Source organism: Massilia orientalis (genome assembly GCF_030411975.2).
Lineage (GTDB): Bacteria > Pseudomonadota > Gammaproteobacteria > Burkholderiales > Burkholderiaceae_D > Telluria > Telluria orientalis.
The window spans coordinates 1-114,264 of the sequence record NZ_JASNRB020000005.1; the positions used below are offsets into that span (position 1 = coordinate 1).

Consider the following 114,264-nt stretch of genomic DNA (forward strand, 5'->3'; position numbering starts at 1 on the left):
CGGGGTGTAGCTTAGCCCGGTAGAGCGCTACGTTCGGGACGTAGAGGCCGGAGGTTCGAATCCTCTCACCCCGACCATCTGTTTTTCCCCCTCAGCATTACCCATACCAGTCGGGGTGTAGCTTAGCCCGGTAGAGCGCTACGTTCGGGACGTAGAGGCCGGAGGTTCGAATCCTCTCACCCCGACCACAGAATTCATGCAAGCAGCGGCTGATGGCCGCTGTTTTCGTTTCCGCCGCCTACTCTTCTTCGACGATCGCCACGCCCCACGGCTTCAGCGCCAGTTGCTGGCCGCGCGTCACCTTACGTCCGGACAACAGGTCCGTACCGCTCGCATACCCATAGTTCAGTCGCTGCGGCCTGGCGGAATAGTTCAGCACATACCGTACCCGATGCCCGTCCTGCAGCGTGCCGCCGCGGACGATGAGGGGGAAGCGTACCTTCGGCAGATCGATGCCGGCGCGCTTCACCTGGTCGGTCACGATCCTGTCGATGACGGTGTCGGTCGGCATGAAGCCGACGTAGCCCACCTCCCCGCTGCCCCAGGCATTGCGCGTGACGGCCGCATAGTCCGGCCACGAAGGATGCTGGAAGCGGGCGACCACGGTTGCCGTCGTCGGCTTCAGGAACTCCATCCACCAGCGTGCCTTGTTGTCCGCGGCGCCGACCTTGAACGGATCGCCCGCGAGCGTCACGTCCACCGGGTTCGTGAACTGGTGATACGTCACGCCCGCCGCCGCACTGATCGCACCCGGCTGCACGGCGTAGCGCACCTTCGTGTTCTCGTCCGAAAAGCCGCTGCGGAACGTGTACAGCACGTGGCCGCCCTGCTTCGCATAATCGTTCAGGCGCGCGATCTCCGCGTCGCTGGCTGCGTACAACGACGGCACCACGATCAGCTTATAGTCCGACAACGGTACCTTCGACGCCGGCGAGAGGATGTCCGCTTCCACGTTCATGCGGTACAGCGCGTCGTACCAGGGCCGCATCGCATCGTTGTAGTCGAACGCCTTGCCGTCGACATACACCTTGAACGCGTTGAACCCCGCCTGCGCCGTGTTGCTGACATAGACTGCGACCTGGTTCTTCTTGCGCAGGTTTACGAGCTTGGGTCCCAGCCGCCGCAGGTCGGCGCCGATGGTCTTCACCTCCGCATAGACCTCGTTCGGCTGGTAATCCTGCGACAGCACGCCGCGCCAGTAAGTCTCGATCGCATTGGCCGTCGTCGCCCAGTGCCAGTACGAGACCATGTTCGCGCCCGAAGCGAGATGGCTGAAGGCCTGCAGGCGCATCTGGCCGGGATAAGGGGTCCAGTGCGAGAAGCCTTGTGCCTCGGTTTCCATGACCAGGTAGTTCTGGCCGTCGCGCATGGAGCGCGCCAGGTCGCCGCCGAAGGCGATTTCGACGCCGGTCAGCTTGTCCTGGCTCGGGTGGTAGATGTCGATGCCGGCGACGTCGAGCGGCTGTGCGGCGTCCCAGTGATTCACTTCCGGCTGCACACCGTAGGAATGGTTTTTCCAGCCCAGGTCGAAGTTCTGCGTGATGAATTGGTCGCCGCGCGCATGCGCACGCACGAGGCCGGCCTGCCAGGTGAGGTAGTCCGTCACCAGGTCCCGCTGGAATGCAGTGAACGCATTCGACAGGCTCGCGTTGATGGACCCGTTCACGGACGGGAAATCGTCCCAGCTGTTGATGCGGTTGCTCCAGTAATCGAGGCCGAACGCCTTGTTGAGCTGGTCGAGGTCGGGAAACTTCCTGCGCATGGACGCGACGAACGCCCGCTGCACATTGGGGCCGCTCGTGGCATAAGCCTTGGTCTCATTGTCGACCTGGTAGCCGATGACGGCGGGATGGTCCTTCACGTGGTCGACCAGCTTCACGATCACCCGTTCCGCCGCCGCGCGGAAATCCGGGTCGGTAATGTCCATGTTCTGCCGCGGCCCATATTCCGCGCGGCCTTTCGGCGCGACCACCAGCACGTTCGGGTGCTTGCGCGCGAGCCAGGTCGGGATGGCGTAGGTCGGCGTGCCGACGATGACCTTGATGCCGGCCTTGTGGAAGGCGGCCAGCATGCGGTCCACGTGGGTGAAGTCGAACACGCCTTCGTCGCGTTCGAGCGTGCCCCACGTCGATTCGGCGATGCGCACGACGTTGATGCCCGCTTCCTTCATCATGCGCGCATCCTCGTCGAGACGGTCGACGGGCGTGTACTCGTCGTAGTAGGCGACGCCGAACAGGATCGTGTCCGGCAGTGTTGGGGCCGCGAAGGTGCCGCCGCAAAGTGCGCCCAGCGCGGCCGTGGCGAGAGCCCGTGCGAATGTAGTCATGTGTAGTCTCCTGTTTTAATCATTGCATTTTATATATATATAAAACTATGAACACAACCGGCGACAGGCGTCGGGGTGGCGTGGGCAGCGCAGCCCGCAAAAGCACAGCGCCAGGCCGCATTGTCGTGGCCTGGCGCTGGTCATTCCTGATGTGGCTAACAGCGTCTATCGGCCGCTGTTTTCGTTTCCATCCCCTCGTCCCGCATGCGCCCATTGAGTGCCGACCCGCGCCGCGCCAGGAAGGCCGTCAACCCTTCCGCATAGCGCGGACTGGCGGCCGCCCGGACCGACGGCCGCCGCGCCAGCGCCGCGCGCCATGCCTGCACCCTGGCAAGGCCGGCGAGCAGGCCGAAGTCGCCGATGCGCTCGAACACGTCGAGATAGCGGAACACCGGCGCGAACACCGCGTCGACGATGCCGAAGCGCTCGCCGTCGAAGTACGGCGGCGCGTGCAGCACCTCCTCCACCTGCCGCAAGCGCCGGTGGATGTCGGCCGCCGCGCGCAGCAGGGCCGCATCGTCGGGCGCGTTGTAGAGCACGGCGATGGCGTTCAGCAGCGCCGAGCCGAATTCCATCGAGCTCCGGTGGCGCGCGCGCCGCAGCGGGTCGAGCGGATGCAGGCGCGGCGCAGTCGTCTCATCGAGGTATTCGCAGATCACGGCCGACTCGAAGATCGCTTCGCCGGCGGCCAGCAGCACCGGGGTCTTGCCGAGCGGCGATACGCGCAGGAACCAGTCCGGCTTGTCCGCCAGGTCGACGTCGCGCCGCTCGAACGGGACGCCCTTCTCGTGCAGGACGATGGCGGCGCGCTGCACATAGGGACACAGGGCGTGGCTGACGAGAACGAAAGAATTACTCACGACGACTCTCCTTGATAATCGCCGCCCTACCGCATCGGCAGCGCCGATCTGGAGACCGTGCTGGCCCTCGTCCGCGCCGGCACCCTCGCGCAGGCCGGCGAACGACTGGGCGTCGACGGCTCGACGGTCTTCCGCAACCTGCAGCGTATCGAGCGCGGCCTGGGCCAGGCGCTGTTCGAGCGCACGCGTTCCGGCTACCTGCCGGGCGAACTCGCGCTGAACCTCGCGCGCCATGCGGAGCGGCAGGAAAGCGAGCTCGAGGCGGCACGCTCGCTGGTGCAGACCCGGCCGGACCAGGTCTCCGGGCAGGTCCGCATCACCACCACGGACACCATCCTGCACGCCCTGGTCGCGCCGTCGCTGAAGGCGCTGCGCGCGCGCCATCCGCTGCTGGACTTCGACCTCGACGCCAGCAACACCCCGGTCAACCTGGGCAGGCGCGATGCCGACATCGCGATCCGCGCGACGCGCGAACCGCCCGAGCACCTGGTGGGGCGGCCGCTCGGACCGATCCGCGTCGCGTTGTTCGTGCCGCGCAGGAGCCGGCTGCGCTCGATCGAGGACGCGGTCGAGCGCGGCGTGGCGTGGGTTGCGCCGGACGATGCGCTACCCGACCATCCGTCGGCGCTGTGGCGGCGCCGGCACTTTCCGAAGATCGCGCCGGCGTATCGGGTGAGCAGCATCCTGTCGGCGGCGGAGTGCGTCGCCCTCGGGCTGGGCGTGGCGGTGCTGCCGTTGTTTCTCGCGGCGCCGCGCGCGGACCTGCGTCAGGTCGGTCCGGAGATCGAGGAATGCGTGACTCAGCTGTGGTTGCTCACACATCCGGAAAGCCGTCATCTCAGGCGCGTCGCAACGGTACTGCAGTACCTCGCGCAGGAAATCCACCTTCCTTCAAAATAGCCCCACGGCTGCGCAGTCTCAAATCCGCTGAACGTCGGTTCCCTACCATTGACGGGCAATCCGACCGCTGAACTGGCTCAATGTCTTTCAGCATTGTTCGCAAGGACATTGTTTGTAATCATGCGCACCCCTTACCTGTCGTTCCTGCTCGTGACACGCTGGGCCAGCGTCCTGGTGGCGCTGATGTACCACGTCCGCTTCCTGCTGTTCGTCGACTACGAACACGTGCACGCGAAAACGTGGCTGACGAACGTCTTTTATTTCCTGACGGGACTCGGCCATGAATCGTTCGCCGTCTTTCTCGTACTCGACGGCATCCTGACGGGACGCGCGCTGCGGGCTGGTACCATCCCGGGCCGGCGTGCCGTCGCGCTGTACGGACTCCTCCTGCCAGGCCTGGTCCTCGGGGCCGCCGCCGACGTCGCGGGCGTCCGGTTCTTCAACGGATCCGGCCTGTACACGGCCTACCCCGCCTTCAGCACGCTCACGCTCGGCTATGCCTCTCTGCTGGGCAACATGTTCATGCTGCAGCCCTTCGTCGTGCCCACGTTCGGCAGCAACGGCATGCTGTACTTGCTGTCGTTCCTGTTCTGGTCGATCATCCTGCTGGACGTCTTCCTGCGCGCCACGCGCGCCGGCCGGGTCGTGCTGCTGACGGCCGTGGTCGTGCTGGCGCCGCCCCTGTTCCTGATCTGGTCGGCCATCTGGCTGACCGGCCTCGCGGTGGCGCACATGGGCGCGCTGCGCAGCGCCAGGCCGTCGCTGCCCGTCGCCATCGTCGGCTTTCTCGCCACGCTGCTGCTGTCCCGCTTCCTCGGCGCCGGCGTACACGGGCCGCCAGCGTTCGGCGCCTGGCTCGCCGACTGCAAATTCCTGCTCGTGGGGTGGGGCTTCGCCGCCATCGCCTGGGCCCTGGCTCCGCCCGGCGCGCAGCACACGACGGTGCCCGACGACCCGGCCCCCGCGTTCACCTTCTTCTTCCACTTCCCGGTCATGATGCTGCTCGTCGGAATCGGCACGACGCTGCCCGGCCAGGCGCTGATGCAGCAGCCGACGCCGGCACGCTACGGCGCGTTCGTCGCCGTCGCCGCCGCCTGCGTGGGCACGACGGTGCTCGTCGCCCGGGCGGCGCGGCCGGGAAAAGCACAGCGCCAGGCCGCGTTGCCGTGGCCTGGCGCTGGTCATTCCTGATGTCTGTTATTGCGCCGACGCAGCCCGGATCCGTACCGCCAGCGCGGCCAGGCTGGATGCGACGGCGAGCAGCACGATGCCGTTCCAGCCCCATGCGGCCAGCGCCTGGGCACCGAGCGCGCCGCCCGCTGCCATGCCGACGAACATCGTGGTCATGAATATCGCATTCAGGCGGCTGCGGGCTTCCGGCGCGATGCCGTAGACGATGGTCTGGTGGGCGATCATCGTCGCCTGCACGCCCAGGTCGAAGCCGACGGTGGCGAGGGCCAGCAGCACAAGCTGCGCGCCGGTCGACAGGTGCGGCATGGCGAACATGATGCCGAACGATGCGACGCTCAGGGCGGCGCCGAGCCGCGTCACGAACTGCGGACCGCGGCGGTCGGCCAGGCGGCCGGCGAACGGGGCGGCCAGCGCGCCGACGGCACCTGCCAGGCCGAACGAACCGGCGGCGGCCGAGCCCAGGTGGAACGGGGCGCCGTGCAACATCACGGCCAGCGTGGACCAGAAGGCCGAGAAGCCGATCGACAGCAGGCCCTGGGCCATGGCGGCAAGGCGCAGCGCGCGGTGTTCTTTCCACAGCGCGAACAGCGAGCCCAACAGGGCCGGATACGGGCTGGTGCTCGTCGGCTTGAAGCTCGGCAGGCCGCGGGCGAGGATCGCCGTCGTGAAGGCCGCGACGACCGCCGCGCCGCCGAACACGGCGCGCCAGCCGAGTGCTTCCGCCACAAGTCCACCCACGACGCGCGACAGCAGGATACCCAGCAGCAGCCCGGTCATGACGGTGCCGACAATGCGGCCGCGGTGCGCGGCCGGGGCCAGCGTTGCGGCGGCCGGGACGATGTCCTGGGCGACGGTGGCCAGCAGGCCGACGGCGAGGCTGGCGCCCAGCAGCACGGACAGGCTCGGCGCGGCGGCGATGGCCAGCAGCGCCATGGCCAGCAGCAGCGATTTCACGACGATGATGGTGCGGCGATCGAAACGGTCGCCCAGCGGCGCGAGGAACAGCAGGCCGAGCGCGTAGCCGAACTGCGTCAGGGTCGGGATCCAGCCGACGGCCTGGTTGCTGGCGTGCAGGTCGGTCGCCAGTACGCCCAGCGTGGGCTGGCTGTAGTACAGGGCGGCGACGGACAGGCCGGTGCTTGCGGCCAGCAGGAAGATCAGGGGCGAGGTCAGCGTCGTGCGGATCGGTATGACAGTCGCCGTCGTGTGTGCGATGCTCATGTTGGACTCCATAGTGGGTGCGTTGTTGCAGTGCATTATGGAGAGCCGAAACATGGCTGTGTAGCACCGGCGAACGTCGAACTGTTATACTTCACACGTATGAGCACGGACTTTTCGACGATTAATCCATCTGCCGACCGTATGATGCTGGTCGAAACCTTCGTCCGCATCGTGGATGCCGGCAGCCTGTCCGCCGCCGCGCGCGCACTCGCGACGACACAGCCGACGATCAGCCGGCGTTTGAAGTCATTGGAAAAATCGCTGGGCGTGCGCCTGCTGCAGCGGTCCACGCACGCGATGAAGCTGACGGACGACGGCATGCGCTGCTATGCGCGCGCAAAAGAGCTCATCGCGGGGTGGCAGGAATTCGAGAGCGAGATCCGGGGCGCCGTGGACGAACCGGTGGGGATGCTGCGCGTCGTCGCGCCGCACGCGTTCGGCCAGCAGCAACTGGTCGCGCCGCTGGCGGCGTATCTCGCGCGCTATCCGCGCATGACGGTGGACTGGGTCCTGCACGACCGCACGCCGGACTTCATCGGCGAAGGCATCGATTGTGCGATCCGCGTGGGCGAGGTGCCCGATCCGTCGATGGTCGCGATCCGGCTGGGTGACGTGCCGCGCATCGTCATCGCGACGCCCGGCCTGTTCGACGGCCGCGCCCTGCCCGCCCATCCGGATGAACTGGCGGCGCTGCCCTGGATCGCCGTCAGCCATTATTACCGCGACGAGGTGGCCTTGACCCATGCGCGGACGGGCGACACGGTGCGCGTGCCCGTCCAGCCGCGCCTCTACACGGACAACCTGTATGCGATGCGCAGCGCCGTCACGCTGGGCGTGGGCGCGGCGCTGGGGTCGCGCTGGGCGTTGCGCGAGGAACTGGACGCGGGCCGGCTCGTGCAGCTCGTGCCGGACTGGCAGGCGTCGCCGCTGCCGATCTGGCTGATCTACCCGCCGGCGCGCTTCTACCCGGCCCGGCTGCGGCGCTTCATCGACATCATGCGCGTGGCGGTGCCGCGGGCGTATGGGGTGGTGGCGCCGCCAGATACCCGTCGTCCTCGCGAAAGCGGGGACCCATACTGAGCAACAGAATTCGGTATCCGGAGTCCGTGCGGTATGTCTATCGGATCTGCCGCGGGGGCTCAGCATGGGTTCCCGCTTCCGCGGGAACGACGTTTTACGCTTCTGCAACCTGCGCTTCGGCCAGCAGGGAACGGATCTCGGGAATGCACGACCCGCAGTTGCCACCCGCCTTCGTGCACGCCGTCACGCCCGCCGCATCGCACAGGTTGTTCTGGCGGATCGCGATCTCGATGGTCTTGCGCCCCACGCCGAAGCACGAGCACACGGTCGGTCCGGGATCGATGCCCGGCTCTTTCGCGCGGCCCGCAAGGAGGCTGATACGGTCGGACGGCTCCAGCTGCTCCTTGTCGAACATGCTGGCGAGCCAGGTGCGGGCCGGCAGGTCGGCGCGCTGCGCCACGAACAGGCACGCTTCGATGCGGCCGTCGACGAGGTGCACGGCGCGGTACATGCCGCCGTTCTTGTCCTCGACCTCGATCCAGTCCGCGTCGTCGTCGTGCACGTCCAGCAGTTTGCGCGCCCAGTCGTGCGCGGCGGCGAACGGCTTGCGGCCCGCCAGTTCGTAGCGGACGAAGTCCTTGCCCTGCACACGCGTCCAGTTCGACGCCTCGCGCAGCGGCAGTTCCGTGCGCGACAAAATGAAACCGAACCACGTGACGCCGAACGGTTCGATCCGCACCGGCGTGTGCTTGAATTCCGGCTCGCCCGACACTGGGTCGACGGCCGGATTGACGACGATGCCCACGCGCGCGTCCGACGCCGTCTGGCCGCTCCAGTGGATCGGCATGAACACGCTGCCGCGCGCGATGCCGCCGCCATGCTGCACGCGCGCCACTACGGCGCCCCAGTCGCTCGTCACGCGCGCCAGTTCGCCCGCCTTCACGCCGCACAGCAGCGCATCCTGCGGGTGCATGTCGATGTACGGTTCCGGGATGTGCTCCGCCAGTTTCTGCGAGCGGCCCGTGCGCGTCATCGTGTGCCACTGGTCGCGCACGCGGCCCGTGTTCAGCACGAGCGGATATTCGCCGCCCGGCAGGTGCGCCGGCGCGCGCGGCACCGTCGGCACGAAGCGCGCACGGCCGTCGCCATGCGCGAAGCGGCCTTCGCCGAACAGGCGTGCGGTCCGTTCTTCCGGCGTACGCACCGGCCACTGCACGGGGTCGAGCGCATCGTAGTCGGCGCGCGTCATGCCCGCGAGGCCTTTGACGTCGAACAGGCGGCGGCGCTGGCCGTCGGTACCGTTCTTCCATCCGGACAGGCGCGCATGCTCATCGAAGATCTCGTGCGGCGACGTGAAATCGAAGCCCTTGAAACCCATGCGGCGCGCGACGTCGCACATGATGTCCCAGTCGGCGCGCGCACTTCCCGGCGCGGACAGGAACGCGCGCTGGCGCGAGATGCAGCGCTCGGAATTGGTGACGGTGCCGTCCTTCTCGCCCCAGCCGAGGGCCGGCAGCAGCACGTGGGCCGCGTCGTTCGTGTCCGTGCCGAGCACGATGTCGGAGGCCACGACCAGCTCGCATTTCTGGAGTGCCCGGCGCGCCTGGTCGGCATCGGGCAGGCTCACCAGCGGATTCGTCGCCATGATCCACACGGCCTTCACTTTGCCGTCCTCGATGGCGCGGAACAGGTCGACGGCCCTCAGGCCCGGCTTGCTGGCCACCGTCGGCGAACCCCAGAAGTCCTGCAGCGCGGCGCGTTGCGCGGCGTCGTCGAGGTCCATGTGCGCGGCCAGCATGTTCGCGAGGCCGCCCACTTCACGTCCACCCATCGCATTCGGTTGACCGGTCAGCGAGAACGGCCCCATGCCGGGGCGGCCGATGCGGCCCGTGATCAGGTGGCAGTTGATGATCGCATTGACCTTGTCGGCGCCGCTTGTGGACTGGTTCACGCCCATCGTGAACGCCGTCACGACCTTCTCCGTGTTCGCGAACAGGTCGTAGAAGCGCTCCAGGTCGCGCGGGTCGAGGCGGCAAGCTTTCGCCACTTCTGCCAGCGTGCCCGCCTTGCCGGCCGCGTCCAGTGCATCGGCCACGCCCGTCGTATGGGCTTCGATGAAGCTGTCGTCCGCCGCGTGCTGGGCGAGATGGCCCAGCAGGCCGTCGAACAGCCACACGTCCGTGCCCGGCTTGACGGGCAGGTGCAGGTCGGCGATGTCGCACGTGGCCGTGCGGCGCGGGTCGACGACGACGACCTTCAGTGCCGGACGGTCCTGCTTCGCGCGCGCGATGCGCTGGTACAGCGTCGGGTGGCACCACGCGGCGTTCGAGCCGACGAGCACGATCAGGTCGGCCTGCTCGAAGTCTTCGTAGCAGCCGGGCACGATGTCTTCGCCGAACGCGCGCTTGTGGCCGGCCACCGCGGACGACATGCACAGGCGCGAGTTCGTGTCGATGTTCGCGCTGCCGACATAGCCTTTCATGAACTTGTTGGCGACGTAGTAGTCCTCGGTCAGCAGCTGGCCGGAGACGTACAGCGCGACGGCGTCCGGGCCGTGCTCCGCGATCACGCGCGCGAAGCCGGAAGCGACCTTGTCCAGCGCCTCGTCCCACGACGCTTCGCGCAGCGCGCCTTCTTCGCGCAGCATCGGCGCGAGCAGGCGGCCGCGGTTGCCGAGCGTCTCGCCCAATGCGGAACCCTTCACGCACAGGCGCCCCTGGCTTGCGGGGTGCGCCGCGTCGCCCGCGATCGCGAGCGTGCCGTCCTGCCCGACCTGGGCGCTGACGCCGCAGCCGACGCCGCAGTAAGGGCACGTCGTTTTGACGCTTGTTGAAGCAATGGGAAAATGCGCGGACAACTCCATGTGAAACTCCTCGTCAGGCCGCTCGGCCGAACAGCAACTGGTCGCGGATGGACGAGATGTCCGTCCGCTGTTGAATCAGGTCGAAGTACCAGGGACCGTCCGCGACGTCCCCGTACAACACGGCGCCCGTCAGGCGGTTGCCCGCGACGACGAGGCGTTTATAGATGCCGCCGCGGCGGTCGCGCAGCACGAGGTCTTCGCTGCCTTCTCCGCCGACGATGTCGCCGGCCGAGTACAGGTCCACGCCCGTCACCTTCAGCTTCGTCGCGGTGGCCTGCTGCACGTAGCGGCGGTGCCCCGAGCCTGCGAGGTGGGCGGCGGCGACGCGCGCCTGGTCCCAGATCGGCGCGACGAGGCCGAACGTGGCGCGGCGGTGCTGCACGCATTCGCCGACGGCGTACACGCGCGGGTCGTAGGTCTGCAGCGTGTCGTCGACGACGATCGCGCGCTCGCAATGCAGGCCCGCGGCCTTCGCCAGTTCGACGTTCGGACGCACGCCGGCGGCCATCACGACGAGGTCGGCGTCCACGGTCTCGCCACCCTCGAAGCGCACCGAACGCACGCGGTCCTCGCCCTCGATGGCGACGGTCTGGCGGTTCAGCAGGATGCGCAGGCCGCGCTGTTCCAGGCTCGCGCGCAGCAGTTCCGCGGCGGGCGGGTCGAGCTGCTGGTTCATCAGGCTGCCCGTCACGTGCACGACGGCGACTTCCATGCCCTGGCGCAGCAGGCCATTGGCCGCCTCCAGGCCGAGCAGGCCGCCGCCGATGACGACGGCCTTCCCGCCCGCGCGCGCGGCGTCCAGCATCGTGTCGACGTCGCTGATGTCGCGAAAGCCGATCACGCCCGGCAGCTGGTGGCCCGGCACCGGCACGATGAACGGCTTCGAACCGGTGGCGATCAGCAGGCGGTCGTACGGCACCACGAGGCCGGACGCGGCGTGCACGACGCGCTTCTTGCGGTCGATGCGCACGACCGGGTCGCCCGCGTGCAGCGTGATGCCGTTGGCGTCGTACCATGCACGCGTGTTGAGCATGATGTCGTCGACGGTCTTCTCGCCGGCGAGCACGGGCGACAGCAGGATGCGGTTGTAATTCCCGTGCGGCTCCGCGCCGAACACGATGATGCGGTACATGTCGGGCGCGAGCTTCAGCAGCTCCTCGACCGTGCGCATGCCCGCCATGCCGTTGCCGATGACGACCAGGCGCGGATGGGTCTTCATTTATGCACCCACCCAGACCTTGCCATCCTCGACGCGCACCGGGTAGCTCGACACCGAGTGGTGCGGCGCTTCCAGGCATTCGCCGGTCTGCAGGTCGAAGTGCTGCTTGTAGATCGGCGACGCGACGACGATGCGCTCGCCGATGCTGCCGACCAGGCCGCGCGACAGCACGGCGGCATCCGAGTTCGGATCGTAGTTATCGATGGCGAACAGGCGCGGTTCCTCGGCGCCCACGCGGAACACGGCCACCTGGCGGCCGTTCAGCAGGGCCGCGACGCCCGTGTCCGGGACGATCTGGTCGAGCGAGCAGACGGCATTCCACTGGTTCAGTTGGATATCGCGATGCATGGTGTTCTCCTTGTTCGTTTCAATAAATCAGGCGACGGCGATCGGAATGGTGCGGCGGCGTTCTTCGATGGTGGCCGGACGGATCTGGCCGCGCTCCGCCATGAACACGACGTTGTCGTCCGTGCCCTCGGTGTTGACGAAGCTGCGGAAGCGCTGGCGCACGGCCGGGTCTTCGACGGCGTTCTTCCACTCGTCGGCGTAGGTGTCGACGACGCGCTGCATGTCGGCTTCCAGTTCGGCGGCGATGCCCAGCCTGTCGTCGACGACGACCTGCTTCAGGTACTCCAGGCCACCCTCCAGGTTCTCGCGCCACGTGCTGGTGCGCTGCAGGCGGTCCGCCGTGCGCACGTAGAACATCAGGAAGCGGTCGACGAGTTTCACGACGGTCGCTTCATCCAGGTCCGACGCGATCAGTTCCGCGTGACGGGGCTTCATGCCGCCGTTGCCGCACACGTACAGGTTCCAGCCCTTCTCGGTGGCGATCAGGCCCACGTCCTTGCCCTGCGCCTCGGCGCATTCGCGGGTGCAGCCGGAGACGCCGAACTTGATCTTGTGCGGCGCGCGCAGGCCCTTGTAGCGGTTTTCCAGCGCGATGGCGAAGCCGACGGAATCGCCCACGCCGTAGCGGCACCACGTCGAGCCCACGCACGATTTCACCGTGCGCAGCGACTTGCCGTAGGCGTGGCCCGATTCGAAGCCGGCCGCGATCAGTTCTTCCCAGATCGCCGGCAGCTGGTCCACGCGGGCGCCGAACAGGTCGACGCGCTGGCCGCCCGTGATCTTGGTGTACAGGCCGTACTTCTTGGCGACCGCGCCCACGGCGATCAGGCCGTCCGGGGTCACCTCGCCGCCCGGCATGCGCGGCACGACGGAATACGTGCCGTCCTTCTGGATGTTGCCGAGGAAGTAGTCGTTCGAATCCTGCAGGCTCGCGTGCTGCGGCTTCAGCACGAAGTCGTTCCACGTCGACGCGAGGATGTTGGCGGCGACCGGCTTGCAGATGTCGCAGCCCAGGCCCGTGCCGTGCTTGTGCAGCAGTTCGGCAAAGCTCTTGATGCCGCCCACGCGGATCAGGTGGTGCAGTTCCTGGCGCGAGTACGGGAAGTGTTCGCACAGGTGGTTGTTGACGGCCATGCCGGCCTTCGCCATCTCGGACTTCATGATCTGCGTGACGAGCGGCACGCAGCCGCCGCACGACGTGCCGGCGTTCGTGCACGACTTGATCGCGCCGATGTCGCATGCGCCGCCGGCCACCGCGTCGGCGATGGTGCCCTTCGTGACGGCGTTGCACGAGCAGACCTGCGCGCTTGCCGGCAGCGCGTCGACGCCCAGCGCCGGACGCGCACCGCCCTCGAGCTGCGGCAGGATCAGGAATTCCGGCGACTCCGGCAGCTCCATATCGTTCAGCATCATCTGCAGCAGGCTGCCGTATTCGGCCGCGTCGCCGATCAGCACGGCGCCCAGCAGCTTCTTGCCGCAATCGGACACGACGATTTTCTTGTAGACCTGCTTGCGCTCGTCCGTGAACTGGAAGCTGCGCGCGCCCGGCGTGTTGCCGTGGGCGTCGCCGATCGACGCGACGTCCACGCCCATCAGCTTCAGCTTGGTGCTCATGTCGGCGCCGGCGAAGGCGGCTTCCTGGCCGATCAGCGCGCGCGCGACGATGCGGGCCATTTCATAGCCCGGTGCGACGAGGCCGAACGTCTGGCCGCCCCACGAGGCGCATTCGCCGATGGCGTAGATGTGCGGGTCGGAGGCGAGGCAGGCGTCGTCGATGGCGATGCCACCGCGCGGGCCCAGTGCCAGGCCGGAGGCCTTGGCCAGTTCGTCGCGCGGGCGGATGCCGGCCGAGAACACGATCATGTCCGCTTCGAGGAAGCTGCCGTCCGCGAATTCCATGCGGTGCGTGGCCGACTCGCCGGCGACGATCTGCAGCGTGTTCTTTTGCGTGTGGACGTTGACGCCCAGTTCTTCGATTTTCCTGCGCAGCACGCGGCCGCCCAGGTCGTCGACCTGCACGGCCATCAGGCGCGGTGCGAATTCGACGACGTGCGTGTCGAGGTGCATGTCGCGCAGCGCCTTGGCGCATTCGAGGCCCAGCAGGCCGCCGCCGACGACGACGCCGGATTTCGAACGGGCGCCGCATTCCGTCATTTTTTCCAGGTCTTCGATGGTGCGGTAGACGAAGATGTCGTTGCGCTCCTTGCCCGGGACCGGCGGCACGAACGGGTAGGAACCCGTCGCGAACACCAGCTTGTCATACGAGAGCACGGCGCCATCGGCCAGCGTGACGGTTTTCGCATCACGGTCGACGGCGACGGCCTGCGCGTTCAGCTTCAGTTCGACCTGGCCGGCGTGCTGTTCGAAGAAGCCCGGTGCGACGAGCGACAGCTGGTCGGCAGTGGTGCCGGAGAAGAACGAGGACAGGTGCACGCGGTCGTAGGCCGGGCGCGGTTCCTCGCACAGCACGGTGACGTGGAAATGGGCATCCTGCTTGGCTTCCGCGAACAGGGTTTCGAGGAATTTGTGGCCTACCATGCCGTGGCCGATGACGATCAGTTTCATGTTGCGACTCCTATGCTGCAATAACGTGTTCAGGCGGCGGCGGGTGCCGGCGTTTCGGGGACGGTCAGCGTGAAGCGCACGCCGATGGCGCACAGCGCCGCGACGAGGACGGCGCCGCCGAGGATCATCAGGGTCTGGCGCACGTCGCCCGTGCCCTTCATCAGGAAGCCGGCCAGCACGGCGCCGACGTTGCCGCCCGCGCCGACGATGCCGGCCACGCCGCCCAGCGCCTTGCGACTCACGAACGGCACCAGGGCGTAGGTCGAACCGCACGCCATGTGGGTGCACAGGCCGAAGGCGAGCATGGCGACGATGGCCAGCGTGACGCTCGTGGTCTGCGAGAACCACAGCAGGCCCAGGCCCTCGCCCAGCATCAGGACGAATAGCAGGTTCACGCGGGAATTCAGGTCACCGCGGGCCGCGACCTTGTCCGAGATCCAGCCGCCCAGGGCACGGGCGAACAGGGCCAGCAGGCCGAAGCTGCCGGCGGCCATGCCGGCCTGTTTCAGCGACAGGCCGAAGTGGTCGACGTAGTACGTGGCGGCGACGTTGTGGATGAACAGTTCGATGCCGAAGCAGGCGCCGTAGGTAATGAACAGCAGCCAGGCGCGGTAGTTGCGGCAGGCTTCGAAGAAGCTCGCCCAGCCGCCCTTGCCGCCCGCTTCGAACGGCACGCCGGCGGCGCGCAGTTCGGTGAAGTTACCTTCCGGGCAATCCTGGGTGAACTTGTAGTAGACGACGGCCATGATGAGCATCAGCACGCCCGGCACGACCAGGGCGGCACGCCAGCCCATCGTCTCGTTCACGCCCAGCATGACCATGGCGCCCATGATCAGCGGCATCGTGGCCTGCGCGACGCCGCCGCCGCTGTTGCCCCAGCCGGCCGAGGCCGCGTTGGCGGTGCCGACGACCTTCGGGCCGAACATGACGGAGGTGTGATACTGGGTGATCACGAAGCTGGCACCGACGGCGCCGATGCCGAGGCGGAACAGCAGGAAGCTTTCATAGCTCTGGGCCATGGCGACGCCCAGCACGGGGATCGCGCCCAGCGCCAGCAGGCCGGTGTAGGCCTTGCGCGGACCGAAGCGGTCGCACAGCGGGCCGATGATCAGGCGCACGACGATGGTGATGGCGACGGCCGCGATGTTGATGTCGGCGATCTGGCTGACCGACAGGTGGAACTCGCCCTTGATCACCGGCATCAGCGGTGCGCAGGCAAACCAGGCGAAGAAGCAGACGAAGAAGGCCACCCAGGTCAGGTGGAACGCGCGCATCTGGGGCGTATCAAACGAGAATAGCTTGATACTGTTTGCTTTGCCGGCCATGTTGTTATTCCCTTCTTGAAAACGAAAAGGCGCCCGCTGCCTGGCCGCGAAGACGATTCCAGAAATCGTTCAAGCGGGTGCAGCGGACGCCGTTGTCCTGTTGCCGGTCCCTCGTTGGACCGGCGCTTTTTACTCAGGGATCGCCGTTGATCCTTTACCTCCGTATCAGCAAGACCCGTGCCAGATGGTTTTCAGGGGGAAGATCGTATTGACCGGGCCTTGCACGCTTCATTGCAGTGCACCATGCACGCTCATGGCGCACTGCAATGAAGCGTGCCCCGTCGTTCCCGCGAAAGCGGGAATCCATACCGAGCAACCGGATCAGGTACGCTGGAAATGCTGCAACGTATTTAGTAACTGGCTTCGGTACTTCAGCATGGGTTCCCGCCTCCGCGGGAACGACGAGCTAACTTTTACGCCCCGGCCAGTGCCGTGCGGCGGATGGGAAAGGATGAGATATACGCGTCGGGCTCGAGGCCGTCCCAGACCTTGCCGTCCATGAGCACGGAGCGGCGCATCAGGCTCGACGACGCCGGCACGCCCGCCAGCACGGCCGCCTCGCGGTACAGGCCCACGCGGTTCACGCGCGCGGCCACGGCCGCGTAATCGACGTCGTCGCGCAGCAGGCCCCAGCGCCGGTGCTGGGTCATGAACCACATCGCGTCGGACAGGTAAGGGAAATTGGCCTCGCCCTCGTCGTGGAAGCGCACCGGATCGGGATCGATCCAGCGCTTGCCCAGGCCGTTGTCATAGTCGCCATGCAGGCGCGCGGCGATGGCGCGGCGGTCCGCGTTCACATAGGCGGGGCTGGACAGGACCTCGGCCGCCACGTCGCGGTGCGCCGGCGATTCATCGAGCCAGCGCCCCGCCTCCAGCACGGCCGCGATCAGGGAGCGGCACGCGTGCGGGTTCGCGTCGACGAAGGCGGCCGTCGCGCCGAGCGCCTTGCCGGGATGGTCGCGCCAGATGTCCTGGCTCGTCGCGACGGTGAAGCCGCTGCCGTCCAGCTGGGCGCGGGCGCTCCACGGTTCGCCGGCGCAAAAGCCGTCCATGTGGCCGGCCGCCAGGTTCACGGCCATCTGGCTGGGCGGGACGGTCACCACCTGCGCATCGCGCACCGGATCGATGCCGCCCGCCGCCAGCCAGTAATAGAGGAACAGCGCGTGGTTCCCGGTCGGGAACGTGTGCGCGAACGTGTAGCGGCGCGTGCCCTCGCGCATCGCGGCGGCCAGCGTGCCGAGGTCCGTCACGCCCTGCCGGGCCAGTGCGCGCGACAGGGTAATCGCTTGGCCATTGCGCGACAAGTTCATCAGCACGGCCATGCGCGTGGGGGGACTCCCAATGCCGTTTTCCACGCCGTACAGCAAACCATATAGCACATGCGCCGCGTCGATCTCGCCCTGCAGCAGGCGGTCGCGCATGCCCGACCACGAATGCTGGCGCGCGAGTTCGAGCTTGATGCCGTATTTGTCGTCCAGCCCGAGCACGGACGCCATCACGAGGGACGCGCAATCCGTCAGGGGCATGAAGCCGGCCCTGATCACGGTCTTTTCCGGCCGGTCCGAGCCGGCGATGAATACGTGAGCCATCGTTTCCTTTGCTGTTTTAGCCGAGTAGATCCTCGACGTCGAGGATGCGCTGGGCGACTTCGGCCAGCTTGAGCTTCTTGTTCATCGCCATGCTGCGCAGCCGCTGGTAGGCCTCTTCCTCCGTCAGCCGGTTGCGCGCCATGAGCACGCCCTTGGCCCGTTCGATCAGCTTGCGGTCGGCGAGCTGGCGGCGCGTGTCGGACAACTCGTCCAGCAGCTTCTGTTCGCGGTTGAACCGCTTCATCGCCACATCCAGCACGGGCTTCACGCGCTCGGCCTGCAGCCCGGCCACGATGTACGCGGTGACGCCCGCCTCGATCGCGGCATCCATGCTGGAGGACGTCTGGTCGTCCGTGAACAGGACGATGGGCCGCGGCTCGTCGCGCGTGGCGATCACGATGTGTTCGAGGACGTCGCGCGCGTCCGATTCGCTGTCGATGATGATCATGTCCGGCTGGATCTGGGCGATCCGCTCCGGCAGGAAGATGTCGGCGGGGAGCGAAGCGACGATGTCATAGCCCGATTCCAGCAGGCCGATGCGCAGCGCCGTGTTGCGTCTTGCCTGCGCGGCGAGCGTGGCCTCGTCCGCGGCATCGCTGGACGCGGTGTTGACGACGACGATGCGCAGGGTGCGCTGGACCTTGGACGGCAGTTTCATGCCCTTTGGATATGCAAGTTCCGGGCCAACCAACCAGATATTCATGTTCCGTATTTCAGGAGTACGAATCAACATTAGTTGTCGTACAGAAAATATTCACGAAACGCATGGGAAGCATCACAAACAAAAAGTTCATTTATGACGCGGTTATCCCTATACTGCATCGCAACACGACAGATTTCTCACCGGAGATGACCATGAACACCGCAACGATCAACCGGGCACAGAACAAGACTCTGCGCCAGCACATTGCCGACACCCTGGGCAAGATCCGCACCTTTGCGATCGAACTGTATGAAGCGCACGGCGGCCTGATCGTGCCCGACGCCGCCCAGCCGGGCAGCGGCGCCCTCGCCCGCCGCAAGATGCAGCAGCAGGCCGGCATCATCATCCTGGGCCCGTTCTGCGCAGCCGCGCTGGCGCCGGAAGCCGTCCGCGAAACGCCGAACAACTAATCAAGCCAAGGATACAGATCATGACCCCGTTCGAATACCTCACCGTCGCCATCGCAGCCGCCGCCGTCGTCACCCGTATCGTGATGTTCGTGCGCAACCCGTCGCTGACCGCACCGTCCGAACTGTGGCTGGCGCAAGAGCCGACTGAACTGTGGATGGGCGAGTACGCGAAGCCGAAGGCAGCCGCGTAATATCTGACTGACCACATCGTCTCCACACGCCCGGCATTGGCCGGGCGTTGTCTTTTGTGCGCCGCAATATTCCTTAAGGTCGCCGACGTACTTACGCACGCGCGCCACTCCTGCCAGCGAATCCACACAGCACCATAGTCGGCTGCGCTAGAATGCTTTTTTGCAATTTCTGACCAAGAAAAGCATTCTTGTTCTTCATTTATCCACCCGACTGATGATGCGACTCCCTGTCCTTACCGTTCTTGCCGCACTGCTGGCGCTACCCGCTGCCGCCTCCACACCCGTGACCCTCGACCAGGCCATGGCCAACCCCGACTGGATCGGACCTCCCGTGGAAGCGGCGTGGTGGAACTGGGACGGCAAGCAGGTCATCTACAAACAGAAGCGCGCCGGGTCGCCCCTACGGGACACCTACCGCGTGAACGCGGCGAAGGCCGGCACGCCGGCACAGGTGACGGACGCCGGACAGGCGAAGCTGGACAGCCCGGAAATGCTGTACAACCGCGGCCGCACCCGCGCCGTCATCGTGCGCAACGGCGACCTGTTCGAGCGCGACCTCAAGTCGGGCGCCCTCCTGCAGATCACGCGCGGCAGCGGCGTGGCGATCCAGGCCGTCCAGTACACGGCCGACGAGCGCGGCGTGCAGTACCGCATCGGCGACGACTGGTTCGCGTGGGACCGCACCGACCGCGTGACCGGTCCCGTCGCCCTGCCGCGCGCCGCCAAGGATCCGAACGTGACCGAGGCCGACGCGCTGCGCGACATGCAGCTGCGCCTGTCGACGATCCTGAAGCGCCAGAAGGACGAGCGCGACGCCACCCGCGCGCAGGCCGAGGAACTGCGCCGCGCCGACCCGACCCGCGCGCCCGCGCCGATCTACCTGGGCGACAAGGTCGCGATCCTGAACAGCGCGCTGTCGCCGGACGGCCGCTGGCTGCTCGTCGTCACGGGTCCGAAGAACGCGGACAAGGGCCGCGCCGGCAAGATGCCCCGCTACGTGACGGAAAGCGGCTACGAGGAATTCTCGGAAGAGCGCACGCGCGTGGGCCGCAACAACCCCGCGGGCCACGGCCTGAAACTCGTGAACCTCGCGACGCGCGAGGTGAAGGACCTGGCGCTGGACGCCCTGCCCGGCATCGCGGTCGATCCGCTGGCCAAACAGCGCGCGGAGCACAAGCTCGACCCGCTCAAGGGCAACCGTCCGGTGATGATCGGCTTCGACGGCGAAGCGATCACGTGGAGCCAGAACGGCGCCAACGTGGCCGTCATGTTCCGCTCCGTGGACAACAAGGACCGCTGGATCGCCACCGTCGACCTGCCGCGCGCGGCGCTCCAGCCGGTGCACCGCCTGACGGACGACGCGTGGGTCAACTACGACAACAATGAATTCGGCTGGCTGCCGGACGGCTCGACCCTGTGGTACCTGTCGGAAGAAAGCGGCTACGCGCACCTGTACGTGCGCGACGCGGGCGGCCGCACGCGCGCGCTCACGCAAGGGCGTTGGGAAGCGGGCGACGTCGCATGGTCGGCGGACGGCCGCACGGCCTGGCTGCTGTGCAACCGCAAGGCGCCGCACACGTACGAGGTGTGCGCCGTCGATGCGGCGAACGGCGCCACGCGCGAAGTCAGCAGCCTCGCGGGCGTGCAGGACTTCCGCCTGTCGCCGGACCAGAACAAGCTGCTCGTCCATTATTCCGGCCCGTACCTGCCGGCGCAGCTCGCGACGGTGCCGTCGCACGGCGGCGAGGCCGTCAGGCTGACGGACACGCGCACGCCCGAATTCAAGGCGCGCGAGTGGATCCAGCCGCAGTTCGTGACGATCCCGTCGACGCATGGCGCCGATCCGATCTGGGCCAAGCTGTACCGCCCCGCGCAGCTGGAGCCGGGCAAAAAATATCCGGTGGTGATGTTCGTGCACGGCGCGGGCTACCTGCAGAACGTCACGCAGCGCTACACGCCCTACTTCCGCGAGCAGATGTTCCATAACCTGCTCGTGCAGAACGGCTACGTCGTCCTCGACATGGACTACCGCGCGTCGAAGGGATATGGCGTCAAATGGCGCACGGCGATCTACCGCCAGATGGGTCATCCGGAACTGGACGATTACCTGGACGGCGTGAACTGGATGATCGCGAACCAGCAGGGCGACGCGGCCCGCGTGGGCGTCTACGGCGGCAGCTACGGCGGCTTCATGACCCTGATGGCCATGCTGCGTGCACCGGACGTCTTCAAGGCCGGCGCCGCGCTGCGCCCCGTGACCGACTGGACCACGTACAACCACGAATACACGGCCAACATCCTGAATACGCCGGACCTGGATCCGGACGCCTATAAAACGTCGTCGCCGATCGAGTACGCGCAGAACCTGAAGGGCCACCTCTTGATCGCGCACGGCATGGTCGACGATAACGTGTTCTTCCAGGACTCCGTGCGCATGGCGCAGCGGCTGATCGAATTGAAGAAGGACCACTGGGAGCTGGCGCCGTACCCGCTGGAGCGGCATTCGTTCGTGCAGCCGGAGGCGTGGTATGACGAGTATCGGCGCATCTACCAGCTGTTCGAGCGGACGTTGAAGTAAGCCCCTGTCGTCCCCGCGGAAGCGGGGACCCATGCTGAGCTGACTGCGGACACTCAGCATGGATTCCCGCTTGCGCGGGAATGACGATTCATCAGTCGGTCTTCGCCCCGGCTTCGAACCACGCGCCCAACTCGGCGCGTTCCGCCTCCGTCATATTGGTCATGTTCGCCAGCGGCATCGCCTTGAGCTGCACGGCCTGCTGATAGATGCGCGGCGCGTTCTGCGCGATGCCATGCGCGTCGTCCAGCATCACCCCGGCCGGCGCGCTCGCGAACCCGGGCTGCGTCGGATGCGCCGCGTGGCATGACACGCAGCGCGCGCGCAGGATCGTCTCCACCCGCGCAAACGGCACCGTCCCCGCCGACACGTTCGGCCGCGGCGGCGCCAGCACCACGGCGAGCCCCAGGAGCAGCGCCACGCCGATCGCCGGATACACCCACTCCACGCTGCCCTTGTGGCGCAGGTTGAAGAAGTGGCGGATGAAGACGCCGGACGCCATGATGGTGCCCAGCACGGCCCACGCGTGCGGGTGGCGGTAGGTCATCGCGAAATGGTTGCTGATCATGATGAACAGCACCGGCAACGTGAAGTAGTTATTGTGGACGCTGCGCTGCTTACCGCGGATGCCGTGGACGGGATCCGGCGTCGAGCCCGCGCGCATCGCTTCGACCATCTTGCGCTGCCCCGGAATGATCACCATCGCCACGTTCGCGACCATGATCGTGCCGATCATCGCGCCCACGTGGATGTAGGCCGCGCGGCCGCTAAGGAAGTGAGTGAGCACCCAGGCCGCGCCGACCAGCAGCGCGAACACCACGACGCCGAACGCGAGATCGTGCTTGCCGAGCGGCGAGCGGCACAGCAGGTCGTACGCGACCCAGCCGGCGACGAGGCTCCCGAGCCCGAGGCCGATGGCTTGCCAGCTCGTGAGGTCGGCCACGCTGCGGTCGACCATCATCGCCTGCGCATTCAGCCAGTACACGATGACGAGCAGCGCAAAGCCCGACAGCCACGTCGAATACGCTTCCCACTTGAACCAGTGCAGCTCCGCCGGCAGCTCGGCCGGCGCGACGAGGTATTTCTGCGGATTGTAGAAACCGCCGCCGTGCACGGCCCACAGCTCGCCCGCCACGCCCTTCTTCGCGAGATCGGAACCGGCCGCCGGCGGACGCAGCGAATTGTCCAGCCAGACGAAGTAGAACGACGCGCCGATCCAGGCGATGCCGGTGATGACGTGCAGCCAGCGCACCAGCATGTTCATCCATTCGAGACCATACGGGATCAGGTATTCCATCAGCACTCCTCAGCGTGACCGGCAGGCGACACCGTTGTCGATATATTTTCTGGAACATGAAAAATATCGTATATTTAAAATCAGACTACGTATATAACATTCCTATAAAAAAACCTTCCCATGTCCAGCCTGCCCCAGCACCTCGACCTGCACCTGATCCGCATCCTTTATCTGCTGCTCGTCGAGAAGAACGTCTCGCGCGTCGCCCTCAAGCTGAACCAGCCGCAACCGTCGATCTCGGCGTCGCTGCGCAAGCTGCGCGAGCTGACGGGCGACCCGCTGCTCGTGCGCGGCGCGCGCGGCATGGTGCCGACGCAGCACGGCGAAAGCCTGCTCAAGCCGGCCAAGCGCATCCTCGACGAGACGGAGAGCCTCTTTGTCCGCAAGACGCCGTTCGTGCCGGAACAGGCCGACCGCACGTTCCACATCGCCGCGCCCGACTACCTCGACACGCAGTTCCTGCCGGGCGTCGTCGCGTCGATCCGGCGCGGCGCGCCGAACAGCCGCGTGACCATCCACCACCTGGGGCCGGGCACGGACTACCTGCGCATGCTGTCGGACGGCGAGATGGACCTCGTCATCGCCAACTGGGACGAGCCGCCGTCGCACCTGCACATCTCGAAACTGTTCGAAGACCCGATCATCTGCACGATGCGCGCCGACAGCGCCTACGCCAAGCGCACGGCGGCCGACGCGATGACGGTCGAGGACTACCTCACGCTGCCGCACATCGCGCCGACCGCGATGCTGCCCGGCTACCATGGCGTGATCGACGCCTTCCTCGAGCGGCAAGGCATGCACCGCAAGGTGGCCGTGGAATCGCCCTATTTCGGCCTGATCCCGTACATGCTCACGCAGACGGACCTCGTGCTGACGACGGGCCGCCAGTTCATCCGGTTCTACGAAAAGACGCTGCCGCTGAAAAACTTCACGGTGCCGATCAAGTTCCCGCCGATGCGTTTCTATCAACTGTGGCACCAGCGCGTGCACCAGTCGCCGGAGCACAAGTGGCTGCGCGACCAGGTGACGGCCGCGGCCAAGGTGGTGGTCAACCGGTAGGCACGCGTGGGCACGCATTTGGGGCCCCCGGCCCCAAATGCCCCCTACTGCTTGGCTTCCTGGCCTTTCTGCGCCTGCATCTCCTGCAGTTTCTGCTGCATCTGCGCCGTCATCTGCTGGAAGTGCACGGCCAGCCGGCGGCACGCGTCCTGCTTCGCTTCGCACAGCACTTTCATCTCGACGAACGTGCCCTCGTCCGTCTTGCGGACCAGGCGCCGCACGACGGCCGGGTAGGCTTCATGTCCTTGCGGCACGAACGACCACACGGCCACCTCCGGTTTCTGGATGGCGTACGTGGTCCAGCCGCCCGGATGGGAGACCTTCGCGTCCGGATTCTTTTGCAGTGCGGCCAGCGCATCGGCGACTTTCTTGTAGCCGAGCGGACGGGGCTCCTGCTTCGACTGGGCGTGGGCCGCGCCGGAAAAGACCAGGGCGGCGGCGAGGAAGGGGATGGCAAGTCGTTTCATGGGGCAAGAATGAATTAGCATGGCGACATCGTGACATGCCCGGCGCGTCCCGGCAACGCCGATCCGTGTAAAAATCACGTGCGGCAAAAAATATTTGCGGAACGCATGAACCTTGGCGCGGCCGGCGGGTATTCACCGCAAAACAGCAGAGAGCGCAAGCGTGGACGGAAAGTATGAAGGAGCGGCCGAGAACGAGGCCAGCCTGGTGGGTCGGGTCGCGGCCGGGGACCGGCGCGCCTTCGAGACGCTGTACCGCGCGTACTTTCCGCGCCTGGCGCGCTTCCTGCAACGTATGACGCGCAGCGTGCCGCTGATCGAGGAAATCGTCAACGACACCCTGCTCGTCGTCTGGCAGAAGGCCGCCACGTTCGACGGCAGCTGCAAGGTGTCGACCTGGGTGTTCGCGATCGCCTACCGCAAGGCCTGCAAGGCCCTGCACGCGCTCGACGAACCGCTGGATGCCCCGGCCGACGAGTGCGCGGCGGACGACGCGGGCCGGCCCGACTGGCGCTTCGAACAGCAACGCCTCGCGCACGCCGTCGACGCCGCCGTCGCCACGTTGCCGCTGGCGCAGCGGGCCGCCTTCCAGCTGACCTTCTATCACGACATGGGTTACGCAGAAATCGCAGAAATCATGGAATGTCCCGTCAACACCGTCAAGACGCGCCTGTTCCACGCGCGCCGCCGCCTGGCAACGCTGCTGGAAGACCAGCTGGAGGTCCGGCCATGAACACACGCACCGACCACCTCGACGCGCAGGAGGCCCTGCCCTGGCTCGCCAACGGCACCCTGGCCGGCGCCGAACTGGAACGCGTCCAGGCGCATATTGCAACCTGCGCCCAGTGCCGCGCCGACCTCGCCCTGCTGCGCACGGTGCATGCGGCCGGGCCGGGTCCGGACCTCGACTTCGATCCGGACCGCGCGCTGGCCCGGCTGATGCCCCAGCTGGATGCCCCACCTGTGCAGGCAAGGACAGGCCTGCTGCAACGCTGGCGCGACCGCGCCGCCGCCAACGACCGCACGTGGCTGCGCGCCGCCGTCGCCTTTCAGTTCGGCGCGATCGCGGTGCTGGCGGCGCTGCTGGCGCGCCCTTCCGGGCAGCCGGATTCGCCGGCCAGCTACCGCGTCCTCGGCGCCGCCGGCGCGAACGGCATGGCGCGAGTCGTCGTGACCTTCCGGCCCGACACGCCGGAGGCGGAACTGCGCCGCATCGTGCGCGCCAGCGGTGCGCGCATCGTCGGCGGGCCGACCGTCACGGAGGCGTGGCTCGTCGGCGCGGACGGCCGGCTCGACCCGGTGCTGGCCCGGCTGCGCGCGGAGCCGGCGGTGACGCTGGCCGAACCGCTCGTCGTGGACAAGCAGCCGTGAAAGCCGCCCTCCTCGCCCTGGTCGCGGTCTTGATGGCGTTCGCCTGCGTGGTGCCGCGCGCGAGCGCGGATACGCAGGCGGCCACGCACCCTGTCTCGACGCCGGCACCGGCCACGCGCCAGGTGCTCGTGATGCTGCGCATGCCCTCGCCGCACTTCCGGCCCGACGGCGCCTACGGCGGCGGCTACACGGAGGACGGCACCCGCGCCGCGCGCCGCCGCGTCGCGCGCGACCTCGCCGCCACCTACGGCCTGCGCGTCGTCGACGACTGGCCGATGCCCGCCATCGGCATCGACTGCTTCCTGATGGAGGACACGGGCACGGGCCCCGTCGACCGCCTGCTCGACACGCTCGCGCACGACTCGCGCGTCGCATGGGCGCAGGCGATCCAGGACTACCACGGCCTGGCCGACGGCGACCCGCTGCTGCCCGTGCAGCCGGCCACGCACGCATGGCAGCTGCCCGCGCTGCACCGCGCCAGCACGGGACGCGGCGTGACGGTGGCCGTCATCGACAGCGGCGTCGATGCGAACCATCCCGACCTCGACGGCCAGATCAAACTGCGCCGCAACTTCGTCGACGCGTATCCGGACGGTGCGGAAGCGCACGGCACGGCCGTCGCCGGCATCATCGCGGCGCGCGAAGGCAATGGCCTGGGCATCGCGGGCATCGCGCCCGGTGCCAAACTGCTTGCGCTGCGCGCGTGCTGGGAGACGGCTGGGCCGCCCGCCCGCTGCAACAGCTTCACGCTGGGCAAGGCGATCAATTTTGCGTTGATGAGCGATGCGCGCGTCATCAACATGAGCCTCGGCGGCCCGCGCGACCGGCTGCTGGAAACCCTGCTCGACGCGGCCCTCGCGCGCGGCGTGACGCTCGTCGGCGCGGCCGATCCGGCGCAGCCCGACGGCGGCTTTCCCGCGTCGCATCCGGGCGTGATCGCGGTGGCGTCCGACACGCAGCGCGCGCCGCCGCCCGGGTCGCTGCGCGCGCCGGGGACGGACGTGCCCACGTCGCTGCCGGGCGCGCGCTTCGGGCTGGTGTCCGGCTCGTCGTACGCGTCGGCCCACGTGGCGGGGCTCGCCGCGCTGGTGCTGGAACTGCGTCCCGGAACGACGCCGGCCAGGCTGCGGGCCGACCTCGACGGCGGCGCACGCATCGTGCCCGCCGCGCTGGCCTCTGGCGCCGGACAAGCTGGTAGCATAGACGCCTGCGCGGCCGTTGCGCGCGCCGCCGGAGCCTGTTTCTGCCTATGCCCATCGACGACCACGACCGCCAGCCTTCCCTCCCCGCGCCCGCCGCACTGAAACCCGTCGCGGGCGCGTTCGCATTCTTCACCGCCGCCCTCTGCGCGGCGCCCGGTGCTTTGGCCCAGACCAGCGCCGACCTCTCCGTCGTGTCCGAATACACGGTGCGCGGCGTCTCGCAGGGCCGCAATCCCGCCGTGCAGCTGCGCGTGGACCACGACTTCGACGGCGGCTGGTACGCCGGCACCTTCGCGTCGCCCATCGACCTGTACGGCCGCGGCCAGGGCCTGCTGATCGTCTACGGCGGCCGGGCGCTGCCGCTGACCACGCGGCTGTCGTGGGATGCCGGCGTCACGCGCACGATCTATTTGCGCAACCACGAAGTCGACTACCACGAGTTCTACGCCGGCCTGACGTATGACCGCGTCAACGCGAGAATCTCGTATTCGCCGGCGTATTACGGCGGGGGCCGCACGGTGTACCTCGACCTGAACGGCGGCATCCCGCTGGGCGAGCGCGTGGCGCTGGCCCTGCATGCCGGGCTGCTGCATCCGCTCGATAGCGATTACCACTGGAGCGACCGGGACCGCGCGGACCTGCGCGCCACGCTCGCGTACGACACGGGCAACTGGCGCCTGCAGGCCGGCGTGCAGACCCTCGTGCACGGCAGCGGCCTCCCGCGCGCCCGCGCCCTGTTCGCCGGCGCCAGCCTGCGTTTCTAAAAGGTGCGATCCGATTGAACCTTGCGCGTGGACGAGGGCATTAACGTCGTCCCCTTCCCCTGAGGTGCAATCATGAACCTGCAATCGAATCCGGCCGCGCGTCTCCTGTGCGGCATCGTCCTCGGCGCCGCCGTCGCGGCCTGCGGCGGCGGTGGCGACGACCATCCGATGACGCCCCCCGTCACCATGCCGCCGGCCATCACGAGCGCCTTCACCACGACGGCCCTCGTCACCGACCAGTCCAGCGGCGCGGCCCACACCGACAGCCATCTCGTCAACGCGTGGGGCCTCGCGTTCAACCCGACGGCCTTCGTCTGGGTCGCCAACAACGGCACGGCGACGTCCACGCTGTACGACGGCAACGGCGTGCCGCAGACGCTCGTCGTCACGGTTCCCGCCGGCGTCACCGGCATCGTCTACAACGGCAGCCAGGACTTCAAGATCACGCAGAACGGCGTGACGGGTGCCAGCCCCTTCATCTTCGTGGGCGAGACGGGCACCGTGTCGGGCTGGTCGCCGGCGGTCAATCGCACGAACGCCGTGACTGCCGTCGACACGGGCGGCAGCGCCGTTTATAAAGGCCTGGCCATCGGCGCATTTTCGGGCGCGAACTACCTGTACGCGGCCGACTTCCGCAACAACCGCATCGACGTCTACAACGCCAGCTTCCAGAAAGCCACGCTGCCCGGCGGCTTCACCGATCCGAACCTGCCGGCCGGCTACGGGCCGTTCGGCATCCAGGCCATCGGCGACCGCATCTACGTGGCCTATGCGCAGCGCGAGACGGCCGGCAACGACGAGGTCAAGGGCGCGGGGCTGGGCGTCGTCGACGTGTACGACATGGGCGGCGTCTTCCTGCACCGGCTGGCGGCGGGCGGCGCGCTGAATGCGCCGTGGGGTATGGCGCTGGCGCCGGCCAACTTCGGGGACTTCAGCAACGCGGTGCTCGTCGCGAACTTCGGCGACGGCAAGATCAACGCCTACAACCCGTCCAACGGCGCGTTCATCGGCACCCTGTCGAAGGCCGACCGCACGCCCATCGTCATCGACGGCCTGTGGGGCATCGCGTTCGGCAACGGCGTGCAGAACCAGCCCACGAACACGCTGTTCTACACGGCAGGTCCGAATGACGAGGCACACGGCATCTACGGCCGGATCGACATGCAGTAAATGTCAGAAGAAGGACGCGAACATCGCGATCGTCGCCGCCGCCATCACGCCGGTGCACAGCCAGCCCATGGCGCGCAGGCGCGGCGCGATCGTCAGGTTGCCCATGATGCGCGGGCTCGACGCCACCAGCATCATGATCGCCATCACGGGCACGGCGATGACGCCGTTCAGCACCGCGCTCCAGTACAGCGCCTTGATCGGATCGATGGGCATGAAGTTGATGCCGACGCCCGCCAAGGTGGCGACGATGATGATGCCGTAGAACTTGCGCGCGGCCGAAAACTCCGCGCCCAGGCTGCTCTTCCAGTGGAACGTGCCCGCCATCGCATACGCGGCGGAACCGGCCAGCACGGGAATCGCGAGCAGGCCCGTGCCCACGATGCCGAGCGCGAACAGGACGAACGCGAGTTCGCCCGCGACGGGTTTCAGCGCCGACGCGGCCTGCGCCGACGACTGGATGTCGTGCACGCCCTGCGCGTGCAGGGTGGCGGCGGTGGTGAGCATGATGAAGAACGCGACGCTGTTCGACACGCCCATGCCCACGAGCGTATCGAAGCGGATGCGGCTGAACTGGCGCTCCACCTGCTCGGGCGCCTGCCGCAGCGGCTGGGCGGCATCGTCCGCGCGCAGCTCTTCCACTTCCTGCGACGCCTGCCAGAAGAACAGATAGGGACTGATCGTCGTGCCGAAGACGGCGACGATCGTCGTGAGGTAGTCCTTGTTCCATGCGACGCGGGGCCACACGGTGGTCTTCAGCACCACGCCCCACGGCACGTGGACGACGAACACGGTGGCCACGTACGCGAGCAGCACGAGCGTGAGCCACTTGAGCAGGTTCACGTAGCGCTGGTAAGGGATGAACACCTGCAGCAGCACGGACAGCACGCCGAAGCCGACGGCATACCACAGCGGCCGGCCGGGCACGACGAGCGACATCGCCTCGCCCATCGCCGCCACGTCGGCCGCGATGTTGATGATGTTCGCGACGAGCAGCAGGCCGACCACGCCCCACACCACCTGGCGCGGCGCATAGCGCTGCAGGTTGGTGGCGAGGCCGCGCCCCGTCACACGGCCGATGTTGGCGCTGATGACCTGGATGGCGGCCATCAGCGGATACGTCAGCAGCAGGGTCCACAGCAGGTTGAACCCGAACTGGGCGCCAGCCTGCGAATACGTGGCGATGCCGCTCGGGTCGTCGTCGGCCGCGCCGGTGATCAGGCCCGGGCCCAGCTTCGACAGCCAGGTCGAGGCTTCCGGCGACGGGGGCGCGATGGTGGGTTCATCGGGTTTCATGAAACCCATCATGCACCCATGTGGGGCGGGGATATGTACGGTTGCGCACACTGTGCGCGGACCGTAACCTCCGCCCCGTCATCCCCGCGCAGGCGGGGATCCATGCTGAGTCACAGAATTCGGTATCTCGGACGTGTGACGGCGGCATCCGATATCTGACTTCGGAACCTCAGTTTGGGTTCCCGCTTTCGCGGGAACGACGATGTTTTACTTCGCCGACTGGATCCACTTCTCCACCTGCGCCTGCAGGATCGGCAACGGCAGCGTCCCGTCCCCCAGCACCACCGCGTGGAACTTCGGGAACGTGAACTTCGGTCCGAGCTCCTTCTGCGCCCGCGCACGCAGGTCGAGGATCTTCAGCGCGCCCACCTTGTACGCCAGCGCCTGGCCCGGCCACACCATGTAGCGCTCGATCTGGTTCGACGCGCGCGCCTCGTTGTAGCCCAGGTTATCCATCATGTACTTGACCGCCTGCTCGCGCGACCAGCCCTGCGCGTGCATGCCCGTGTCGACGACGAGGCGCACGGCGCGCAGCAGTTCGTCGTTCAGGTGGCCGTAGTACGCGGCCGGATCGTCGTACAGGCCGAAGTCGCGGCCCAGCGTCTCGCAGTACAGCGCCCAGCCTTCCGTGTAGGCGGCGGCGCTCGGGTGCTCGGTGAAGAACTTGCGGAAGTCCGGCAGCGGCAGCTCCTTCAGCAGCGCCGCGTGCAGGTGGTGGCCCGGCACACCCTCGTGCAGGAGGAGGCTCGTCATGCCGACCGTGCTGTACTCCTTCGGGTCGTTGACGACGGCCCAGAACACGCCCGGATGCGACCCGTCGGCGGCGACGGGCGTGTAATGGTCGGACGCCGTGGCGCGCGTCAGCTCCGGCTCCAGCTGGATGTCCAGCTTCGCCTTCGGCAGCAGGCTGAAATACTGCGGCAGCTTCGCTTCGACAGCGGCATAGATGGCGCGGTAGCGCTCCAGCACCTCCTGGTCGGTCTTGAACGGCTTGAAGCGCGCCTGCGCGACGACCCATTGCGGGAAGGTCTTCAGGGGACCGTCGTAGCCCAGCTTCGGCGCCAGGGTCGCCATCTGCTGCTGGATGCGCGCCACTTCCTTCTCGCCCAATGCGTGGATCTCCGCCGGCGTCAGGTCGAGGTTCGTGTTGTTGCGGATGCGGGCCTGGTACCACGCGGCGCCGTCCGGCAACGCGCCATAGCCGGCCGTCGTGCGGCCCGCGGGCAGGTAGTCCTTCTCGAGGTAGGTGTTCAGGCGCGCGAGCGCGGCGTCGATCCTTTGTGCGGCCTGGCGGTAGCCGGCCGTGAGCGATTTTCTATCGGCGTCGGAGAACCCGGCCGGCAGGTTCTTGATGGGCGTGTAGAAGATGCTCGCTTCCGGATCGGTCGCGGCCAGCTGGCGGAACTGCGGCAGCATCTTGGCCGTGATCGCCTTCGGCTGCACGACGCCCTTCTTGACGCCTTCCTTCATGTTGGCGATGGCCTGGTCGATCCATGCCGGCAGCTGCTCCAGGCGCGACAGGTACGCGCGGTACTGGGCCGGCGTCGCCAGCGGCTGCGAGCCCATGCCGCTCGCGTAGTTCGCCAGGTTGCTCGGGATGTTGTCGAAATGGTTCAGCGGCAGCAGGTGCTCGGGGAAGCGCGCGAGGTCGAGCTGGGCGCGGATCTCGAAAGCGAGGATGTCGTAGTTCAGGCGCGCCTTCTCCGACAGGTGCGTCTTGTCGATCTTCTGCAGGTCGTCCAGCAGCCTGTGGTTCTGCGCGAAGTAGCGGGCGCGGACCTTCGGGTCGATCGCCATGCCGATCTGGTCGTCGTAGCGGCTGTCGCCGTTCGCGGTCGCGTACAGCATCGGGTCGAACCGGGCGCGCGCATCGTAGAAGCGGGCAGCGATGCGGTCGACCTGGCGTTCGGCGGACGAAGCGGCGGGGGACGTCTGGGTCGTTGCGGCGTGGGCGGACAGGATAGGTGCGCCGGCCGACAGCAAAGCCGCGAGGATGGCGGCATTGAGAGTGCGGTTCATGGGTCTCCTTTGTGAGGTTGTTGCTTGACAGCATACTACGATTGCCGGATCGACCACACCTCCCCATTTTGGCGCAAATACGCACCGCGACGGTGCCCGTGCACGCTTGCGGGGCAACCCATCGGGCATGCCCACTGGGAGTGCGCCTCTTCACCAAATTGGAACGTTTATTGCTACCCAGAAGTGCAATCAGACCAACTTGCACTTTTTTGGAGTACGCATGGATGCATTCAAAAGCGGAGCGGACGCGCTCTTCATCTTGCTCGGCGGGATCATGATCCTGGCGATGCACGCCGGCTTCGCCTTCCTGGAATTGGGCACGGTACGCCGCAAGAACCAGGTCAACGCGCTGGTAAAAATCCTGATCGACTTCGCCGTTTCCACCATCGCCTACTTCTTCGTCGGCTATGGCATCGCCTACGGCATCCACTTCATGGGCGCCACGAGCACCCTGGTCGCCAAGAACGGCTACGAACTGGTGAAGTTCTTCTTCCTGCTGACGTTCGCCGCCGCGATCCCCGCCATCATCTCGGGCGGGATCGCCGAGCGCGCCAAGTTCCACCCGCAGATGGCCGCCACCGCCCTGCTCGTGGGCTTCGTCTATCCGCTGTTCGAAGGCATCGCCTGGAACAATCGCTTCGGCATCCAGGACTGGCTTGCCTCCGCATTCGGCGCGCCGTTCCACGACTTCGCCGGCTCCGTCGTCGTGCACGCCGTCGGCGGCTGGGCCGCGCTGCCGGCCGTGCTGCTGCTGGGCGCGCGCCGCGGCCGCTACACCAAGGATGGCCGCATCTCGGCGCACCCGCCGTCGAACATCCCGTTCCTCGCGCTGGGCGCGTGGATCCTCACGGTCGGCTGGTTCGGCTTCAACGTGATGAGCGCACAGACGCTGGACAAGATGAATGGCCTCGTCGCCGTCAACTCGCTGATGGCCCTCACGGGCGGCACCCTGACCGCCTTCGTGCTGGGCAAGAACGACCCGGGCTTTGTCTACAACGGTCCGCTGGCCGGCCTCGTCGCCGTGTGCGCGGGATCGGACCTGATGCATCCGATGGGCGCGCTCGTGACGGGCGCGATCGCGGGCGCGATCTTCGTCGTGATGTTCACGCTGGCGCAGAACCGCTGGAAGATCGACGACGTGCTGGGCGTGTGGCCCCTGCACGGCCTGTGCGGCGCGTGGGGCGGCATCGCGGCCGGCATCTTCGGCAGCCAGGCGCTGGGGGGCCTGGGCGGCGTGTCGCTCGCGTCGCAGATCGTCGGCACCCTGCTGGGTGTCGCCATCGCCGGCATCGGCGGCATCATCGTCTACGGGTTGTTGAAGGCGACCGTCGGGCTGCGCCTGGACGCCGAACAGGAATTCGACGGGGCCGACCTGGCCATCCACCGCATCAGCGCCACGCCGGAACGCGAAACCACGTTCCAATAAGCTGATCGTCCCGTCACGCTTCGCGCGCGGTGGCGACGAGGCGCCGGATCGCGGCCGCCAGCGCCGCCGGCTCCACGGGCTTGGCGAGATAATCGGTAAAACCGGCCTGCAGCGCCTTGGCGCGGTCGTCCTGGCGGGTGAACGCCGTCAACGCGATGGCGGGAACGTCCGCCGTGGCCGCGCGCCGGCGGATGCGCCGCATCAGTTCGAAGCCGTCGACTTCGGGCATGCCGACGTCGCTGACGATCACGTCCGGCACCTCGCGCTCCAGCAGGGCCAGCGCGGCGCTGGCGCCCGGCGCCGTCATCGTGGCGGCGCCGCTGTACGACAGGATCTGTTCCAGCACGTCGAGCGTATCCGGCGCGTCGTCGATCACCAGCACCCGCACGCCGGTCAGGTCGGCCAGGTCGTCCGTGCCCGCCTGCGCCATCGGGAGCACGCCCATTCCCGGCACCGTGACGGCGCTCGGGCGCGCCAGCGGCAGGCGCACCGTGAACGTGGTGCCCGCGTGCACGCCGGCGCTGTCCACGACGATCGTCCCGCCATGCAGTTCGACGAGCTGCCGCGCGATCGACAACCCCAATCCCAGGCCTCCGTGCTGGCGCGAGATCGACGCATCCTGCTGGCGGAAGCGGTCGAACACGTACGGCAGGAAGTCCGGCGCGATGCCGATGCCGGAATCGATCACGCGGATCACGGCGTCGTTGCCGTCGCGCCCCAGCAGCACCTGCACGCTGCCGCCCGACGGCGTGAACTTGACCGCGTTCGCCAGCAGATTCCACAGCACCTGCTGGAGCCGGCCCGGATCGGCGCGCACTTCGAGCGGCAACGTGCCCGGCTCGCGTCCCAGGTCGGCGCGCAGGGCGATCATCTTGGCCGAGGCGGCCGGGTGCACGGTGCCCAGCGCCGCCTCGATGATGCGGGAAGGGTCGACCGTCTGCACGTCCAGCCGCACGGTGCCGGAAATGATGCGGCTCATGTCGAGCAGGTCGTCGATCAGCTTGCCCTGGGCGCGCGCGTTGCGCTCGATGGTCTCCAGCGCGCGTTTCATGGTCGCCTCGTCCTTCACGCCCCGCTGCAGCATGCCGGCCCAGCCGAGGATGGCATTCAGCGGCGTGCGCAGCTCGTGCGACAGGGTGGCGAGGAATTCGTCCTTCAGTGCGGACAGGCGTTCGGCTTCGTCGCGCGCGACGCGCTCGCGTTCCAGCAGGTGCTGGCGCTCGGCCGCCGTCGCCTGCGACATGGCGAGGATGCGCGCGTTCGCTTCCAGGTGCGCGTCGAACACGGACGCGATGAGGGCCAGGCCCAGCACGCAGAACGTGGCCAGCACGACGAGCGTGGCGAGGCTGTCGCGATGCACGCCGACGCGCGCGGCCATGCACACGCTGTCGGCCGGGAAGTTCGCGGCCGCCATGCCCGTGTAATGCATGCCGACGATGGCGCAGCCCATCACGACGGCGGCGCCGATGCGCGGCACCCACACGTCCGGCGTGCTGCGGCGCAGCCGGAACGCGATCCACAGCGCCAGCGCCGACGCGCCCACGGCGATCAGTACCGAGAGCGCGAACAGCAGCGGGTCGTACACGATCCCGGGCTGCATGCGCATGGCGGCCATGCCCGTGTAATGCATCGCATTGATGCCGGCGCCCATGATGACGGCACTGACGCCCAGGCGCACCGGGCCCAGGTTCGCGCGGCCCACCTGCCACAGCGCCAGGCCGGACGCCAGGATCGGCAGCACCAGCGAGACGAGGGTGATGGGGATGTCGTAGGCGACCGGGATCGGGAGACGAAACGCCAGCATTCCGACGAAGTGCATGGCCCAGATCCCGGAGCCCATCGCGATCGCGCCGCCCAGCATCCAGGCGAACTTCGTCCGCCCGGCGGCTTCCGCCACCCTGCCCGCGAGGCTGAGGGCGGAATACGACGCGACGATCGCGACGAGGATCGAAATCAGGACGAGCGGGGTTTCATAGTATCCGGTCAGCATCGTCGGTCAGACGCGTGCCGCCCGGCGGGCGGCTTCGGACCACAGTATGCTACCGGCGCGCGCGATCGGCCAGAATAGTAACAACAAATTGCATGTTGTTACTTTTGAGCAACAAGCTCATCGGCCGCGGACATGGAAACGATGCCGGCCCGTTCCAGCATCGCGTGCAACAGCACGTTGCAGCCGGCTTCCAGGTGGCCGGGCTGGGCATCCTCGATCTCGTTGTGGCTGATGCCGTCCTTGCACGGCACGAAGATCATGCCGGCGGGCGCCAGCCGCGCGACATAGATCGCGTCGTGGCCGGCGCCGGACACCACGTCCATCGTCGAATAGCCCAGCCGTTCCGTCGCGGCGCGCACGGCGCCCACGCAATCCGGGTGGAACGGGCAAGGCGGATAGTACGACACGCGCTGCAGGTCGATGCCCAGGCCCGTCTCGCGCCGCGTGCGCTCGACGAACGCCTCGATCTCGCCGTGCATCGTGTTCAGCAGCTCGTCGCTGACGTTGCGCAGGTCGATGCTGAACTTGACGTGGCCGGGGATCACGTTGCGGCTGTTGGGGAACACCTGGACCATGCCGACGGTGCCGCGGCCGTACGGCGGGTAGCGGTTGGCGATGGCGACCGTCTCCCGCATGATGGTCGTCGCGACCTGCAGCGCGTCGCGCCGCAGATGCATCGGCGTGGGGCCGGCGTGCGCTTCCATCCCGGTCACGGTGCAGTCGTACCACGACAGGCCCATCACGGCGGGCACGACGCCGATCACCTTGTTCGCGTCCTCCAGCACGGGGCCCTGCTCGATGTGGGCTTCGAAGTAGGCGCCGATCGGGTGGTCGCCCGGCGTCTGCTCGCCCTGGTAGCCGATCCTCTGGAGTTCCTCGCCGACGGATTTGCCGTCGACGTCGCGCGCCGCATACGCCGTCTCCAGGCTGAATGCGCCGCAGAACACGCCGGAGCCCATCATCACGGGCACGAAGCGCGAGCCTTCTTCGTTCGTCCAGAACGCGACTTCGATCGGCGCCTCGGTCCGGATGCCCCGCTCGTTCAGCGTGCGCACGACTTCGAGGCCGGCCAGCACGCCGTAGTTGCCGTCGAACTTGCCGCCGGTCGGCTGGGTGTCGATGTGGCTGCCCGTGACGACCGGGGGCAGGCTCGGATTCGTGCCCACGCGGCGCATGAACACGTTGCCGATTTTATCTACGGTGACGCCGAGGCCTTCCGCTTTCGCCCATTGCACGACGAGGTCGCGGCCCTGGCGGTCGAGGTCCGTCAGGGCGAGGCGCTTCACGCCGCCCTTCTCGGTGGCGCCGATTTGCGCCAGTTCCATCAGGGCGTTCCAGAGGCGGGTGCCGTTGATGCGCAGGTCGTTCATGGTGTTCTCCAGTTGGTGCTTGCATCACCATCGTCCTCGCGAAAGCGGGGACCCATGCCAAGTGTGCGATCAGGTGGCGTCAACAATGCGCGCAGGCTCAGTATGGATTCCCGCTTCCGCGGGAATGACGTTCGTAGCGTTCAAATAGTGCTGGTGAAAGCAGGCCGTTCCACATAGCGTCCCGCGCCCCGTTCCGCGCGCAGGTCGCCATCCGCATACACGAGCTTCCCGGCCGCCACCGTGTGCGTGGGAATCCCGCGCACCGTGCGCCCTTCGAACACGTTGAAGTCGCCCTTCGAATGCTGCGTCGCGGCCGACAGCGTGCGCGTCCCCTGCGGGTCCCACACGACGACGTCGGCATCCGCCCCCACGGACACGGAACCCTTGCGCGGATAAATATTAAAAATCTGGGCCGCATTGGTCGACGTCACGCGCACGAATTCGGAGGGCGTCAGACGCCCCGTATTCACGCCCGCGTCCCACACGACGGCCATGCGTTCCTCGACGCCGCCGCAGCCGTTGGGGATGCGCGTGAAATCGTCCGCGCCCATTCCCTTCTGGCCGGCGCAGAACGTGCAGTGGTCGGTCGCCGTCGTGTGCAGGTTGCCGCCCTGGAGGCCTTGCCACAGCGCCGTCTGGTGGTGGCTGGAGCGGAACGGGGGACTCATCACGTAGGCGCGCGCGACTTCGGGATCGGCGTGGCGGTGAACGCTGTCGTCGATGACGAGGTGGCCCGCCAGCGCCTCGCCGTACACGCGCTGGCCGCGTGCGCGGGCGCGCGTGATGGCCTCCAGCGATTCGGCGCACGACACGTGCACGATGTACACGGGCGTGCCCAGCACGCCCGCGATGGCGATCGCGCGGTTGGCCGCTTCGGCCTCCACTTCCGGAGGACGCGACAGCGGATGCGCTTCCGGCCCGCGGATGCCCTTCGCCAGCAGTTCGCGCTGCAACTGGTAGACCAGCTCTCCGTTCTCCGCGTGCACGGTCGGGATCGCGCCCAGTTCGAGCGCGCGCCGGAAGCTTTTCACCAGCGTCTCGTCGTCGGCCATGATGGCGTTCTTGTACGCCATGAAGTGCTTGAAGCTGTTCACGCCGTGGCGCTTGACGAGCGTGCCCATGTCTTCGTGCACCGTGTCGTCCCACCACGTGACGGCGACGTGGAACGTGTAGTCGGCCGCGGCCTTTTCAGCCCAGCCGCGCCACGTCTGGAATGCGTCCATCAGGCGTTGTTTCGGGTCGGGGATGACGAAGTCGATGATCGTCGTCGTGCCGCCTGCGAGGCCCGCCGCCGTGCCGGTGTAAAAATCGTCGGCGGTGACGGTGCCCATGAACGGCAGCTGCATGTGCGTGTGCGGGTCGATCCCGCCCGGCATCACGTACTGGCCGCCGGCATCGATCACTTCCGCGTGCGCGGGCGCCTCCAGGTTCTCGCCCACGGCGACGATCCTGCCGCCTTCGCACAGCACATCGGCACGAAATGCACGGTCGGCGTTCACCACCGTACCACCGCGTATCAACAGGGTCATTGACGTCTCCTCGGGTCAATCGAGCGAACGGGCCGGATGCAGCGCCGGCGCCGCCCTGCCCTTCATCATGATGCCGTACACGACCGCGGAAATCGCGATCCCGACGAACCACGCATAGGTGTACAGGGTTTTGAACGCGGCGCCCACGTCCGGGAACGATTCCGGAAACGCCGCGTTCATGAAACCCGGGATGTTCGGCAGCACGCCGGCGACGAAGGCGACGATCGCGGCCGGGTTCCAGCCGCCGCGATAGCCATAGATGCCGTCGTCCTTGTACAGGTGGTCGACCGCCAGTTGCGTGCGGCGGATCAGGTAGTAGTCGATGATCAGCACGCCCGCGATGGGGCCCAGCAGCGCGGAATAGCCGATCAGCCAAGTGAAGATATAGCCCTGCGTCGATTCCAGTATCTTCCACGGCATCATCGCGAGCGCGATGCCGGCCGTGATGTAGCCGCCCGTGCGGTACGAGATGCGGCGCGGCGCCAGCGCGGAAAAGTCGTAGGCCGGGCCGACGAGGTTGGCGGCCAGGTTGACGCTGACCGTGTCGACCAGCAGGACAATCAATGCGATCAGCACCGCGGCGCCCGTCATGCGGCTGGCCAGGTCGACCGGGTCCCACAACGCCTTGCCGTACAGGACGACGGTGGCCGACGTGACGATGACGGCCAATGCCGCCAGCAACCCCATCGGCACGGGCAGGCCGACGGACTGGCCCAGGATCTGGTCGCGCTGCGTGCGCGCGAAGCGGGTGAAGTCGGGGATGTTCAGCGCGAGCGTGGCCCAGAACCCGACCATCGCCGTCAGCGACGGCCAGAACGTGGACCAGAACTGGCCGGCCTTCTTGCCGCCTTCGACGAATTGCGACGGCGCGTCCAGCAGCGGGCCGAAGCCGCCCGCTTTCTGGTAGACCCAGCCGAGCAGCACGAAGCAGATCGCGATCTTCAGCGGCGCCGTGTACGTCTCCAGCTTGCGGATCGCATCCATGCCGTGCACGATGAAATAGAACTGGATCGCCCAGAACGCGAGGAAGCACAGCAGCTGCGCGCCGTTGATGCCCAGGCCGGCCAGCCTTGCGCCGCCGATCTCGTGCCCGGCCAGCACGCCCAGCAGCGTGTAGATCATGCTGCCGCCGAACCACGTCTGGATGCCGTACCAGCCGCACGCGACGATGGCGCGCATCAGCGCCGGCAGGCGCGCCCCGCGCGTGCCGAACGCGGCGCGCGCCAGCACGGCGTACGGGATGCCGTACTTGGTGCCGGCGTGGCCGATCAGCAGCATCGGCAACAGCACGATGGCGTTCGCGAGGAACACGGTGAACACGGCCTGGTACGCGGACATGCCGGCCTCGATCAGGCTGGCGGACAGCGTATAGGCCGGGATGCACATCACCATGCCGACCCACAGGGCGGCGAAGTGATACCAGCGCCACGTGCGCTGGGCGGCGCTCGTCGGCGCGAGGTCTTCGTTCCAGAGATCCTGGTTCGTTGCGGGGTCTGGGCTCATCGGGGCGGTCTCCGTGGGGTGGGCGTTACACACCGTCCAATAGTACTCCCTCGGCCCTCGGATTCCGGGGATCCTGCGTCCAGTTCATATAGGGCTTGCCCGTCTGCTGCGGCACCATCGTGATGCAGCCCTCGACCGGACAGGTGATCTCGCACAGGTTGCAGCCGACGCACTCCTCGGCTATGACTTCGTACTTGCGCGCATTCCCGTCGACCAGCCGCGCGACCGCCTGGTGCGACGTGTCCTCGCACGCCACGTGGCAGCGGCCGCACTGGATGCACTTGTCCTGGTCGATGTGCGCGATGACCTGGTAATTCATGTCCAGGTATTTCCAGTCCGTCGTGTTCGGCACGGCCTTGCGCGAGAACGCGGCGATGTTTGCATAACCCTTGCTGTCCATCCAGCGCGACAACCCGTCCTTCATCTCCTCGACGATGCGGAAGCCATGCAGCATCGCGGCCGTGCACACCTGTACCGAGCCGGCGCCCAGCGCGATGAACTCGGCCGCGTCGCGCCAGTTGCCGATGCCGCCGATGCCGGAGATCGGCAAGCCTTGCGTCACCGGATCGCGCGCGATCTCGGCCACCATGTTCAGCGCGATGGGCTTGACGGCCGTGCCGCAATAGCCGCCGTGCGTGCTGGCGTCTCCGACCGCGGGGAACGCGACCATGCGGTCCAGGTCCAGGTGCGTGATCGAATTGATCGTGTTGATCAGCGAGACCGCATCCGCCCCGCCCGCCAGCGCCGCCCGTGCGGGCGCGCGCACGTCGGTGATGTTGGGCGTCAGCTTGACGATCACCGGCAGCCGCGTGGTCGTCTTGCACCAGCGCGTGACGAGTTCGATCAGGTCCGGCTGCTGGCCCACCGCCGCGCCCATCCCGCGCTCGGGCATGCCGTGCGGGCAGCCGAAGTTCAGTTCGATGCCGTCCGCGCCCGTCGCCTCGACGAGCGGCAGGATCTCGCGCCACGGCGCTTCCTCGCACGGCAGCATCATCGACACGACCAGCGCCCGGTCGGGCCAGGCCTTCTTGACGGCCGTGATCTCGCGCAGGTTGATCTCGAGGCTGCGATCCGTGATCAGCTCGATGTTGTTGAAGCCGATGACCTCGCGGTTCTTCCCGTGCAGCGCGGAATAGCGCGACGACACGTTGACGGCCGGCGGATCCTCGCCCAGCGTCTTCCACACGACGCCTCCCCACCCCGCCTCGAAGGCGCGCACGACGTTATAGGCCTTGTCGGTCGGCGGTGCGGACGCCAGCCAGAAAGGGTTCGGCGACTTGATGCCGCAAAAATCGATGCTCAGGTCGGCCATCATGCCTCCGCTTTGGAAAGGATGTCGTCATGGATCGCCAGCGCCGCCAGTTTGCCGTGCTGGACGGCCTGCACCGTCAGGTCCTGCCCCGGCGCCACGCAGTCGCCGCCCGCGTACACGCCCGGCAGCTTGGTGCGGAAGCGCGCGTCGACGTGGATCTTGTCACCTTCACGTTCGAGCTCGCGCGCGAGCGGATCGGACAGGGCGTCTCCGTCCATGTGCTGGCCGATGGCCTTGAACACGGCATCGGCCGCGATGTCGATGAACGCGCCCGTGCCGGCGAGGCGGCCGTCCTCCAGCCGCGTCTCCTCGAAGCGCATGCCGCGCACGCGGCCCGCAGCGTCCAGCAGGATCTCGTGCGGCGCGGCCCACGTGCGGATGCGCACGCCGTTCGTCTTCGCGATCTCGATCTCGTGGCCGGTCGCGCTCATCGCCTCGACACCGCGGCGGTACACCAACGTGACATCTTCCGCGCCCAGGCGCCCGATCTGCACGGCCATGTCGACGGCCGTGTTGCCGGCCCCGATCACGACCGCGCGCTTCGGTACCGGCAGCGCCGCGAGGTCCGCGGCCTGGCGCAACGTGGCGATGTAGTCGACGGCCGCCGCGAGGCCCGGCGCATCCTCGCCCGTCAGGCCGAGACGGCGGCTGGCGCCGAGGCCCAGGCCGAGGAACACGGCGTCGTAGCGCGTGTGCAGGTCCTGCAGGTGCAGGTTGCTGCCCAGGATGCGGCCGTACTGGATCTCGATGCCGCCGATCGACAACAAGAAGTCCACCTCGCGCTGGGCGAAGTCGCCCGGCAGCTTGTACTTGGCGATGCCGTATTCGTTCAGGCCACCGGCCTTGTCGCGCGCTTCGAACACGACGACGTCATGGCCCAGCAACGCGAGCCGGTGCGCGCACGACAGCCCGGCCGGGCCGGCGCCCACGACGGCGATCGTCCTGCCGGTCGATGGCGCGCGCCGGAAGGGGTGATCGGCGAAGTGGGCGTTGTCGATGGCATGGCGCTGCAGCAGGCCGATCTTCACGGGCTGGCCTTCGGCGTCGTCGTTGCGCACGCAGGCGTCCTCGCACAGGATCTCCGTCGGGCACACGCGCGAACAGCTGCCGCCGAAGATGTTCTGCTTGAGGATGTTGACCGCGGCGCCCTCCACATTGCCCTCGTGGATGTTGCGGATGAAGCTCGCGACGTCGATGCCCGTCGGGCAGGCGCGGGTACAGGGCGCGTCGTAGCAGTACAGGCAGCGGGCGCTTTCGATGGCGGCCTGGCGCGCGGTCAGCGCCGGGGCCAGGTCCGTGAAGCGCTCGGACAGGGCCCCGTGCGTGCCGGCGGCGGGGGGCAGGTGGTGGAGTGACTCGATCATGAAGCATCCCTTCTTTTCGTAGTGACTCAAAAAAACCACCGTCGCTCCCGCGCAGGCGGGAGCCCAAGTTGCGTGCGTCGTCGAGATGCGTGCGACTTGGGTCCCTGCCTTCGCAGGGACGACGTATCAACGGATCGTGTCCGTCATTTCATTTGCGGGAACGCGAACTCCACCCCGCTGCTCGCCGTATTCGGCCAGCGCTGCATCACAGCCTTGTGCCGCGTATAGAACCGCACGCCCTCCGGCCCATACGCATGGTGGTCGCCGAACAGGCTTTTCTTCCACCCGCCGAAGCTGTTGAACGCCATCGGCACCGGCAGCGGCACGTTCACCCCGACCATGCCCACCTGCACCTGGCGCACGAATTCGCGCGCCACGCCGCCGTCGCGGGTGAATACGGCGACGCCGTTGCCGTACTCGTTGCGGTTGATGAGGGCCAAAGCGCTGCCCACGTCGGGCAGGCGCACGACGCACAGCACGGGGCCGAAGATTTCCTCCTTGTAGATGGACATCGAAGGCTGGACGTGGTCGAACAAGGTGCCGCCCACGAAGAAGCCGTTGTCGCGCTCCGGCACCTTGAAGCCGCGGCCGTCGACGACCAGCGTCGCGCCCTGCTCCACGCCTTCCCCGATCAGTTTTTCGATGCGCTGCTTGGCCGCCTGCGTGACCACGGGCCCCATCTCCGCACCATCCGCCATGCCGTCCGCGATTTTCAGGGCGCGGGTGCGCTCGGCCAACCGCGCGACCAGTGCGTCGCCCGCGTCGCCGATCGCGACCGCCACCGAGATCGCCATGCAGCGCTCGCCGGCCGATCCGTACGCGGCGCCGATGAGTGCATCGACCGCCATGTCCATGTCGGCATCCGGCATCACGACCATGTGGTTCTTCGCGCCGCCCAGCGCCTGCACGCGCTTGCCGGCAGCGCTGCCGCGCGCATAGATGTATTCCGCGATCGGCGTCGAGCCCACGAAGCTGACGGCCTGGATGTCCGGGTGATCCAGCAGCGCGCCGACCGCGCCTTTGTCGCCCTGGACGACGTTGAACACGCCGTCCGGCAGCCCCGCTTCCTTCAGCAGCCGCGCATGCAGCAGCGACGCCGACGGATCGCGTTCGGACGGTTTCAGGATGAACGTGTTGCCGCACGCGATGGCGACGGGGAACATCCACATCGGCACCATCACGGGGAAGTTGAACGGCGTGATACCCGCGACGACGCCCAGCGGCTGGCGCATCGACCAGGCGTCGATGCCGCGCGCGATCTGGTCCGTGAATTCGCCCTTGAGCAGCTGCGGGATGCCCACCGCGAACTCGACGACTTCGATGCCGCGGGCGACTTCGCCGCGCGCGTCGGCGAACGTCTTGCCGTGTTCGCGCACGACCAGCGCCGCGAATTCGTCCGTGTGGCGCTGGCACAGCTGCAGGTAGTTGAACAGCACGCGGGCTCTAGCCAGCGGCGGCGTCGCGGCCCAGGCGGGGAATGCGGCGCCGGCTGCCGCCACGGCGGCGGCGACGTCGTCGTCGCTCGCCAGCGCCACGCGTGCACAAGGCTCGCCCAGCGCGGGGTTGTAGACGTCGGCGAAGCGTTCGCCGCCGTCAAGCACGCGGCCGCCGATAAAGTGGTTGATGGTCTCCATGGTCGCCTTTCAGTCGAGGTTTTTCAGGACGGCGGCCAGCTTGCCGAACAATTCGTCGATATGTTTTTTCTCCAGCACGAGCGGCGGCGACAGCGCGATGATGTCGCCCGTCGTGCGGATCAGGATGCCGTCCGCGAAAGCCTGCTTGAACGCGGCAAAGGCACGCGCGCCTGGCTTGCCGGGGATGCTTTCCAGCTCGATGCCGGCGACGAGGCCGATGGTGCGGATGTCGATCACGTGCGGCAGGCCGCGCAGGCTGTGCACCGCGTCTTCCCAGTACGGTTGCAGTGACTTCGCGTTTTCCAGGATGCCCTGCTCCTTGAAGACTTCCAGCGTGGCGATCGACGCGGCGCACGCGAGCGGGTGGCCGGAATACGTGTAGCCGTGGAACAGTTCGATGCCGGCCGGCGCTTCCATGAACGCGTCGTGGATGAATTTTTTCGAGAACACGGCGCCCATCGGCACGGTGCCGTTGGTGAGGCCTTTCGCCGTCGTCATCATGTCCGGCTCGACGTCGAAGTAATCGACGGCGAACGGCGTCGTCAGGCGGCCGAAGCCCGTGATCACTTCGTCGAAGATCAGCAGGATGCCGTGCTTCGTGCAGAGTTCGCGCAGGCGCTTCAGGTAACCCTGCGGCGGAATCAGGACGCCCGTCGATCCGGCCACGGGTTCGACGATGACGGCGGCGATGGTCGACGCGTCGTGCAGCGCGACGATGCGTTCCAGTTCATCGGCCAGTTCCGCGCCATGTTCCGGCTCGCCGCGCGAGAACGCGTTCTTGCCGAGGTTGTGCGTGTGCGGCAGGTGGTCGACACCCGGCAGCAGCGGCCCGAAGGCCTTGCGATTCGGGCCGATGCCGCCGACGGACAGCCCGCCGAAGCCGACGCCGTGATAGCCCCGCTCGCGCCCGATCAGCCGCGTGCGGCCGGCGTCGCCGCGGGCCTTGTGATACGCGAGCGCGATCTTGAGGGCCGTGTCCACCGCTTCCGAGCCGGAATTCGTGTAGAACACGTGGCCGAACTTGTGGTTCGTGTAGTCCATCAGGCGTTCGGCCAGGTCGAAGGCGGCCGGGTGGCCCATCTGGAACGTCGGTGCGAAGTCGAGCTGGCCGACCATCTCGCTGACGGCGGCGACGATCTTCGGCTGCGCGTGGCCGCACGGGACGCACCACAGGCCGGCGGTGCCGTCGAGGACCGCGTTGCCGTCGACGTCCTTGTAATACATTCCTTGTGCCGAGACGAGGAGGCGCGGATGGGCCTTGAAGTCACGGTTGTTGGTGAATGGCATCCAGAAGGATGACATCGATTCGGGTCTGGACTCGTTCATGCGACTCCCCTTTTAGAATCAGTGGCCAGTACAAAATTTACCAACTGGCAAAAACAATGATGCAATAATAGACAGCAGTACAACAGTGGCACATATACACAGTCTGCGAAAATGGCCAACCGTATAGGTAGCATAGCCTGTACAGTTTCGGACGTCGCGCGATGGAGGCGCATGGAACCAACCGAAAAGAGCGAGAGCGAGGGATGGCCGGTGCTGGCGATCGACCGCCAGCGCCGCGGCAGCCTGGTCGACCAGATCGTCGCGGCCATCGCCGAGATGGTAAATCGGCGCACGCTGCCCGCCGGGACGAAGATGCCGTCCGTTCGACAATTCGCAAAAGTGAATGGCGTCAGCACCTTCACCGTCGTCGAATCGTACGACCGCCTGCTGCACCTGGGCCTGCTGTCATCGCGGCGCGGGTCCGGCTTTTTCGTCGCGCGCGGCGCGGAAGCCCCGGCGCAGCAAGCGTGCCTCCCCGCGGCCGCCAATGTCGTCGACACGCTCACGCCCGACCTCTATTCCGGCCAGACGGATGCGCTGCCCGTCGGCGCCGGCTGGCTGCCGCCCGAGTGGTATGGCGAATCGACGATCCTCGACGCGGTGCGCCACGCGATGAAGATCCCGGCCGGCCGCCTGCGCGGCTACGGCCATCCGCTCGGCTTTCCCAGCCTGCGCCAGCATCTCGCCACGACGCTGTCGGCCGATCTGTGCGCGGTTGAACCGGAACAGATACTGCTCACGCACGGCGCCACGCATGCGTTCGACCTCGTGCTGCGCACGCTCACGCGGCCGGGCGACGTCGTGTTCGTCGAGGATCCCGGCTACGGCAATTTGCTCGCGCTCGTCCGGCATCATGGCTGCGAGGCCGTCGGCATCCCGCGCGGCGCCCATGGCCTGGACATGGACGTCCTCGCGCGCGCGGCCCAAACGCGCCAGCCGAAGCTCATGTTCGTCAACACGGTGCTGCAGAATCCCCTCGGCACGTCGCTGTCGCAGGCGCAGGCGCACCGGCTGCTCGCGCTGTCCGAGCAGTACGATTTCTGGCTCGTCGAGGACGACATCTACCGCGAACTGGCCGCCCGCGGCGACTCGTCGCTGGCCGCCATGGACGGGCTGCGCCGCGTGATCCGCATCGGCAGCTTTTCCAAGACCCTGTCGCCCGTGCTGCGCGTGGGTTCCGTTTGCGCGTCGGGCTCGTTGATGCCGGAACTGGTGCGCGTCAAGATGCTCACGGGCCTGACGACGTCCGAGGTGAACGAACGCGCCGTGTACGATGCCGTCAGCAGCCGCGCCTACCGCAAGCAGGTCGAGCGCCTCGTGCTGCAGCTGGACGACGCGCGCGAGCTGGCGCTGGAGCGCCTCGGCGATGCGGGCCTCGTGCCGCTGGCCCGGCCGCGCGGCGGGATGTTCGTCAGCGCAGGCTGGCCGGCGCAAAAACAAAGCGGCCGCGCCATCGCCGAACGGGCGCTGCGCGCGAGCATCCTGCTGGCGCCGGGCGAATTCTTTGCGCTGAAGCCGCCCGCCACGGCCTGGTTCCGCTTCAACGTCGCCTATGCCCACGAGCCGGCCCTGCTCGACTTCCTGCGTTCGATTTGAGGAGAACACCCATGACCATCGCCCCCGTCAAACACAGGGTCAGCCATCGCGACAAAGTCGAAGCGACCATCCTCGGCGAAGCCGTGCGCCAGTTCGCCGAATGCGGCTACGAAGGCACGTCGATCGCCACCGTCGCCGAGCGCGCGGGCCTGTCGAAGCAGAACCTGATGTACTACTTCCCGACCAAGCAGGCCCTGTACCAGCGCGTGCTCGACAACGTGCTGGACGACTGGCTCGCGCGCATGGCCAGCCTCGCGGATCCGGGCAAGGACCCGGGCGATGTCCTGCGCGCCTATGTGCGCGCGAAGCTGACGTTCTCGCGCGAGCAGCCGCTCGCGTCGCGCGTGTATGCGATGGAAGTGATCGGCGGCGCCAAGCTGTACGCCGACCAGATCCGCCGCCGCGTGATCCCGCTGCTGCGCGCCGACATCGCCGTGTTCGAGCGCTGGATCGCGGAAGGAAAGATCGCGCCCGTCAACGCCACCCATCTGCTGTTCGCCGTGTGGGCGATGACGCAGTCGTACGCCGACTTCGCCGCCCAGATGACGCTCGTGCTCGACCGCGAACAATTGGAACCATCCGACTTCGACGACGCCGAACGCCTGATCACGGGCATGGTCCTCGCCGCCGTCGGCCTCCAGGAGAATCCATGCCCACCCTGAGCCCCATCGAACTGTTCACGCCCCGCCTGAAACTGCGCTGGATGGACGAGCGCGACGTCGACGCGCACTATGCCGTGTTTGCCGATCCGGAAGTGGCGCGCTACTGGAGCAGCGGGCCGTGGACGTCGCTCGACCAGTCGCGCGAGCATATCGCCGCCACCCAGGCCGCCTATGCGGACGGCAGCGGCATGCGCCTGGGCGTGGAACTGATCGACACGGGAGAACTGATCGGCAACGTGAGCCTGCACCGCTTCGTCGACACCAGCCGCCGCTGCGAAATGGGCTACGCACTGGCCCGCGCCCACTGGGGCGGCGGCTACGTCAGCGAGGCGCTGCGCGCGCTGCTGGCCTACGGTTTTACGACGCTGGACCTGAACCGCATCGAGGCCGACGTCGACCCGCGCAACGGGGCGTCCGCGCGAGTGCTGGAAAAGCTCGGGTTTCACAAGGAAGGCTATATGCCCGAGCGCTGGATCGTGCAGGGCGAGCCCGCCGATACGGTGTATTACGGCCTGCTGCGCCGGCACTGGAACGGGTGATCCGCTAGTCCACCGCCAGGATCCAGTCGCGCAGCGCGGCCACCTTCGGGTTGTCCTGCCGGGCCTCCGGATAGATCAGGTAGTAGGCGAACGTCTCCATGTGGGCCGGTTTCGCGAGGCTGACCAGGCGCCCGGCGTCCACCTCGTGCGCCACCATCGCGGCCGGCAGCAGGCCGGCGCCCTGCCCGGCCAGGACTGCAGCGAGCAGCAGGCTGGCGTCGTCGAACGACGGGCCGCGCGGCAGCGCGACGTCGTCCACGCCGTTTGCCTGGAACCACAAGCTCCATCCCTTGCGGTCGGCGTCGTGCACGTGCGGCCAGCGCGCCAGGTCCGCAGGAGATGACGGTAAGCCAAGGCGTTCCACGAGGGCCGGCGCGGCCACCGGCACGATCTCGACGGAGGCCACGCGATAGCTGCGCAAGCCGGGATAGCGGCCCGCGCCGTGCCGGACGGCGACGTCCACGCCGTCGCGCGCAAAATCCGCCAGCGCGGTGCTGGTCACGATATGCAGGTCGATGCCGGGATGCGCGTCGCGGAACCGCTGCAGGCGCGGCATCAGCCACGCGGACGCGAAGAACGGCGTGACGCTCAACGTCAGCGTGCCGGCATCCGCGGATGCCGCGAGGCGCTGCGTGGCCTGCGCGATCTGCCGGAAGGCGTTGCGCACGGGCGGCAGGTAGTCGCGGCCCGCCTGGGTCAGCAGGATGCCCCGGTTGACCCGCTCGAACAGCTTTACGCCGAGGTGCTCCTCCAGTTGCCGCACGAGCTGGCTGACGGCGCCCGGCGTCACGCACAACTCTTCCGCCGCGGCTTTCACGGACAGGTGCCGCGCGGCGGCTTCGAACGCGCGCAGCGGCTTCAAGGGCGGCACCGGTTCACGGATCATTTAGAAAATCTCAATTGAAACAGACAGGAAAACTCGGTTGTACCACTGTCACGCCGAGGCTACAGTACCCGCATTGTAAGCCGATTCAGGAAAGAGAATGACTAAACCGACAGACGTCCTGCACTATCGCGACATCGGCGCGCTTGCGGCCCTGATCCGCAACCGCGACGTGTCTTCCCGCGAGGTGACGCAAGCGCTGCTCGATCGCATCGCCGCGCTCGACGGCGACCTGCATGCGTACGCGCTGGTGCTGGCCGACGCCGCGCGCGCGCAAGCCGACGCGGCCGACAGGGAGATCGCGGCCGGCGGATGGCGCGGGCCGCTGCACGGCGTGCCGATCGCGGTGAAGGACTTGTTCGACATCGAAGGCGTGCCGACGCGCGCCGGCATGCGGCTGCGCAGCCAGCCCGTCGCCACCCGCGACGCGACGGTGGTGCGGCGCCTGCGCGACGCCGGCGCTGTCCTCATCGGCAAGCCCGAGCTCACCGAAGGCGCGTATTCCGATCACCACCCGGCCGTCATCCCGCCGCGCAACCCGTGGCACGCGGACTATTGGCCGGGCATCTCGTCGAGCGGTTCCGGCGTCGCCGTCGCGGCAGGCATGGCATATGGCTCGCTGGCCTCGGATACGGGCGGGTCGATCCGCTGGCCGTCCGCGGCGAATGGCCTCACGGGACTGAAGCCGACGTGGGGCCGCGTGAGCCGCCACGGCGCGGCCGAACTGGCGGCGTCGCTGGACCATGTCGGGACCATGGCCCGCAGCGCCATCGACGCCGGCATCCTGCTGGGCGCCATCGCGGGGGCCGATCCGGACGACCCGACGGCGTCGCTGATGCCTGTCCCCGACGACACGGCAGGCGCCGGCGTCGCGGGCTGGCGCATCGGCGTGGACGCGGCGTGGAACCGCGACGGCGTGGACGCCGGCACGCGCGCGGTGCTCGCCGAGGCGCTCGCGACGTTTGCCGCGCTGGGCGCCGACATCGTCGACGTCCGCTTCCCCGACGTCGCGCAGGCCGTCGCCGACTGGGTGCCGCAATGTGCCGTGGAGGCGGCCGTGGCGCACCGGGACCGCTATCCGCGCATGCAAGCGGATTACGGCGCCGTCCTCGCGGCGGTCATCGAGGCCGGCAAGGCGTTGTCCGGCACCGATTACCAGGCCATCCTGCTGCGGCGCGCGGCCTTCCGCGGCCGTGTCGACCGGGTCCTCTCAGCCGTCGACGTCCTGCTCACGCCCGTGCAACCGTTCGCCCCGCTCACGCTCGCGCAGATCCGGACGCTGGGTGAGCAGCCCGACCTCATCGCCGGGCTGCAGCGCTACACGTGCCCCTTCAACATGTCCGGCCATCCGACGCTCACGCTGCCGGGCGGCTTCACCGACGCTGGCATGCCGGTCGGCCTGCAACTGGTGGCGCCCCGCTGGCGCGAGGACGCGCTCGTGTGCGCCGGCGCCGCGTTCCAGGCGCGAACGCCGTGGCACCGGCGCCATCCGGAGCGCTAGCATGGGATCGCGTGTCTTCTACGGCTGGGTCGTCGTCGCGGCGGCGTTCGCGGTCTGTTTCGTCGGATTCGGCTGCGCGTACACGTTCAGCGCGTTCGTGCCGGCGCTGCAGCGGGACTTCGCGGCATCGCGCGGGTCCGTGTCGCTCGTGTTTTCGCTGGCGGGGTTCCTGTATTTTGCGCTGGGCGTCGTCAGCGGCCCGCTCGCGGACCGCTGGGGCGCGCGCCGCCTGGCCATGCTCGGCATGCTGCTGGTGGGCGCCGGCCTCGCGCTGGCCGGCGTCGCGCGCAGCCTGCATGCGGTGTACGCGGCCTACGGCCTCGGCGTCGGCCTGGGCATCGGTTGTGCGTACGTGCCCGCGCTGGGCGCCGTGCAGCGCTGGTTCGTCACGCGCCGCGGCGTCGCGTCGGGCCTCGCCGTCAGCGGCATCGGCGTCGGCACGCTGGTCATGCCCCCGCTCGCGACCGCGCTGATCGACGCGCTGGGATGGCGCGGCGCCTACCTCGCGCTCGGCTGCGGCGCCGCCGTCGCCGGCATCGGCATGGCCGCGCTCATTGCCGACGATCCCGTCGACAAGGACATGGGGCCGGCCCGCGTCCATGCCGGCATGCTGCTGCGCGAGGCCGTCCGGTCGCGGCAATTCGCATTGCTGTACGCGGCCTGCCTGGTCTGCTCGTTCGGGGTGTTCGTGCCGTTCGTCCACCTGGTGCCGTATGCGCTGGACCACGGCATCGGCCAGAAGGACGCGGCTTACCTGCTGGGGTCGATCGGCATCGGCAGCACGCTGGGCCGGTTCTTCCTCGGTGGACTGGCGGACAGGGTCGGGCGACTGGCCTTCCTGCTGGCGATGTTTGCGGGCATGGCTGCCGCACTGGCGGTGTGGGCCGTCTCGACGGGCTTCCTCGCACTGGCCGGGTTCGCCCTGCTGTTCGGCCTGTTCTACGGCGGCTGGGTCGCGATCATGCCGCCCGTGGTGACGGATTTGTTCGGCAACCGCCAGGTCGGCAGCATCATCGGCGTCCTGTACACGAGCGTCGCGGTGGGTACGCTCCTCGGTCCCACCGCGGCCGGCTACCTGTTCGACGCGAGCGGCAGCTACACGGTGCCGATCGTGGCCAGCGTAGCCGTCAACGTCGCCGCGGCGGGGATCGCCGCGCTGGTGGGCAGGCCGGCCTGATCACCATTCGTGCGCCGTCCGCTGCCACGCCGGCAGCGCCTGGATGCGCTCGAACCAGGCCAGCAGGTGCGGATACGCATCCAGCGGCAGGTGCGCCCTGTCCTTGTACATGAGCGGCGCCGCGACGGCGTAGTCGGCCAGGGTCACGCCGTCGCCGGCAAGCCAGTTGCGCGTGGCCAGGTGCTGGTCCAGCACGCGGGCCGCCTCGGCCAGGTCGGCTGCGCCGCGCGCGACTTCCGTCGGATCGGCGTCCTGGCCGGTGACGAATTTCTTCCAGAGGTGTTCCCACGTGAACACGCCGATGGCCGGAGCGAAATGCTGGCAGGCCCAGAACATCCAGCGGCCGACGTCCGCGCGCGCCCGGCGCTCCTGCGGCCACACGGTCTGGCCGGGCGTGCCCTCGGCCAGGTATTGCATGATCGCGCACGATTCCCACAGGATGAAGTCGCCGTCGATCAGCACGGGCAGCTTGGCGTTCGGATTGACCTCGCCAAGGCGACGGCGGTCGTCCTGGCTGGCCAGGTTGATCTGGATGAGGTCGAACTCGATGCCGAGGTGGTCGGCCGCCAGCAGCACGCGGCGGGTATTGGACGAGTAGTGGTTGTAATAGAGCTGCATGGCCGTCTCCTGTGGGTTGGTTGATGCGTTTATGTTAAGACGGGCCACTGACAGATCCTGTCAGGAGTATTCCGGAATGTCGTACAGCTTGCGCCACTCCCGCAGCAGCTGGTGCCGCGGCGACGGATAGCGCTCCGTGCTCGGTTCGGCCCGGACGATGCGGTCGACGCGGAAGTGGCGGATCGCATCGCGCAGTTCGCACCACGCCGCCATCACGCGCTTGCCCTCGAAGAACGCGAGCGCGAACGGCCACACGATGCGCTCCGTCGCCGTGTCGCGCTCGTCGCGGTAGGCGATGCGCAGCTTGCACTGGCGCCGGATCGCCTCGCGCGCGGGCTGGATGAACGCCTCGACCGGCGCCGCTTCCGGAAAGGCCGGCACCCACAGGCTCATCTCGGCCATGTGGTCGCGCAGGTCGCGCGGCGTGGCCGTCGCGATCTTGGCCAGGGAGCGGTCGGCCGCGTCGGACAGCGCCGCGTCGCCCTGCTGGCGCACCCAGCGCGCGCCCAGCACGAGGGCTTCCAGCTCGTCGGCGTCGAACATCAGCGGCGGCAGGAAAAAGCCCGTGCGCAGCACATAGCCGACACCGGCCGAGCCCTCGACGGGCGCGCCCAGTTGCACGAGCGTCTGGATGTCGCGGTAGATCGTGCGTTCCGACACGCCGAGGCGTTCGGCCAGGGCACTGGCCGTTACGGGGCGGCGGTGGCCGCGCAGGGCGTCCATCAGCTGGAACAGGCGTCCGGTGCGGCTCATGGCAGGCGTAAAAGTTTCATGGACGACATCATATTACGCCGGACCGGCGGGGTCCAGACGCCCCCGCCCATCCGGCCGCACGACCAGTCATCCCGCATTTTCGGCAGTTCGTCGGCGCCCCGTGGCCACGATGCCTGCAGGGATGTAGAGTGACTCCATCGAAACAAGTTCCAACCGCAAGGAGTGATCATGACCAGGACCTACCACCGCAGCTTCGGCGCCACGCTGGAAGACCTCGCCCGCGACATCGTCGACGCCTGCCGCCGCGCCGCGCGCGCCATCGCCGTGATGCCGTGGCCCGCGATACTGGTGTGCTGCATCGCCCTCGCCGTCGTGATCAGCATCCTGCCGCTCGCATTGTTCCTGTTCGTCCTGTTCATGGGCATCAAGGTGATCATCGGCGCATTCGTCGTGGACCAGCGCCGCACAAGCCGCGACCACTACAGCGAGAAATAAGCAGGAGAGCATCATGCGCGCCAGCGACATCAACCGCGTACTCGACTTCGTACGCGACGCCTTCCACGAAGCCAGCAAGCTGTGGTGGCGCTTCTTCGACTGGCTCGCCGTCGTCGAATGGCGCCAGCTGTTCCTCACGTGGTTCTTCGTCGTGATCTTCTTCCAGCTCGTGAATACGCCCGAGCCGGGTTTCTGGTACATCTTCATCTCGTTCGCCGTCAAGGTGCTGGCGGGCGGCAAGCGCAAGGCGGAGCTGATGGCGCGCGAAGCCACGGCGCAGGCCAACGTCGCCACGCTGGAACGCCGCCTGATGGAGGCGCAGATGGCCGCGCTGCAGGCGCAGGTCGAACCGCACTTCCTGTTCAACACGCTGGCCCTGATCGGCCAGCTGATCGAGACGGACCCGAAGGAAGCGGCGCGCGTGCATGCCCACCTGATCGACTACCTGCGCTCGACCCTGCCGCAGATGCGCCAGCGCGGCGGCGCGACACTGGGCAAGCAGGTCGAGCTGTCGCGGGCTTACCTCGCCATCATGCAGGCGCGGATGAAGGAACGGCTCAACGTGCGCTTCGACGTACCCGACTTCCTCGGCAGCGCCCCGTTCCCGCCGATGATGCTGCAGACCCTGATCGAGAACGCCATCAAGCACGGCCTGGAGCCGAAGATCGAAGGCGGCACCGTCGTCGTACGCGCCCACGTGGTGGGGGCTGACCTGCACGTGGAAGTGTGCGACGATGGCGTCGGCATCGACCCGCACGCGGACGACGGCGTCGGCCTCGCGAACATCCGCGAGCGCCTGCAACTGCTGTACGGCGCGGAAGCGTCGCTGGCCATCTCGACCCCGCCGGGCGGCGGCGCCTGCGCCACGATCCGGCTGCCCTACAAGATGATGGAGGATGCTTGAACATGGTTACCGCCCTGATCGCCGACGACGAAGCCCCGATGCGCGACCTGCTGCGCGCACGCCTGCGGCAGGCGTGGCCCGACCTGCAGATCGTCGCCGAGGCCGCGAACGGCGTGGAAGCCGTCGAGCTGGGCGAAAAGCTGCGGCCCGACATCGCCTTCCTCGACATCCGCATGCCGGGCCTGTCCGGCATCGAAGCGGCGCGGCGGCTGTACGAGAGGTCGCACATCGTGTTCGCCACGGCCTACGACCAGTACGCGCTGGACGCGTTCGAACAGGGCGCGCTCGACTATCTGCTGAAGCCCGTGTCGGCCGAACGGCTCGCGACCACCTGCGCGCGGCTGCAGGCACGCCTGCGCAAACGTTCGTCGGCCGATGCCGCGCCCCCACAGGATATCGGCCAGCAACTGGCGAAGCTGACCACCTTGCTGGAAACCAAGGGCAAGCCCGAAAAGCCAACTTACCTGCGCTGGATCCAGGCCCAGGTCGGCGCCAGCCTGCGCATGGTGAGCACGCGCGAGATCCTGTTCTTCCAGTCGGACGAAAAATACACGCGGGTGCAGACGGGCGCTGCCGAGTTTCTGATTCGCAAGACGCTGAAGGAATTGCTGGACGAACTCGACCCGGACGAATTCTGGCGCATCCACCGCTCGACGCTCGTGCGCGTGGACGCCATCGCCGAAGTGAAACGCGACCTGCGCGGACGCCAGATGCTGAAGGTGCGCGGCTATCCGGGCGAGTTGGAAGTGAGCCGCAACCACAGCTATCTGTTCCAGCAGATGTGAATCAATCCCATAGGAGACCGCCATGCCCTCGATCGCCATCCCCTGCCTGCGCTACCGCGACACCCCGGCCGCCATCGACTGGCTGTGCGAAGTCTTCGGCTTCGCCTGCCAGGTCGCCGTGCCCGGCATCGACGGCGCCATCGCCCACGCGCAACTGACGCTCGGCGACGGCATGATCATGCTGGGCTCGGTCAGCGACGAGGGAGAATATGGCAAGGTGCTCGTGCAGCCGGACGAGATCAAGGGCCGTCAGACCCAGACCGTCTACCTGCAGGTGAACGACGCCGACCGCGTGTGCGAGCGCGCGCGCAATGCCGGCGCCATCATCCTGCAGGAACCGAGCGACACAGAGTTCGGCAGCCGCGGCTTCATGTGCCGCGACCTCGAAGGCCATGTGTGGAATGTGGGGACGTACGACCCGTGGAAGCCGGAGGATTTGTTTGCCACGAATTCATAGCTACCGTCGCCCCCGCGGAGGCGGGGGCCAAATGTAGCATGCGCCGTCGAGACGCTGAACTTGGATTCCGCCAAGGGGGACGCCTGGTCCGGGAGCGACGTTCTAGCTGAACAGCCCTTCGTCGGAACCATCCCCGTCGAAAAAGCCCTGCCCGCCGTCGATGCTGCCATTGTCGACACTGCTGTCGAACAACCCTTCCGACGAGCCATTGTCCAGCACACGGTCCACATCGCCCAGCCCCGCCTGGTCGGCCAGTGAGCTGCCGGACTGGTCGCTGAACAGGTTGTTGCTCGGATCGTCGCTGTTCAACAAGCGGTTGCCGCCTTGGTCGTGGTGGCCGAACATGTTCTCCAGGCCCTGGAAGAGGAAGCCGCCGGCCGCGACACCCGCCGCCGTCGCGGCGATCGAGCCGAGCGTGCCGCCAAAGCCGCCGAAGCCGCCGCGCAGGAAGCCCGACGACGGTGCCGACTGATATTGCGGCTGCTGATACTGCGGCTGATTTTGCGGTTGGGATTGGTACGGCTGCTGGGTATCGCGCTGGTAGGACTGCGCCGGCGGCGTCCTGCCGCTATTGCCCCACGAGTTTGCGTCGAGGAATTTACCGTCGTCACCTTGCTGACCGGAACGTACCTGGTTTTCCAACGACGCGATGCGGTCCTTGGCATTGTTCAGCGCCTGTTCGAGCAGCAACGCCCTTTGCACCAGCAGGTAGGCGGCATCGGGCTGCTGGGCCACGGCGCGCTGGATCAGGGCATCCGCTTCCGGGTCTTTCTGGATGCCGCGGGCCTGGATCAACTGGCTCAGGAAATCGTGCAACATCTGCGAATCTTGCGGGCTCATGACGTCTGCTCCTTTGAATGGTCGGATAGCCCACATGTTGTGGGCCCGTCCTTGAATTCAAGTTTGACAGCATCCGGGCAAGATTGCCTTAAACGGCGCTGAACCGTGCGCTCAAGACTTCTGGAGGTCGCGCCCGCCGAACGCGTTCGGCAACTGCGCGGCCGCGGTCGTCTCCATCACGTCGCCCTTCAGGTTCGCCAGCACGACCGCCAGGTCGTTGCCGCCCAGTTCCAGGATCACCTGGCGGCAGGCGCCGCACGGGGCGATCGGACCGTCGGTGTCGCCGATCACGGCCAGCGCCGCGAAGTCGCCCGGTACGTAGCCGTGCGCGATGGCGGAAAAGAATGCCGTGCGCTCGGCGCAGTTGCACAGGCCGTAGGATGCGTTCTCGACGTTACAGCCGCGGAACACGCGGCCGTCCTTCGTCTCGAGCGCGGCGCCCACCTTGAAGCGCGAATAAGGCACGTAGGCCAGTTCGCGCGCGGCGCGCGCTTCGTCGATCAGTGTTTCGTATTTCATGGGGACTCCCAGGAGCGTCGTCCCCGAAGGCGGGGGCCCAATTTTGCTTGCGTATCGACTACGCAGGTAACTTGGGCTCCCGCCTCCGCGGGAGCGACGGTAGATATGATCTTATGGGCGAATGGTCTTGTAGATCATCGGCTGCGCGGCAGGCTGTTCGGCCGCGATGCGGTAGGCCGCCTGCACTTCGCGCACGGCGCGTTGCGCGGCATCCTGCGTGCGCGCGTGGACGAGCGCCAGCGGCTGGCCCGCTTCCAGTCGCGTGCCCAGCTCGACGAGGTCCGTGAGGCCGACGGCGAAGTCGATCGGGTCCTGTGGACGGATACGCCCGCCGCCCAGGCCGACGACGGCCAGGCCCAGGCCGCGGCAATCCGTCGCGTACGCGTAGCCCGATTCGAGCGCCGGCACAGGCACGACGACCGGCGCCTTGGCGAGGTGCGCGTCCGGATTGTCCATCAGGTCGGCCGGACCGCCCAGCGCCTTGACCATGCGCGCGAAACGCTCGGCCGCTTCGCCCGAATCCAGCGCGTGCTGCAGCCTGGCGCGCGCCGCCTCGTCGGTGGCGGCGAGGCCGGAGATGACGAGCATCTCGGCGCACAGCGCCATCGTCACTTCGTGCAGGCGGGCCGGGCGCGATTTACCCGTCAGGTAGTCGATCGCGACGCGCACCTCGACGGCATTGCCGGCCGCCGGGCACAGCGACTCGTTCATGCCGGTCAGGATCGCGGACGTGCACGTGCCGGCACCGTTGCCCACGTGGACGATGGATTCCGCCAGCTCGACGGATTTTTCATACGTCGGCATGAACGCGCCGCTGCCGGCCTTGACGTCCATGACGAGGGCGTCGAGGCCCGCCGCCAGCTTCTTCGACAGGATCGAGCCCGTGATCATGGCGACGGATTCCACGGTGGCCGTCGTGTCGCGGATGCTGTAGAAACGCTTGTCGGCCGGCGCCAGCTGCGCGGTCTGGCCGATGATGGCGACGCCGACGTCCTTGACGATCTTGCGGAACAGTTCCGGATCCGGCACGGTGCAATAGCCGGGAATCGAATCGAATTTATCGAGCGTGCCGCCCGTGTGACCGAGGCCGCGGCCGGAAATCATCGGGACAAAGCCGCCGCATGCCGCGACCATCGGGCCGAGCATCAGCGACACGACGTCGCCGACGCCGCCCGTCGAATGCTTGTCGACGACGGGGCCGGGCAGGTCCAGCGACTTCCATTCCATGACCTGGCCGGAATCGCGCATCGCGAGCGTGAACGCGACGCGCTCGTCCATCGACATGTCGTTGAAGTAAACGGCCATCGCGAGCGCGGCGATCTGGCCTTCGGTGACGCTGCCGTCCGGGATGCCGCGCACGAAGAAGCGGATCTCTTCCGCGGTCAAGGTGCCGCCGTCGCGTTTTTTACGGACGATTTCCTGGGGGAGGAACATAGGTTATCCCGTTTAAGAGTTTTCTCTAAAACGTCGTTCCCGCGGAAGCGGGAACCCATGCTGAGCGATCGAAGTCGACTTCGGTGCCTCAGTATGGATTCCCGCCTGCGCGGGAATGACGGGCTTGGGGTTCCGGGCCTTACACGCCGTACGGAATCCACACATTCTTGACCTGGCTCGCGTGCTGCAGCACCGCGCGCCCGCCCGCCTGCTTCGCATCGAACCAGTCGCGCCCTTTCGCGCCGCCCGTCCACGTGCGCTTCAGCGACTCGGCCGACAGGCGCTCGACTTCCGCGCAGCCTTCCGCCGAGCCATCGTGGCGCCACACGGCATCCACGTCGAAGTGCGACGCCAGCGTGCGGGCCAGTTCGTCGTGGCTGCCCGTGACGATGTTCAGCGCGCCGCCCGGCAGGTCGGACGTGTCCAGCACCTGGTACAGGTCCGTGCTCGAGAGCGGATGCGCTTCCGACGGCACCGCCACGACGCGGTTGCCCAGCGCCAGTGCCGGCGCGACGAGCGAGATGAAGCCCAGCAGCGGGTTCTCGTTCGGGCACACGATGCCGATCACGCCCACCGGTTCGTTCAGCGCGACGGTGATGCCGTGCATCGGCGGCTGGTGCGCCAGGCCGTCGTATTTGTCGGCCCATGCGGCCCAGTAGAACAGGCGCTCGATCGATGCCTGCACTTCGCGTGCCGCATCCTTGGCACCTGTCTGCGCGGCGATGCGCGCCGCGAATTCGTCGGCGCGGATCGCCAGGTTCTCGGCGATGTAGTACAGCACCTGCGCGCGATTGTGCGCGGTCGCCTTCGCCCAGCCGGACGCCTTGTGCGCCGCTTCGACGGCGTTGCGGATGTCCTTGCGGTTGCCCTCGCCCACGTCGGCCAGGAACTCGCCGCCCGCGCCATGGATCGCGCGGCTGTACGCGCCGTCCGGGCGCGCCTGTTTGCCGCCGATGTACAGCTTCGCCGTGCGGTCGATCGTGAACGGGCTGTCGCCACTTGCCAATTTTACCTTGCCCTTCTCTGCCACGACCGGTGCGGCCGGACGCGCATCTTCCGCCAGCGGCACCAGGTATTCCGTCATGCCCTCTTTACCGCCCTCGCGGCCGAAGCCCGATTCCTTGTAGCCGCCGAAGCCGCAGGCGGCATCGAACTGGTTCGCCGTGTTGATCCACACGACGCCGGCCTTGATCTGGGGAGCGACGTCCAGCGCGAGGCTGATCGACTCGCTCCACACGCACGCGGCCAGGCCGTACACGGTGTTGTTCGCGAGTTGCACGGCTTCGCCCGGCGTGCGGAAGCTCGACGCGACGAGCACGGGGCCGAAGATCTCGGTTTGCGACACGGTGGCCGACGTCGACGCGCCCGTGATCAGGGTCGGCAGATACCACGAACCGGCAACCGGCGTTTCGCCTTGCGGCTGCCAGATCTCACAGCCTTCGGCACGCGCGGCTTCCACGAGGCCGTGGATGCGCTGCTGCTGCACCGGATCGACGAGCGCACCGATGTCGTTCGATTTGTCCAGCGGCGAGCCGACGCGCAGGTTCTGCATGCGCGCCTTGACCTTCTCGATGAAGCGCGGGTAGACGCTTTCCTGCACGAGCAGGCGCGAACCGGCGCAGCAGACCTGGCCCTGGTTGAACCAGATCGAATCGACGAGGCCTTCGACGGCCGCATCCAGGTCGGCGTCGTCGAACACGATGAACGGCGACTTGCCGCCCAGTTCCAGCGACAGTTTCTTGCCCGTGCCGGCCGTGGCCTTGCGGATGATGCGGCCCACTTCCGTCGAACCGGTGAACGCCAGCTTGTCGATGCCCGGGTGATTGACGATCGCCTCGCCCACGCGGCCGTCGCCCGTGACGATGTTGACGACGCCCGCCGGCACGCCGGCCTGCTGGCAGATCTCGGCGAACAGCAGCGCGGTCAACGACGTGTACTCGGCCGGCTTGAAGACGATGGTGTTGCCGGCGGCGAGCGCGGGCGCGATCTTCCAGGCCAGCATCAAGAGCGGGAAGTTCCACGGCACGATCTGGCCGACGACGCCGACGGCGCGGTAGTCCGCGAATTCTTCCGACTGCAGCTGGGCCCAGCCGGCATGGTGATAGAAGTGACGGGCGGCCAGCGGCAGGTCGGCGTCGCGCGTTTCGCGGATCGTCTTGCCGTTGTCCAGCGTCTCGAGCACGGCGAACAGGCGCGCGTGCTTTTGCAGCAGGCGCGCCAGCGAATACAGGACTTTCGCGCGGCCGTGGCCACCGAGGGCAACCCAGCCCGGCTGCGCGCGGCGCGCGGCGTCCACGGCGCGGTCGACGTCGGCCTGGCTCGCTTGCGTCACCTGCGCCAGCTCGCTGCCGTCGGCCGGGTTGAACGAGCCGAACGTCGCAGTGTCGTCACCTTCGGCATCCGTCCAGGCCCCGTCGACGAACAGGCCGAAACGGCGGCCATGGGCGTCCAGCCATGCTTGCGCTTCCTTGGTGCTCTCGGGTGCGGGGCCGTAATCCATCGTTTGCAGAATCTCTTTAATAGTGGGCATGACAGGTCCGATCGATCAAGGTTGCGCGTGACGATGGGCGGCCGAATAGCTGCCCGTGACGTAGTGTTCGAGCTGGCGCTCGATGTCGGTCAGGAGGCTGGAAGCACCGATGCGGAACAAATGCGGTTGCAGCCATTCGTTGCCCAGCTCTTCCTTCATCACGGTCAGGTATTGCAATGCGGTCTTGGCGGAGGACACACCCCCGGCCGGCTTGTAGCCGACCTTGTAGCCGGTGCGTTCATAGTACTCGCGGATCGCTCGTACCATCACCAGCGACACGGGAATGGTCGCGTTCACACCTTCCTTGCCGGTCGATGTCTTGATGAAATCGGCGCCTGCCATCATGCAGACCCACGATGCTTTTGCTACGTTTTCCAAAGTGACGAGATCGCCCGTCGCGAGGATCGCCTTCACGTGCGCCTCGCCGCACGCCTGGCGGTACGCGACCATCTCGTCGTACAGCGCCCGCCAGTTGCCCGTCAGGACGTGCTGGCGCGTGATCACGATGTCGATCTCGGTGGCGCCCGCGGCCACGGACAGTTCGATCTCGCGGATCTTCGTTTCGAGGCTCGACAGGCCGGCCGGGAACGCGGTCGACACTGCGGCGATCGGCAGGCGGCCCTGCAGCACCTGCGCGGCCGGCTGGATCATCTCGTGGTAGACGCACACGGCGCCCGTCGTCAGGGAGTCAAGGCCCAGCGCCTGCACCAGGTCCGCGCGCAGCGGACGAATCGCCTTGCGGCACAGGCGCTCGACGCGGCCCGGGGTGTCGTCGCCGGACAAGGTCGTCAGGTCGATGCACTCGATGGCGCGGATCAGCCACGCGGCCTGGTATTCCTTCTTGACCGTGCGGCGGTTCGCGAGGCTCGCGGCGCGGCGGTCGGCGGCGTTGCGGTTGACCTTCAGGTGGTTGATCCAGCCCAGGTCAAGATCGATCGCGGTATTACGTTTGAAATCGAGGTTCGGGCTCATAGCAAAGCGGTTCCGTTGGCAGTAGGTTTGACGCCGAGGTGGTGCGCCAGGGTGGCGCCGATGTCGGAGAACGTGTCGGACACGGGCAGCTCGCGCGCCGGCGCGGCCGGGCCGAAGAACAGCATCGGGATGTGTTCGCGCGTGTGGTCCGAACCGGCCCACGTCGGGTCGCAGCCGTGGTCCGCCGTGATGACGACGAGGTCGCCCTCTTTCAGCTTGCCGATGAAGTCCGGCAGGCGCGCATCCAGTTCGTGCAGCGCGTTCGCGTAGCCCGCGACATCGCGGCGGTGGCCGAAGTGCATGTCGAAGTCGACGAAGTTTACGAACGTCAGCGACTTGTCCGGCGCGGTATCGGCCACTTCCAGCAGGCGGTCGAACAGCGCCATGTTGTCGGCGCCCTTGATGAGTTGCGTGACGCCCTGGCCGGCGAAGATATCGCTGATCTTGCCCAGCGCGATGACCTCAAAGCCGGCATCCTTCACGTGGTCCAGCAACGTGGGCGCGACGGGCGGCACCGCGTAATCGTGGCGGTTGCTCGTGCGCTTGTAGTTGCCGTTGCTGCCGGTGAACGGACGCGCGATCACGCGGCCGATGTTGTACGGCTTGACCAGCTCATAGGCGGCTTCGCACACCTGGTACAGGCGCTCGAGGCCGAAATGCTCTTCGTGCGCGGCGATCTGCATCACGGAGTCGGCCGACGTGTAGATGATCGGCTTGCCGGTCGCGACGTGCTCGTCGCCCAGTTCCGTGATGATCGTCGTGCCGGACGCGTGGCAGTTGCCCAGCCAGCCCGGCACGTCCGTGATCCCGGCCAGTTTATCCGTCAGCTCTTGCGGGAACGTGGGCACCGTCTTCGGGAAGTAGCCCCAGTCGAACAGCACGGGCACGCCGGCGATTTCCCAGTGGCCGCTCTGCGTGTCCTTTCCCGTCGAGCGTTCGCGCGCGACGCCCCAGGCACCCGTGAAACCGTCGCGTTTCGCAAAACCCGCGGGCCACTCGCCGCTCGCCTTGTGCGCGGCGGCGCCGAGGCCGATGGCTTCCAGCGTGGGCAGCGACATCGGCTTGCCCGCATCCGCGGCCCACTTCGCGATGTGGCCGAGGGTGTTGGCGCCCGTGTCGCCGTATTTGTCGGCGTCGGGCAAGGCGCCCAGGCCGAAGGAGTCCAGCAGGAGGATGAATGCGCGTGACATGTCTATTTTTCCAAGTCAGATAACACGTCATTCCCGCGGAGGCGGGAATCCATACTGAAGCCCGGAACTCGACAGCGTCGGCATTACCCGTAACGATTTCCAGCACCTCAGCATGGGTTCCCGCGTCCGCGGGAACGACGGTGTGTCTAGGCCGCGTTAGTCGTTTTACCCAGTCGTTCAATAAACCCGTGGATCAGCGTGACCATATCCTTGGCCGCAACCGCAGCATACTTCAGGGTCTGCTCGTGCGACAGCGGGAACGGGGTCAGGCCTTCGGCCAGGTTCGTGATGGCGGACATGGCCGCGACCTTCAGGCCGCAATGACGGGCCGAGATCACTTCCGGGACGACCGACATGCCGACGACGTCCGCGCCCAGCGCCTTGAACGCGCGGATCTCGGCGGCCGTTTCGAAGTTCGGGCCCGGGCAGGCGAGGTACACGCCTTCGTTCACGGTGATGTTCTTCTCCGCCGCGGTGGCCTTGATCAGGTCGCGCATGTCGGCATCGTACGCATTGGCCATGCTGAAGAAGCGCGGGCCGAAGCGGTCGTCGTTCGGGCCGGCCATCGGGCTGCCCGGCAGCAGGTTGATGTGGTCCGTCAGCACGACGACGCTGCCCGCATCCACTTCCGGACGCAGCGAGCCGGCGGCATTCGTCACGAACAGCAGTTCGCAGCCGATCAGTTTGAAGGTGCGCACGGCCGACGTCATCACGGCCGGGCCATAGCCTTCATAGAAGTGGCCGCGGCCCTTCATGCACACGACCGGCACGCCCGCCAGCGTTCCCAGCACCAGTTCGCCCGCGTGGCCGTGCACGGTGCTGATCGGGAAGCCCGGCAGGTCGGCATAGCTGATCGATACCGCATCCTCCATCTGCTCGGCCAGCACGCCGAGGCCGGAACCGAGGATCAGGGCCACGCGCGGCGTGAAGCCCGGCTTGCGGGCGCGGATGACGTCGGCGGCTTCGAAGGGGGTGTTGCTGAACTGGTGAGTAGTCATTGTCGCGGTCTGGTCGAGGATGGGGCGGCGGGATGCACCAAAATATGTCAACTATGCATGAATGCCGATTGTGTTGGCAAATACCATTTTTCTGGGGTATTTATATCTTCACGCAATAAATTCGCGCTAGACTTTAGCCATGCATATGTCCGCGTTGACCTTGCGCAAACAAATGTTTAAGATGAAAAACAAAAGTTTAATCCACCCGTCATCGTGACAGAACCGTCGAAGAAACAACAGCTCTACGAGGCCATCCGCGCGAATCCTTTCATTTCGCAGCAGGAGCTCGCCAACCAGCTCGGGCTGTCGCGCTCCGCGGTCGCCGGCTATATCGCGGGCCTGATCCGCGAGCGCAAGCTGCTCGGGCGCGCCTACGTGCTGCCGGACCACCGCCCCGTCGTGTGCGTGGGTGCGGCGAACCTCGACCGCAAGCTGCGCTCGACGGATACGATCGCCCTGCGCACGTCGAACCCGGCCAGCCAGAGCGAATCGTTCGGCGGCGTGGCGCGCAACATCGCCGAGAACCTCGCCCGGCTGGGCACGACGGTCGCGCTGCTGACCGCGATCGGCGCGGATTCCTCCGGCGCCGCCCTGCTCGACCACGCGGACAGCCTCGGCATCGACGTGCGCGGCGCGCTGCGTCTCGACGGCTGCTGCAGCGGCACCTACACGGCCGTGCTGGACCGCGACGGCGAGATGGTCGTCGCGCTGGCCGACATGGCGCTGTACGACCGCATGGAGCCGGCGTTCGTCGACGCGCGCCAGGCGCAGCTCGCGGGCGCCGCGCTCGTCGTCGCGGACCTGAACCTGCCGCGCGACACCGTCGCCGCCCTCGCCCACCAGGCGCGCCACAACGCGACACCGCTCGTACTCGTCGCCGTGTCCGAACCGAAGATGGCGCGCCTGCCCGACGACCTGTCCGGCGTGCGCCTGCTGATTCTCAACGCCGGCGAGCTCGCGGCGCGGGTCGGGCGTCCCCTGGTCGACGACGCTGCGCTCGCGGAGGCCATCCGCGCCGTGCAGGCCCAGGGCGCGCAAGACCTGATCGTCACGCGCGGCGCGCGCGGCGTCCTCGTCAGCGTGGGCGCTGCCATCGTCGACCTGCCCGCGCCGCCGGTCGACGTCGTCGACGTGACGGGTGCCGGCGACGCGTTCGCCGCGGCCGTCTGCTGGTCGCTCGTGCAGGACGCCGGGACCGAAGACCTCGTGCTCGCGTGCCGCCGCGGCCTGCATTTGTCGGCTCTCACCCTGGGCGTGCCCGAGACCGTGCATCCTGGCCTGGGACCGGACAGCCTCGCCACCGAATCCCCTCCGCTTTCACAGGACTGAACATGCAAGCCTTCCTCCAGTTTTCCCCCGAAGTGCAAGCCGCGCGCGCGGCCGGCAAACCCGTCGTCGCGCTCGAGTCGACGATCATCTCGCACGGCATGCCGTACCCGCAGAACGTGCAGACGGCGCGCGAGGTCGAGCAGGTGATCCGCGACGCCGGCGCGGTGCCGGCCACCATCGCCCTCATCGACGGCCGCATCTGCGTGGGTCTGGCCGACGACCAGCTCGAACAACTGGGCAACGCGCAGGATGCGTTGAAAGTGAGCCGGCGCGACCTCGCGTACGTGCTGGCCGAGAAGAAGCTGGGCGCGACGACGGTCGCCGCCACGATGATCTGCGCGGCGCTGGCCGGCATCGAAGTCTTCGTCACGGGCGGCATCGGCGGCGTGCACCGCGGCGCGGAGACGAGCTTCGACATCTCCGCCGACCTGCAGGAACTGGCGCGCACCAACGTCGCCGTCGTGTGCGCGGGTGTGAAATCCATCCTCGACATCGGCCTCACCCTGGAATACCTGGAGACGCATGGCGTGCCGGTGGTCAGCGTCGGCCAGCCCGGCTTCCCCGCGTTCTTCACGCGCGAATCCGGCTTCGACGCCGACTTCCAGCTCGACACGCCGGAACAGCAGGCCCGCTTCATCCGCACCAAGTGGCAACTGGGCCTGACGGGCGGCGTCGTCGTCAGCAATCCGGTGCCGGCGGAATCCGCGCTGAAGAACGAGGAGATCGACGGCATCATCGCGCAGGCCCTTCGGGAGGCCGCCGACCAGGGCGTGAAAGGCAAGGCCGTGACGCCGTTCCTGCTGGCCCGCATCAAGGACCTGACGGGCGGCAGGAGTCTCGCCACGAACATCGCGCTCGTGAAGCACAATGCCCTCGTCGGCGCCCGCCTCGCGGTGGCGCTGCACGCGGCTGCCCACGTTTGAGACCACCATGTCGATCGACCTGAAGCAACTGAAATACTTCCTGGCGGTGGCCGAAGAAAAAAGCTTCAGCCGCGCCGCCGAGCGCCTGCACATCTCGCAGCCGCCGCTGTCGCAGCAGATCATGAAGCTGGAGAGCGAACTGGGCGTGCGCCTGTTCGCGCGCACGACGCGCAGCTTCGAGCTGACGGTGGCCGGCAAGGCGCTGATGCACGAAGCGGCCGACCTGCTGGGCCGCATGCGCATGACCATCGACACCATCCGCCAGATCGACCGCGGCGAAGTGGGCCGCCTGCGCGTGGGCATCGTCGGTTCGGCGATGTGGGGCCCGATCCCCGGCCTGCTGGAACAATTCCAGAGCCAGTTCCCGCGCGTGACGTGGACCATCCACGAACTCGGCCCGAACGACCAGTGGGACGCGCTGCGCGGCAAGCAGATCGACGTGGGTTTCTGGCGCGAGCCGAAGATCGACGAGGACATGCTGAGGAACGCCGGCCTGCGCCAGGAACTGGCTTTCCGCGAAGACGTGTGCGTCGCGATCAACGCCCAGCATCCGCTCGCGCAGCAGGATGCGATCGAACTGATCGCCATCGCCGACGAGCCGATGCTGACCCTGCACCTGGACCAGTCGGCCGAGCCGCGCTACCTGATCCAGTGCTGCGTCAACGCAGGCTTCCAGCCGACGATCTTCCAGGAAGCCGCGGAGCCGCAGACCCTGCTCGCGATGGTCGGCGCGGGACTCGGCGTGGCGCTGATGCCGGCGACGACGAGCCGCATCGGCTGGCCCGGCGTGCGCTTCCTGCCGGTGCGTACCAATCCACCGTCGGCCAATCTGTACATCACGTATCCGACGCAGGACGATGCGCCGGTGGTGCGGGCATTCCTCAAGATCCTGCATCCCACCGCCGAGTGATCGTCTAGCGCAGCGAACTGTAATTCAGCGGCGCCCACGCGTAGCCGCTGCCGCTGCGCTCGACGTGGCCGAGGCCGGGGAACGGCGTGTGCGCCGCCGCCACGATATAGCCGCGCGCCGCTGCGTCGGCGAACAGCGTCTCGCGCTGGCGCCGCGCCGCGGCGGCATCTTCGTCGAAACGGATCGTCACCTGCGGCTCCGCCATCTGCACGTCCTTCGCATGCACCGCGTCGCCCACGAAACGGAGCGTCTGCCCGCCCGCCGTCAATTCATACATCGTGTGGCCCGGCGTATGCCCCGGCACCGGCACCGCCCGGATGCCGGGCACCACCTCGCCGGGACCGTCGAACGTCCGCACCCGGCCCGCCTTCCGGTAAGGCGCGAACGCCGCCAGCGCCTCGTCGATCACGTGGACGCTTTCCGGCCGCACCTTCGCGCGGTTGGCCGGATCCAGCCACGCATCGGCATCGCGCCTGGCCACCACCACCTCCGCGTTGGGCAACACGGCCTTGCCGTCTATCGCCAGGCCGTTCGAATGGTCGCCGTGGATGTGCGTGAGCAGCACGGCGTCGACGTCCTCGGGACGATAGCCGGCGGCACGGATGCTGTCCGCCAGGTGGCCGCCGTGCGCGCCGAAGCTGGCGCCGGCGCCGGTATCGATCAGCACCAGCTGTTTGCCGGTGTTGACGAGGAAGGCGTTGATCGACGTCTCGACCTGGGTGCCGAGGTGGTGGAACGCCAGCACGTCCTTCACGTGGGCCGCGCTCGTATTCGTCAGCAGCTTGTCGAGCGGGATGGTCACGGTGCCGTCGGACAGCGCGGTGATCTCGACGTCGCCGAGCAACACGCGATAAAAACCGGGCGCCTGGGTGCGCACCTGGGGCGCGGCCGCGTGCGCGGCGGGCAGCCATGCGGGCGCGGCCAGCAGCACGGCGGCGGACAGGAACAGGGGTGAAAGCGTGGTCATGGTGAACTCCTCTGGCGTTGAACGATGCATCCATGATCCAATGGCGCACGACATCAATCAAATCGATTATCGAGATTATGGGAATCAGTGAAAATGATTTCAGGGGCGTCGACCTGAATCTGATGGTGACATTTCTTGTGCTGATGCGCGAACGCAGCGTGTCCGCCGCCGCCCACAAGCTGTTCCTCGGCCAGCCGGCCGTCAGCGGTGCGCTGGCGCGGCTGCGCCAGTTGTTCGGCGACGAATTGCTCGTGCGAGGCACGCGCGGCATGGAACCGACGCCGCGCGCGCTCGACCTTGCAGCGGCCATCGAACCGGCCGTGGCGCTGCTGCAAAAGGCGATCGCCGTGCCGCCGGCCTTCGACCCGGCGAGCAGCGAGCGCCTGTTCGTCGTCGGCATGCCGGACTGGGTCGAGCACTGGCTGATGCCCAGCCTGCTGACGCGGGTGCGCCGGCTGGCGCCGCGCGTGCGCATCGTGCTCAAGGAAAGCAATCCGTTCGCCGTCGGCGACATGCTGGACAAGGACGAGATCGAACTCGGGGTGGCGGCGCTGCGAACCGGCCCGCGCTGGCAGCATCAGCGGCCGCTGCGCGAGATGGGGTTCCGCTGCGTGTACGACCCGCGCCAGCTGCCGTTCGCGGGCGCCGTGACGCTGGCGCAGTACGTCGCGGTGCCGCACCTGCTGGTGAGCTACCGGGGCGCCGTCGAAGGCACGGCCGACGCGGTACTGGCCGGGCTCGGGCTGCGCCGCGACGTGTGCTACACGACGCCGCGCTTCTCGGCGGTGCCCGGCGTGCTCGGGGCGAACGCCATCGTGTCGACGGTGCCGGAAGTGCTGGCGGACCGCTGGGCCGCGGCGGGCCTGCTGGCGTCGAGCGCGCTGCCCATCGCGATGGACCGCTTCACCGTGTCGATGGCATGGCATGCGCGGCGCGACGACGACGCGGCGCTGCACTGGCTGATGGGTGTGATCGAGGACGAGGCGCGCGCGGCCCCGTGACGGCCTCAATGCGTGGCGCCGCCCGCCTCGTGGGTATCGGTCTCCGTCACCACCGCCACCTCCACCGCGATCCTGAGCGCATCGACGATGTCGCGCAGCGCCATCGACGGCGGCCGCTCCGGACGATCTGCCGCCTGCTCGGGCAGGAACGGCACGTGGATGAAGCCCGCCTTCACGGGTTGCCCGACCGCGTGGTGCATCAGGCCGTAGAACACGTGGTTGCACACGAACGTGCCGGCCGTCTGCGACACGCCGGACGGGAAGCCGCGCAGGCGCAGCGCCTTCACGATGGCCTTGACGGGCAAGGTGGTGAAATAGGCGGCCGGGCCATCGGCAGCGATCGGCGTGTCGACGGGCTGGTTGCCCGCGTTGTCGCGGATCGACGCGTCGTCGACGTTGATGGCCACGCGCTCCAGCGACATCTCGGAACGGCCGCCGGCCTGGCCGACGGCGATCACGATGTCGGGCTTGACGCCCGCGATGGATTCGCGCAGCACGTCGAGGGCGGTGCCGAACACGCACGGCAGCTGGCGCGCGACGACCGCGAAGCCCGGTCCGGACCAGCCGTCCAGCGCGCGCACGGCTTCCCACGACGGGTTGATGGTGGCGCCGTTGAACGGTTCGAATCCGGTCAGCAGGACGGTCCTGGTGGGCACTTGAGTGGTGGGTGCGGTCATGGTCGGCTCATCGATACATCAGGAAGTACAACAGGACGATATTCGCGCCCAGCAGCGGCAACGCGGTCGGCAGCTGGGCCTTGATCACGGCATTCTTGTCGGGCAGTTCGAGCAGTGCCGCCGGCACGATGTTGAAATTCGCCGCCATCGGCGTCATCAGGGTGCCGCAATACGCGCTGAACATGCCGATCGCGGCCATCACGGCCGGGTTCGCATGGTACACCCCGACCAGCACGGGAATCCCGATGCCGCCCGCGATGACGGGGAACGCGGCAAAGCCGTTGCCCATCACGACGGTAAATAATGCCATGCCTACGCAGAACGCGGCGCAAGCCAGCAGGCGCGAATCGAGCGGGATGTAACTCGTCGCGACGTGGGCCACGGCCTTGCCCACGCCCGCCTCGGAAAACAGCAGCCCGAGCACCGCGAGCATGTGCGGCAGCACGACGGCCCAGCTCATCGCGTCGATCAGGCGCCGCGCCTCGCGCACGCCCTGCAGCGGCGTCGCGCGCGTGAGCCAGCATGCGAGCGCCAGCGCGGCGATGCTGCCGCAGCCCATGCTCACCAGGGTCAGGTTCTTCGGATCCAGCAGGTAACGCATGCCGACGTGGACGTCCTTCAGCACGACCGAACCGAGCATCGTCACGACGGGAATCGCCAGCGCCGGCACGAGCAGGCGGTTGCCCAGGCGCGCGGCGGTGGATTGTCTTTGATCTTCCGGCAGCACGTCCGCCTTCCCCGGCCGCACGAATCCGAATCCGGCGACCAGCGCCATCGAGATCATCAGCACGCCCGCGACGCTTGGGGGCAGGCGTTCGCCCAGCAGGTAGACGAGCGCGTACAGGCCCCAGAACAACGCCGTCGTGTAGCGGCGCGGATTCGTTTTGTCGCCCAGCGTCATGAGCGCGCAGGCGGCGAACAGCAGGCCGACGAGCAGGTAAAAGAAGTCGAGAGATACGATCATCGCGCGGTCTCGCGGCGGATGCGGGCGTCGAGCCGGCGCAGGTTCCACGCGTGGATCACGAACGCCGTCACCGCCGTCGGGATGCCCCACAACGCCATGTGGATGGGATCGACGTCCAGGCCCTCGGCTTTCAGGATCGTCTGCATCAGCACGATGGCGCCGAACGCGACGAACACGTCCTCGCCGAAGAACAGGCCGACGTTGTCCGTGGCCGCGCTCATCGCCCGGATGCGCTGGCGCAGCGGTTCGGGCAGGTGCCCGTGGCGCGCCTCGGCCGCCGCCTCCGCCATCGGCGCGACGAGCGGACGCACCATGTTCGGATGGCCGCCCAGGCTCGTGAGGCCGAACGCGGCGGCCACCTCGCGCGCCAGCAGGTACACGGTCAGCAGGCGCCCCGTCGTGGCCGAGCGGATGCGCGCGATGCTGGCCTGCGCGTGCTCCTTCAGGCCAAAGCGTTCCAGCAGGCCGATCGCGGCCAGCGGCAGCAACAGGATCAGCGGCAGGTTGCGCGTCTTGATGAACGCCGTGCCGAGCGATTCCAGCAGGTGCAGCAGCGGCAGGTGCGCGGCCCAGCCGGTCACGCCGCAGGCCACGATCACGACGAGCACCGGATTGGCGCGCAACACGAATCCGGCGGCCACGGCCGCAATGCCGAGCAGCGGCCACAGGTTGACGGCAGATTGCATGATCCTCCAGCGGTTGTGGTTGCGTGCGGAATCTTAACCTAGAGCTAGCTCTGCGCCGCTCGTGTCTTGTGCATCCGGTGATGCCGTCGCTTCGCCACGACGCCCCGCCGACCTGCACACAAGCGGCCGGCACGCTTTGCGCGCACGCATGGCCTACGGGGCGATGCGCGCTAAGCTCGATGCCGTTTCCATTCGGGGTAAGGCCATGACAGTCTTCGAACGCACGCTACGCTGGTTTGTGTCTGGCGTCCTGCTGCTGGGCTTGTCCAGTTGCGGTGGCGACGTGGGCATCGGCATCGGGATCGGCTGGTTCCACGAGCCCGACCATCCATGGCCCGACCATCCCGACTGGCCCAGCTGGCCCGACCGGCCGCAGGGCGCCACGGGCCTGTTTCCGATCGCGGGCGACGTCTGCGGGCAATGCGCCGGCTCGCAGGACGGCACCGGCGGCGCCGCGCGCTTCAACGGTCCGCAGGGCATCGCGGCGGACGCGGCGGGCAATCTATATGTGGCGGAAAGCGCCAGCGCCACCGTGCGCAAGATTTCTCCCGACGGCGTGGTGACGACGCTGGCGGGCACGCGCGGCGCCCTCGGCTATGCGGACGGGACCGGCGCGGCGGCCCGCTTCAACGATCCGAGCCGGCTCGTCGCGGACGGCAACGGCAATGTGTACGTGACGGACAGCGGCAATTCGGTCATCCGCCGCGTGGCGCCGGACGGCACGACGACGACCATCGCCGGCGACGGCACCTGCGGCAGCGCGGACGGCAAAGGCATGGCGGCGCGCTTCTGCAAGCCGCGCGGCATCGCGCTGGACCGCCTGGGCAATGTGTGGGTGGCCGATACCGGCAACCACATGCTGCGCCGTATCGACGCGGGCGGCAACGTCACGACGGTCGCCGGCGCCCCGGGCGTGTGCGGCAGCCGCGACGGCAACGGCGGGCAGGCGCAGTTCTGCGAACCGCAGGACGTGGGCGTCGACAACTGGAACAACGTCTACGTCGTCGACACCGGCAATTCGACGGTCCGCATGGTGAACGACAAGGGTGTCGTGTCCACGCTGGCCGGCCAGCCGGGACGCTGCGACGCCGTGGACGGCAGCCCGGGCGTCTCGCGCCTGTGCGCGCCCAGCGGCATCGCGGTCGACGGCAACGATCTGTATATCGCCGACACGGGCAACTCGACGATCCGCCGCATCAACCTCGACAACGTGACGAGCACCGTGGCCGGCGTGCCGGGCCACGCGGGCATCACCCTCGGCGCCCTGCCCGGCAGCCTGGACCGGCCGATCGGTGTGGCCCTGGCCCCCGACCGCTCGATCGCGCTCACGACGCACAACCTCGTCGTGAAGCTGTTGGCGGCGAAATGATTACTCCGGGCGGACCGGGGTGCTGGCGTCCTGGCCAACCACGGTGATCCAGGGCCGCACGTGCCACTGCGTGACGAGTCCATTCACGACATACGGATCGGCACGGGCGAAGCGCTCGGCGGCGTCCGACGATTCGCCGCTGAACAGCAGCACGGCCTTGTCGGCCGGATCGGCCAGGGCACCGGCGATGACGATCTCGCCGCGTTGCTGGGCGTCCCAGGCCAGCTTCAGGTGTACGTTGCGGAATGCGCCGCGGCGTTCAAGGTAGTCCGGGGCCAGGTCATAGATCAGCAGGAAGTGCACAGTAGGTCTCCGTAAAAACGCGATGGTGCGGGACATGGTAATCGCTTCGGCGCGGCGGCGCCGTGTCAAGGCGGTTTGCACAACGTCCACGACGGCGGCGCGTGACAGCATGGGAAGATGAAGCGACATCACATCACACTGGGTGCGGCCACCACGGCCGGCGGCACCGTGACCTCCGCGAGCGCGCTGGTCTCGATCAACGGCGTCCGCGTTGCGCTGGAGGGCGACACGGTCGCCTGCCGGACGTGCGGCAGCACGGGCGTCATCCGCTGCGTCGGGCCGCGCCTTCCGGAGCGCTACAACGGCAAGCAGGTCGCGCTGGAGAACGACTTGTGCATCTGCAACTGCCCGAGGCCGCCCAGGCTGGTGGCGAACCAGACGATCAAGGCGCAGTTCATCGACGATGGCGCGACGCCATGAATGTATGGATGGCAAACGTATCGGACGGTTTGCCTTGCTGCCGTCTGGCGGCGTTTCCCAACTGATCTCGGACGGGCAAGTGACCTCGACACATGTACCCGGCATCGCCCTCCTCGATCAATTCGAAACGTCCGCCTGCTACCTGCTCGTGACCGATCAGGATTGCCCGTTTGAAGAAACGTTTCATTTCATCCTGCTCGACCGGGACTTGCATGTCTGCGCGCGCCGCAGCCTGGGTGCCGCATTCTCATTCGTTCCCGGAAACTGAGTGCGGACGCTGAAAGAACTGGTCTGGGAAGACGACCGGCATTTCCTGGCCATCCTGACCGGCCCTGCCGAACGCTGGCGCTTCACCATCCGGCAGTCCGGCATCCCCTTCGTTCATCCGCGCCTGACCGCGACACGCGCCTGACCGTGCCCCACGGTACCGTGCGTAGCCAATCGCCAGCCAGGATGCTGCCGGGCGACGACAGCGTCGTGCAGGCGCTGCACGACGCCGAACGTTACGCGCCCTCGTCCGGCCCCATGCTGCACTAGAGTTGGGCAGCGCTACGGCGAACACCGTTGTTGGGCGCGCCCGGCGTCGCCAGGTCGCCCGCCGCCGTCATCACCGTGCCTGCCGGGTGGGCCTTGGCGAGCGGGCCGGCAAGGGTGATGCCGGTGCCCGATACGCTGGCGCCCGTGTCATGGGCGCGGGCCAGCGGCGCCTGGAGCGTCAGCTTGCCCGTCCGCCAACCCGTCTCCACCGCGGCGACGACACCTTGCTCTTCATCCGCGCCGCTGCCGACGATCACCGGCTGGCCGGCCACGAACTGGCGCGCGTCGTCGACGCGGACGACCGTCGCGCCCTTGTCGGCGGGCGCCGAGGCACGGGTGAGCCCCGATGAACCGACCGTGGCGACCGTCACGGTTTCCGCATGGTCGCCCGCATCGATGACGACGGACTGGCCGGGCGCAAAGTGCGCGACCGTGGCGGCCCTGACGCTCGTCGAGCCCGCCGCCGTCGCGCCGGTCCGGATCGAGACGGACGTCACGAAATCCGTGCAATCGTTGTCGTTGTCCTGGCCGTCGGGATAGCGTCCCGTGCTGCCCTGGGCCGCGTCGACTTGCGCGACGGCGCCGCTGAACGGGATGCCCGGGAGCGCGCGGTCCCACGTCGGCTCGTTGGCGATGCCCGGCGCTGCCGCGTGACAGGTGGCGGCCTTGCCGGCGGCGCCGCGGAATCCACCGGATGCCCATGGATCGACGAGATCCCCGTAGTTCAGGCTGTCGACGACGTGCCCCGCCGCATCGCGCAACACCATGCTGCCCGCTTCGCGCGACAGCGCCGGGCCGCCGAACCACTGGTTCGGTGTGCCCTGGAATCCCGCGGCGGTCACGGTGTCCACGCGCACGACGGCATCCGTGTCATGCGCACGCGCCAGGGCGCGGTCGAGCACGATCCCGCTGCCCGCCGGGCGCACCGGTTCGTTGCTCGAGTGCGCATGGCGGGTCGCGGGGGTGAAGGTAATGCCCGTACCGCGCACGCTGAACGGCAGGTTGGCGGCATGGCCGTACTTCAATGGCGCCGCCAGGTCGAGGCCCGTGCCCGGTTCCACGAACGGTTCGTTGGCCACGTGGTCCTGGGCGAGCGCCGGAAAAATGGTCAGCGTGAGGTTGCCGCCCGGCGTGCCCTCGACGCGCACGATGTCCACGGTCTGGAGCTTGCCCGGCGCGCCGATCACGGCCTTGCCGGGCGTGTAATCGACGTTCTTCTTCGTGGGGAAGCCGATCGCGCCATGCACGACGATCGTCGTGGCGCCCGCAGCGGCATCACGGGCCAGGCTCGTACGGCGGGCGGCCGTGCCCACGTGCTTGACGGTGACCGTATCGATGCCGTGATCGGCGCTGTCGATGTCGAGACGGATCCTGTCGCCGGCGGCGATGCCGGCGGTCGACGTCACCTGGATATTGGTGGAACCTGGCGCCGCATCGAGACCCAGCCATGCCTGGCTGCCCGCGGTGCCGACGCCGGTGATGGTCACTTTTTCGTAGTGCTCGGTCGCGCGTCCGTCGACCGGATACGCGGTGCCGTAGCCGAGGGCAAGCGTATCGCCGACGGCAAAACCTTCGGTGCTGGTCACGGGGACGGTCGTCGAACCGGCCGGGATGGTGATGATGGGACCGTCCGGCAGCGGCTGCCACAGCGGCGTCGCCTGGCCGGCCGCCGTGCCGACGCGGACGACCTTGCGGGTTTCGTCGCCGACAACGATGGTGTCGCCCGGCTTGATGCCATCGACGTTGCGCACGTGGATGGTCGCATCGCCCGGCCGGGCAGGCAGCACGAGGCCCGAATTGGACAAGCCCAGAACATAAAAACCGTGCGGCGCCAGCCGGGTCCCGGCAGGCATCTTCACCTTGGAAAACAGGGGCTCGCGCATCGCGTGTTGCGCGAACGTCCAGTTCGAGATATCGACTTCTTTCTCGCCGGCGTTGTATAACTCGATGAACGCATTGGTCGCGTTGGTGCGCGCGCCGTCGCTCAGGCGGAATTCGTTGATGTTTACCGGCGCCACATTGCGCACCTTCGCGGCGGCCGATTCGGTGCGGCCAGCCCACGTCGCCACGCCTTTCAGATCGCCATTGAACGGAGCGGCGCCGGATGTCACCTTGAAAACGGCATGCACGCTCTGACCGGGCGCGATCGCATCAAGGATGGTTTTCGCGGCCGCGTCGACATGCCAGCCCTTCGGCACCGCCAGCGACAGCGCGACGCCCCGGACGGGCTGGCCCGTCGTATTCGTGAACGTGACCGCCAGGTCCTTGGACGCCCGCGGCGCGAACGTGTGCAGGCTGGCCGGGACGTCGGACGCCGACGTGGCCCCGACACTCACGGCCGCCACGTCGTAGCGGGCCGCCGCCACGTTCCGGGCGACCAGCTGGTCCGTCTCGTTGGACGGATACGTCCGCGGCGCCGTCATCGCGCCTTCGTAGAACGTGCCTTGCGACGCGGTACTGTTGTCGCCGCCATTGCCGAGAAGGACGGCGCCTTGCTTGCGCATGGGGTCGTAGGACGCATCGATCCGGCGGCCTTCGTACATGACGGCCAGTTGTCCCCGCTGGGCATCGCCGCCCAGGGTCGCCCAATGTCCGGGCTTGCCTTTCGTGACGGCGGTGACGAAGCGCGTAGCGAGGGTGGGCAGGTTGGCGCACAGCTTCGATTTGTCGTCGTTGACGCAACCGACGAGATTGTTTTCGTGGTCGGCCATCACCCAGGGCCCGGCCCCGCTGCCGCGATACCACCCTTTCGCGTTACCGAAATAGATCGCTTCCATGGTGCCGTTGTCGTCATCGATGCTGTCGATCTCGCCGTTGCCATAGTCGAAGCAGCAGGCACCGTTGTAGTGATAGCCATTGATGACGGCATATTGCCCACCCGCCTGGTCAGCGACGGGCACGCCGTGCGTATCGTTCAGGCGCAGGCCCATGCCCGGCGCGATGTACACGCCATAGACCTTGTGCCCCATGATGGTGACCGGCGCCAGGTCCGCGAGCGGCAGATTGTCCATGCCGCCCAGCGCGGGCCCGGTCCACGTGCCGCGCGGCGCCTGGACCAGGTGATTGCGCTTGCCCGACTGGTCGTACAGGATCGTGATCCAGCAATAGGTGTCGGCGCAAAACGCGTCCTGCGCCGCCGCGTTCGCGTAGCCGGCGCCTCGCACGACGCCGATGTCGCGCGTCTTGCCGTCCGACTGGCGCGTGACCTGGTACAGCGGGCCGTCGTACGCGGCATAGAGCGCGCGCGTGGTGCTGTGCGCGGCCACGCAGGGCGCGCCCGCCTTCGCATAGATGTCGCAGGGGCCTTCCGGCCGGGCCGCCTGGGTGGATGCCCAGGCCGGCAGTCCACTCAACAGCAGCGCCAGGCTGAAGAACAATTTTAGAATATTCATGTTATCGATCTCTCCAAGATCCTCCCATCGTAGAGTCGATCACATGACCTGGACCAATTACTTTTTTTGCTTGATCGATATCCGATTTGCAATGTCCCGTTGATCCGCCGCGCGGGCGACGATCGCATCCGCATGCGCCTGCGCACGCGCTTTCTGTTCCGGCGTGAGGCCGGTGCCGATCTCGTCCAGGAACGGGCCGTTGAACGGGATGGCCTGCTGCTCGGGCACGCCATCCAGCTTGACCATGATGTCGCGCAGCGCCATGCCGTAGGCCAGCGCGCTCTGGCGGTCCGCGGCGATGGCCGGATGGCCGAACCAGAAACCGGTAAAGAGCTGGTACAGGCTCGCCCAGTAGCCCTGCTCCGCCTGCTCGTTCAGCATCCCGTTGATCCTTTCCTTCCATTCCTTCACGAGCGGATCGTCGGGACGCGTCGTGAGGGCGGTCGGGTCGCCGAACGGGCCCTCTTCGACCAGTTCCGCCAGCGCACCGTCCACGCCCCCGCGCGCGGCGCGTTCGAGATGGTCGATGCGCGCCATCTTCATTCTTTCGTTGACGGTCGCGCAGGCATGCGCGGGATCGGCGATGGCATCCGGCTCGGTCCCGTCACGTTCGGGCAGGTGACCGGTGCGCCCGAACACGACGCAGGCATGCAACAGCCACCACGCACGATACGCGTCACGCGGATCGCCGCTCGCCACCAGCCGCTCGATGCGCTGCGCCAGCGGTTCGGCAGGCGCCGGCAGCGGGACCGGCGGCGCGCCGAGGTCGGACAGCCAGGCCGGCCCGGCCGCCGCACCGGTCGTCGACACGGGCGGCACAGGCGCCGCCGCCGGCGTGACGGCCGGCGGCGTCGACCGCCACGCCGGCACCATCAGCACCGCCAACAGGCCCAGCCCGGCACATGCCGGCACGACCGCTTTCCACCTCATCCCGCCTCCACATCCTGTCTTCATGGACAGCCTAACAAACCCTGTCAGGCGGCGACAACGCCCGCGCTGTAACAGGATGTTGCAGCAAAGCTACTCTTCGTGAATTCGCACCATAATGAAGGTGTATTTGATGGGCAGCGCACAGACTTCATCCGTAGCCAGAGGTAGACTGTATACATGAGCACACATAAAAAATTGGCGGCAGGTATGGCTGGCTTTGCCAGCATGTTGTGGCTGGGCCTCACGGCCGCGGTCGCGGCAAACCAGCGCCGTCTCGTGTTCAATCCCACCGTCGAGCGCGAAGTCGCGCATCCGCGCAGCAGCGGCCACCGCACCCGCCCCGTCGTGCTGCGCGCCAAGGACGGCACGCGGCTGTCCGGCTGGCTGATGACGCCGAAGATGCCCGGCCTGCGTCCCGCCGTCGTCTATTTCGGCGGCCGGTCCGAGGAAGTGTCCTGGGTCGTGCGCGATGCCGGCAAGCTGTTCCCCGGGATGGCCGTGCTGGCCGTGAACTACCGCGGCTACGGCGATTCCCACGGCGATCCTGCCGAGGCGCACATGATCGACGACGCCTGCATGCTGTTCGACTGGATGGCGGCGCACCACCACGTGGACCCGAAACGCATCGCCGTCGTCGGCCGCAGCCTCGGGTCCGGCGTGGCCGTGCAGGTCGCGAAAGAGCGGCCCGTGCATTCCGTCGTGCTGATCACGCCGTACGATTCGATCCTCGCCCTCGCGAAGCGCAAGTTCCGCGTGATGCCGATCGAATACATGCTGCGCCACCGCTTCGAGTCGATCAAGTACGCGCCCACGCTGAAGGCGCCGACCTTCGTGCTGCGCGCGGCCAGCGACGACATCGTGCCGCACTCGCACACCGACCAGCTCGTCGCCAAGCTGGCCCGGCTGATCGGGGACGAGACCGTGCCCGACTCGGACCACCTGAATATCCCGTACCTGGAAGACACGCAAACCCGCATCGCGCGCTTCCTCACGTCGCAGTTCGCCAAGCCGATCGACATCCCCTCGTCTGCGCCAATTCCTGCGCCGGCCCCGGACATCGTCATCCCAACCGTGACGACAGCCACCGCCCCCACCGCCGTCGCCAGCATCGCCGTTCCGCCCGCGCTCCCGCTCGCCGACTGAAACGGCGCTATTTATATGTCAACGAAATAAATAGCAAAGTAAAATCGTATTTGCCACGAATAAACTGGCTGATGCATAGTTCCGAAAATCCCCCTCCCTGCACAGCCGTTGCGCCGGTAAAATACGGGATCCAGGAGCCCAAATCGATGAAATTCAAGCAACTTTGTACGATGATCGCGGCGCTATGCATCAGCGCCGGCGCCAGTGCCGACATGGCGGGCGCGAAACTGGCGATCGTCTACGATGCCGGCGGCAAGTTCGACAAATCCTTCAACCAGTCCGCCGCCGAAGGCGTCGCGCGGTTCACGAAGGAAACCGGCGTCAAGGTGTTTGAAGCCCAGGCCAACTACGACACCCAGGCCGAGCAGGTCCTGCGCGCCCTCGCCCGCAAGAAGCTGAAACTGATCGTCTCGATCGGCTTCTCGCAGACGCAGCCCGTGCAAAAGATCGCGGCCGAATACCCGAACGTGCACTTCGTCATCATCGACGGCAATGCGCAGGGCAAGAACGTCAACTCCGTCCTGTTCAAGGAAGAGGAAGGCTCGTACCTCGTCGGCGTCGCCGCGGCGATGGCGTCGAAGACGAAGACGATCAGCTTCGTCGGCGGCATGGACATCCCGCTGATCCGCGCGTTCGCCTGCGGCTACGTGCAGGGCGCGCGGGCGGTCAATCCGAAGGTGCAAGTGCTGCAGAACATGGTCGGCACGACGGCCGCGGCCTGGAACGACCCAGCCAAGGGCGGCGAGCTGGCGCGCGCGCAATTCGAACGCGGTTCCGACGTCGTCTTCGCGGTCGCGGGCGGCTCCGGCATGGGCGCGCTGCAGATGGCCAAGGAAAAGGGCAAGCTGGCGATCGGCGTGGACTCCAACCAGAACTACCTGTACCCGGGCACGATGCTGACGTCGATGGTCAAGCGCGTCGACAATGCCGCGTACGAAGCGTTCATGAAGGCGAAGAACGGCCAGTTCACCTCGGGCATCACCTACGAAGGCCTGAAGGAAGGTGGCGTGGACTGGGTGCTCGACAAGGACAACCGCATGGTCGTCACGCCCGAGATGGAAAAGCGCGTGACGGGCGCCCGGGCCGACATCATCGCCGGCAAGATCAAGGTGGTCGACTATCGCGCGGCCAATTCGTGCCCAGTGCAGTAACACGGCATCGAACACAGTTTGACAGTGAAGCGCGCCGCGCCGGTTTCCATGCCGGCGCGGCGCGCTTTTAAATGAATGGACAGACCGCTATGCAGCCAGCCGTAGAATTTCGCAACATAAGCAAAGCCTTCGGGGCGGTGCAGGCGAATGCCGACGTCAGCTTCGCCATCGCCAAGGGCTCGATCCATGGCGTGATCGGCGAAAACGGCGCCGGCAAGTCGACCCTGATGAGCATCCTGTACGGCTACTACAACGCCGACAGCGGCCAGGTCCTCATCGACGGCCAGCCTCAGGACATCCGCACCAGTCACGAGGCGATCGCGCTCGGCATCGGCATGGTGCACCAGCACTTCATGCTCGTCGAGAACATGACCGTCCTCGACAACGTCATGCTGGGCAACGAGGGCGGCTTCAAGCTGGCCGCGAAACGCGGCGCCGTGGAAGCGAAGCTGCGCGAGATCTGCGACCGCTACCGCCTCGACGTCGATCCGCTCGCGACGATCCACGATCTATCCGTCGGCGCGCAGCAGCGCGTGGAGATCCTCAAGCAGATCTACCGCAGCGCCAACATCCTGATCCTCGACGAGCCCACCGCCGTGCTGACCGCGCAGGAGACGGCGTCGCTGTTCGAGATCCTGCGGCTGTTCAAGGAACAGGGCAAGACCATCATCCTGATCACCCACAAGCTCCAGGAAATCATGGAGATCACGGACGAGGTGACGGTGATGCGCGCGGGCCGCGTCGTCGGCGCGGTGAAGACCGCGGAGACGTCGCGTGAAGAACTGGCCAACATGATGGTCGGCCGCCCGATCCAGAGCGAGCTGCCGCGCGCGCCGTACAATCCGGGCACCGAGGTGCTGAAAGTGTCGGACCTGCAGCTGCAGGATGCGAACGGCGTTGCCCTCCTCGCCGACATCGATTTTACGTTGCGCGCGGGCGAAGTCGTCGCCATCGCGGGCGTGTCGGGCAATGGCCAGAGCGAGCTGCTGGAAATCCTTTCCGGCATGCGCCTGCCGACGTCGGGCAAGGTCGAATTCGATGGACGCGCGCTGCCGTACGGCGGCCGCACGAACGCGGACGGCCTGCCGGCAGAGTTCCGCGAACTGGGCATCGGCCACGTGCCGGAAGACCGCCTGCGCGACGGCGTGATCAAGGATTTCTCCGTGATGCAGAACACGGTGTTCGGCTACCAGGACAAGGTGACGAACCGCTGGGGCCTGTTCGACCATAAAAGGATCGCGCAGCGCTGCGCGCACCTGATGACGGCGTTCGACGTCCGCCCGAACAATCCGGACCTGCGTATCGGCCTGCTCTCGGGCGGCAACCAGCAGAAGGTCGTCATCGCGCGCGAAGTGGCCGCGAAGCCGAAGCTGATGCTGGTCGGCCAGCCGACGCGCGGCGTGGACATCGGCACCATCGAAAGCATCCACACGCAGCTCCTGCGCCTGCGCGACGAAGGCGTGGCGATCCTGCTGTCGTCCGTGGAACTGGAAGAGGTGCGCGCACTCGCGGACCGCATCATCGTGATGTCCGGCGGCCGCATCACCGGCATCCTCCCCATCGACGAATTCGACACCACCCGCATCGGCCTCTTGATGGGCGGGATGCACAAGCACTGACATCATGCCAAAGACTGAATTGCCACGCTGGGCCACCGGTTTCGTCCTGCCCATCCTGAACCTGATGTCGGCGCTGCTCGTCGCGGGGCTCGTGATCCACCTGCTGGGCGAGAGCCCGTCGGAATCGCTGCGCATCCTCGTCGACAGCGCCATCCTCGACCCGGAAGGCCTCGGCTACACGCTGTTCTACGCGAGCACCTTCATCTTCGCGGGCCTCGCCGTGTCGATCGCGATGCAGGCGGGCCTCTTCAACATCGGCGCGGAAGGCCAGATGTACGTGGGCGGCCTGGGCCTGACGTGGGCCGTGCTGGCGCTCGACGCACACCTGCCCGGCATCCTGATGATCCCGCTCGCGATGATCGGCGCGGCCGTCTTCGGCGCGCTGTGGGCGTTCATTCCCGGCTATCTGCAGGCGAAACGGGGCAGCCACGTCGTCGTCACGACGATCATGTTCAACTTCATCGCTGCGAGCCTGATGAACTTCGTGATCGTCAAATACCTGATCCCGGAAGGCCAGCAGAACCCGGCCTCGCGCGTGTTCGCCGACAGCGCCGCCCTGCCCCTGCTGAACAAGGTGCTGCCCGTGTTCGGCGATACGCCGCTGAACATCAGCTTCGTTCTCGCGATCCTCGCGTTGGTCATCTACGGCGCCGTCGTGTGGCGTTCGTCGTGGGGCTACCAGCTGCGCGCCACGGGCCTGAACGCGCACGCCGCGCACTACGCCGGCGTAAAAATCAGCCGCACGATCATCGTGACGATGCTCGTGTCGGGCGCCCTGGCCGGCCTGGGCGCCGTCAACTCCGTGATGGGCTCGACGCACTATTTGTCGCTGAATTTCCCCGCGGGCGCGGGCTTCGTCGGCATCGCGATCGCGCTGATGGGCCGCCAGCATCCGGTCGGCATCTTCCTGTCGTCCGTGCTGTTCGGCGCGCTGATCCAGGGCGGCTTCGACCTGTCGCTGGAAAAACCGAACATCCCGCAGGAGACGTTCATTTTCATCCAGGGCCTGATCATCCTGTTCTGCGGCGCGATGGAAAACTTCTACGCCCCGGCCATCCTGAAACTGCTCAACGTCACCCGTACCAACAAGGGGATTTGAATGGAAGACTTCCAACTCGCCAGCATCATCGTCTCCACGGTCCGCAATGCGCCCGTGCTGATGTTCGCCGCGCTGGCCGGCCTGTTCGCCGAGCGCTCGGGCGTCGTCGACATCGGCCTCGAAGGCAAGATCCTCGCCTCCGCGTTCGCATCGGCCGCTGTTGCGTACACGACGCAGAATCCGTGGTATGGCATCCTGGCCGGCATGGGCGTGTCGGTCGCCCTCGCGATGGTGCAGGCATTCGTGTCGATCACGCAGAAGGGCAACCAGCTCGTGGCCGGCATCGCCATCAACATCGCGATGAGCGGCCTGACGTTCGTGCTCGCGCAATTCTTCTTCCAGCAGGGCGGCCGCACGCCGGACCTGCGCAACGCGCGCCTGTTCGACGTCGTCCTGCCCGGCACGGCGGCCGTCGAGCACATTCCCGTCATCGGCTGGCTGTACGGCCACCTGATCGGCGGCCAGTCGGTGCTGGTCTACGTCGCGTTCCTGCTGCTGCCCGTCGTGCACTGGGTCGTGTACCACAGCCGCTTCGGCCTGCGCCTGCGCGCGTGCGGCGAGAATCCGCATGCGGCCGACGCGGCCGGCGTGTCCGTCGAGCGCACACGCTATCTCGCCATGTTCGTGGCCGGTGTCCTGTGCTCGTTCTCGGGTGCGTACCTGACGCTGGTCCAGAGCGGCTTCTTCCTGCGTGATATGTCGGCCGGCGCCGGCTACCTGGCGCTGACGGCGCTCGTCTTCGGCAACTGGCGCCCGCTGCACACGGTGCTGGGCTGTTTGATGTTCGGCCTGTTCGGCGCGATCCAGATCCAGCTCGAAGGCGTCGACCTGCCGGTCGTCGGCCGCCTGCCGGGGTCCCTGATCCAGGCGATTCCGTATATCGTTACCGTGGTCGTGCTGGCCGGCCTGATGGCCAAGTCGGTCGCGCCGAAGGCCATCGGCAAGCCGTTCGTCAAGTCGCGTTGAACATCACTCGTTGGCGCGCTTGCTCGAGCGCGCCAACGTCCACGCCAGCCCCACCCCGGCCGACGCGCCGACATCCTTCCTGAACAGCGGACTCTCCCGGTTCGCATTCCCCGCATAGCTGTCGAGCCGCACGAACGCGAACGCGCGCACGTCCGGATTGACCCTGACCGTACCGAACACGCCCGTCCGCACGAGCATCAACCCGCTGTCGGCCCGGTACGCCGGGCGGTCCGCCGTCGCATACTGCGGCGCGACGTCGAAGAAATAGCCGTGGATGCGGCGGTCGCCGAACACGGCCCCGACCTGCGCCTCCATCGTCCAGCGGCCCCCATCGCCGCGGCGTTCCCACACGAAGCGCGGCTCCGTCGTCCAGCCCTGGCGGCGCAGGCCGCCGCGGGCTTCGATGACGGCGCGCACGGGCAGTTCGAAACGCAGGCGCCCCGCCTCGCCCAGGTCGGCGAATTTATACTTCACGCGCGGGCCGAATTCGACGAGCGTGCCGAGGTCGGGCATGCCGCGGCGCGCCTCGACGTCGTCCGAACGGGACGGCAGCGCGCCCGCGAAACCGATGTCGAATTCGACCTTGTCCGTGTCCAGCAGGCGCGCGCCGACGCCCTGCTGGTCGGCGCGCAGCACCTTGCCGCGGTACAGCAGGAACGGCAGCACGAGGCCGCGGTTGCTGCGGTCGGACGCGCCCGGATAGGCGGGCGTGTTGAACACGGCGGCGCCGATGCCGGCTTCCCACAGCGGCAGGTTGGGTTCGGCGGCCACGGCGGGCACGAGTGCCACCAGTGTGGATGCGGGGATGATGAAACGAAGAATCGTGGGCATGGTGAGGGTCCGTTTGAATGCCGCGATTCTAACCTACGAAAAAAAACCGCCGCGGCCTTGTGGGCGCGCGGCGGCTTGCGGAAGGCTGGCGCCGGGATTACGGCCAGATCGCCTTCAGCAGCGCGGCCAGGTTGTAGCCGCCCTTGATCATCTGTGTCTTTGCGAGCGCGGAGCTGGGCACCGGATAGTCGGCCGGCACTTCCAGGGTCCACGTGTAATAGGTCTCGCCCTTCTTGCTCACCTGCGGCACGATCTTGCCCGCGGTGACGCCGGCGAATGCGATCTTCGAGACCGCCAGCGTATCGTCCGCCCACTGGTACGGCCACGTGACGGGATCGCCGCTGTTCTGCGCCACGTTCGGCTTGCCGTCGATGGCGGCTTGCGCGAACTGTTCCGGCGTCTTCGTGCGGATGCGGCGGAACGCGTAGTCGACTGTCGTGCTGTCCCAGTACGAGTGGAACGGCTTCGTCAGCGCCTGCGGCACGCCCGGCTTGGCCGGCGTCGGTTCGCCGGGCGGAATCAGGTTGGCGGACATCTGCTCGATCTTCGCGTCGTCCATCAGGAAGTTGTTGCCGCCGCGCGAATCGAAGACGACGGTCTCGTCGATCTCTGCCTTCGTCTTCGGCACGATGAACTTCCCGTCCTTGTCGACGAAGGCGGCGCCCACGTGCAGCGGCTGGACGATGTCGCCCGCCAGGTGGGTCACGAGGATCAGCGCCTGGCGCTTCGTGAACTTGTGCGGATTGGTCGCCGGCGTGTCCTTGCCCTGCAGGACCGCGATGGCTTCCTTCAAGGTCTGCACGATGTCGTCGTCGGCCGTGCCGGCGGCGCCGTCGTGGTAGTGGTCGAGCTGGAACGGCACGTCCGTGTAGTGGTATTCGCTGTGCTTCGGATTCGCGTTCACGTACTCGATCATTTCCGGCGTCTGCGGACCGCACCAGTTGCCCTTCACGCAGTCGGGCCACGTCGACACGGCTTCCAGCGATTCGCCCGGCAGCAGCAGCGCCTTCACCTGCGCCTCGGCATGCGTGCCCTTGATCAGCTTGTCGGCGATGGCGCCCACGGCGCGGTGGCCGTCCGTGCCCCATGCGGCCGCATCCAGCGACACGAAGGCGCCGGCCAGCGCCACGACACATGCGATTTTCTTCATGAGCTATCTCTCAATACGGTTTATATCGTTAGCGGACCTTGCGGATGCGCGGTGTGGCGCCGCCGGCTTCCGGATGCTTCTGCAGGTACGCGATCAGCGCATCGAGGTCACGCAGGCCCGTCTCCACGCGGCGCGTGCCCTTCGCGAACATCGGGATGTTGTCGCCGCCCTCGGCCAGGAAGTTGTTGGCCACGACGCGATACACCTTGTTATCGTCGAGCGCCTTGCCGTCCACCTTCACGTTCGCCGTGCGGCGGCCGACGGGTTGCGTGCCATCCCAGTCGTACGTCAGGCTGCTGGACACCGCAAGGACCGACGGGCTTGATGCCGCCGGCCGGTCCCACTGCTGTTCGAGCACGCGGCGCAGCTGCGCGCCGGTGAGGTCCATCACGACGAGCGTGTTCCCGAACGGGAGCACGGCCTGCGCCTGGCCGAAGCTGACGATGCCGCCTTCTCCCGTTTCCAGGTCCTTGCGGATGCCGCCCGGGTTCATGAAACCGACCTGCGCGCCCTGGTCGCGCGTGGCGGCGACGGCCGCGTCGGCGATCACGCCGCCCAGCACCGATTCGCCGGCCGGATTCTCCTTGCGCGACAACGCCCCCTGCACGCGCGCCACCGGTTTCGCGAGCTCCGCGCGGCTCTTCGCGCGCACGTCGGCGAGGTACGCGGACAGGCTCGCGTCGGGCTGGAATGCGTCCGGCGCCATCACGACGTTGCGCACCTGGATGTCCTGGACGGCCTTCGTGGCCGGATCGAGCGTCAGCCGGATGCGCGACAGCAGGTGGCCGTACGCGTCCGCCTGCGTGACGACCTTGCCGTCCACCTTGCACAGATAGCCCGTGTGCGAATGGCCGCTGATGACGAGGCGGATGGCCGGGTCGAGTTGCTTCGTGATGGCGACGATCGGGCCATGCAGCGTGTCGCAATCGGCCTTGTCGTAGGGCTGGTCGGCGAAACCGCCTTCGTGGATCAGCACGACGAACACCTGCGCGCCCTGCGCACGCATGACGGGCAGCACGGCGTTGATCGATGCCGCTTCATCCTCGATGGCCAGGCCCTTGATGGACGAGGCGATCGTCACGGAGGCGAGGTCGTGCAGCACGGCGCCGATCAGGCCCACCTTGACGCCCTTGACGTCGACGATGCGCCAGCCCGGCACGAGGGTCTTGCCCGTCTGCGCGTCGACGACGTTGGCGGCGAGGTAGGTAAAACCGGCGCCCTTGAAATCGGGCGAGAGGCGGCATGCCTTCGCGGGCCGCGGCGAATCGCAGCCGCCGTGCTGCTGGCGCAGCAGTTCCTTCGGGCCCTGGTCGAATTCGTGGTTGCCGAGCGAGCTGGCGACGAGGCCCATACGGTTCAGCGCCTCGATGCTCGGTTCGTCCGCGAACATCGACGACGCGGCGGGGCTCGCGCCGACGAGGTCACCGGCCGCGACGAACAGCAGGTCCGGGTCGTCCTTGCGGAACGTGTCCAGCGCGCCTTTCAGCACGTCGATGCCGCCCGCCTGGATCGTGCGCGGCTGCGTGGAACCCGGCGGCGTGTACGTGTACTTGCTGGGCTCGAGATTGCCGTGGAAGTCGTTCAGCGCGACGAGATTGATCTCGAGCGGACGGACCGGCGCGGAGGCGCAGCCGGACAGCAGCAACGCGGCGCCCAGGGCCAGCGCGAACGGACGGGATACGATCATATGAAATCTTTTGTGATGCGAACGGCAGCCATCGATTATGGCACGCGCGTTCGCCTTTCTGGTCTTTACAAGGGAAGAAAAACGGCCGGTGTCGCCACCGGCCGTCTCATTTACTTCATGTCAGGCCCGGATCAGAACTCGTACTTGACGGTGACCTGTGCCGACCACTGCGACTCGCCCTTCACCTGGCGGATCTGCAGCGGATCGGCGGCCGAGCGGACCGCGTAGACATAACGGCCCTGGCTGTCCATGCCGGCGTAGTCGACGAAGCCGCGGGTCTGGCCGCCGTTCGAGAAGAACGGTGCTTCGTAGATCTGGCCCCACTTCTTGTTCAGCAGGTTGCCGACGTTCAGGATGTCGAATGAGACCGACGCCTTGTTGCGTGCGAACAGGCCCGGGATTTCCTGGCTGATGCGCAGGTCGAAGCTGTTCGTCCACGGCGAGAAGTCGCCGTAGCGGGCCACGGTGCCGCCGGCTGCCTGGCGCAGGGCCTTGTTGGCGTTGACGATGTCCCAGAAACGCTGCTCGTTGGCGTGGCTGGTCGCCGTATCGCCCGCGAACACGACTTCACCCGAACCGAAGGCTTTCGGGATGTACATCAGGTCGTTGCTGCCGATGCCGTCGCCGTTCATGTCGTTCTTGAAGGTCCAGCTGTACGGCTTGCCGGTACGGCCTTCGTAGAACACGCCGAAGCGGGTCTTGTACTTGCCGAAGAACGCCTTCTCGAAGTTCAGCAGCGCGTTGATGCGGTTCTTCACCAGGTACGCCGAGTTGGCGGCCACGTTGTCGTTCGGGTTCAGGGCCGAACGGGCGCCGTAGTTCGAACCTGACGTCGACGACGTCAGGTTCGAGACTTCCGTCGCATAGGTGTGGCTTGCCGCGACCGACCAGCCGAAGCCCTTGGTCATCGGGTACGACAGCGACAGCGTCGAGACGCGGTTCTCGCCCTTGTCCGTGCCGGTGACCTTGATCACGTTGCCGAACGCGGAATTCGACAGCGACTTGGTCGTGTTGGTGCAGCCCTTGGCGGTGCTGACGGCGTTGTTACCCACGCTCCAGCAGTTCTGCGACAGGCCGTTCGCGTTCCAGAACAGCTGGCGGCCATCGACGCCGATGCGGGTCGGCTGGCCCAGGTTCAGGTTCTGGAAGAAGATACCGTCCTTGGTGTGCGCGTACAGCACTTCGGCGCCGGCGACGAGGCCGTACCACGGCAGTTCCGTTTCGAAGGCCAGGTTGGCTTTCCATACGGACGGCTGCTTCACGTTCGGGTCGATCAGGTCGACGTTGGCGATCGGCGGGGTCGAGCCGCCCAGCTTCGGCTGGTTGTTGATGTCGGTGCTGAACGCGCCGTTCGGCGTGCCGGCGACCGGCGGGCACTTGGTGTTACCCGTGGCCGAGCAGGTAATCTGCTGCGTCGTCATGCCGGTGTTCTGGAACGGGTTCGCGAGCCAGACGGACATCGCGGCGCCCTGGAACAGGCCGAAGCCGCCGCGCAGCTGCATGCGGCGCGGGGTGTCGAAGTTGTAGTTGAAGCCGAAGCGCGGCTGGAACAGCTTGGTGCCGTCGATCGTCTGCTGGTTGTTGTAGCCGAAGCCGCCGGTCTGGCGTGCGTTCGGGTTCAGCACGGCAGCCTGGGCCACTTTCGTGTTCGCGACCGGCGTGCCGCCGACGCCCACCTGGTCCACGCGGAAGCCGTAGTTCAGGGTCAGCTGGCGGTTGACGTTCCAGGTGTCCTGCAGGAACAGGCCGGTGTTCGTCATGTTGAACTGCGCGACGGCGTCGTTCAGCGTGAAGCCCGGTGCGGCGACCTGCAGCGTGTACGACGTATAGCGGCCGCTGCGCAGGTTTTCCAGCACCGCGGCTTCGACCTGCGCCTGGGACGCGGTCGTGCAGTTGATGCTGCCGAACGAGTAGCTCAGGTTGTTGTCGCAACCGAAGGTGTAATTGCCGTACACGTTCTGCAGGAACGCGTTGTAGATCTTGTTCTTCTGGTAGTCCGCACCGAACTTGATCTCGTGGTCGCCCACCGTCCAGTTGGCGCCCGCGTAGAAGTCCTGCGTGCGGGTGCGCAGCAGGTTCATGTGACGCGAGTTGTCGGTGCCCAGGTTGATCGTGCGGCTACCCGTCGTGACGTTGCTCGGGGTGCCGGCCGGCAGCGCGCCGGTGAACTGCACGCCGATGGTCGGCAGCTGCGTGTTGTTGGTCGGGACGGAGTCGTAGTTGCGCGACGACGCCTTCAGTTCGGTCGAGAACGTCGGGGTCCAGTCCGAGAACAGCTGGGCGACGGTCGTCTCGATCTGCTTGCCCTGCGAGTAGTACGCCGAATCCAGGCTCAGGCCGGTGGCGCTGAACAGCGAATACTGCGGCTCGGCCTGCGTGGTGCGCTGGTAGCGGATGTTGGCGCGGTGGTTGTCGCTGATGTTCCAGTCGACCTTCAGCATCTGCTCGCGCGACACGAAGTTGCCGCCGCCCTGCGCCAGGCCGCCGGCGTTGACGCCGTACTGGTTCTTCATGATGTTCTGCACGGCGGCGATTTCCGCCGGGGTCACGGCGACCGTCGTGCCGTTGTTCGAGCCGACCGGACCGTAGTCGGGCGCGCTGCGCGACGAGTTGGTCTCTTCCGACAGCGCGTACAGGAACAGCTTGTCCTCGACGAGCGGGCCGCTCGCCCACACGCCCTTGGTCGTTTCCTTGAACGGGACCGGATCCGAATAGGTGTCGTTGGCCGGGTTGTAGCGCTGGCCGGCCAGGCGGTCGTCGCGGTACACGTAGTACACGCCGCCCTTCCACTGGTTCGTGCCGGACTTGGTGACGGCGTTGATGTTGCCGCCGGTGTAGCCCTTCTGCGTGACGTCGTAGTTGGCGACGTTCACCTGGGTCGACTGGATCGCTTCGATCGAGATCGGCTGGCGCGAGGTCGGGCTGCCGTTCGCTTCCAGGCCGAACGTGTCGTTCACGTTCACGCCGTCGATGGTGATCGAGTTGTAGCGCGAGTTCTGGCCGGCGACGGACAGTTCGCCGCGTTCCTTGTCGGTCTGCGAGACGCGCGGGTCGGCGCGGGCGTAGTCCTGCAGGTTGCGGTTGACCGACGCCTGGATCTGCAGCTGCGCGTTGCTGATCGCGGTGCCCGCGCCCATGTTGGAGCGGCTGAAGATGTCGGAGCGGGCGCGGTTGCCGGCGACGGTCACGGTCTGCATCGGTGCGCCGACGGTCGCGTCGACGGTGGCGGTTTCCGCCAGCTGCAGGTAGATGCCTTCGCGTTTTTCGGTAACGCCGTCCTTCGTGATGATGATCGTGTACGGACCGCCGGTACGCAGGCCGCGCGCGATATAGCGGCCTTCCGCATCGGTGACGACATTGCTGACCGAACCGGATTCGGTGTGAACGATTTGCACTGCGGCGCCGGCGGCCGGTCGGCCGTCAGCGCTCGAGATACGACCACCGACAGCCGACGTCGTGTTCTGCGCCAGGGCCGGCGCCCCCGCGAGCGCAATCGACAGAGCCAGCGCCAGCTTCGTCAGCTGGATCCGTTTTTGATAGATCATTGGATTAACCCCAAATAGACTTGATAGTTATGGTTGGGAACGGAGTTCCCCCCTCTTGAGTACTGCAATCCTGGACCGGTCGCTCATGACGGCCGGTCTCTTGTTCTGTCTGCCTGCTGTTCGATGGTGCGGATGCGGATGACAATGCACCAGCAAAAAGCAGCGCACGCGAGTCTAGCGGTTAATTGTTTCCAGGCTATTACACCCAAAACCGCGCATTTTCTCGGACGTTGGCTTAATAAAAGGCCAATATGGCATGAAGCCGTTTATCGAGACAAATACGTTTTCACTTGGGAATTTATAGCTTGCGCGTATAAGTTGCTTAAGAAGTGAGCAGATGATCGCGCGCAGGTTGCCTCTTCCCTCAGGAACAGACACGGCGGGATGATAAATGGGGCGTTCTGGAATGAAATTGTTTAGCTTGGTTTTTAAGCAAGCGACGTGAGAATTAATCCATTCTGTAGCGAGTTGGCCACAGGGACGGCATATGCATATACCTGTTCCACCTGGTCGGGTGGCAACCGGAGTTCGGAGGAAGATGCCGGCGGCGGGACCGCCGCCGGCGGGAGGTCGATACTTAATGCTTCACGGCGGTGCGTTCGAGCGCGGCGACGTCCGACTCGAAGCGTGCGAAGCGTGCATCGAGCAGGCGCGTCAGGCGCTGCTTGTCGGATTCCGGCAGGAAGCTGTAGCGGATGCTGTTGTACGACGCCTTCTTCACTTCCGCATAGCTCGGCTTGTAGCGGCTGGCGAACAGCACGTATTCGTTGGCCAGGTTGTGGCGCGTGACGCCCGCGTCGTCCGTCGAGATCACGTACGGCACGCCGTATTTGCGGTACAGCGTGATCGGGTGGTTCTCGCCCTGCACGCCCTCGATGAACGCGTTCGACGTCAGGTTGATCTCGACCGGGATGTCCTTCGCGCGCATCGTCTTCATGATGCCGACGGCGTTCGTCTCGTGCGCGAGGTCGATGCCGTGGCCGATGCGCTGCGCGCCCGCCACGTTCAGCGCCTGGTCGATGTGGTATTTCAAGTCTTCCGGCGGCACGTCGCCCAGCGCCAGCTCGCCCGCGTGCAGCGCGACGTTGACCTTCGGGTACACCTTCTTCAGGTAGCGGAACATCTGCATGTGCAAGGTGTAGTCGCGCATGGAGACCATCTGGCTTTCCTGGCCCACGATGTTCACGCCGACGATCTTGCCGCCCCGCGCGGCCGATTCGAACGCGGCCAGCATCGAGGAAAACACGCGCGACGGCGAGAACAGGCGCACGACGTAGGTCTGGTAGCGCATCGTGAAGTTCTCGTCGTCGATGCCCAGCGCCGCTTCGTTGACGGTGCGGACGAACGTGTCGACCGAGGTGCGGAACGCCGGCGTCGCGTTCAGCTTCTGGCGCGCGGATTCCAGCAACTGGGCGAATTTCGCCTCGTCGCGCGCGCTGTCCCACGCGCGCTTGTCGAATTCGGGATCCGAGACCGTGTCCGGGCTCTTGAACATCGTCTCGATATAGGCCACGTTCTCGGCCAGCGCGCGGTTCTTCAGTTCGACGAGGCCGTCGTGGAAGTTGCGGTCGGAGACGGGGCCGAAGTAGCCGAACGTCTGGAAGAACTGACGGTCCGGCGGCGGCTGGATGGCGCCGTGGTTATTGAAATCCTTGCTCGACCAGCGCTGCAGCAGCTCGCGCCACGTGGCGTCGTCGGCATACACGTCGGACGACGACAGGCAGGCGCGGTCCTTCGGCTGCTTCGCGCGCTCGTGCTCGACGACGCTCTTGTCGGTCTCGATCTTGTAAGTCAGCTTGTTGACGCAATAGCCCTGCTTGTCGAGCCAGTCGACATAGGTCTCGGCATAGATCGCGCCGGAGTAGTGGTGGTGCAGGTCGCCGCCCTTGGGCATCTGCGAGAAGAACAGGACCAGCTCCGCCGTCTTCGGCTGCGCGCCCGCGATCAGGGACGCGTAGTGGCGCGCGGTGGCCGCTTCGTTGGGGCCGGACGCCGGGGTGCGCGCGGAAGCGGCGGCCGCGAGGGCCGCCAGGGTGATCAGCAGGCTGCTGCTCAGGGTTTTTGTCATGTTGGTCTCGGCTGTGAGTGATTGTCGACAGTATCTCACCAGCGCCGAAGTCGTCGTTCCCGCGCACGCGGGAACCCATACTGAGTGTCCTGTTCGGCTCAGCATGGATCCCCGCGTTCGCGGGGATGACGTATCAATGCCGCTCGTGCACCCGCTTGCCCGCCGCATACGTGGCACGGATCGCGCGGTCGTCGCCCAGCAGCGCCAGCGCGAACAGGGTTTCCTCGAGCGAGTCGCCGTTCGCCGTGCGGCGCGCCAGCAGCGGCGTCGCCTTCGGGTCGAGGACGATGAAGTCCGCCTCGGTGCCGGCGGCAAAATTGCCGATCGTCCCTTCGAGCTGCATGCTGCGCGCGGCGCCCAGCGTGGCGAGATAGAACATGCGCAGGGCCGGGAGATAGCTGCCTTTTAACCGCGCAACTTTATACGCTTCATTCATTGTTTGCAACATCGAGAACGACGTGCCCGCGCCGACGTCCGTCCCCAGCGACACGTGGGCACGCACGCTGTCCGCCTTCGCGACGTCGAACAGGCCGCTGCCGAGGAACAGGTTCGACGTCGGGCAGTGAGAAATCGCGGCGCCCGTGTCGGCCATCAGCGCGAAGTCGACGTCGTCCAGCCAGATGCAGTGGCCGAACATGGACCGTTGCCGCATCAGCCCATGGTGCTCGTACACCTGCAGGTAGCTGCGGTTGTCCGGGTACAGGCTTTTCACCCACGCGCATTCGTCGCGGCTTTCCGACACGTGTGTCTGGATGTAGGTGGTCGGGCACGCGCGCGCCAGCTCGCCCGCCGCGCCCAGCTGGGCCGGGGTCGACGTCGGCGCGAAGCGCGGCGTGATCGCATACATCGCGCGGCCGTGGTCGTGCCAGCGGCGGATCAGGTCTTCGCTGTCGCGCAGGTCGGCCGTGTCTTGCAGGAAGTCCGGACAGTTCCGGTCCATCAGCACCTTGCCGCCGGCCATGCGCAGGTTGCGCGCGGCGCTCGCCTCGAAGAACGCGTCGACGGATTCCTTGTGCACCGTGCAGTAGACGAGCGCCGTCGTCGTGCCGTTGCGCAGCAGCTCGTCGAGGAAGTATTCGGCGACGGTGCGCGCGTGCACGGGATCCTTGAACTGGCGCTCGGTCGGGAACGTGTAGTTCTCCAGCCACGGCAGCAGGTCCGGCGCCGGGGAGCCGATCATGTCGGTCTGCGGGAAGTGCAGGTGCGTGTCGATGAAGCCGGGCGTGATGATCTGGCCGCGGTAGTCGACGACGTCGGTGCCGTCGGGCAGCGTGGCGGCCAGCTTGTCGTAGTCGCCGGCGGCGAGCACGCGGCCGTTCTCGACGACGAGCAGGCCGTCCCGGTGCCAGGCGTGGGCGTTCTCGGCGAAGGCCGGATCGGCGTGGAAGTGCAGCAGGCTCGCTCGGTAGGCCTGCACGGTACGGGTATCGTTGGACATCTCAGTCTTGTTCCAGTGGGACTTCGGTTGCGGTCGCGGGCGCGGCGCGGGCCGCCGCCTCCCAGACCATCAGCAGTTGCGCGACGACGGCGACGGCGATCACGGCGGGCTCCTTGCCCTTGATGCCGGGGACGCCGATCGGGCACACCATGTCGTCCAGGCGCGCGCGCGAAATCCCGCGGTCGCGCAGGCGGTGCTCGAACTGCTTGCGTTTGGTTTCCGATCCAATGAGGCCGAACCAGTCCAGGTTCGCGGGCCTGCGGAGGATCGCTTCGGTCAGGCGCTGGTCCAGCGCATGATTGTGCGTCATGACGAGGAAGCTCGTGCCGGCGGGCGCCGTGCGCACGAGGGCTTCCGGCATGTCCGTCGCTTCCACGACGACGTTCGGGGCGACGGTGGCCGGGAACAGGTCCTCCCGCTCATCGACCCAGGTCACCTTGCACGGCAGGTCCGCCAGCAGGCGCACGATGGCGGCGCCCACGTGGCCGGCGCCGAACAGCATCACGTGCGCGCGCGGCGCCGGGACGTGGTCGACGAGCCAGCGCCGCCCCGCGTCGTCGAGCAGCACGCGCGTGCCGCCGCCGCGTTCGAAGTCCGGGTAGCGGCCGCCCTTGCGCTGGAGGTTATGGCCCAGCGCGTCGACGAGCGCGAGGTCCGGCTCGCCGTCCAGCGCGACGACGCGCCACACGTCTTCATGGCGGCGCGCGGCCAGCTCGGCGCACTGGTCGCGGTCGACCAGTTCGAATGCGAGGTGCACGACGCCGCCGCAGCACTGGCCCAGGCTCGGGCCGAGCGGGAAGCGTTCCAGCCGGCGCGCTTGTCCGCTTTGCAGCATGGCGCGCGCCGTCTCGATGCCGCGCAGTTCCAGATGACCGCCGCCGACGGTGCCCCACTGCCCGCCGGCGTCGACGAGCATGCGCGCGCCCGGTTCGCGGGGTACGGAACCGTCGACCTTCGCGACCGTGATCAGCACGGCCGGTTGCGCGGTGGGGATGAGCCAGTCGTCCATGTCAGGCTGCCTTTTCCCGCACGGCTTGTTCGACGAAGGACACGGCGTCGAGGATCGCCTCGCTTGTCGCCGGTGCGCGCAGCGGCGGGTTCACCTTGTGGTCGCCGACGGCCGAGATGGCGTCGCGGATCGCGAGGAACACGGAGAACGGCAGCAGCAGCGGCGGTTCGCCGACGGCCTTCGAGCGGTGGATCGAATCGGCCACGTTGCGGTTGTCGAAGAGCTTCACCGTGAACGCGTCCGGGCAATCCGACACGCCCGGGATCTTGTACGTGGACGGCGCGTGCGTCATCAACTTGCCCTGCGCATTCCACCACAGTTCTTCCGTCGTCAGCCAGCCCATGCCCTGGATGAACGCGCCTTCCACCTGGCCGATGTCGATGGCGGGGTTCAGCGAGTTACCTGCGTCGTACAGCGCGTCCGCGCGCAGCAGCTTCCACTCGCCGGTCAGCGTGTCGATGACGACTTCCGCCACCGCCGCGCCGTACGCGAAGTAGAAGAACGGGTTGCCCGTCATCGTCTTCGGATCCCAGTGCAGGTTCGGCGTCGCATAGAAGCCGTCCGACCACAGCTGCACGCGCGACAGGTATGCCTTGGCGACCAGTTCGCCGAACGGGACTTCGTGGCCGTTCGCGAACACGGTATCGGCGACGAAGCGCACGTCTTCCACGGCACCGCCGTACTGCTTCGCGGCGAAGGCGGCGAGGCGGTCGCGGATCTGGCGCGCCGCATCCTGCGCGGCCTTGCCGTTCAGGTCCGCGCCCGTCGATGCCGCCGTCGCCGACGTATTGGCGACCTTGCTCGTGTTCGTCGCGGCGATGCGCACGCGGGTCAGGTCGACGCCCAGTTCGTGCGCGACGACCTGCATCACCTTCGTGTTGACGCCCTGCCCCATCTCCGTGCCGCCGTGGTTGACGAGGATGGAGCCGTCCACGTACACGTGCACGAGGGCGCCGGCCTGGTTCAGGTGCGTCACGTTGAACGCGATGCCGAATTTCACGGGCGTCAGCGCGAGGCCCTTCTTCAGCACGGGGCTCGTCGCGTTGTATTCCTGGATCGCCTGGCGGCGCGCGCGGTATTCGCTCGTCTGTTCCAGCTCGCCCACCAGTTCATGGATCACGTTGTCGACGACGGGCTGGCCGTACGGCGTGACATTGCGGTCGATCTTGTCGTAGAAATTCAGCTTGCGGATGTCGAGCGCATCCTTGCCGAGGTTGCGCGCGATCTCGTCGATGATGTACTCGATCGCGATGGCGCCCTGCGGACCGCCGAAGCCGCGGAATGCCGTATTCGACTGCGTGTTCGTCTTGCCGGCCGCCGCGCGGATGTCGCAGTCGGACAAATAATACGTGTTGTCGAAGTGGCAGATGGCGCGGGTGGCCACGGGGCCGGAGAGATCCGCCGAGTAGCCCGCGCGGCTCACCATGTCGACCTTCGCCGCGAGGATGCGGCCGGCGTCGTCGTAGCCCACCTCGTACAGGTAGTGGAAGCAGTGGCGCTTGCCGGTCACCATCATGTCGTCGTCGCGGTCCGCGCGCAGCTTCACGGCGCGGCCCAGGCGTTTCGCCGCGATGGAGGCCGCGGCGGCCCACAGTGCCGACTGCGATTCCTTGCCGCCGAAACCACCGCCCATGCGGCGGCACTCCACCACCACGTTGTGCGAATGCAGGCCCAGCGCGTGCGCCACGACGTGCTGCATCTCGCTCGGGTGCTGCGTGGAGCACAGCACGAGCATGCCGTCGTTTTCCTGCGGGATCGCGTACGAGATCTGGCCTTCGAGGTAGAACTGCTCCTGGCCACCGACGTACAGCTCGCCCTTCACGCGCAGCGGGGCGCGTTCGAATGCGGTTTCGGCGTCGCCGCGCGTCAGGCGCATTGGCGGCAGCACGTACGAGCCGGCGGCGCGCGCGGCCTGCGGCGTCAGGATAGCCGGCAGCTCCTCGTAGCTGACCTTCGCCTTCTTCGCGGCGCGGCGGGCCAGGTCGTGGCTGTCGGCCACGACCACGAAGATCGGCTGGCCGATGTATTGCACGAGGCCGTCCGCGAGGATCGGGTCGTCGTGGATGATCGGGCCGCAATCGTTGGTGCCCGGGATGTCCTTTGCCGTGAGCACGGCGCGCACGCCGCGGCTGGCCAGGACGTCCGTAAAATCGATGTCCAGGATGCGGGCGTGCGCCTTGCCCGACAGGCCCAGCGCCGCGTGCAAGGTGCCGCGCACTTCGGCGATATCGTCGGTGTAGTCGGCCTGGCCCAGCACGTGCAGCCGGGCCGATTCATGGGCTTTGCCGAGGCCGACCTGCTTCCATTCGGCCTTGGTCAGTGCGGGGGATCCTGCGTCGTTCATGTGTGTCTCCTCAAGCCAATGCGGTCGCGAACGGGTTGACCGCGTTCGGCGGCAGGGGGTTGTCCTTGCGCGTTTCGAGCCAGTAGCGGCGCAGCAGGTTCTGCGCCGTCTTCATGCGGTAGGCGCTCGATGCGCGCATGTCGGACAGCGGTGCGTAGTCTTGCGCCAGCGCGGCCATCGCTTCCGTCACGGCAGCTTCGTCCCACGCGCGGCCGTTCAGCAGGCCTTCCGCCTGCGCGGCGCGCTTCGGCGTCGCGGCCATGCCGCCGTAGGCGATGCGGGCCTCGACCACGATGTCGTCTGCCAGCGTGAAAGCGAAGGCGGCGCACACGGCCGAGATGTCCTGGTCGAAGCGCTTGGCCAGTTTATAGGTGCGGAACGCGACATTCGGACGCGGCAGCGGCACGCGCACGGCCTGCACGAACTCGCCGTCGCGCCAGTCCTTGACCTGGTAGCCGAGGTAGAAGTTCTCGAGCGGCATGGTGCGCTCCCCGTCCGGGCCGCGCAGCACCAGTTCGCTGCCGATGGCGATCAGCCACGGCATCGAATCGCCGATCGGCGAACCGTTCGCCACGTTGCCGCCCAGCGTGCCCGCGTTGCGGATCGGGAGCGACGCGAAGCGCTGCCACAATTCGCCCAGCTCCGCCTCGTAATGCTTGCAGATGGCGGCGTACGCATCCTCGAGGGAGACGCCGGCGCCGATCTCGATGAAACCGTCCTGCTCGCGCACGGTCTTCAGTTCGGCCACGTGGCCCAGGTAGATCACGTCGGTCAGGTCGCGCATCTGCTTCGTGACCCACAGGCCGATGTCGGTCGACCCGGCGAGGATCGTCGCCTTCGGATGCGCGGCGCGCACGGCGACCAGTTCATCGAGGGTGCGCGGGGCGTGGAAGGTCTGGCCGTCGTACTCGTAGGTGGCGCCCGCGTCGCGCTGCAGCGCCTGCAGTTGTCCGGTGACGGCGGCGCGGTCGAAATCGACGCGCGGCAAGGTGACCATGCGCCTGGCGGCGTCGATGATGGGCCGGTAGCCCGTGCAGCGGCACAGATTGCCGGACAGGGCGTCGTCGATCTCGCAGCGGCTCGGCTCGCGGCCTTCCTGTTTCAGGTACATGCCCCACAGCGACATCGCAAAACCCGGCGTGCAGAAGCCGCATTGCGAGCCGTGGCATTCGACGAGGGCCTGCTGCACGGGGTGCAGGTTGCCATCCTGCTGCGCCAGGTCTTCGACGGTGAACAGGGCCTTGCCGTCCAGGGTGGGCGTGAACTGGATGCAGGAATTCACGGAGCGCATCTGCAGTTCGCCGTTCTCCAGCGATCCGACGACGACGGTGCAGGCACCGCAGTCGCCCTCGGCGCAGCCTTCCTTGGTGCCGGTGCAGTGCAGATCCTCGCGCAGGTGCTGCAGGATGGTCTGCGTCGGCGCGACGTCGTTCACTTCATGGACGGCGCCGCGGTAGAAAAATCGGATCGGTGTGGACATCATCGCCTCAGAAAGGATCTTGTGAAAATTATGACTAACTGGATGCAAGAGTAGCACCGGGGGTCAGGCTGGATATATTGGAATACCGATTTTGAATATCAGATATTTTCAATAGCGCGACGTGAGCTTGTGAAACTTGCTATGCTTGAGCCGTCAATGGAGGCGTCATGGCTTTGCACATCGTACATTTCATCGGACCGATCAACGCAAATTCCGCCTGTACCGTGCGCAACCTTTGCTTGCAGGCACTGCAAAGCGGTGCGACGGAGATCGAGCTGCACATGTCGACCGAAGGCGGCAACATGACGGCCGGCTTCGCCTTGTACTACTTCCTGAAATCGTTGCCGCTGCCGCTCACGACGTGGAACGTGGGCAGCGTGGAGTCCGTCGGCGTCGCCATCTTCCTGGCCGGGCAGCAACGCTATGCCTGCCCCGGCACGCGTTTCCTCATCCACCCGCTGCACTGGGGCTTCGGCAACCTCGTCGCGGCGGACCACGCCCGCATCTCCGAATGGCGCGACTGCCTCGACTTCGACGCCGAGCGCTACGCCGCCATCTACGAAGACGCCACCCGCGGCGCACCCGGCGCCCACGACATCCGCTCCTATCTGACGGGCAGCGCCCGCATCTACACGGCCGAACAGGCGGTCGAGGCGGGCATCGTCCACGCGGCACGGCAGGCGCGCCTGCCGGAAGCGGGCACGACGACGCATTGGTGGAATTAAATACATCATCCAGTTCTGACAGGGCGCGCTGTCTGATCTGCACAACAAAGATAGCGGTCACAACTGAATAGAGAAACTATTCGTGAGTTTTTCCTTGTCGCAATTTTTGCTGCAACTCTACAATTCACTACAGATTCGTTACACGGCCTGACGCGCGCCGTCACAGTGTTTCTATAACAAGAACTTTCACCCGCCGTCTTCAGCAGGGAACCCCCATGAAAAAACGCATCATCGCGAGTGCGCTCGCCTTGTCTTTTGTCGCGCCTTGCGCCTTCGCGCAGGACGCCGTCCGCATCAGCGGCTTCGGCACCGGCGCCCTCACCTGGACCAACACCGACAAGGCCGAGTTCGGCCGCCCGAACCAGGCCAGCGGCGCCACCAAGGACGTCACCACCGGTGTCGATTCGAATTTCGGCGTGCAGGCCGACTACGCCGTCAACAACTGGCTGTCCGTCACGGGCCAGGGCCTCGTGCGCAAGGATGCGCAGGACGATTACGGCGCCGAACTGGCATGGGCATTCGCCAAGGCGAAGGTGTCGGACGACGTCTCGATCCGCGTCGGACGCATGGGCCTGCCGGCATTCATGATCTCGGACTACCGCAACGTGGGCTACGCCAATACGATGCTGCGTCCGCCGGCGGAAGTGTATTCGCAAATGCTGTTCAACACGGTCGACGGCGCCGACGTCATCTGGCAGCACAGCTATGCCGCCACGACGTACACCGCACAATTCGCCGTGGGCAAGAGCAAGGTCGACATCGCCGGCGGCCCGAGCCTGGACGGCCGCCGCGTGACGGCGCTGAACCTCGTGGCCGAGCACGGCCCGCTGACGGTGCGCTTCGGCCGCGTGGACGGCCACCTGACGCTGAACGGCTCGACGTCGCTGGCGACGCTGCTGAACACGCTGAACACGGTCGCTGCCGGCTACAAGTTCCCGCAGGCAGCCCAGCTCGCCAAGGACATCGACGTGCGCGACAAGAAGGCCTCGTTCACGTCCCTCGGCGCGACGCTCGACTGGAACGACATCGTCGTGCAGAGCGAGTACGCGAAGCGCAAGACGGACAGCTACATCAACGACACCACGTCGTGGTACGTGATGGGAGGCTATCGCATCGGCAAGTTCCTGCCGTACTACAGCCACGCCAAGCTCTCCATCGACGGCAACGTCCGCAACGGCATGCCGGCGGCCTGCCCGGCCGGCTATCCGGCCGCCTGCACCCCGACCCTCGCCACGCTGAACGGCATCGTGTCGAACCTGCGCTATACCGGCGTGAGCCAGGGCGAGCAGCAGACCGACACGATCGGCCTGCGCTGGGACTTCCGTTCCTCCGTGGCCCTGAAGGTGCAGTTCGACCGCGTGCGTCCGAACAAGGCCGCCGGCCTGCTGGTCAATGCGCAGCCGGGCTTCAAGGGTCCGGTGACCGTCGGCGCCGTCGCGCTCGACTTCGTGTTCTAAGGAGACGACGATGAAACATCCGATCAAGACCGGCCTCGCCGCCGCCGCACTGTGCCTCGCCCTGCCCGCCATGGCCGACGTGGTCGTCGTCGTGAACCCGAAGGCTGCCGAGGCCTCGATGACGAAAGACCAGGTCGCGCAGTATTTCCTTGGCAAATCGGGCGCGATGAGCCCGATCGACCAGCCGGAAAGCGCCCCCGTCCGCGCCGAGTTCTATAAAAAGGTGACGGACAAGGACGGCTCCCAGGTCAAGGCCTTGTGGTCCAAGCTGGTGTTCACCGGCAAGGCGACGATGCCGAAGGAAGCCGCCGACAGCGCCGCCGTCAAGAAGATGGTGGCCAGCGACCCGAAGGCCATCGGCTACATCGAAAAGAGCGCGGTCGATGCCTCGGTCAAAGTGATCTACACACCGTAAGCATCCACTACCACCGCCCGCCCCCGGTGCGATCCGGCGGCGGGCTGTTGAACTTAAGGAAACGGCATGAGCATCAAGCGCAAGATCTGGGCACTCCCCGTCATCTCGACCATCATCTTCGGCCTCGGCGTGGCGGTCTCCGCCAGCATCGCCAGCGGCGCCCTGGACTCGATCCACACGACCGAAGCGGTGGATTACCCGGCGCTGGGCACGGCGAAGGCGTTGACGGCGGACCTGCAGGGCATCACCGACGGCTTGCGCGATGCCGTCTCCGAAGGCGACAAGGCCCGCATCGCCCAGATCGGCGACCAGGCCGACAAGGTCCGCGCCAAGCTGGCCGAAGTGACCAGGATCCCAGGCATGGATGCCACCGGCAAGCGCCTCGCGAAGGAATTCGAGGATTACTATGCGCCGGCCGTCTCCGCCGCCAAAATCATGCTCGAACTCGAGCAGGGCGATACGCAGGCGACCGTGCAGCGCATGCAGGGCGCGCTGACGGTGCTCAATGCCGACGTCGCCAAGCTCAACGACCAGGCCCAGCAGAATTTCAAGGACGGCATCGCGCGCAGCAGCTCGAGCGTGCGCCGCGTGCTGTCCGTCACCATCATCACCGCCTTGATCGTGATCGCCACGCTGATCGGCGTGTCGTGGTTCGTCATCCGCACCATCTGGCAGCAGCTGGGCGGCGAGCCGGAATACGCGCGCGAGATCACCCGCGCCGTCGCCGCCGGCGACCTGTCGATGGACATCCGCCTCGACGCCGGCGACCAGCACAGCCTGCTGGCCGCGCTGCAGGAAATGCGCACGCGCCTGGCGACGATGGTGTCCGGCATCAAGACGTCGGCCGAGACCATCGCCTCGGCCAGCGCCGAGATCGCCAGCGGCAACGCCGACCTGGCCAGCCGCACGGAATCGCAGGCCGGCAGCCTGGAGCACACGACGCGCGCCGTCGAATCGCTGACCGATACGGTCCGCACGAACGCGGCCAACACGAACCAGGCGAACGCGCTCGTCGTGTCCGCCACCGACATCGCCACCCGCGGCGGCGAAGTGGTCGGCAATGTGGTGTCCACCATGGGCGCCATCAACGCGTCCGCGAAGCAGATCGTCGAGATCATTTCCGTGATCGACGGCATCGCTTTCCAGACGAATATCCTCGCGCTGAACGCCGCGGTGGAAGCGGCCCGTGCCGGTGAACAGGGCCGCGGCTTCGCCGTCGTCGCGGGCGAGGTGCGCAACCTGGCGCAGCGCTCGGCCGCCGCCGCCAAGGAAATTAAGCAATTGATCGGCGACTCCGTCGCCAAGGTCGACGCGGGCAGCGCGCTCGTCGACGAAGCGGGCGCCACGATGGAACAGATCGTCGCCTCCGTGCGCAAGGTGCACGACATCATGGCCGAGATCAGCGTCGCGGGCCAGCGCCAGGCCGAAGGCATCGAACAGATCGGCCGCGCGATCGACGACATGGACCAGATGACGCAGCAGAACTCGGCGCTCGTCGAGGAAGCGTCCGCCGCGGCGGAATCGCTGGCGGAGCAGACCGGGCAGTTGTCGGGCGCGCTGGCGCAGTTCAAGCTGGCGGCCGGGCACGCGCTGGGGGCGCCGGCGGGCCAGGCACGGCTGGCGCTGGCGCGCGGCTGAACGGCGACGCGAAATTCGCGATGGACAGTGCACATCCAGTCCAGATTCGGCGTATGCTGTCAGCACAAGCGCCGTACTGCATGCAGTGACCGACCTGGTCGCGCGGAATCAACGGCAACGCACGGAACCCGGCCGCCAGCGGCGGCCACTCGCCGGCACGACGCTCTCCATGAAACAACGGGGAGATCATCATGCGTCACACCTTGAAAGCCGTCTTCGACCAACGCAGCGATGCCCAGCACGCCCTGGACGCATTGCTGGCATCGGGCTACCCACGCGCCGACATGGCGCTCTCGAACATGCGCACGACGGAACCGGACACCTCGCTCCGGCATACCGCCGCGCGGCTGCTCGGCACCTTGTACCACCGGCACGCGCTGCCGGCCGACACGCGCGAACGCCACATCGTCACGCTCACGACAGGAACCGATCCGGAAGCCGCGCGCGCCACCGGCATCATGGGGCAGTACCGCCCGGCCGGCGTCGAAGACATCCCCGACGAGGGCGATCCGGCCGCCTGGACCGGGACCGTCGCGCCGCGCCGCGACTACCCGCCGGGCACCGCGCCGGGCGCCCTGCAGCACCATCCGCACGAAGACAGCCATTATTTCGGCACCCAGGACGCCGACGCTCCGCCCGCCGGCAACACGTTCAAGGAGACGATGGGCAGTATCGCGCGGTGGGACAACCCGGACGAGGACGCCACGTGGGCCGCGCCCGCCGGCGCCCAGGCGCCGCAGTCCGACCGGGCCTGGGAAGACGTCGAGCCCGCGCTGAAGCGCGAGTGGGAATACCGGCACGCCGGCAGCGAGGCGTCCGCCTGGGACAAGGTCAAGCTGGCCATGCGCCATGGCTGGGAACGGATGCATCACTGACATCATGAATCCGGTCACATCGTTCCTGGTCGCCGTCAGCCTGGGCATCGGCATCGCCCTGACCTGGTGGGTCAATCCGCTGCCCGGGTTGCTGTTCGTCGCGCTGGCCGTGATCATCGCGTTCTCGCTGAAGATGGCGAACACGTGGCAAAAATTCGTCATCCTGAGGCTGGGGAAGCTCCATGGCGTCAAGGGCGCCGGCCTGTTCGCGATCGTGCCGGTCATCGACAACGTGATCGCCGTCATCGACGTGCGCATCCAGACGACGGCCTTCAACGCCGAGCAGGCGCTGACCAGGGATACGGTGCCGGTCAACGTCGACGCCATCATTTTCTGGCACGTGCACGATGCGGAGAAGGCCGCGCTGGCGATCACCAACTACCGCGAGGCGATCGACCGGGTCGCGCAGACGTCGCTGCGGGAAATGATCGGCATGTCGATGCTGGCGGCGCTGCTGTCCGAGCGCAAGGAAGCGGATGCGCAACTGAAGGAATCGATCGGCCGGAAGACGGCGCCGTGGGGCATCACCGTCGGTTCGGTGGAGATCCGCGACGTCGCCATTCCCGTCGTGCTGCAGGATGCGATGTCGCGCCAGGCCCAGGCGGAACGCGAGAAGCAGGCCCGCGTCATCCTCGGTTCCGCCGAGGCCGCCATCGCCGGGAAATTCGTGGAAGCGGCCGACATGTATGCCGGCCATCCGGCGGCCCTGCAGCTGCGGGCGATGAACATCATCTATGAAACGACGAAGGAGCGGGGCGCCACCATCCTGATCCCGAGTTCGATGGTCGACAGCCTGAACCCGGGCACCGCGCCTCCCTAGCCAAACTTGCAAGCCCCCTCCCCTTGTCTTAGAATCGGCCTCTGCGCTGGCCTCGCCAGATTCCCGACGATTCTTCACGGTGATCCTTGGAAACCGTACCACTTTGGGTGCTCATTCTCGCACTCGCCCTCCTGATCCTCTGTTCGGCCTTCTTCGCGATGGCGGAAACCGCCCTGATGGCGGCCAACAAATATCGCCTGCGCCATCTCGCGAAGCGGGGCAACCGCGCCGCCATCACCACGCTGTGGCTGCTGGACCGCACGGACAAGCTGCTGTCGCTGGTCCTCATCGCGAACACGCTGATCAATGCGATGGCGACGGCGCTCGTCACCGCGATCGCCATCCTGTTCTTCGGCCACGAGGAAAGCGTGATCACGATCGCCACGGCCGTCGTCGCGTTCCTGCTGATCGTGTTCGCGGAGATCTCTCCGAAGATCATCGGCGCCACGTATCCGGAGCGCATCTCGCTCGGGTCCAGCTATGTGTTGCGTGCGCTGATGAAGGTCGCGAAGCCGGCGATCTGGTTCGTCAACCTGTTCGTCAACGGCCTGCTGCGCGTGCTGCGCATTCGCGGCGTGGGCGTGGGGCATGCGGATGCCCAGCAGAGACTGTCGCCGGAGGAATTGCGCTCCGTCGTGCTGGAAGCGGGCAGCTACATCCCGCAAAAGCACAAGAGCATCCTGCTGAACCTGTTCGAACTGGAAAAGATCTCGGTCGAAGACATCATGACGCCGCGCAGCCAGATCGAAGCGCTGAACCTCGCGCTGCCGGTCGGCGACCTCAAGGCCGAGCTGACCACCTGCTACCACAACAAGCTGCCCGTGTACGAGGGCGAGATCAACCGCATCGTCGGCATCTTGCACGTGCGCAAGGCCGTCGCGCTGCTGAACGAAGAAGACGACCTCACGATCGACCACTTCCGCGAACTGTTGACGGAGCCCTATTTCATTCCGCAGGACACGGGCGTCTTCACGCAGCTCCAGTATTTCCAGGAAAACAAGGAGCGCCTGGGCATCATCGTGGACGAATATGGCGAGGTCCAGGGCCTGGTGACACTGGAAGACATCATCGAGGAAATGATCGGCGACTTCACGACCTCGACGCCGGGCGCCGCCCGCAGCGATGCGATGGCGTGGAATGCCCAGGGCGAGGTCCTGCTGGAAGGCACGACGCCGCTGCGCGACATCAACAAGAAGCTGGGCCTCGACCTGCCCCTCGACGGCCCGAAGACCGTCAACGGCCTGCTGCTGGAACAGTTGCAGGAGATTCCGGAATTCCCCATCGCCCTCAGGATCGGCAACTGCGTGATCGAAGTCGTGCAGGTGCAGAACCAGGCCATCAAGGTCGTGAAACTGTTGCGGCCGGTCGCGGTCAAACGCTGGCTGGCAGCCTGACCGGGCTTCACCGGCCGAGCGCCGCCGGACACGATCCGGCGGTAAGCCCTTGTTCTTGCACGAGGAATAACGATGTTGTTCACACGACATTGCGAGCCGGTTACATGCCATTTCATCCACGTGGTATGCACGCATCTTTCACTACGACAAAGTCTTGACCGTTTTGATGCCTACGGGCATCATCGAGACGATCCGCCGGGGCCGTCCATCCTGCCCGGCTTCCTGTCGTCCTTCCAAACCTGACCATATGGCAGCAGTCCTTCCCAACACCACCCCCGGCACGGCGTTGCCCGGGCTGGCGCGTGCCCTGGTGCAGGCCGGACGGCTGACCTTGCCTCAAGCGGACACCTTGCAAAAGAAGGCGTCCGCCGACAAGGCCGGTTTCATCGACACCTTGCTCGGCAGCAGCTCCATCGATGCGAAATCCCTGGCAGTCTTCTGCGCCGAGACCTTCGGCTATCCCCTGTTCGACCTGGGCACGTTCAGCCACGACGCCCTGCCCGTCAACGCGATCGACCCGAAGCTGATGCAGGCCCAGCGCGTCGTCGCGCTGGCACGCAGGGGCAACAAATTGTCGGTGGCGGTGTCCGACCCGACGAATACGCAGGCCCTCGACCAGATCAAGTTCCAGAGCGAATCGACCGTCGAACCGGTGATCGTCGCGCACGACACCCTGCTGGCGCTGCTGGCGAACATCGCCAAGAGCGCCGAACAGGACTTGAGCGAGCTGGCCGGCGAGGAAGGCGACATCGAATTCGCCGACGAAGAACCGCAGACGCAGGCGGCGGAAGCGGCAGCCGCCGCGGCGGAAGTCGAGGACGCGCCCATCGTGCGCTTCCTCAACAAGGTGCTGATGGATGCAATTACCTTGGGCGCGTCGGACATCCACTTCGAGCCCTACGAAAAGCAGTACCGCATCCGCCTGCGCGTGGACGGCGTGCTGCGCGACCATCTCGCCCCGCCGCTGTCGATCCGCGACAAGCTCGTCTCGCGCATCAAGGTGCTGGCCAAGCTCGACATCTCGGAAAAGCGCGTGCCGCAGGACGGCCGCATGCGCCTCGTGCTGTCGCCCACGAAGACGATCGATTTCCGCGTCAGCACCTTGCCGACCCTGTTCGGCGAAAAAACGGTCATGCGTATCCTCGACGCGACGCAGGCCCAGATGGGCATCGACGCGCTCGGCTACGACCCCGACCAGAAAGCGTTGCTGATCGACGCCATCACGCGTCCGTACGGCATGGTGCTCGTAACGGGCCCGACGGGTTCGGGCAAAACCGTGTCGCTGTACAGCTGCCTGAACCTGTTGAACAAGCCGGGGATCAATATCTCCACGGCGGAAGACCCGGCCGAGATCAACCTGCCCGGCGTGAACCAGGTCAACGTCAACGAAAGGGCGGGCCTCACGTTCCCGGTCGCGCTGAAAGCCTTCCTGCGCCAGGATCCGGACATCATCATGGTCGGCGAGATCCGCGACCTGGAAACGGCCGACATCGCGATCAAGGCGGCGCAGACGGGCCACATGGTGTTTTCCACGCTGCACACGAACGATGCGCCGTCGACCTTGACGCGCCTGATGAACATGGGCGTGGCGCCGTTCAACATCGCCTCGTCCGTCATCCTGATCACCGCGCAACGCCTCGCGCGCCGCCTGTGCACGTGCAAGCAGCCGCTCGACATCGGCCGCGACACGCTGAAGGCCGCGGGCTTCCGCGACACCGACTTCGACGGCGACTGGAAGCCCTACGGCCCCGTCGGCTGCGAGCGCTGCCTGGGCTCCGGCTACAAGGGCCGCGTGGGCATCTACCAGATCATGCCGATCACGCCCGCGATCGAAGCGTTGATTCTTGGGCACGGCAACGCGATGCAGATCGCCGCCCAGGCCGAGGCCGAGGGCGTGAACTCGCTGCGCCGCTCCGGCCTGCTGAAAGTGAAACAAGGCCTCACCAGTCTCGAAGAAGTGCTCGGCTGCACGAACGAATAAGGATCCATCATGGCAACGACATCCGCCCCGGCACGCCGCGCGCCCAGCGCGCAAGTCAAGGAACACATCTTCGCCTGGGAAGGCAAGGACAAGACCGGCAAGACCGTGCGCGGCGAAATGCGCGCCGGCGGCGAGACCATCGTGAACGTGACCCTGCGCCGCCAGGGCATCATGGTCACCAAGGTCAAGAAGAAGGTGTACCGCAGCGGCAAGAAGATCCAGGACAAGGACCTCACGCTGTTCACGCGCCAGCTGGCCACGATGATGAAGGCGGGCGTGCCGCTGCTGCAATCGTTCGACATCGTCGGCAAGGGCCATTCGAATCCGTCGATGTCCAAGCTGATCATGGACTTGCGCGCCGACATCGAGACGGGCACCAGCCTGAACAACGCGTTCCGCAAGTATCCGCTGTACTTCGACCCGCTGTTCTGCAACCTCGTCGGCGCCGGCGAGCAGGCCGGTATCCTCGAAGACCTGCTCACGCGCCTGGCGATCTACAAGGAAAAGACACTTGCGCTGAAGAGCAAGATCAAGGGTGCATTGATGTACCCGTGCGCGATCATCGCCATCGCCTTCATCGTCACGGCCGTGATCATGATCTGGGTGGTGCCCGCGTTCAAATCCGTGTTCTCCAGCTTCGGCGCGAACCTGCCGGCGCCGACCCTGATCGTGATGGGCATCTCGGATTTCGTCGTGAAATGGTGGTACATCATCTTCGGCTCGATCTTCGGCGCGCTGTACTTCTTCTTCCAGTCCTGGCGCCGGTCGCTGAAAATGCAGCAGTTCATGGACCGCGTGCTGCTGCGCCTCCCCGTGTTCGGCGAAGTGATCCGCAAGGCGACGATCGCCCGCTGGACCCGCACGCTGGCGACGATGTTCGCGGCCGGCGTGCCGCTCGTGGAAGCGCTGGACTCCGTGGGCGGCGCGTCCGGCAACAATGTCTACCTGGAAGCCACGAAAAAGATCCAGACGGAAGTCAGCACGGGCACGAGCCTGACGGCCGCGATGCAGAACGCCAATGTCTTCCCCAACATGGTCACGCAAATGGTCGCCATCGGCGAGGAATCCGGCGCGCTGGACGGCATGCTGGGCAAGGTGGCCGACTTCTACGAGGAAGAAGTGGACGAGGCCGTCAAGACGCTGTCGTCGCTGATGGAGCCCATGATCATGGTCGTGCTCGGGGTGCTGATCGGCGGTCTCGTGATTGCCATGTATTTGCCGATCTTCAAGCTGGGGTCGGTGGTCTGAAGGCGGTGCCGGCCAGCGTCGTGCGCCGCAACCGGACTCGCGTATGCGGGGTCCGGATGCCGGCCACGATGCCCCAGACCGCGGCCCAGTGCAGCGCGCGGTCGGTGGACGGCCCAAGCGGCCGCGCCGCCGCCGCACGCTGCAGGGCGAGCGACATGCGTTTCATCGCATAGAGTTTTCGATCGGACACCGGGATTGCCATGTTTGCAGATTAGCAAGCGTAGGTGTGTTCGACGGTGGCATACCTAACCCATCACTGACACGTGCGCGAGGGCGCGCACGGTCCGTCTCAGGTAAACATCGATGTCAACAGCTTGCACCGGAATGTGGTTGACCGTTGCGAAGGTTGAATCCCATGAAGCATCGGTAACCGTCGCTTGGGCGATATGAGCACCATACGTCTCCCTTGCGACGCAGGCGCTCGCCCTGCTCAGTTGTGCAGGTAACGCCCTTGGCGTCCGGATAGAGTGACTCGAAAACCTCTCTGGCGGCATCGCCTTCGACGATGATTGCGATTTTCCGGTCAGTCCTGGTCGGCGCCGCTCGCTCATCCGGTTCGCCGGAATAGATGAGATAGGTGGCCTTCAAAAGCTTGTATTTCTCGTGCCAGTCGATCGAATCACTACCTGCATAAGCCGTAGGAACCACGCATAACCAAGCTGCAATCAGAATTCTTTTCATCGAACCTCCACATGAAAGTGGTTGTCGTGATGAGGCCACATCATCACTCGAGGATGAGCTCTTGTATCGTTGAACAGCACTTTTGTCACAAGTGGATGCGAGAAAAAGATGTCGATCAGCTTTCCCGTCGCTTCCTGATCATATTCGTGATCATGCCAGGTCACAGGCAAATGAAGTCCATCCTTGCGAACCGCACGCACATCGACTTGAAGTCCGTCCCGATGCGAAGCGTGTTCATTTTTCGGGCCGTCGGCCTTGCTTATGTTGCCGACACCGAACTTACGGCTGTCGATGGCAGACCATTCCCGCTCGACCCATAAAAGCACGGTCATCATCGAAGGATGCGCGTACTGGAACTTGCCTCCGGCGGGTGTCCCGTAGACATAATATCCGGCCTCTTCCGGAGCCTGAGGGAGCATGAAGTAAGTTCGGGAGTCATGCGGTTGAAGCTGGGATAGTTGCTCCATACCGGCTCCATTACGCGCTTCGGTTGGTCGCCAGGTCCCAGCTACCGGCAGTGTTTCCACCTGCTCCACCGCTGATCTTCTGCTGCGTATATTTCCATTTTACTTTGCTGAATCTGAGGGTGAAGCTATCGTGCAAACCGCTTCCCTCATGCATCACCTGATCAATACTTGCAACAATAACGTTGTCCACCTCGACTTCGTAATACTTGATGGGATGCCCATCACTGTCCGCACGCATGAATTCCAGTTTCACTTTGGGTATGGTCTTTCCCATAGAACATGTCTGCATCAGAATCGGCGAAGCGAGGTCCGCCAACTTATGTAGCGAAATGCTTTTGTGCTCACACCGCTCTGCCGTGTGGCCTCCTGCCGTGGATGCGGTTGCGCTTCTTGGCTGCTTTACGCCCCAGGAAGCGCTGGTAATTTCGATCCAGCCTACGTGATTTGAGTCAGCGGATTCGCCTTTGATACCATCGATTTGCAAATATGCGTCCACAGCCATGAGTGCCTCCGTTGTGAATAGAGTAAGTGAAGAATTCTTGCTCAAGCCACTGACGTCGCGTTGGCCAAACTCAGTCAGTCAAGTGCGATAGCTCAATGGTCTACCTGCAGCAACTGAACTGTCGACGCTGTCACTCTGTCGCGCTACTGTGCGCTGCCGCACCGTCCATCTCAGCAATAACTGGTATTTTGTTGATTGATTCTCAACACTTATCGGTACGATACATGGTCTCTTGCCCCGAATGTGGTTCCTCTTACGTACGCCGAATCGCGCGTACGCCCCTCATGCGTATCCTGTGGAGCAGCAAGCACATCCTGTGCAGCGATTGCGGCGAACGCTCCGTCGTCTTCCCCAAGCTCATGACACTGGCCGCAAAACACCAGGCATCGAGCCGGACCGCGCGATTCATCCTTGCCCGCCTGCAAAGCCAGCAATCCCACTGAATTGTCCGACCGCGAAGTCGATGAACAGCCGCGTCCGCAGCGCCTGAAACTGCCGCGACGGATACAGCAACGTTAAATCCTGCGGCCGCGCGGCCCACTCGTCCAGCACCCGCACCAGTTCCCCACTGTCCAGCAGATCCCGGACCAGCCAGTCCGGGCACACGCCGATCCCGCCGCCCAGCACCAGGGCCTCCCGTATCGCCAACGCGTTGTTCACGCGAAAGCGGCTAGCCGTCGGCACCCGTGCCTGCTCTTCGCCACGGAACAATTCCACGGTACTGCCCGGCGTCCAGGCGAAGCGGACGACGTCGTGCGTCGCCAAGTCGTCCGGCACCGACGGCACGCCCCGCCGCGCGAGATACATGGGTGCCGCCACCAGGAAGCGCGGCACGGTGGCCAGGTGCCGCCCGATGGCGTCCGGCGGCAACGTGCCGCCCAGCCGGAACGCGACGTCGACGCCTTCCTCGACGAGGTCGACGAAACGGTCGTTGAGAATCAGTTCGACGTCGATGGCCGGATGGTCGGCCAGGAAGCGCTGGACCATCGCATTGATACGGAACTGGCCCAGCGCGACCGGCGCATTGATGCGCAGCAGTCCCGCCGCCTGGCCCGTCATGCCCTGCACGTCGCCCACGGCCGCGTCGAATTGCTCGACGATGCGTTTGGCGTCGGCGTAGAAGCGCTGGCCCTGCTCCGTCGGCGACAGGCCGCGCGTGCTGCGTTCGACCAGGCGTACGCGCAGCTGCCGTTCCAGCCCGGCCAGCCATTTGCTGACGGTGGGCTGCGTCGTGCCGAATTCCCGGGCCGCCGCGGACAGGCTGCCCAGTTCGAGGGTGCGTACGAAGACGCGCAGCGCGTGGAGCGTATCCATTTATTCGAAATTGGAATGAGTGACCTTCGATCCTACCATCTTCATCGCCATTCCAGAATGACCTAACGTGGAGTCCTCAACCAAGGAGTCCACCATGTCCAAACCGATCGCCGCACTCACCCTTTCCCTGCTGCTCGCCGCACCCGACGCGCCGGCGGGCGAGCACTGGGCCACGTCCTGGTATGCGGCCCCGCAACCCGCCTGGGACGGCAGTTTCGCGTTGCCGATGAACGTCCCCACCAGGCTCGACAACGCGACGTTGCGCGAGACCGTCCGCCTGAGCGCGGGCGGGCAGCGCATCCGGCTCGTGTTCTCGAACCGGTACGGCCATGAACCGGTCAGGCTCGGCGCCGTGCGCGTCGGCCCCGCCGACGACCCGCACGCGGCGCGGGCGCTGACGTTTTCCGGGCAACCGGGCGCTTCCATCCTGCCGGGCGCCACGGTGACGAGCGATCCGCTCGCCCTCCCCGTGCGGCCGCTGTCCCGGCTGGCCGTGACGACGCGGCTGCCCGCGCCGACCAACGTCGCCAGTTTCCACTGGGGCGCGCAGCAGACCGTGCAGATCGACGGCGCCCATGTCGGCGGCCGGTTGTTCC

At 66.8% G+C, this 114,264-nt stretch carries 98 protein-coding genes and 2 tRNA genes (1 of these 100 only partly in view); 47 read left to right on the plus strand and 53 right to left on the minus strand.

Annotated features, from left to right (window positions below):
• Together QPK29_RS08475 and QPK29_RS08480 are read left to right on the plus strand one after the other, a co-directional pair.
• Positions 1-77: transfer RNA gene (locus tag QPK29_RS08475), tRNA-Pro, on the plus strand.
• A 34-nt stretch (positions 78-111) separates the two neighbouring features.
• Positions 112-188, plus strand: a tRNA-Pro gene (locus tag QPK29_RS08480).
• 50 nt (positions 189-238) lie between these two features.
• On the opposite strand, the gene QPK29_RS08485 is transcribed toward QPK29_RS08480, so the two are convergent.
• Both QPK29_RS08485 and QPK29_RS08490 read right to left on the minus strand, forming a co-directional pair.
• The gene (locus tag QPK29_RS08485; protein WP_371768606.1) at positions 239-2,326 is read right to left on the minus strand and encodes a beta-galactosidase; all 2,088 of its coding nucleotides are present in this window, start codon (positions 2,324-2,326) and stop codon (positions 239-241) included.
• Between the two features lie 155 nt (positions 2,327-2,481).
• Positions 2,482-3,186: a glutathione S-transferase family protein gene (locus tag QPK29_RS08490; RefSeq protein ID WP_371768607.1), complete on the minus strand. Its 705-nt coding sequence runs from the start codon at positions 3,184-3,186 to the stop codon at positions 2,482-2,484.
• Between the two features lie 48 nt (positions 3,187-3,234).
• On the opposite strand from QPK29_RS08490, the gene QPK29_RS08495 reads away from it, so the two are divergent.
• Both QPK29_RS08495 and QPK29_RS08500 read left to right on the plus strand, forming a co-directional pair.
• Positions 3,235-4,086, plus strand: coding sequence for a LysR family transcriptional regulator (locus QPK29_RS08495; protein WP_371768844.1), 852 nt, complete (start codon positions 3,235-3,237; stop codon positions 4,084-4,086).
• 120 nt (positions 4,087-4,206) lie between these two features.
• On the plus strand, positions 4,207-5,277 hold the full coding sequence (locus tag QPK29_RS08500) for a hypothetical protein (protein WP_371768608.1): 1,071 nt from the start codon (positions 4,207-4,209) through the stop codon (positions 5,275-5,277).
• Positions 5,278-5,283: 6 nt separating this feature from the next.
• On the opposite strand, the gene QPK29_RS08505 is transcribed toward QPK29_RS08500, so the two are convergent.
• Positions 5,284-6,498: an MFS transporter gene (locus QPK29_RS08505; RefSeq protein ID WP_160409589.1), complete on the minus strand. Its 1,215-nt coding sequence runs from the start codon at positions 6,496-6,498 to the stop codon at positions 5,284-5,286.
• A 99-nt stretch (positions 6,499-6,597) separates the two neighbouring features.
• Between QPK29_RS08505 and QPK29_RS08510 the strand changes: the two genes are divergently transcribed.
• Positions 6,598-7,578 (plus strand): LysR family transcriptional regulator, encoded by a 981-nt coding sequence (locus QPK29_RS08510; RefSeq protein ID WP_371768609.1) that lies wholly within the window; start codon positions 6,598-6,600, stop codon positions 7,576-7,578.
• Positions 7,579-7,672: 94 nt separating this feature from the next.
• On the opposite strand, the gene QPK29_RS08515 is transcribed toward QPK29_RS08510, so the two are convergent.
• The 7 genes from QPK29_RS08515 to QPK29_RS08545 all read right to left on the minus strand — a co-directional run bounded on the left by QPK29_RS08515 (position 7,673) and on the right by QPK29_RS08545 (position 18,085).
• Positions 7,673-10,381 carry a molybdopterin-dependent oxidoreductase gene (locus QPK29_RS08515; protein WP_371768610.1) on the minus strand — a complete coding sequence of 903 codons (2,709 nt, stop codon included), beginning with the start codon at positions 10,379-10,381 and terminating at the stop codon, positions 7,673-7,675.
• A gap of 13 nt (positions 10,382-10,394) precedes the next feature.
• Entirely contained in the window at positions 10,395-11,600 is a 1,206-nt protein-coding gene (locus QPK29_RS08520; protein ID WP_371768611.1) for an NAD(P)/FAD-dependent oxidoreductase, read from the minus strand.
• Positions 11,601-11,948 carry a nitrite reductase small subunit NirD gene (nirD, locus tag QPK29_RS08525; RefSeq protein WP_160409591.1) on the minus strand — a complete coding sequence of 116 codons (348 nt, stop codon included), beginning with the start codon at positions 11,946-11,948 and terminating at the stop codon, positions 11,601-11,603.
• A 27-nt stretch (positions 11,949-11,975) separates the two neighbouring features.
• Positions 11,976-14,513 carry a nitrite reductase large subunit NirB gene (gene nirB, locus QPK29_RS08530; RefSeq protein ID WP_371768612.1) on the minus strand — a complete coding sequence of 846 codons (2,538 nt, stop codon included), beginning with the start codon at positions 14,511-14,513 and terminating at the stop codon, positions 11,976-11,978.
• Between the two features lie 29 nt (positions 14,514-14,542).
• Positions 14,543-15,838, minus strand: coding sequence for an MFS transporter (locus QPK29_RS08535; RefSeq protein WP_056123101.1), 1,296 nt, complete (start codon positions 15,836-15,838; stop codon positions 14,543-14,545).
• Between the two features lie 413 nt (positions 15,839-16,251).
• Entirely contained in the window at positions 16,252-17,427 is a 1,176-nt protein-coding gene (locus tag QPK29_RS08540; protein WP_371768613.1) for a CmpA/NrtA family ABC transporter substrate-binding protein, read from the minus strand.
• A gap of 16 nt (positions 17,428-17,443) precedes the next feature.
• Entirely contained in the window at positions 17,444-18,085 is a 642-nt protein-coding gene (locus QPK29_RS08545) for an ANTAR domain-containing response regulator (protein WP_056123095.1), read from the minus strand.
• A gap of 197 nt (positions 18,086-18,282) precedes the next feature.
• Here QPK29_RS08545 and QPK29_RS08550 point away from each other — a divergent pair, with 197 nt between their 5' ends.
• From QPK29_RS08550 to QPK29_RS08560, 3 genes are all read left to right on the plus strand, one after another.
• On the plus strand, positions 18,283-18,540 hold the full coding sequence (locus tag QPK29_RS08550) for a hypothetical protein (protein ID WP_371768614.1): 258 nt from the start codon (positions 18,283-18,285) through the stop codon (positions 18,538-18,540).
• Positions 18,541-18,560: 20 nt separating this feature from the next.
• Complete coding sequence (locus QPK29_RS08555; RefSeq protein ID WP_156403645.1) at positions 18,561-18,731, plus strand: hypothetical protein; 171 nt, start codon at positions 18,561-18,563, stop codon at positions 18,729-18,731.
• A 217-nt stretch (positions 18,732-18,948) separates the two neighbouring features.
• On the plus strand, positions 18,949-21,309 hold the full coding sequence (locus tag QPK29_RS08560) for a S9 family peptidase (RefSeq protein ID WP_371768845.1): 2,361 nt from the start codon (positions 18,949-18,951) through the stop codon (positions 21,307-21,309).
• Between the two features lie 91 nt (positions 21,310-21,400).
• Here QPK29_RS08560 and QPK29_RS08565 read toward each other — a convergent pair whose 3' ends face one another.
• Complete coding sequence (locus tag QPK29_RS08565) at positions 21,401-22,603, minus strand: urate hydroxylase PuuD (RefSeq protein WP_371768615.1); 1,203 nt, start codon at positions 22,601-22,603, stop codon at positions 21,401-21,403.
• 120 nt (positions 22,604-22,723) lie between these two features.
• Between QPK29_RS08565 and QPK29_RS08570 the strand changes: the two genes are divergently transcribed.
• Positions 22,724-23,662, plus strand: a complete 939-nt coding sequence (locus tag QPK29_RS08570) for a LysR substrate-binding domain-containing protein (RefSeq protein ID WP_056123089.1) — start codon at positions 22,724-22,726, stop codon at positions 23,660-23,662.
• A 44-nt stretch (positions 23,663-23,706) separates the two neighbouring features.
• Here QPK29_RS08570 and QPK29_RS08575 read toward each other — a convergent pair whose 3' ends face one another.
• On the minus strand, positions 23,707-24,129 hold the full coding sequence (locus QPK29_RS08575) for a hypothetical protein (RefSeq protein ID WP_056123086.1): 423 nt from the start codon (positions 24,127-24,129) through the stop codon (positions 23,707-23,709).
• 160 nt (positions 24,130-24,289) lie between these two features.
• On the opposite strand from QPK29_RS08575, the gene QPK29_RS08580 reads away from it, so the two are divergent.
• From QPK29_RS08580 to QPK29_RS08600, 5 genes are all read left to right on the plus strand, one after another.
• Positions 24,290-24,859: an RNA polymerase sigma factor gene (locus QPK29_RS08580; RefSeq protein ID WP_056123082.1), complete on the plus strand. Its 570-nt coding sequence runs from the start codon at positions 24,290-24,292 to the stop codon at positions 24,857-24,859.
• Positions 24,856-25,497: a zf-HC2 domain-containing protein gene (locus tag QPK29_RS08585; protein WP_160409595.1), complete on the plus strand. Its 642-nt coding sequence runs from the start codon at positions 24,856-24,858 to the stop codon at positions 25,495-25,497. Before QPK29_RS08580 ends, QPK29_RS08585 begins: the two co-directional genes overlap by 4 nt.
• Positions 25,494-26,801 carry a S8 family peptidase gene (locus tag QPK29_RS08590; RefSeq protein WP_371768616.1) on the plus strand — a complete coding sequence of 436 codons (1,308 nt, stop codon included), beginning with the start codon at positions 25,494-25,496 and terminating at the stop codon, positions 26,799-26,801. Before QPK29_RS08585 ends, QPK29_RS08590 begins: the two co-directional genes overlap by 4 nt.
• Positions 26,747-27,463 carry a TorF family putative porin gene (locus QPK29_RS08595; RefSeq protein ID WP_371768617.1) on the plus strand — a complete coding sequence of 239 codons (717 nt, stop codon included), beginning with the start codon at positions 26,747-26,749 and terminating at the stop codon, positions 27,461-27,463. Before QPK29_RS08590 ends, QPK29_RS08595 begins: the two co-directional genes overlap by 55 nt.
• Positions 27,464-27,535: 72 nt before the next feature.
• Positions 27,536-28,633: a TIGR03118 family protein gene (locus QPK29_RS08600; RefSeq protein WP_371768618.1), complete on the plus strand. Its 1,098-nt coding sequence runs from the start codon at positions 27,536-27,538 to the stop codon at positions 28,631-28,633.
• A 3-nt stretch (positions 28,634-28,636) separates the two neighbouring features.
• Here QPK29_RS08600 and QPK29_RS08605 read toward each other — a convergent pair whose 3' ends face one another.
• The gene (locus QPK29_RS08605; protein WP_056123070.1) at positions 28,637-29,926 is read right to left on the minus strand and encodes an NRAMP family divalent metal transporter; all 1,290 of its coding nucleotides are present in this window, start codon (positions 29,924-29,926) and stop codon (positions 28,637-28,639) included.
• A gap of 207 nt (positions 29,927-30,133) precedes the next feature.
• Positions 30,134-31,945 (minus strand): DUF885 domain-containing protein, encoded by a 1,812-nt coding sequence (locus QPK29_RS08610; protein WP_371768619.1) that lies wholly within the window; start codon positions 31,943-31,945, stop codon positions 30,134-30,136.
• 220 nt (positions 31,946-32,165) lie between these two features.
• Between QPK29_RS08610 and QPK29_RS08615 the strand changes: the two genes are divergently transcribed.
• Complete coding sequence (locus tag QPK29_RS08615) at positions 32,166-33,371, plus strand: ammonium transporter (protein WP_056123066.1); 1,206 nt, start codon at positions 32,166-32,168, stop codon at positions 33,369-33,371.
• 13 nt (positions 33,372-33,384) lie between these two features.
• On the opposite strand, the gene QPK29_RS08620 is transcribed toward QPK29_RS08615, so the two are convergent.
• The 8 genes from QPK29_RS08620 to QPK29_RS08655 form a co-directional block, all read right to left on the minus strand.
• Complete coding sequence (locus QPK29_RS08620; protein ID WP_371768620.1) at positions 33,385-35,361, minus strand: MHYT domain-containing protein; 1,977 nt, start codon at positions 35,359-35,361, stop codon at positions 33,385-33,387.
• Positions 35,362-35,459: 98 nt separating this feature from the next.
• Positions 35,460-36,731, minus strand: coding sequence for a Zn-dependent hydrolase (locus QPK29_RS08625; RefSeq protein ID WP_371768621.1), 1,272 nt, complete (start codon positions 36,729-36,731; stop codon positions 35,460-35,462).
• Positions 36,732-36,871: 140 nt separating this feature from the next.
• Positions 36,872-38,260, minus strand: coding sequence for a dihydropyrimidinase (gene hydA / locus QPK29_RS08630; protein WP_371768622.1), 1,389 nt, complete (start codon positions 38,258-38,260; stop codon positions 36,872-36,874).
• 15 nt (positions 38,261-38,275) lie between these two features.
• The gene (locus QPK29_RS08635) at positions 38,276-39,763 is read right to left on the minus strand and encodes an NCS1 family nucleobase:cation symporter-1 (RefSeq protein WP_056123057.1); all 1,488 of its coding nucleotides are present in this window, start codon (positions 39,761-39,763) and stop codon (positions 38,276-38,278) included.
• A 25-nt stretch (positions 39,764-39,788) separates the two neighbouring features.
• Positions 39,789-41,075 (minus strand): NAD-dependent dihydropyrimidine dehydrogenase subunit PreA, encoded by a 1,287-nt coding sequence (gene preA / locus QPK29_RS08640; protein ID WP_371768623.1) that lies wholly within the window; start codon positions 41,073-41,075, stop codon positions 39,789-39,791.
• Positions 41,075-42,439 (minus strand): NAD(P)-dependent oxidoreductase, encoded by a 1,365-nt coding sequence (locus QPK29_RS08645; protein WP_371768624.1) that lies wholly within the window; start codon positions 42,437-42,439, stop codon positions 41,075-41,077. Before QPK29_RS08645 ends, preA begins: the two co-directional genes overlap by 1 nt.
• Positions 42,440-42,582: 143 nt before the next feature.
• A complete protein-coding gene (locus QPK29_RS08650) occupies positions 42,583-44,073 on the minus strand; it encodes a CoA-acylating methylmalonate-semialdehyde dehydrogenase (protein ID WP_371768625.1) in 1,491 nt (496 codons plus the stop codon).
• Positions 44,074-44,082: 9 nt separating this feature from the next.
• Positions 44,083-45,399, minus strand: a complete 1,317-nt coding sequence (locus QPK29_RS08655; protein ID WP_056123045.1) for an aspartate aminotransferase family protein — start codon at positions 45,397-45,399, stop codon at positions 44,083-44,085.
• A gap of 171 nt (positions 45,400-45,570) precedes the next feature.
• On the opposite strand from QPK29_RS08655, the gene QPK29_RS08660 reads away from it, so the two are divergent.
• Genes QPK29_RS08660 through QPK29_RS08670 form a run of 3 tightly spaced genes read left to right on the plus strand, consistent with a single transcriptional unit; the run spans position 45,571 to position 48,196 of the window.
• Entirely contained in the window at positions 45,571-46,995 is a 1,425-nt protein-coding gene (locus QPK29_RS08660; protein WP_371768626.1) for an aminotransferase-like domain-containing protein, read from the plus strand.
• Positions 46,996-47,006: 11 nt separating this feature from the next.
• Positions 47,007-47,657, plus strand: coding sequence for a TetR/AcrR family transcriptional regulator (locus tag QPK29_RS08665; protein ID WP_371768627.1), 651 nt, complete (start codon positions 47,007-47,009; stop codon positions 47,655-47,657).
• Complete coding sequence (locus tag QPK29_RS08670; protein ID WP_371768628.1) at positions 47,645-48,196, plus strand: GNAT family N-acetyltransferase; 552 nt, start codon at positions 47,645-47,647, stop codon at positions 48,194-48,196. The genes QPK29_RS08665 and QPK29_RS08670 overlap by 13 nt, the downstream gene beginning before the upstream one ends.
• A gap of 4 nt (positions 48,197-48,200) precedes the next feature.
• On the opposite strand, the gene gcvA is transcribed toward QPK29_RS08670, so the two are convergent.
• A complete protein-coding gene (gene gcvA / locus QPK29_RS08675; RefSeq protein ID WP_371768629.1) occupies positions 48,201-49,082 on the minus strand; it encodes a transcriptional regulator GcvA in 882 nt (293 codons plus the stop codon).
• Positions 49,083-49,179: 97 nt separating this feature from the next.
• Between gcvA and QPK29_RS08680 the strand changes: the two genes are divergently transcribed.
• On the plus strand, positions 49,180-50,580 hold the full coding sequence (locus QPK29_RS08680) for an amidase (RefSeq protein WP_371768630.1): 1,401 nt from the start codon (positions 49,180-49,182) through the stop codon (positions 50,578-50,580).
• A 1-nt stretch (position 50,581) separates the two neighbouring features.
• On the plus strand, positions 50,582-51,757 hold the full coding sequence (locus QPK29_RS08685; protein ID WP_371768631.1) for an MFS transporter: 1,176 nt from the start codon (positions 50,582-50,584) through the stop codon (positions 51,755-51,757).
• On the opposite strand, the gene QPK29_RS08690 is transcribed toward QPK29_RS08685, so the two are convergent.
• Complete coding sequence (locus QPK29_RS08690) at positions 51,758-52,375, minus strand: glutathione S-transferase family protein (RefSeq protein WP_056123022.1); 618 nt, start codon at positions 52,373-52,375, stop codon at positions 51,758-51,760.
• Between the two features lie 60 nt (positions 52,376-52,435).
• Positions 52,436-53,128, minus strand: coding sequence for a helix-turn-helix transcriptional regulator (locus QPK29_RS08695; RefSeq protein WP_056123019.1), 693 nt, complete (start codon positions 53,126-53,128; stop codon positions 52,436-52,438).
• A 189-nt stretch (positions 53,129-53,317) separates the two neighbouring features.
• Here QPK29_RS08695 and QPK29_RS08700 point away from each other — a divergent pair, with 189 nt between their 5' ends.
• From QPK29_RS08700 to QPK29_RS08715, 4 genes are read left to right on the plus strand one after another with little or no spacing between them, the layout of a single operon-like run.
• On the plus strand, positions 53,318-53,584 hold the full coding sequence (locus QPK29_RS08700) for a hypothetical protein (RefSeq protein ID WP_371768632.1): 267 nt from the start codon (positions 53,318-53,320) through the stop codon (positions 53,582-53,584).
• 13 nt (positions 53,585-53,597) lie between these two features.
• On the plus strand, positions 53,598-54,488 hold the full coding sequence (locus QPK29_RS08705) for a sensor histidine kinase (RefSeq protein WP_371768633.1): 891 nt from the start codon (positions 53,598-53,600) through the stop codon (positions 54,486-54,488).
• Between the two features lie 2 nt (positions 54,489-54,490).
• Positions 54,491-55,273: a LytR/AlgR family response regulator transcription factor gene (locus QPK29_RS08710; protein WP_371768634.1), complete on the plus strand. Its 783-nt coding sequence runs from the start codon at positions 54,491-54,493 to the stop codon at positions 55,271-55,273.
• Between the two features lie 22 nt (positions 55,274-55,295).
• The gene (locus QPK29_RS08715; protein ID WP_056123008.1) at positions 55,296-55,730 is read left to right on the plus strand and encodes a VOC family protein; all 435 of its coding nucleotides are present in this window, start codon (positions 55,296-55,298) and stop codon (positions 55,728-55,730) included.
• A 102-nt stretch (positions 55,731-55,832) separates the two neighbouring features.
• Here the strand turns inward: QPK29_RS08715 and QPK29_RS08720 are convergent, their stop codons facing one another.
• The 7 genes from QPK29_RS08720 to xapA all read right to left on the minus strand — a co-directional run bounded on the left by QPK29_RS08720 (position 55,833) and on the right by xapA (position 64,213).
• Positions 55,833-56,570, minus strand: a complete 738-nt coding sequence (locus QPK29_RS08720; RefSeq protein ID WP_056123005.1) for a DUF2076 domain-containing protein — start codon at positions 56,568-56,570, stop codon at positions 55,833-55,835.
• 111 nt (positions 56,571-56,681) lie between these two features.
• Positions 56,682-57,089 (minus strand): cytidine deaminase, encoded by a 408-nt coding sequence (locus tag QPK29_RS08725; RefSeq protein ID WP_056123002.1) that lies wholly within the window; start codon positions 57,087-57,089, stop codon positions 56,682-56,684.
• A 111-nt stretch (positions 57,090-57,200) separates the two neighbouring features.
• The gene (gene deoA / locus QPK29_RS08730) at positions 57,201-58,523 is read right to left on the minus strand and encodes a thymidine phosphorylase (RefSeq protein WP_371768635.1); all 1,323 of its coding nucleotides are present in this window, start codon (positions 58,521-58,523) and stop codon (positions 57,201-57,203) included.
• Positions 58,524-58,662: 139 nt separating this feature from the next.
• Positions 58,663-61,053 (minus strand): aldehyde dehydrogenase family protein, encoded by a 2,391-nt coding sequence (locus QPK29_RS08735; protein WP_371768636.1) that lies wholly within the window; start codon positions 61,051-61,053, stop codon positions 58,663-58,665.
• 15 nt (positions 61,054-61,068) lie between these two features.
• A complete protein-coding gene (gene deoC, locus QPK29_RS08740) occupies positions 61,069-62,025 on the minus strand; it encodes a deoxyribose-phosphate aldolase (protein WP_371768637.1) in 957 nt (318 codons plus the stop codon).
• Positions 62,022-63,215 carry a phosphopentomutase gene (locus QPK29_RS08745; protein ID WP_371768638.1) on the minus strand — a complete coding sequence of 398 codons (1,194 nt, stop codon included), beginning with the start codon at positions 63,213-63,215 and terminating at the stop codon, positions 62,022-62,024. Before QPK29_RS08745 ends, deoC begins: the two co-directional genes overlap by 4 nt.
• 146 nt (positions 63,216-63,361) lie before the next feature.
• Positions 63,362-64,213 (minus strand): xanthosine phosphorylase, encoded by an 852-nt coding sequence (gene xapA, locus QPK29_RS08750; RefSeq protein ID WP_371768639.1) that lies wholly within the window; start codon positions 64,211-64,213, stop codon positions 63,362-63,364.
• A 213-nt stretch (positions 64,214-64,426) separates the two neighbouring features.
• Here xapA and QPK29_RS08755 point away from each other — a divergent pair, with 213 nt between their 5' ends.
• The 3 genes from QPK29_RS08755 to QPK29_RS08765 are packed head-to-tail and all read left to right on the plus strand — an operon-like array spanning position 64,427 to position 67,375.
• Positions 64,427-65,542 carry a carbohydrate kinase gene (locus QPK29_RS08755; RefSeq protein WP_371768640.1) on the plus strand — a complete coding sequence of 372 codons (1,116 nt, stop codon included), beginning with the start codon at positions 64,427-64,429 and terminating at the stop codon, positions 65,540-65,542.
• Between the two features lie 2 nt (positions 65,543-65,544).
• Complete coding sequence (locus QPK29_RS08760; protein ID WP_371768641.1) at positions 65,545-66,465, plus strand: pseudouridine-5'-phosphate glycosidase; 921 nt, start codon at positions 65,545-65,547, stop codon at positions 66,463-66,465.
• A gap of 7 nt (positions 66,466-66,472) precedes the next feature.
• A complete protein-coding gene (locus QPK29_RS08765; RefSeq protein WP_371768642.1) occupies positions 66,473-67,375 on the plus strand; it encodes a LysR family transcriptional regulator in 903 nt (300 codons plus the stop codon).
• A gap of 4 nt (positions 67,376-67,379) precedes the next feature.
• Here QPK29_RS08765 and QPK29_RS08770 read toward each other — a convergent pair whose 3' ends face one another.
• Positions 67,380-68,342, minus strand: a complete 963-nt coding sequence (locus QPK29_RS08770) for an MBL fold metallo-hydrolase (protein ID WP_371768643.1) — start codon at positions 68,340-68,342, stop codon at positions 67,380-67,382.
• Between the two features lie 122 nt (positions 68,343-68,464).
• Here QPK29_RS08770 and QPK29_RS08775 point away from each other — a divergent pair, with 122 nt between their 5' ends.
• Positions 68,465-69,343 carry a LysR family transcriptional regulator gene (locus QPK29_RS08775; protein WP_371768644.1) on the plus strand — a complete coding sequence of 293 codons (879 nt, stop codon included), beginning with the start codon at positions 68,465-68,467 and terminating at the stop codon, positions 69,341-69,343.
• A gap of 5 nt (positions 69,344-69,348) precedes the next feature.
• On the opposite strand, the gene pcp is transcribed toward QPK29_RS08775, so the two are convergent.
• Genes pcp through QPK29_RS08790 form a run of 3 tightly spaced genes read right to left on the minus strand, consistent with a single transcriptional unit; the run spans position 69,349 to position 71,670 of the window.
• Entirely contained in the window at positions 69,349-70,020 is a 672-nt protein-coding gene (gene pcp / locus QPK29_RS08780; protein ID WP_160409608.1) for a pyroglutamyl-peptidase I, read from the minus strand.
• A 7-nt stretch (positions 70,021-70,027) separates the two neighbouring features.
• Positions 70,028-70,984: a DUF979 domain-containing protein gene (locus QPK29_RS08785; protein ID WP_371768645.1), complete on the minus strand. Its 957-nt coding sequence runs from the start codon at positions 70,982-70,984 to the stop codon at positions 70,028-70,030.
• Complete coding sequence (locus QPK29_RS08790; RefSeq protein WP_056122959.1) at positions 70,981-71,670, minus strand: DUF969 domain-containing protein; 690 nt, start codon at positions 71,668-71,670, stop codon at positions 70,981-70,983. Before QPK29_RS08790 ends, QPK29_RS08785 begins: the two co-directional genes overlap by 4 nt.
• A gap of 205 nt (positions 71,671-71,875) precedes the next feature.
• On the opposite strand from QPK29_RS08790, the gene QPK29_RS08795 reads away from it, so the two are divergent.
• Complete coding sequence (locus tag QPK29_RS08795; RefSeq protein ID WP_371768646.1) at positions 71,876-73,039, plus strand: NHL repeat-containing protein; 1,164 nt, start codon at positions 71,876-71,878, stop codon at positions 73,037-73,039.
• Here QPK29_RS08795 and QPK29_RS08800 read toward each other — a convergent pair whose 3' ends face one another.
• A complete protein-coding gene (locus tag QPK29_RS08800) occupies positions 73,040-73,342 on the minus strand; it encodes a YciI-like protein (protein ID WP_371768846.1) in 303 nt (100 codons plus the stop codon). It abuts the gene before it with no gap.
• Positions 73,343-73,459: 117 nt separating this feature from the next.
• Between QPK29_RS08800 and QPK29_RS08805 the strand changes: the two genes are divergently transcribed.
• From QPK29_RS08805 to QPK29_RS08815, 3 genes are read left to right on the plus strand one after another with little or no spacing between them, the layout of a single operon-like run.
• Positions 73,460-73,762, plus strand: coding sequence for a PAAR domain-containing protein (locus QPK29_RS08805; RefSeq protein ID WP_371768647.1), 303 nt, complete (start codon positions 73,460-73,462; stop codon positions 73,760-73,762).
• A gap of 4 nt (positions 73,763-73,766) precedes the next feature.
• Positions 73,767-74,030 carry a hypothetical protein gene (locus QPK29_RS08810; RefSeq protein ID WP_371768648.1) on the plus strand — a complete coding sequence of 88 codons (264 nt, stop codon included), beginning with the start codon at positions 73,767-73,769 and terminating at the stop codon, positions 74,028-74,030.
• Positions 74,031-74,174, plus strand: a complete 144-nt coding sequence (locus tag QPK29_RS08815; RefSeq protein ID WP_371768649.1) for a hypothetical protein — start codon at positions 74,031-74,033, stop codon at positions 74,172-74,174. It begins immediately after the preceding gene.
• Positions 74,175-74,295: 121 nt separating this feature from the next.
• On the opposite strand, the gene QPK29_RS08820 is transcribed toward QPK29_RS08815, so the two are convergent.
• Both QPK29_RS08820 and QPK29_RS08825 read right to left on the minus strand, forming a co-directional pair.
• On the minus strand, positions 74,296-77,691 hold the full coding sequence (locus QPK29_RS08820; protein WP_371768651.1) for an arabinofuranosidase catalytic domain-containing protein: 3,396 nt from the start codon (positions 77,689-77,691) through the stop codon (positions 74,296-74,298).
• Positions 77,692-77,748: 57 nt separating this feature from the next.
• Positions 77,749-78,621 carry a hypothetical protein gene (locus tag QPK29_RS08825; RefSeq protein ID WP_371768652.1) on the minus strand — a complete coding sequence of 291 codons (873 nt, stop codon included), beginning with the start codon at positions 78,619-78,621 and terminating at the stop codon, positions 77,749-77,751.
• Between the two features lie 207 nt (positions 78,622-78,828).
• Between QPK29_RS08825 and QPK29_RS08830 the strand changes: the two genes are divergently transcribed.
• The 5 genes from QPK29_RS08830 to QPK29_RS08850 all read left to right on the plus strand — a co-directional run bounded on the left by QPK29_RS08830 (position 78,829) and on the right by QPK29_RS08850 (position 84,599).
• On the plus strand, positions 78,829-79,764 hold the full coding sequence (locus QPK29_RS08830) for an alpha/beta hydrolase (protein WP_229502032.1): 936 nt from the start codon (positions 78,829-78,831) through the stop codon (positions 79,762-79,764).
• Between the two features lie 146 nt (positions 79,765-79,910).
• Positions 79,911-80,915 (plus strand): BMP family lipoprotein, encoded by a 1,005-nt coding sequence (locus QPK29_RS08835; protein WP_056122942.1) that lies wholly within the window; start codon positions 79,911-79,913, stop codon positions 80,913-80,915.
• 89 nt (positions 80,916-81,004) lie between these two features.
• On the plus strand, positions 81,005-82,534 hold the full coding sequence (locus tag QPK29_RS08840; protein WP_056122938.1) for an ABC transporter ATP-binding protein: 1,530 nt from the start codon (positions 81,005-81,007) through the stop codon (positions 82,532-82,534).
• Between the two features lie 4 nt (positions 82,535-82,538).
• Positions 82,539-83,633 carry an ABC transporter permease gene (locus tag QPK29_RS08845; RefSeq protein WP_160409614.1) on the plus strand — a complete coding sequence of 365 codons (1,095 nt, stop codon included), beginning with the start codon at positions 82,539-82,541 and terminating at the stop codon, positions 83,631-83,633.
• Positions 83,634-84,599 carry an ABC transporter permease gene (locus QPK29_RS08850; RefSeq protein WP_056327947.1) on the plus strand — a complete coding sequence of 322 codons (966 nt, stop codon included), beginning with the start codon at positions 83,634-83,636 and terminating at the stop codon, positions 84,597-84,599.
• Between the two features lie 3 nt (positions 84,600-84,602).
• Here QPK29_RS08850 and QPK29_RS08855 read toward each other — a convergent pair whose 3' ends face one another.
• The 9 genes from QPK29_RS08855 to xdhA all read right to left on the minus strand — a co-directional run bounded on the left by QPK29_RS08855 (position 84,603) and on the right by xdhA (position 100,151).
• Positions 84,603-85,430 carry a MipA/OmpV family protein gene (locus tag QPK29_RS08855; RefSeq protein ID WP_371768653.1) on the minus strand — a complete coding sequence of 276 codons (828 nt, stop codon included), beginning with the start codon at positions 85,428-85,430 and terminating at the stop codon, positions 84,603-84,605.
• 97 nt (positions 85,431-85,527) lie between these two features.
• The gene (locus tag QPK29_RS08860; protein ID WP_371768654.1) at positions 85,528-86,580 is read right to left on the minus strand and encodes a S1/P1 nuclease; all 1,053 of its coding nucleotides are present in this window, start codon (positions 86,578-86,580) and stop codon (positions 85,528-85,530) included.
• 28 nt (positions 86,581-86,608) lie between these two features.
• Positions 86,609-88,267, minus strand: a complete 1,659-nt coding sequence (locus QPK29_RS08865; RefSeq protein WP_371768655.1) for a bifunctional metallophosphatase/5'-nucleotidase — start codon at positions 88,265-88,267, stop codon at positions 86,609-86,611.
• A 131-nt stretch (positions 88,268-88,398) separates the two neighbouring features.
• Positions 88,399-91,812, minus strand: coding sequence for a TonB-dependent receptor (locus QPK29_RS08870; protein WP_371768656.1), 3,414 nt, complete (start codon positions 91,810-91,812; stop codon positions 88,399-88,401).
• 577 nt (positions 91,813-92,389) lie between these two features.
• The gene (locus QPK29_RS08875; RefSeq protein ID WP_056122918.1) at positions 92,390-93,880 is read right to left on the minus strand and encodes an adenosine deaminase family protein; all 1,491 of its coding nucleotides are present in this window, start codon (positions 93,878-93,880) and stop codon (positions 92,390-92,392) included.
• 133 nt (positions 93,881-94,013) lie between these two features.
• Entirely contained in the window at positions 94,014-95,318 is a 1,305-nt protein-coding gene (guaD, locus tag QPK29_RS08880; RefSeq protein ID WP_371768657.1) for a guanine deaminase, read from the minus strand.
• Between the two features lies 1 nt (position 95,319).
• On the minus strand, positions 95,320-96,327 hold the full coding sequence (gene xdhC, locus QPK29_RS08885) for a xanthine dehydrogenase accessory protein XdhC (protein WP_371768658.1): 1,008 nt from the start codon (positions 96,325-96,327) through the stop codon (positions 95,320-95,322).
• 1 nt (position 96,328) lies between these two features.
• Entirely contained in the window at positions 96,329-98,671 is a 2,343-nt protein-coding gene (gene xdhB / locus QPK29_RS08890; RefSeq protein WP_371768659.1) for a xanthine dehydrogenase molybdopterin binding subunit, read from the minus strand.
• Positions 98,672-98,681: 10 nt separating this feature from the next.
• Entirely contained in the window at positions 98,682-100,151 is a 1,470-nt protein-coding gene (gene xdhA / locus QPK29_RS08895; protein WP_371768660.1) for a xanthine dehydrogenase small subunit, read from the minus strand.
• A 167-nt stretch (positions 100,152-100,318) separates the two neighbouring features.
• Here xdhA and QPK29_RS08900 point away from each other — a divergent pair, with 167 nt between their 5' ends.
• The 9 genes from QPK29_RS08900 (at position 100,319) to QPK29_RS08940 (ending at position 110,704) form a co-directional block, all read left to right on the plus strand.
• The gene (locus QPK29_RS08900; protein WP_371768661.1) at positions 100,319-100,876 is read left to right on the plus strand and encodes a ClpP family protease; all 558 of its coding nucleotides are present in this window, start codon (positions 100,319-100,321) and stop codon (positions 100,874-100,876) included.
• 215 nt (positions 100,877-101,091) lie between these two features.
• The gene (locus QPK29_RS08905; RefSeq protein ID WP_371768662.1) at positions 101,092-102,333 is read left to right on the plus strand and encodes a hypothetical protein; all 1,242 of its coding nucleotides are present in this window, start codon (positions 101,092-101,094) and stop codon (positions 102,331-102,333) included.
• Positions 102,334-102,343: 10 nt separating this feature from the next.
• Positions 102,344-102,748, plus strand: a complete 405-nt coding sequence (locus QPK29_RS08910) for a hypothetical protein (protein WP_371768663.1) — start codon at positions 102,344-102,346, stop codon at positions 102,746-102,748.
• A gap of 66 nt (positions 102,749-102,814) precedes the next feature.
• Positions 102,815-104,386, plus strand: coding sequence for a methyl-accepting chemotaxis protein (locus QPK29_RS08915; protein WP_371768664.1), 1,572 nt, complete (start codon positions 102,815-102,817; stop codon positions 104,384-104,386).
• A gap of 191 nt (positions 104,387-104,577) precedes the next feature.
• Entirely contained in the window at positions 104,578-105,261 is a 684-nt protein-coding gene (locus QPK29_RS08920) for a hypothetical protein (protein ID WP_371768665.1), read from the plus strand.
• 4 nt (positions 105,262-105,265) lie between these two features.
• A complete protein-coding gene (locus QPK29_RS08925) occupies positions 105,266-106,081 on the plus strand; it encodes a slipin family protein (RefSeq protein ID WP_371768666.1) in 816 nt (271 codons plus the stop codon).
• An 86-nt stretch (positions 106,082-106,167) separates the two neighbouring features.
• On the plus strand, positions 106,168-107,475 hold the full coding sequence (locus QPK29_RS08930) for an HlyC/CorC family transporter (protein ID WP_371768667.1): 1,308 nt from the start codon (positions 106,168-106,170) through the stop codon (positions 107,473-107,475).
• A gap of 247 nt (positions 107,476-107,722) precedes the next feature.
• Complete coding sequence (gene pilB, locus QPK29_RS08935; protein ID WP_056122895.1) at positions 107,723-109,456, plus strand: type IV-A pilus assembly ATPase PilB; 1,734 nt, start codon at positions 107,723-107,725, stop codon at positions 109,454-109,456.
• A gap of 9 nt (positions 109,457-109,465) precedes the next feature.
• Positions 109,466-110,704 (plus strand): type II secretion system F family protein, encoded by a 1,239-nt coding sequence (locus tag QPK29_RS08940; protein WP_056122892.1) that lies wholly within the window; start codon positions 109,466-109,468, stop codon positions 110,702-110,704.
• On the opposite strand, the gene QPK29_RS08945 is transcribed toward QPK29_RS08940, so the two are convergent.
• The 5 genes from QPK29_RS08945 to QPK29_RS08965 form a co-directional block, all read right to left on the minus strand.
• Positions 110,682-110,906 carry a hypothetical protein gene (locus QPK29_RS08945; RefSeq protein ID WP_400189751.1) on the minus strand — a complete coding sequence of 75 codons (225 nt, stop codon included), beginning with the start codon at positions 110,904-110,906 and terminating at the stop codon, positions 110,682-110,684. The genes QPK29_RS08940 and QPK29_RS08945 overlap by 23 nt on opposite strands.
• Positions 110,907-111,010: 104 nt before the next feature.
• The gene (locus QPK29_RS08950; RefSeq protein ID WP_371768668.1) at positions 111,011-111,385 is read right to left on the minus strand and encodes a hypothetical protein; all 375 of its coding nucleotides are present in this window, start codon (positions 111,383-111,385) and stop codon (positions 111,011-111,013) included.
• Entirely contained in the window at positions 111,382-111,852 is a 471-nt protein-coding gene (locus tag QPK29_RS08955; RefSeq protein WP_371768669.1) for a hypothetical protein, read from the minus strand. Before QPK29_RS08955 ends, QPK29_RS08950 begins: the two co-directional genes overlap by 4 nt.
• A gap of 10 nt (positions 111,853-111,862) precedes the next feature.
• On the minus strand, positions 111,863-112,354 hold the full coding sequence (locus QPK29_RS08960; RefSeq protein WP_371768670.1) for an Hcp family type VI secretion system effector: 492 nt from the start codon (positions 112,352-112,354) through the stop codon (positions 111,863-111,865).
• A 405-nt stretch (positions 112,355-112,759) separates the two neighbouring features.
• The gene (locus QPK29_RS08965; RefSeq protein ID WP_371768671.1) at positions 112,760-113,668 is read right to left on the minus strand and encodes a LysR family transcriptional regulator; all 909 of its coding nucleotides are present in this window, start codon (positions 113,666-113,668) and stop codon (positions 112,760-112,762) included.
• A 94-nt stretch (positions 113,669-113,762) separates the two neighbouring features.
• On the opposite strand from QPK29_RS08965, the gene QPK29_RS08970 reads away from it, so the two are divergent.
• On the plus strand, positions 113,763-114,264 hold the start of the coding sequence (locus QPK29_RS08970; protein WP_371768672.1) for an SGNH/GDSL hydrolase family protein. The gene runs 677 nt beyond the window's last position; only the first 502 of its 1,179 coding nucleotides appear in the window; its start codon is at positions 113,763-113,765; its stop codon lies beyond the right edge, outside the window.

Excerpts from the sequence above, each read along its gene's own strand:
- QPK29_RS08550 (WP_371768614.1), top strand. The coding sequence starts at position 18,283 with ATGAACACCGCAACGATCAACCGGGCACAGAACAAGACTCTGCGCCAG.
- xdhA (WP_371768660.1), bottom strand. The coding sequence starts at position 100,151 with ATGTCCACACCGATCCGATTTTTCTACCGCGGCGCCGTCCATGAAGTG.
- deoC (WP_371768637.1), bottom strand. The coding sequence starts at position 62,025 with ATGAGCCCGAACCTCGATTTCAAACGTAATACCGCGATCGATCTTGAC.
- QPK29_RS08595 (WP_371768617.1), top strand. The coding sequence starts at position 26,747 with ATGCCCATCGACGACCACGACCGCCAGCCTTCCCTCCCCGCGCCCGCC.
- QPK29_RS08605 (WP_056123070.1), bottom strand. The coding sequence starts at position 29,926 with ATGAAACCCGATGAACCCACCATCGCGCCCCCGTCGCCGGAAGCCTCG.
- QPK29_RS08835 (WP_056122942.1), top strand. The coding sequence starts at position 79,911 with ATGAAATTCAAGCAACTTTGTACGATGATCGCGGCGCTATGCATCAGC.
- QPK29_RS08710 (WP_371768634.1), top strand. The coding sequence starts at position 54,491 with ATGGTTACCGCCCTGATCGCCGACGACGAAGCCCCGATGCGCGACCTG.
- QPK29_RS08775 (WP_371768644.1), top strand. The coding sequence starts at position 68,465 with ATGGTGACATTTCTTGTGCTGATGCGCGAACGCAGCGTGTCCGCCGCC.
- QPK29_RS08600 (WP_371768618.1), top strand. The coding sequence starts at position 27,536 with ATGAACCTGCAATCGAATCCGGCCGCGCGTCTCCTGTGCGGCATCGTC.
- QPK29_RS08655 (WP_056123045.1), bottom strand. The coding sequence starts at position 45,399 with ATGAACGAGTCCAGACCCGAATCGATGTCATCCTTCTGGATGCCATTC.
- QPK29_RS08960 (WP_371768670.1), bottom strand. The coding sequence starts at position 112,354 with ATGGCTGTGGACGCATATTTGCAAATCGATGGTATCAAAGGCGAATCC.
- QPK29_RS08715 (WP_056123008.1), top strand. The coding sequence starts at position 55,296 with ATGCCCTCGATCGCCATCCCCTGCCTGCGCTACCGCGACACCCCGGCC.
- pilB (WP_056122895.1), top strand. The coding sequence starts at position 107,723 with ATGGCAGCAGTCCTTCCCAACACCACCCCCGGCACGGCGTTGCCCGGG.
- QPK29_RS08555 (WP_156403645.1), top strand. The coding sequence starts at position 18,561 with ATGACCCCGTTCGAATACCTCACCGTCGCCATCGCAGCCGCCGCCGTC.
- QPK29_RS08510 (WP_371768609.1), top strand. The coding sequence starts at position 6,598 with ATGAGCACGGACTTTTCGACGATTAATCCATCTGCCGACCGTATGATG.
- QPK29_RS08560 (WP_371768845.1), top strand. The coding sequence starts at position 18,949 with ATGCGACTCCCTGTCCTTACCGTTCTTGCCGCACTGCTGGCGCTACCC.
- QPK29_RS08720 (WP_056123005.1), bottom strand. The coding sequence starts at position 56,570 with ATGAGCCCGCAAGATTCGCAGATGTTGCACGATTTCCTGAGCCAGTTG.
- QPK29_RS08925 (WP_371768666.1), top strand. The coding sequence starts at position 105,266 with ATGAATCCGGTCACATCGTTCCTGGTCGCCGTCAGCCTGGGCATCGGC.
- QPK29_RS08505 (WP_160409589.1), bottom strand. The coding sequence starts at position 6,498 with ATGAGCATCGCACACACGACGGCGACTGTCATACCGATCCGCACGACG.
- QPK29_RS08945 (WP_400189751.1), bottom strand. The coding sequence starts at position 110,906 with ATGGCAATCCCGGTGTCCGATCGAAAACTCTATGCGATGAAACGCATG.
- QPK29_RS08540 (WP_371768613.1), bottom strand. The coding sequence starts at position 17,427 with ATGGCTCACGTATTCATCGCCGGCTCGGACCGGCCGGAAAAGACCGTG.
- QPK29_RS08850 (WP_056327947.1), top strand. The coding sequence starts at position 83,634 with ATGGAAGACTTCCAACTCGCCAGCATCATCGTCTCCACGGTCCGCAAT.
- QPK29_RS08485 (WP_371768606.1), bottom strand. The coding sequence starts at position 2,326 with ATGACTACATTCGCACGGGCTCTCGCCACGGCCGCGCTGGGCGCACTT.
- QPK29_RS08610 (WP_371768619.1), bottom strand. The coding sequence starts at position 31,945 with ATGAACCGCACTCTCAATGCCGCCATCCTCGCGGCTTTGCTGTCGGCC.
- QPK29_RS08910 (WP_371768663.1), top strand. The coding sequence starts at position 102,344 with ATGAAACATCCGATCAAGACCGGCCTCGCCGCCGCCGCACTGTGCCTC.
- QPK29_RS08765 (WP_371768642.1), top strand. The coding sequence starts at position 66,473 with ATGTCGATCGACCTGAAGCAACTGAAATACTTCCTGGCGGTGGCCGAA.
- QPK29_RS08855 (WP_371768653.1), bottom strand. The coding sequence starts at position 85,430 with ATGCCCACGATTCTTCGTTTCATCATCCCCGCATCCACACTGGTGGCA.
- QPK29_RS08585 (WP_160409595.1), top strand. The coding sequence starts at position 24,856 with ATGAACACACGCACCGACCACCTCGACGCGCAGGAGGCCCTGCCCTGG.
- QPK29_RS08670 (WP_371768628.1), top strand. The coding sequence starts at position 47,645 with ATGCCCACCCTGAGCCCCATCGAACTGTTCACGCCCCGCCTGAAACTG.
- QPK29_RS08865 (WP_371768655.1), bottom strand. The coding sequence starts at position 88,267 with ATGATCGTATCCCGTCCGTTCGCGCTGGCCCTGGGCGCCGCGTTGCTG.
- QPK29_RS08515 (WP_371768610.1), bottom strand. The coding sequence starts at position 10,381 with ATGGAGTTGTCCGCGCATTTTCCCATTGCTTCAACAAGCGTCAAAACG.
- QPK29_RS08645 (WP_371768624.1), bottom strand. The coding sequence starts at position 42,439 with ATGATCGAGTCACTCCACCACCTGCCCCCCGCCGCCGGCACGCACGGG.
- QPK29_RS08955 (WP_371768669.1), bottom strand. The coding sequence starts at position 111,852 with ATGGAGCAACTATCCCAGCTTCAACCGCATGACTCCCGAACTTACTTC.
- QPK29_RS08845 (WP_160409614.1), top strand. The coding sequence starts at position 82,539 with ATGCCAAAGACTGAATTGCCACGCTGGGCCACCGGTTTCGTCCTGCCC.
- QPK29_RS08825 (WP_371768652.1), bottom strand. The coding sequence starts at position 78,621 with ATGAGGTGGAAAGCGGTCGTGCCGGCATGTGCCGGGCTGGGCCTGTTG.
- xapA (WP_371768639.1), bottom strand. The coding sequence starts at position 64,213 with ATGACTACTCACCAGTTCAGCAACACCCCCTTCGAAGCCGCCGACGTC.
- pcp (WP_160409608.1), bottom strand. The coding sequence starts at position 70,020 with ATGACCGCACCCACCACTCAAGTGCCCACCAGGACCGTCCTGCTGACC.
- QPK29_RS08660 (WP_371768626.1), top strand. The coding sequence starts at position 45,571 with ATGGAACCAACCGAAAAGAGCGAGAGCGAGGGATGGCCGGTGCTGGCG.
- QPK29_RS08545 (WP_056123095.1), bottom strand. The coding sequence starts at position 18,085 with ATGAAACTGCCGTCCAAGGTCCAGCGCACCCTGCGCATCGTCGTCGTC.
- QPK29_RS08685 (WP_371768631.1), top strand. The coding sequence starts at position 50,582 with ATGGGATCGCGTGTCTTCTACGGCTGGGTCGTCGTCGCGGCGGCGTTC.
- deoA (WP_371768635.1), bottom strand. The coding sequence starts at position 58,523 with ATGTTCCTCCCCCAGGAAATCGTCCGTAAAAAACGCGACGGCGGCACC.
- QPK29_RS08830 (WP_229502032.1), top strand. The coding sequence starts at position 78,829 with ATGGCTGGCTTTGCCAGCATGTTGTGGCTGGGCCTCACGGCCGCGGTC.
- QPK29_RS08760 (WP_371768641.1), top strand. The coding sequence starts at position 65,545 with ATGCAAGCCTTCCTCCAGTTTTCCCCCGAAGTGCAAGCCGCGCGCGCG.
- QPK29_RS08500 (WP_371768608.1), top strand. The coding sequence starts at position 4,207 with ATGCGCACCCCTTACCTGTCGTTCCTGCTCGTGACACGCTGGGCCAGC.
- QPK29_RS08965 (WP_371768671.1), bottom strand. The coding sequence starts at position 113,668 with ATGGATACGCTCCACGCGCTGCGCGTCTTCGTACGCACCCTCGAACTG.
- nirD (WP_160409591.1), bottom strand. The coding sequence starts at position 11,948 with ATGCATCGCGATATCCAACTGAACCAGTGGAATGCCGTCTGCTCGCTC.
- QPK29_RS08695 (WP_056123019.1), bottom strand. The coding sequence starts at position 53,128 with ATGAGCCGCACCGGACGCCTGTTCCAGCTGATGGACGCCCTGCGCGGC.
- QPK29_RS08790 (WP_056122959.1), bottom strand. The coding sequence starts at position 71,670 with ATGCAATCTGCCGTCAACCTGTGGCCGCTGCTCGGCATTGCGGCCGTG.
- QPK29_RS08950 (WP_371768668.1), bottom strand. The coding sequence starts at position 111,385 with ATGAAAAGAATTCTGATTGCAGCTTGGTTATGCGTGGTTCCTACGGCT.
- QPK29_RS08570 (WP_056123089.1), top strand. The coding sequence starts at position 22,724 with ATGTCCAGCCTGCCCCAGCACCTCGACCTGCACCTGATCCGCATCCTT.
- QPK29_RS08565 (WP_371768615.1), bottom strand. The coding sequence starts at position 22,603 with ATGGAATACCTGATCCCGTATGGTCTCGAATGGATGAACATGCTGGTG.
- QPK29_RS08940 (WP_056122892.1), top strand. The coding sequence starts at position 109,466 with ATGGCAACGACATCCGCCCCGGCACGCCGCGCGCCCAGCGCGCAAGTC.
- preA (WP_371768623.1), bottom strand. The coding sequence starts at position 41,075 with ATGGCCGACCTGAGCATCGATTTTTGCGGCATCAAGTCGCCGAACCCT.
- QPK29_RS08860 (WP_371768654.1), bottom strand. The coding sequence starts at position 86,580 with ATGAAGAAAATCGCATGTGTCGTGGCGCTGGCCGGCGCCTTCGTGTCG.
- QPK29_RS08770 (WP_371768643.1), bottom strand. The coding sequence starts at position 68,342 with ATGACCACGCTTTCACCCCTGTTCCTGTCCGCCGCCGTGCTGCTGGCC.
- xdhB (WP_371768659.1), bottom strand. The coding sequence starts at position 98,671 with ATGAACGACGCAGGATCCCCCGCACTGACCAAGGCCGAATGGAAGCAG.
- QPK29_RS08900 (WP_371768661.1), top strand. The coding sequence starts at position 100,319 with ATGGCTTTGCACATCGTACATTTCATCGGACCGATCAACGCAAATTCC.
- hydA (WP_371768622.1), bottom strand. The coding sequence starts at position 38,260 with ATGACCCTGTTGATACGCGGTGGTACGGTGGTGAACGCCGACCGTGCA.
- QPK29_RS08870 (WP_371768656.1), bottom strand. The coding sequence starts at position 91,812 with ATGATCTATCAAAAACGGATCCAGCTGACGAAGCTGGCGCTGGCTCTG.
- QPK29_RS08810 (WP_371768648.1), top strand. The coding sequence starts at position 73,767 with ATGGATGGCAAACGTATCGGACGGTTTGCCTTGCTGCCGTCTGGCGGC.
- nirB (WP_371768612.1), bottom strand. The coding sequence starts at position 14,513 with ATGAAACTGATCGTCATCGGCCACGGCATGGTAGGCCACAAATTCCTC.
- QPK29_RS08875 (WP_056122918.1), bottom strand. The coding sequence starts at position 93,880 with ATGACAAAAACCCTGAGCAGCAGCCTGCTGATCACCCTGGCGGCCCTC.
- QPK29_RS08620 (WP_371768620.1), bottom strand. The coding sequence starts at position 35,361 with ATGCTGACCGGATACTATGAAACCCCGCTCGTCCTGATTTCGATCCTC.
- xdhC (WP_371768658.1), bottom strand. The coding sequence starts at position 96,327 with ATGGACGACTGGCTCATCCCCACCGCGCAACCGGCCGTGCTGATCACG.
- QPK29_RS08920 (WP_371768665.1), top strand. The coding sequence starts at position 104,578 with ATGCGTCACACCTTGAAAGCCGTCTTCGACCAACGCAGCGATGCCCAG.
- QPK29_RS08840 (WP_056122938.1), top strand. The coding sequence starts at position 81,005 with ATGCAGCCAGCCGTAGAATTTCGCAACATAAGCAAAGCCTTCGGGGCG.
- QPK29_RS08650 (WP_371768625.1), bottom strand. The coding sequence starts at position 44,073 with ATGGAGACCATCAACCACTTTATCGGCGGCCGCGTGCTTGACGGCGGC.
- guaD (WP_371768657.1), bottom strand. The coding sequence starts at position 95,318 with ATGTCCAACGATACCCGTACCGTGCAGGCCTACCGAGCGAGCCTGCTG.
- QPK29_RS08690 (WP_056123022.1), bottom strand. The coding sequence starts at position 52,375 with ATGCAGCTCTATTACAACCACTACTCGTCCAATACCCGCCGCGTGCTG.
- QPK29_RS08745 (WP_371768638.1), bottom strand. The coding sequence starts at position 63,215 with ATGTCACGCGCATTCATCCTCCTGCTGGACTCCTTCGGCCTGGGCGCC.
- QPK29_RS08805 (WP_371768647.1), top strand. The coding sequence starts at position 73,460 with ATGAAGCGACATCACATCACACTGGGTGCGGCCACCACGGCCGGCGGC.
- QPK29_RS08615 (WP_056123066.1), top strand. The coding sequence starts at position 32,166 with ATGGATGCATTCAAAAGCGGAGCGGACGCGCTCTTCATCTTGCTCGGC.
- QPK29_RS08905 (WP_371768662.1), top strand. The coding sequence starts at position 101,092 with ATGAAAAAACGCATCATCGCGAGTGCGCTCGCCTTGTCTTTTGTCGCG.
- QPK29_RS08820 (WP_371768651.1), bottom strand. The coding sequence starts at position 77,691 with ATGAATATTCTAAAATTGTTCTTCAGCCTGGCGCTGCTGTTGAGTGGA.
- QPK29_RS08735 (WP_371768636.1), bottom strand. The coding sequence starts at position 61,053 with ATGCCCACTATTAAAGAGATTCTGCAAACGATGGATTACGGCCCCGCA.
- QPK29_RS08725 (WP_056123002.1), bottom strand. The coding sequence starts at position 57,089 with ATGAAATACGAAACACTGATCGACGAAGCGCGCGCCGCGCGCGAACTG.
- QPK29_RS08635 (WP_056123057.1), bottom strand. The coding sequence starts at position 39,763 with ATGAGCCCAGACCCCGCAACGAACCAGGATCTCTGGAACGAAGACCTC.
- QPK29_RS08665 (WP_371768627.1), top strand. The coding sequence starts at position 47,007 with ATGACCATCGCCCCCGTCAAACACAGGGTCAGCCATCGCGACAAAGTC.
- QPK29_RS08680 (WP_371768630.1), top strand. The coding sequence starts at position 49,180 with ATGACTAAACCGACAGACGTCCTGCACTATCGCGACATCGGCGCGCTT.
- QPK29_RS08520 (WP_371768611.1), bottom strand. The coding sequence starts at position 11,600 with ATGAAGACCCATCCGCGCCTGGTCGTCATCGGCAACGGCATGGCGGGC.
- QPK29_RS08575 (WP_056123086.1), bottom strand. The coding sequence starts at position 24,129 with ATGAAACGACTTGCCATCCCCTTCCTCGCCGCCGCCCTGGTCTTTTCC.
- QPK29_RS08625 (WP_371768621.1), bottom strand. The coding sequence starts at position 36,731 with ATGAACGACCTGCGCATCAACGGCACCCGCCTCTGGAACGCCCTGATG.
- QPK29_RS08795 (WP_371768646.1), top strand. The coding sequence starts at position 71,876 with ATGACAGTCTTCGAACGCACGCTACGCTGGTTTGTGTCTGGCGTCCTG.
- QPK29_RS08915 (WP_371768664.1), top strand. The coding sequence starts at position 102,815 with ATGAGCATCAAGCGCAAGATCTGGGCACTCCCCGTCATCTCGACCATC.
- QPK29_RS08785 (WP_371768645.1), bottom strand. The coding sequence starts at position 70,984 with ATGATCGTATCTCTCGACTTCTTTTACCTGCTCGTCGGCCTGCTGTTC.
- QPK29_RS08705 (WP_371768633.1), top strand. The coding sequence starts at position 53,598 with ATGCGCGCCAGCGACATCAACCGCGTACTCGACTTCGTACGCGACGCC.
- QPK29_RS08535 (WP_056123101.1), bottom strand. The coding sequence starts at position 15,838 with ATGGCCGGCAAAGCAAACAGTATCAAGCTATTCTCGTTTGATACGCCC.
- gcvA (WP_371768629.1), bottom strand. The coding sequence starts at position 49,082 with ATGATCCGTGAACCGGTGCCGCCCTTGAAGCCGCTGCGCGCGTTCGAA.
- QPK29_RS08700 (WP_371768632.1), top strand. The coding sequence starts at position 53,318 with ATGACCAGGACCTACCACCGCAGCTTCGGCGCCACGCTGGAAGACCTC.